Here is a 115,343-nt window from a genome sequence, read left to right on the forward strand (position 1 = left end):
GGGGCAAGCCTTTTTGGTTCCTTTTGTGGCGTTTGACAAAAGGGACTCGCCCGAGGGGGCGAAACAAGAAACATCAACGCACTCGGAGCGGCGCGCTACACCAAACCCCCAACCCAAAAGTCTCTGGGTTATTCCCCTTCGGGCCAGCGCAAGCGAAGGGCAAGCCCCTCACAAGGCCCGGAAAGCGCCCGCCGCGAACAAAAAAGGGCGCGAACCCAAGGTTCGCGCCCTTCGTGACGAACCCCGCCGCGGACGGCGGGAGCCGGCTGTCAGAGCACCAGTTGCTGGCTGTGCTGCAGGCCGAGCAGGTCGAGGCGCTCGCCCGACGACAGCAGCGCGAAGACCTCGCCGGTGGGCTCGGTGATGTCCCGGGGCCCATCAGCCTCCAACTGGAACTGTCGCGGCAGCCGGATATCGGTCAGCAACCCGGCCAGGTCCGGCTCGGGGTCGGCCGGCAGCGCGGCCCCCGTGCCCACGGCCAGGCCGAGCACCTGCTGGATCAGCCCGGCACCCTCGCCCTCTGCCACGCCCGGCTCCCGCGGTTCGTCCAGCGCCGATGACAACGAACGCAACTGCCCCGGCGCGGCGGGATCCTCCAGGTAGATGGGGTATGCCCCGGTAGGTGCCAGGCGGTCGCCACCCTCGTTATGGGAAGAGGCATAGAGGAACTTCATGCCATAGCCGCCGTACTGGGCCAGGTCGTCGGACTCGATCTGCCAGTGGCCCTTTGCGTCGATCACGGCCGAGCCCAGCAGGTAGGCGGTTTCCAGATTCAGCTCGCCGCCCTCCAGTTGCAGGTAGAGCTCCATGACATCCCCCGGGCGCCCCGTGCCCCGCACCACCGGAGTGCTGTCGTCGGTGAAGTCTTCCTTCTGCAGGGCACCCTGTTCGGCGCCGTAGTCGTCCAGGACGCCGATGATGCTCGGCTCTATCGGCGGCGGCACGTAGGTTTCATAGGACCAGGCGTCGCTCAACAGGCTCTCGTTGCCTGCCGCGTCCACCGCGATGACCTGCAGGCTGTGCTGGCCTATGCCCAGCGACGAGACGGGGGTGAAGGACCAGGTGCCGTCCGCGTTGACCGTGGCGGTTCCGATCGGCATGCCCTTGTCGAAGAGTTTCACGTGCGTCGCATCGCCACCCTCGACCCGGCCGCTGATCTCCGGCCAGAAATCGTCGGTCACGCCATTGGGCTCGATGTCGCCGTGCTGGTCACCGAGGTTGTCGAAGACCCGTTCGATGACCGGCCGGGCCGGCGCCTGGGTATCCAGCACTATCTCCCACGCCTCGCTCTTCGGGCTGGCCTGCCCGCCCACGGACTGCTCGGCGGTGAAGCGCTTCGTTCCGTCCACGCCCAGGTCGGCGATGGCGATTTCCCACTTGCCATCTTCGCCCACGGTCACGCTACCCACGGCCTGGTCGTCGACGTACAGGGTCAGCAGGCTGCCCGGCACGCCGCTGCCACCGACGGTGGGGCTGCGGTCATTGGTGCTGTCCCCGGCTTGCAGTTCGACCACCAGCGGCTCCTGGTCGTCCTGGACCCAGTCGATGCTCGGCGCCTCGGGTGCATCGGGAAGCTCCAGGATGAAGTCCCAAGGCTCGCTCTTGGCGCTACGGTTGCCGGCGGCGTCCTGCAGTTCCACCTGGAACTGATGGGCGCCCGCCGCGAGGTCGCTTTCCAGGGGGAAGCTCCATTTGCCCGCGGTGACGGTGGCACTGCCCAGCAGCGTGCCGTCGAAGTAGATGAAGGCCAGTACGGCATCGCTGTCGGCGCCGCAGTCGCCGACCACTTCGGGACGCGTGTCGTCGGTCACGCCGCCCTTGGCGACCTCGCCCGTCACCTCGCCGACGTCGTCGATCAGTTGCAGCCAGTCGAGCCCTTCGGGCAGCACGGGCGGCAGCAGGTCGGCCGGATCGGTGATGGTCGGCGGGCTGACGTTGCCCGCAGGGTCGGTGATGGTGACGCTGCCGGTCTCGCCATTCTCCAGCGGATTTTCAGGAAGCACCCAGTTGCCGTTCTCGTCCACCACGGTGGTGACAGTGCTGCCATCGGGCAGCTCGACGGTGACGATGCCCTCCGGCTCGCCGGTGCCGCCCAGGCCGTTGCCGTTGTTCTCGGTGACCATCGGCGGTTCCGGCGCGACGGTGTCGGCCGGCTCGGTGACAGTCGGCGGGCTGACGTTGCCCGCAGGGTCGGTGATGGTGACGCTGCCGGTCTCACCGTTCTCCAGCGGGTTTTCCGGGAATTTCCAGTTGCCGTTCTCATCGACAATGGCGGTCACGGTGCTGCCGTCAGGCAGCTCGACGGTGACGATGCCTTCCGGCTCACCGGTGCCGCCCAGGCCGTTGCCGTTGTTCTCGGTGACCACCGGCGATTCCGGCACTTCGAGGTCAGCCAGGCCAGTATCGACACTGCCGCTGTGGTTGCCGGCCGGGTCCACTTCCACCAGCGAGCCCGACTCGCCATTGCCCAGCGGGTTCTCCGGGAAGCTCCAGTTGCCGTTCTCGTCCACCTGGGTGGTGACGGTACTGCCATCGGGCTTGGTGAGGATGATGGTGTCACCCGCCTCGCCGGTGCCGGACAGGCCATTGGCGTTGTTCTCGCTGACGACCGGATCCTTCGGCGGCGTCAGGTCCGCCGGGCCGGTGTCCACCGCCGGGCTGATGCCACTTTCGTTGGACGCGGTGACGCTGCCGGACTGGCCGTCTTCCAGCGGGTTGGGCAGGAAGCTCCAGGTGCCGTCGGGGCTGGCCGTGGTGGTTTCGGTGGTGCCGTCCGGGCGGATCAGGGTGATCAGGCTGCCGGGCTCGGCGGTGCCGGTCAGGCCCTGCTGGTTGTTGAACAGGATCTGCGGCGCGCCTGGCCCTCCGGCTTCCGGCAGCGGCCCCGCCGAACGCGGGCTGCCGCCACCACCGCCGTCGCGCTGGGTGAGCATGTTGCCCACGCCGATGGTGCCCAGCCCCGCCGCCGGCACCAGCAGGCCGAAAGCGACGTTGTGGTCGTCCGACTGCAATGCCAGCAGTTCATCGACGGAGTCCAGGCGGGTCAGTTCCATGCCGTCCCAGGGCTCTTCGTAGCCGGCCTGCCACAGCTGGCCGTCCGGCGCCTGCAGGACCAGGTCGTTGTGTACGCCATCGAAGCCCTGGAAGAAGTTCTCGACGGTGATGACCTTGCCGGTCTTCAGGCGCACCAGCAGGTGGTCGCCGTTGCGGCTGAGGGATTGGACGTCCTCCGGCGCCGCGGCGATCTTCACCACGCCGGGCCGCGACAGGCTCAGGGGGCCATTGCCGGTCACGGGGGTCACCTGCCCCGAGCTTTTCGCGATCAGTTCAATTGCGTCCATCTGGTAATTTCTCCCCGAAGTGAGTGAAGTGACATCGCCCATGCGCCATGGGTACTCGCCACGAACCGCGGGCAGACTAGAGCAGCGGGCCGGCGCATGGGTTAGGAAACTCCCTAAAGCCGTAGGAACTTCGCCGCCCGGAGCGGGCTTTTAGGAAATCCCTCAAGCCGCCCGCTGCTTTTCGGACTCGGGCCGGCGCGCCGGCCGCAATGAAAAACGGCGCGAACGAGGTTCGCGCCGCAGGAGGGAGCCAGTGCGCCGGGAGCAGCCGCCCCCGGCGCCAGGACGCTCAGACCACGTACAGGCCCTCCTGGATCAGCAGGTGCGCATAGGACGCGCTCTTCGAGGTGTAGACGTCGTAGGTGACGGCGCCCTCGGTGACCTGCTGCGCCTGCCGCACCCAGTCCGCGAGGTCGATGTCGACGCTGTCGACCACGCCGTTCTGGCCACTGTCGCCGGTGATCCTCAGGCTGTGCCGGGCCTCGCCGTCGGGCTCGGTGACCTTCAGCAGGTCGGCCAGGCTCAGCGTCAGCGACTGGCTCAGCCCTTCGCTCAGGCGGATGGCCTCGATGCCCTCCAGCTTGTCGGCGACCTGGCCCAGGTCCAGCGTATTGCGTGAGGCCCAGACCAGGATGTCGTAGCCGGCGCCGCCGTCGATGTGGGCGAAGCCGGTGCCGTCGATGAGGATGACGTCGTTGCCCTCGCCGCCGCTGGCGGTGGTGTAGCCGCGGGCGTCGAGCATGTCGTCGGCGGCAGTGCCCACGGCGTCGGAGACCGGCAGGTAGTCGACGTGGGTGGCGCCGCCCTCGGCCACCGCCGGGGCCAGCCCGAGGGTCTCGTCCAGATCCACCAGGCGGCCCTTGATGGCGCTGCCGTTGCCATCGCCGACGCCATTGTCGGTCCAGCTGACGAACAGCTTGCCGCTGTCGAGGAAGGTGGCGTCGACCTGCATCTGGTCGCCGCTCACCAGCTGGTTGATGTGCAGCTCCTGGCCGACCTTGCGCCCGGCATCGTCGAAGAACTGGGCGTACACGCCATAGCTGCCGGAGCCTGGCGCCGCCTCGCTGCGCGACACGTAGACCACCACGAAGCCGCCGCCCTCGCGGGCCACCACCATGGGCTCGGACTGGTCGCCGGTGGTGCTGTTGGACACCAGGAACTCGCTGCCCAGCGCCGCGCCGGTGGCGTCGAAGATGCGCCCCCAGGTGCTGGTGCCGGACTGGTCCGGGCCGCTGTGGTCGTTGGAATCCCAGGTGACGATGAAGTTGCCGTTGGCCAGCCTCGACACCGCCGGCGAGGACTGCTTGTTGGCCGAGGTCTGGTTGGCGCGGATTTCCTCGCCCAGCAGCCCGGTCGCCGGGTCGTAGAGGCGGAAGAAGGATTCCACCCCCGCTGCGCCGCCGATGTCGCGGTTGTAGGCGATCACCACGGTGCCGTCCAGCAGGGTCGCCAGGGACGCCGCGTCCGGCCCCGCCGTGGTGTGGTAGGTGGCGTCGCCCACCAGCCGGTCGCCGCCCACCGGCGAGCCATCGGCGGCGTACTGGCGCATGAATATCTGCCACTTGCCACTGGTGCCGCTGGTGTTGGCGCTCCAGCTGACGATGTAGCCGCCGTCCTCCAGCGCGGTGATGCTGGAGAAGCGCTGCTGGCCGACGTCGTTGACGTTGACCATGGACTCGCCGCCCTGGGGCTGCGCGCCGCTGATGTTGCCGTCGAGGTCGTAGGTGTAGCCGAACTTCTGCTGCATGATCGCATCGTTGCCGCCGGCGTAGCTGGTCCAGTTGACCACGAAGCTGCCGTCGGCCAGCACCGCCACCGCCGGCTTGCCCTGGAAGTCGCCGGTCGTGGCGTTGACCACGAACTCGCCGCCCACCGGCATGCCGGCGGCATCGAACAGCTGGGCCATGATGCAGTCGTTGGAATCATCGCCCGTGGCCGATTCCCAGACGACGATGAAGCCGCCGTTGGGCAGGCTCGCGGTAGCCGAATGGTCCTGGGCGCCGCCCAGGGTGCCGTTGACGCGGAACTCGGAGAAGTAGCCGGCGTCGATGTCGATCACCGTGCCCTCGATGCCCCAGCCGCTGCTGTCGGACTTGTCGCTCTGCCAGGTCACGTAGACGTTGCCGTCGGCCATCAGGGTGGCATCCAGCACGTTCGAGCCGGCCTCGTTCGAAGCCTGGTTGCCATCGGTGGTCGGGTTGACCAGGAACTCGCGGCCGACCTTGTGGCCCTGGGCATCGTAGCGCTGGGCGAAGACCGCCGAACCGCTGCCGTCGCCGCCGGCCGCCCCCCAGATGACCAGGTAGCCGCCGTCGTCCAGCGCCACCGCGGTGGGCTTGTACTGGTCGCCGGCGATGCCGGTGTTGACACGCACATCGCCCATGCCGATCTGCTGCACGGCGCCGGTGGCCGGGTCGACGCTGTAGTGCGCCATGTAGACGTCGAAGCCGCTGCTGCCCGGCGGGTTACCCTCCCAGACCACCACGAAGCTGCCGTCCTTGAGGACGATCACGTCCGGGTTGTTCTGGTCGTTGCCGGCGCCGGTGTTGACCTGGAAGTTGCCGCCCAGCGCGGTGCCGTCGGCCGCGTAGAGCTGGCCGATGACGCCGGTGCCGGAGGCATCGCTCGGGCCGTTGCGGCCGGTCCACACGGTCACGTACATGCCCCGGTGCGCGGCATCGCCGAACACCGCCATGGCTGGAGCGCCCTCGGCGCCATAGGCCTGCCCGCTGCCCACCAGCACATCGCCGGTGAGTGGCTGGTTGTCGGCATCGAAGGTGCGCTGCACCACCAGGTCGGTGGAGCCGGAGTCGGGGTTGCTCGTCCAGTTGATGGTGTAGCCGCCGTCCGGGTGCGCCACGGCGCTGGGGTGGCGCTGGTCGCCCGGGGTAGCCACGTTGACCAGGAATTCGTCGGTCAGCGGCGTGCCGTCGGCGCCATAGCGGCGCGCCATGATGCCGTCGCCGCTGTAGTCCGGGCCCGCCTGGTAGGACTCCCAGACCACCAGGTAGCCGCCATCGGCCAGGGCCACCACCTGCGGGCCGTCCTGGTCGCCGCTGTTGCGCTGGTTGACCTGCTGTTCGCTGCCGACGCGGGTCACGCCGTCGGCCTCGAACAGCTGCATGAACACGTCGGTGCCGGTGCCGCTCTGCCAGACCACGATGATCCGGCCATCGGCCAGGGTCGCCGCGCTCGGGTTGGTCTGCGGGCCGGCCTCGGTGCTGTTCACTTCCACGGTGTGGCGGTCCAGCTGGTAGTCGGCCAGGGCCGCGCCCTGGATGGCCACCGCCGGCGCCTGGTGGCCGGCCCCGTCATGGGCCGACAGGCTGCCCTGCTCGCCCTGGGCCAGCGGGTTGGGGTAGAAGTCCCAGCGGCCGTACTCGTCGGCGACCACCGTGTGGGTGACACCCTCGGCGTCGACCACGCTGACGGTCGCCCCCGGCTCGGTGCGCCCGCCCAGGCGCTCGGCGCTGTTGGTGTCCAGGCCGACGCTGAGCACGCTGATCTGCGGCGGGCTGGCCGGCACGTAGTCGAGGCCGGTGGCGCCCTCGCCCAGCGGCGGCGGCGGAATCAGCCCGAGGGTTTCGTCGAGGTCCACCAGGCTGCCCTTGATAGCGCTGCCGTTGCCATCGCCGACGCCATTGTCGGTCCAGCTGACGAACAGCTTGCCGCTGTCGAGGAAGGTGGCGTCGACCTGAGTCTGGTCGCCGCTCACCAACTGGTTGATGTGCAGCTCCTGGCCGACCTTGTTGCCGGCGGCGTCGAAGTACTGGGCGTAGATGCCCCAGGTACCGGCGCCCGGCGCCGCGTCGGTAGCCGACTGGTAGACCACGACGAAGCTGCCGTCCGCGCGCGGCACCACCACCGGCATGGCCTGGTCGCCCAGGGTGCTGGTGCTGAGCAGGAACTCGTTGCCCACCGGCACGCCGGCGGCGTCGAAGATGCGCCCCCAGATGCCGTAGCCGGACTGGTCCGGGCCGCTGTGGTCGTTGGAATCCCAGGTGACGATGAAGTTGCCGTTGGCCAGCCCCGACACGCTGGGCGAGGCCTGGCTGTTGGCGGTGGTCTGGTTGGCGACGATCTCGGGCCCGAAGCTCTGGGTGTTCGGATCGTAGACACGGAAGTAGGCGTCGCCGCCGCCGAGGTTGCGCGCGTAGGTGAACACCACGCGGCCATCGGCCAGGGTGCTGATGGAGGCGCCGATGATGTCGCTGGTGTAGTGGGTGGCGCTGACCAGCAGGTCGCCGCTGGCCGGCGAGCCGTCGGCGTCGTACTGGCGGGCGTAGATGCGCCAGCCGCCGCCCTCCCAGGACTTCCAGCTGAGCATGTAGCCGCCGTCTTCCAGCGCGGTGATGCTGGAATAGCGCTGGCTGTCGGCATCGTTGACGTTGACCCTGGACTCGCCGCCCTGGGGCTGCGCGCCGCTGATGTTGCCGTCGAGGTCGTAGGTGTAGCCGAACTTCTGCTGCATGATCGCGTCGCTGCCGCCGGCGTAGCTGGTCCAGCTGACCACGAAGCTGCCGTCGGCCAGCACCGCTACCGCCGGCTTGCCCTGGAAGTCGCCGATGCTGGTGTTGACCACGAACTCGCCGCCCAGCGGCATGCCGGTGGCGTCGAACAGCTGGGCCATGACGCAGTCGTTGGAACCATCGCCCGAGGCCGACTCCCAGACCACCACGAAGCCGCCATTGGGCAGGCTCGCGGTGGCCGAATGGTCCTGGGCGCCGCCGAGGGTGCCGTTGACGCGGAATTCGGAGTAGTAGCCGGCGTCGATGTCGATCACCGTGGCCTCGATGCCCCAGCTGCTGTTGTCGGCCTTGTCGCTCTGCCAGGTCACGTAGACGCTGCCGTCGGCCATCAGGGTGGCGTCCAGCAGGTTCTTCATGTCGACGTTGTCGCCGGCCCAGCCCTGGTTGCCCTCGGTGGTCGGGTTGACCAGGAACTCGCGGCCCAGCTTGTGGCCCTGGGCGTCGTAGCGCTGGGCGAAGATCGCCGAGCCGCTGCCGTCGCCGCCGGCCGAGCCCCAGATGACCAGGTAGCCGCCGTCGTCCAGCGCCACTGCGGTGGGCTTGTACTGGTCGCCGGCGATGCCGGTGTTGACGCGCACGTCGCCCGGGCCGATCTGCTGCACGGCGCCGGTGGCCGGGTCGACGCTGTAGTGCGCCATGTAGACGTCGAAGCCGGTGCTGCCCGGCGGGTTGCCCTCCCAGATCACCACGAAGCTGCCGTCCTTGAGGGTGATCACGTCCGGGTAATCCTGGTTGTTGCCGGTGCCGGCGTTGACCTGGAAGTTGCCGCCCAGCGGGGTGCCGTCGGCCGCGTGGAGCTGGCCGATGACGCCGGTGCCGGAGCTGTCGCCCGGGCCGTTGCGGCCGCTCCATACGGTGACGTACATGCCCTGGTGCGCGGCATCGACGAACGCCGCCATGGCCGGCGCGCCCTCGGCGCCATAGCCGGTGCCGCTGCCCACCACCACGTCACCGCCGAGCGGCTGGTCGTCGGCATCGAAGCTGCGCTGGACGATCCTGTCGGTGGAACCGCCATCGGGATCGCTGATCCAGGAGATGGTGTAGCCGCCGCCCGGGTGCGCCACCACGGAGACCGACAGCTGGCCGCCGGCGGTCAGCTGGTTGACGGCGAATTCGTCGGTCAGCGGGCTGCCATCGGCGCCGTAGCGGCGCGCCATGATGCCGTCGTTGCTGGTGTCCGGGCCGGCCAGCCAGGACTCCCAGACCACCAGGTAGCCGCCGTCGGCCAGGGCCACCACCTGCGGGCTGTCCTGGTTGTAGCTGCTGCGCTGGTTGACCTGCTGCTCGCTGCCGATGCGCGTCACGCCATCGGCCGCGAACAGTTGCATGAACACCTCGGCATTGTTGCTGCCGGTGTCGCCGCCCTGCCAGACCACCACTATCCTGCCGTCGGCCAGGGTGGTGACGCTGGGGTTGGCCTGCGGGCCGGCCTCGGTGGTGTTGACCTGGCTGGTGTAGCGCGTGAGGTCGTAGCTGGCCAGCACGTCGCCCTGGATGACGATGGGCTGCGATTGGTTGCCCGCCGCGTCCGCCACCGAAATGCTGCCGTCCTCGCCCAGGCCCAGCGGGTTGGGCTGCAGGCTCCAGCGGCCGTTCTGGTCGGCGGTGACGCTGTGCGCCTCGCCGGCCTTGTCGATCACCGTGACGATCGCCCCCGGCTCGGTCTGCCCGGCCAGTTGCTCGGCGGTGTTGATGTCCAGGCCGACGTTCGGCGCCAGGGTGTCGATCACGAACAGCCAGGGCGCGCTGGGCTCGGTGACGTTGCCCACCGCGTCGGTGAGGGTCGCGGTGAGCGCGTGCGGGCCGTCGGCCAGCGGCGCTGGCGGGGTGAAGCTCCAGTTGCCGGCCTCGTCCACCAGCGCCGAACCGAGCGCCTCGCCGTTGTCGTAGACCAGCACCAGCGAGCCCGGCGCGCCGCTGCCGGAAATGCTCGGCGTGGCGTCGCTGGTGAGGTTGCCGCAGACCTGGCTGGTGAAGGCCTCGGTCTCCAGCGCCAGCAGTTGCGGGGCTTCCGGCAGCGCGGTGTGCAGCTCGACCGGGAAGTCCTCGCTGGGCGCCTCGTTCATCTGCCCCGAGGGGCTTTGCGAGCTGGCCCAGAAGTATTTCATGCCGTCGCCGCCGAACTGGGTGAGGTCGTCGGTGGCCAGGCTCCACTCACCGTTGGCGTCGATGACGGTGGAGCCCAGCAGTTCGCTGGGTACCTGCGGGTCATCGCTGAGGCGCACGTAGAGGAACAGGGTGGCGCCGGCGCTACCGGTGCCACTGAGATTCAGGCTGACGTCGTCGGTGCTGGCGCCCTTGTCGAGGTCGCCCTGCTGCGACCCGAAGTCATCCTGCACACGGGTGATGCGCGGCGTCTCGGGCAGCGCGGTGTCGACCACGAAATCCCAGGCCTCGCTGCGCGGGCCGAGGTTGCCGGCGGCGTCCAGGGCCTCGGCCTGGAAGCTGTGCGCGCCATCGGCCAGCGGCGTCTGCGGCTCGAAGCGCCAGTTGCCGGCTTCGTCCACGCTCGCCGAGCCGATCAGCTCGCCGTTGTCGTAGATGCGCACCAGCACGGCGTCGCCCTCGACATGGCCGCTGTAGGTCGGCGTGGCGTCGTTGCTCGGCTCGCCCAGGGCGATGCTGCCGAAGGCGCCGCCTTCCACGTCGTCGAGCAATTCCAGGCCGGTGATCGCGCCCGGCGCGGTGGTGTCGACCACGAAGCTCAGCGCCGGGCCCTGCGCGCTTTCGTTGCCGGCGGCGTCGGTGGCCGAGGCGCTGATCGCGTGCTCGCCTTCGGCCAGCGGGGTTTCCGGCTTGTAGCTCCAGTTGCCGTCGGCGTCGACGATGGCGCTGCCGATCGGGCTGCCGTTGTCGTGGATGGTGATGAGGTCGCCGGGGTTGGCGCCGCTGCCGCTGATCACCGCGGCGCTGTCGTCGCTGGCGGCGCCCGCCTCCAGGGCGCCCTGCTGCGTGCCGACGTTGTCGGTCACCACGACCAGCGCCGGGGCGTCCGGGGCCTGGGTGTCGATGGTCAGTTCGAAGCGGGTGCTGGCCTCGTTGCCGTTGGCGGCGGTGGCCAGGATGTCGTAGACGTGGCTGCCGTCGGCCTGCTCCGGCAGCTCCAGGCTCCACTGGCCGGCGGCGTCGGCGAGCACCGAGCCGAGCAGCGTCGAACCGTCGAGGATGCTGACGATGGCGCCGGCGCTGGCGGTGCCGGCCAGGCTCGGGCGGTTGTCGTCGGTGAGCGCCTTGTCGGCCAGGTCGCCCTGCTTGGCGCCGACGTTGTCGCTAGCCTTGATCACGCTGACGCTGACCGGCGCGGTGTCGACGCTGAACGCCAGCGCCGGGCCGGGCTCGCTGGTGTTGCCGGCGGCATCGGCGACCTGCGCGCGGATGCTGTGCTCGCCATCGGCCAGCGGCTGGGCCGGGGTGAAGCTCCAGTCGCCATTGGCGTCGGCGGTGACGCTGCCCAGCACCTCGGCGCCATCGAAGAGAGTGACGATGGCGCCGGCCTCGGTCCTGCCGGAGAACATCGGCAGGGCGTCGTCGGTGACACCGCCGGCGGCGATCGGGCCGCGGACCAGGCCCTGGTCGTCAATGGCCAGCACCAGCTCCGCAGGCGCCGGCGCGGTGCCGTCGATGGTCAGGCTGAATTCGGCGCTGCCGCTGTTGGCACCATTGGAGACGCTGGCGCTGTAGCTGTGTTCGCCATCGGCCTGCTCCGGCAGCTGGAAGCTCCAGTTGCCCTCGGCATCGGCGCTGACGCTGCCGATCTCGACACCGTCTTCGGAAATGACCACTAGCGCGTCGGCGAGGGTCTTGCCGACCAGGGTCGGGGTGGTGTCGTTGGTCAGCGCGGCGTTGCTCAGGCTCTGGGGCTCACCCACGTCGTCGATGGCGGCCTCGATGCTGACCATCACGTCGCTGGTGTCGACCACGATCGTCAGCACGTCGCTCGGCTCGCTGACGTTGCCGGCCGCGTCGCTGGCGCTCACGCTGATGGCGTGCTCGCCGTCGGTGAGCGGTTGCGCCGGGGTGAAGCTCCAGTTGCCATCGCCGTCGACCGTGGCAGTGCCCAGCACCTCGTCGCCGTCCTTGATGGTGATGACGCTGCCCGGCTCGGCGCTGCCGCTGAAGGTCGGGGTGCTGTCATCGGTCACGCCGTTGTCGATCGGGCCGGTGACGTCGCCCTGGTTGTCGGCGGCGAGGATCGCGCCGGGCTTCTCCGGCGCGCTGCCGTCGATGGTCAGTTCGAAGCGGGTGCTGGCGCTGTTGGCGCCGTTGCTGGCGGTGACGCTGTAGAGGTAGCTGCCATCGGCCTGCGCCGGCAGTTCCAGGCTCCAGGCGCCGGCGGCATCGGCCACGACCGAGCCGAGCACGCTGGCGCCGTCCATGACGGTGACCAGGGCGCCGGCGGTGGCGCTGCCCACCAGGGTCGGCGTGCGGTCGTCGGTCACCGCGCCGTTGCCCAGCTCGGCGGTCAGGCTGCCGGCATCGTCCAGCGCCTTGGCCACGCTGACCTGCAGCGGCCGGGTGTCGACCACCAGCACCAGCGCATCGCTGGGCTCGCTGGCGTTGCCGGCGGCATCGGTGACCACTGTGCTGATGCTGTGCTCGCCCTCCCCCAGCGCCTCGGCCGGGGTGAAGCTCCAGTTGCCGTCGCCGTCGACGATGGCGGTGCCCAGCACGTTGTCGCGATCCTTGATGGTGACGGTGGCGCCCGGCTCGGCGCTGCCGCCGAAGGTCGGGGTGCTGTCGTCGGTCACGCCGCCGCTGATGGGGCCAGTGACGGCGCCGACGTTGTCCAGGGCGCTCGGCGCGTCCGGGGTGGCCGGCGCGCTGGTGTCGAGGAGGATGTCGAAGCCGCCGGTGGCCGGGCTCCACTGCCCGGCCGAATCCACGGCCTTGGCGGTCAGGGTCTTCAGGCCGTCGGCGCCGAGGTCGGCCAGGTCGATCGACCAGTTGCCCTCGGCGTCGGTGGCGACGCTGCCGACCTCGCTGCCATTGACGTACAGGTGCACCACGGTGCCCGCCTCGGCGGTGCCCTTGACGGTCGGGCTGCGGTCGTCGGTCTGCGCGCCCGGCTGCAGGTGACCGCTGGTGATCGGCGCCTGGTCGTCGATGACGTGCTCGATGGAGGGCGCCGCCGGCGGCGTCAGCTTGAGGCTGAAGGGCCAGTCGGCGCTCTTCGGCCCTTCGTTGCCGGCGGCATCCACCAGCGCGGCCTGGAAGTTGTGCTCGCCGGCCAGCAGCGGCAGCGCCGGCTCGAAGCTCCACTGGCCATCGCTGACGCTGGCGCTGCCGATCAGCACGCCGTTGTCGTAGACGTTCACGCTGACGATGTCGGCCGGTGCGCCGCTGCCACCGAAAGTCGGCCTGGCATCATCGGTCACGCCACCGCGGACGATCTCGCCGGTGACGCTGCCGACGTCGTCGAGCAGGCTCAGCGAGCCGCCCTCCTCCGGCAACTCGACGGGCGCGAGGGTATCGACGGTGAAGCGCCAGCCGTCGGCCGGCAGCATCGCACTGACATTGCCGGCGGCATCCATCGCGCTGGCCTGCAGGCTGTGCTCGCCATCGGCCAGCGGCTGGGTGGGAATGAAGCTCCAGCTGCCGTCGGCGGCGACCAGGCTGCTGCCGATCAGTTCGCCGTTGTCGTAGATGTTCACCAGCACGGCATCGCCGCCGACCAGTTGGCCCTTGAACTCGGGTTGGTCGTCGTCGGTATGGCCACCCTGGGCGATAGGCCCGGTGATGGCGCCGACATCGTCGATCAGGCTGAGGCCCGCCTCGGCCTGGGAGATATCGGGGGCGGAGGTATCCGCGGGCTCGGTGATGGTTGGCGGGCTGACGTTGCCCGAGGGGTCGGTGATGGTGATGCTGCCGGACTCGCCGTTTTCCATCGGGTTTTCCGGGAACTCCCAATTGCCGTTTTCGTCGACGACGGTGGTCACGGTGCTGCCATCCGGCAGCTCGACAGTGACGATGCCTTCCGGCTCGCCAGTGCCGCTCAGGCCATCGCCATTGTTGTCGGTGATGACCGGCGGTTCCGGTGCAATGACGTCGGCCGGTTCGGTAGTAGTCGGCGGGCTGACGTTGCCTGAGGGATCGGTGATGGTGATGTTGCCGGACTCGCCGTTCTCCAGCGGGTTTTCCGGGAACTCCCAATTGCCGTTCTCGTCGACGACGGTGGTCACGGTGCTGCCATCCGGCAGCTCGACAGTGACGATACCTTCCGGCTCGCCGGTGCCGCTCAGACCACTGCCGTTGTTGTCGGTGATGACTGGCGGCTCCGGGGCGATCACGTCGGCCGGTTCGGTCACGGTCGGCGGACTGACATTGCCCGAGGGATCAGTAATGGTGATGCTGCCTGACTCGCCGTTTTCCAGCGGGTTCTCCGGGAACTCCCAGTTACCGTTCTCGTCGACGACAGTCGTGACGGTGCTGCCATCGGGCAGTTCGACGGTGACGATGCCTTCCGGCTCGCCGGTGCCGCCCAGGCCATTGCCGTTGTTGTCGGTGACGATCGGTGGTTCCGGCGCGATCACGTCGGCCGGGTCGGTCACGGTCGGCGGACTGACGTTGCCCGACGGGTCGGTGATGGTGATGCTGCCCGACTCGCCGTTTTCCAACGGGTTCTCCGGGAACTCCCAATTACCGTTTTCATCGACAACGGTGGTGACGGTGCTGCCATCGGGCAGCTCGACGGTGACGATACCTTCCGGCTCACCGGTGCCGCTCAGACCGTCGCCGTTGTTATCGGTGATGACTGGCGGTTCCGGTGCAATGACGTCGGTCGGTTCGGTAATGGTCGGCGGGCTGACGTTACCCGAGGGATCGGTGATGGTGATGCTGCCGGACTCGCCGTTTTCCAGCGGGTTTTCCGGGAATTCCCAATTACCGTTTTCATCAACGACGGTGGTCACGGTGCTGCCATCCGGCAGTTCCACGGTGACGATACCTTCCGGCTCGCCGGTGCCGCCCAGGCCGTTGCCGTTGTTGTCGGTGATGATTGGCGGTTCAGGCGCGATCACGTCGGCCGGCTCGGTAATGGTGGGCGGGCTGACATTACCCGGGGGCTCGGTGATGCTGCCGTCCGAGCCGTTTTCCAGCGTATTTTCCGGGAATGCCCAGTTGCCGCTCTCATCGGCGACGGTGGTAGCGGTGCCGCCGTCCGAGCCACCGCCGCCACCACCGCCCCCCGCCGCTGCGGCCAGGCCGCCGACACCCAGGGCGCCGAGGCCGGCAAGCGGCAGCACGCCGAAGACGGCGTACGTGTCGTCGCTGCGTTCCGCCAGCAGTTGCTCGATGGAGTCCAGTTCGGTGGTCACCCAGGGCTCATTCTGGTCCGCCAGCCACAGTTCGCCGCCGGGGGCCTCCAGCACCAGGTCGTGGCGCACGCCGTTCACGGCCTGGAAGAAATTGTCAATATTGATGACTTCGCCGTTCTTCAAACGGATCACCAGGCTGTCGCCATTTCGGCCGATGGACTGGATGCTGTCGGGCGCGGCCGCGATCTTCACCACGCAGGGGTGCGCCAGCGACAACAGGTTCTTGCCGCTGACATCGGTAACCTGCCCCGAACTTTTCGCAATCAGTTGAATCGCGGCCATGTGAGCTCCCGCCTGATAAGGCTGTTTCTTCAATTTCGTGAACACGGGATGACTCGAAAAGGAATTGTCCCAGTGCCATGTAATATCCAGCCCGGGCCATCCAATAGAAAACTCGGGAATTCCTTTTCAGTGGTGGGCAAGCATTAAAAATTAATCACCGGCAATAATTAGGATTTTCCCGAATCAACCCAAGCCGATAAATTCCGATACACCATCGGAAAATTCTTAACCCATTCTGAAAACCGAACTGCCAAATCACCGCCACGGATGAAAAACGGAAATAAAAAAGCGGGCCGCATGGGCCCGCTTTTTCCAGGTGGTCGAAGCTCGTTGGCTATCAGTCGAAGAAATGCTTCTCGAGGCAGCAGGCCAGCAATTCCTGGTCCGTGCTCACGCCGAGACGGCGCTTGGCCGATGCCTTCTGCGCGCTGATGGTCTTGTCGCTGCGCCGCAGCAGGCGCGCGATTTCACACACGCGCAAGCCTGAGACGAACAGCCGCAACACCTCGTATTCCTTGACCGAGAGCGAGGTCAGGCGGCTGTGCAGGTCGCCGCCGTCGCCGGTGCAGGGGTTGAGCACCCGGCGGCCCTTGCACAGGGCGTCCAGGGCCGACAGCAACTGGGCCATGCCCGCGTCCTTGCGCACCACGCCCTGCACCCCGAGCTCGCACAGGCGGTCCAGCACCAGGCGGTTGGACAGCATGGTGAAGACCAGGAACCTCACCTCGGGGAAGTTACGCACCAGGTAGCCGATGAAGCGCACACCGTCCCCGTAGACTTCGTCCCCAGGCATGCTGAAGTCGATGATCGCGATATCGAAATGTTCCCGTCGCAATGCCTCGACCAGCTCACCAGAAGTTCGCACCTCACATGCCACTTGATATTGCGGATGACGTTCCAGAATCCCACGGACTCCCATCAATACTACTGCGTGATCATCCGCCAGAACGATCTTGATCTTTTTCAAGGCAACCTCACAAACGACGATAACTCGATACAACAGCCAACTTTCTCGGCTGCCTAATCTAATGGAAGAGCCTGAAAAACGGCACCTTAAAAGCGCCTGTTTAATCAATATAAGAAAAATCCGACATGGCACCCAAGTGCCAATGGATGACGGAAAACAATGCGGGCCAAGGGCGACGTGCGGCTGCTGGTTCGTTCGACAGGAACAGAGAGGTCGGCTATGCCGTAGGGAAAAATCAGACGAGCCCGAAGGCAAAAAGGGGGGAGGTGGAAGGCGTACACGGGGAATTGTGGCTAGGAAAAGCGCCCCCCGAAAATGGAGGTGGCCCCGCCAGCCACACCCCGGCACACGACGTCACCGCTGCGGCTGCTCCCTTCCGGGCCTGACCGGGTTCACGGCTGATCGTTGCGGGGGGACCGACAGGGCCACCATAACGAAACCCGCCTAGGTGGCGGGCGGCGACATTGTACCGAGCCCAGCGCAAGTTACAAGCACTTCAAGCACTTACCGGTGAATTCCGCGATGGCATACACATAAATAGCATTTTGATATCACTTTGCCCTGCGGCATGGTGGCACACTGCCATGGCACTGGTGAGGTGGAGGGGAAGGACTCCCCCTCGGCGCTTCAGCCCTCAACGCTTTGGGAGAATTCCGATGATCAAGTCTGCTTTCGCTGTTCTGGCCCTGGGCCTGTCTCTCTCTTCCACTGCCTTCGCCAATGGCGGCACCATCAGCTTCAGCGGGCACGTCTACTCGCCGCCGTGCAAGATCATCGACTTCACCAGCCAGGCCAGCACGCAACAGGCACGCCTGGACCTGGCCGGCTGCGGCGAGACCTCGCGCCTGTCGTTCAGCGAACCGTCCGGACAGGAAGCGGCCCGCCAACTGGCGGTGACCGACCTGGACGGCCGCAAGGTCGACCTCGGCGTCGAGAACGAAGCGCAGGACGGCGGCATGAACCTGGTGCTGCGCAACCTGGACGGCCGCAGCGGCGCGCGGCCGCTGATGCTGAACATCACCTACCTCTGAGTTTCCCCTCCCCCACTCGCCCGGCGGCGTGGGGGATAGCCTCATTCGGCGCGGATCATGCCGCCGGGAATCGGCTGGGTGGAGACCTCCAGGTTCGGCCCCAGGTAGAGGTCGCTCTTCTCGAAGCCGGGCCGGCTGCTGAAGCTGGCGTACTTCTCCTGCCCGCGGTGGAAGGTGAAGGCCACGCGGTAGTCGCCGCCGCGCAGCAGGCGCAGTGGGAAGTTCAGCACGGCGCCCGGCTGGATTTCCCCGGAGAGGGTTTCCTCGCCGTTCTCCTTGAAGCTGTAGCTCGCCGGCGCGCTGGCGTTGGCGTCGTAGTGCAGCTGGATCTGCGGACGCTCGGTCCAGGCCACGTAGAGGGCGAACAGCAGGACCAGGGCGATCAGCCCCGCGAGCCGCTGCTTTCTAGCCTTGTCCATCGCCGCCTCCGGTCAGTTGAGGCTGTCGGCCAGGGCCTTGGCCGGGACGAAGCGCACCACCTTCTTCGCCGCGATCTCGATGCTCTTGCCGGTCTGCGGGTTGCGCCCGGTGCGCGCGGCGCGCTCACTGACCTTGAGCTTGCCGATGCCCGGCAGGGTCAGCTCGCCGTCGTTCTCCAGGCTGTCCTGGACGATCTGCGCCAGTTGCTCGAACACGCCACGCACCGAGGCCTGGGTCAGGTCGAGGGACTCGGCGATGTCGCGTACCAGTTGTTCCTTGGTCATTGCCATGTGTTGCTTCTCCGAATGGTCTTGGGAATGGGTTCAGGCGTTCAGGCGTTCAGGCGTTCAGGCGTTCAGGCGTTCAGGCCATGATCGGCCAGCAGCTTCAGCAGCCCCTCTTCGTCCATCACCGCCACGCCGAGTTCCTGGGCCTTGGCCAGCTTGGAGCCGGCGCCGGGGCCGGCCACCACGCAATGGGTCTTGGCCGACACGGAACCGGCGACCTTGGCGCCCAGGCTTTCCAGCTTCTCCTTGGCGACGTCGCGGCTCATGGCCTCCAGGGTGCCGGTGAGCACCCAGGTCTGCCCGGCCAGCGGCAGGCCCTCGGCCTGCTTCTTCTCGCTCGCCCAGTGCATGCCGAACTCGCGCAGTTGCTCCTCGATCTCACGGGTGCGCTTGGCATTGCCGGCGTCGTCGAAGAACTCGCGCAGGCTCTTGGCCGCGCGCTCGGGCAGGCGTTCGACCTGGCGCAGGTCGAGCCAGTCGGCGTGGATGATGCCTTCCAGCGAACCGAAGCGGCTGGCCAGCTTTTCCGCGCCGGTGGCGGCGATGAAAGGGATGTTGAGCTTGTCGATGAAGCCGGCCAGGGTGGCGCAGGCGGCGAACTCGGCAGCCACCTCGCCCTCCTCCTGTAGCTGCACGCCGTGCTCGGCGTCGAGCAGTTCGGCGATCACCTTGCGGTTGTGCTCGTCGGCGAAGAAGTTGTGGATTTCGTAGGCCACCTCGGCGCCGACGTCCGGCAGATAGGTCAGCACCTCCGGCAGGGCCTTCTGGATGCGCTCCAGCGAGCCCAGGGCGCGGGCCAGCAGCTTGGCGGTCTCCTCGCCGACGTCGGGGATGCCCAGGGCGTAGACGAAGCGCGCCAGGCTCGGCCGGCGGCTGTCGGCGATGGCGTTGATCAGGTTGTTGCTGGACACCTCGGCGAAACCTTCCAGCTCGATCACCTGCTCGTAGGTCAGGCGGTAGAGGTCGGCCGGCGACTTGACCAGGCCCTTGTCCACCAGTTGCTCGACGATCTTGTCGCCTAGGCCATCGATGTCCATGGCCCGGCGCGAGACGAAGTGGATGATCGACTGCTTGAGCTGCGCCTGGCAGAACAGGCGGCCGACGCAGCGGTAGATGGCGCCTTCGCTGACCGACTCGCGGCCCTTGGCGCGCTTGACCAGTTGCGTACGCTCGACCTGCGAGCCGCATACCGGGCAGGTCTCGGGGATGTGCACCGGGCGCGCGTCGGCCGGGCGGCGTTCGACGACCACCTGCATCACCTGCGGGATCACGTCGCCGGCGCGGCGGATGATCACGGTGTCGCCGATCATCAGGCCCAGGCGCGCCACTTCGTCCATGTTGTGCAGGGTGGCGTTGGACACGGTGACGCCGGCCACCTGCACCGGCTTCAGGCGCGCCACCGGGGTCACGGCGCCGGTGCGGCCGACCTGGAATTCCACGTCGAGCAGTTCGGTGAGTTCCTCGCGGGCCGGGAACTTGTGGGCGATGGCCCAGCGCGGCTCGCGGGCGCGGAAGCCCAGTTCGCGCTGGAAGTCGATGCGGTTGACCTTGAACACCACGCCATCGATCTCGTAGGCGAGGCTGTCGCGGCGCTCGCCGATATCGGCGTAGTAGTCCTGGCAGCCCTTCACCCCGCGGGCCAGCTTCAGCTCGCGGCTGACCGGGATGCCCCAGGCCTTGAAGGCTTCGAGGATGCCGATCTGGGTGTCCGGCAGGCTGCCGCCCTCGACGCGGCCGAAGCCGTAGGCGCACAGCTCCAGCGGGCGGCTGGCGGTGATCTTCGGGTCGAGCTGGCGCAGGCTGCCGGCCGCGGCGTTGCGCGGGTTGGCGAAGGTCTTGGCGCCGGCCTCCATCTGCCGGGCGTTGAGCGCCTCGAAGCCGGCCTTGGACATGAATACTTCGCCGCGCACTTCCAGCACCGCCGGCCAGCCCTCGCCGTGCAGGCGCAGGGGGATGTTGCGCACGGTGCGCACGTTGGCGCTGATGTCCTCGCCGGTGCTGCCGTCGCCGCGGGTGGCGCCGCGGGTCAGCCGGCCGTTCTCGTACAGCAGGCTGACCGCCAGGCCGTCGAGCTTGGGCTCGCAGCTGTAGTCCACCTCGGCGCCGCCGCCGAGCAGGTCGCCGCCCGGCAGCAGGTCGGCCAGGCCTTCGCGCACGCGGCGGTCGAAGTCCAGCAGGTCCTGTTCCTCGAAGGCGTTGCCCAGGCTGAGCATGGGGATTTCGTGGCGGATTTCGCCGAAGGCCGAGGCGGCGGCCCCGCCCACGCGCTGGGTCGGCGATTCGGGGGTGACCAGGTCGGGGTGCTCGGCCTCCAGTTCCTTGAGTTCGCGGAACAGGCGGTCGTACTCGGCGTCCGGCACGCTGGGCTCGTCGAGCACGTAGTAGCGGTAGTTGTGCGCGTCCAGCTCGCTGCGGAGCTGGGCGATGCGTTGGGCGGCGGTCTGGGTGGTCATAGAAGAAGCCATAAGCGAAAGGCTGGAAGCTGGAAGCTAGAAGCTGAAAGCCAAAAAGCAAAGCCGGAAGGACAGGGGTCGCTTCCGGCTTCGAGCTTTAGGCTTCCAGCTTATCTTTTCTGCGTCAGCGCGCGGCGTTCGAACTCGATGATGCGCTGGCGGTAGTGCTCGATGGTCTGCGCGGTCATCACGCTGCGCTGCTCGTCCTTCAGCTCGCCGTTGAGCTCATGGGCCAGCTTGCGGGCGGCGGCGACCATCACGTCGAAGGCCTGCTTCGGATGGCGCGGGCCCGGCAGGCCGAGGAAGAAGCTCACCGCGCGGGTGCTGAACTGGTCGATGTTGTCCAGGTCGAAGGTGCCCGGCTTGACCGCGTTGGCCATGGAGAACAGCACTTCGCCGTTGCCGGCCATGCTCTCGTGGCGGTGGAAGATGTCCATGTCGCCGAAGCGCAGGCCGCTCTCGAGGATGTTCTGCAGCAGCGCCGGGCCCTTGAAGCCACCCTCGTCGCGGCAGATCACGTTGATGATCAGCACTTCTTCCACCGGAGCCGGAGCCGGGGCGGCGGCGGGCGCCGGGCGCTCCTTGTCCTTTTCCCTGTCCCTCTTGCGTTCCTTGCCGCGGGATTTTTCCTTGGGCGCCTCGGCCAGGGGATCGGGGAAGTCTTCTTCGTCCAGCGGGCCGAGCAGGTTCGGCGCCGGGTCGTCCAGGGCCAGGTCGCCCTGGCGCGGCTCGCCACGGCGCTTGCCGCGGGCCGCGTCCTTGGCGCTGACCTTGGGCAGGTCGTGCTCGTCCAGCGAAGGTTCGTGGTGCTCGACCACCCGCGAGGGGCCCAGCACCTCGGCGCTGCCGCCGTCGTCATCGTCGTCCAGTTGGTTGGCGAAGTGGCGGTCCAGCTTGAACTTCAGCTTGCCCTTTCCGCCCCGCATGCGCCGCCAGCCATCGAACAGAATGCCGGCGATCACGATAAGCCCAATGACGATCAGCCATTCGCGCAGACCGATATCCATCTAATCCCAGTGCCCCTGATAAAAATGATGATGAAAAAGGGATGTCCTATCCCGGTAAAAACGCGAACCTCGAGTTGTATGTTCGCGCGTAACAAAGTGGGCATTAAGCTAGCATGCCCGACACAACTTTTACACCGTCTGCGGCTGTTGTCCGCAGCAATAATCGCAACTTTTCCCAAGCCCGCCCAAGATCAGGCTTACCTCAATCGAATCAAGGGGTTATGCATATCCCCCAGTACAGCACAAGTCAGCGCCCGGCGCTGGCGAATACTGTACGAAATTTGTCCAGAAGGCACTTCATCAGGCTTCCGCCAGTGCCACGGCTTCTTCCACGTCGACCGCCACCAGGCGCGAACATCCCGGTTCGTGCATGGTCACGCCCATCAACTGGTCGGCCATTTCCATGGCGATCTTGTTGTGGGTGATATAGATGAATTGCACTTTCTCGGACATTTCCTTTACCAGGCGGGCATAACGCCCGACGTTGGCGTCGTCCAGCGGCGCGTCGACCTCGTCGAGCATGCAGAACGGCGCCGGGTTGAGCTGGAAGATGGCGAACACCAGGGCCAGCGCGGTCAGCGCCTTCTCGCCGCCGGACAGCAGGTGGATGGTGCTGTTCTTCTTGCCCGGCGGGCGCGCCATGATCGCCACCCCTGTATCGAGTAGATCTTCGCCGGTAAGTTCCAGGTAGGCGTGACCGCCGCCGAACACCTTGGGGAACAATGCCTGAAGGCCAGCATTGATCTGGTCGAAGGTTTCCTTGAAGCGGTTGCGGGTTTCCTTGTCGATCTTGCGGATGACGTTTTCCAGGGTGTCCAGGGCTTCCACCAGGTCGTCGTTCTGCTCGTCCAGGTAGCGCTTGCGCTGGGATTGCTGCTGGTATTCGTCGATGGCCGCGAGGTTGATCGCGCCCAGGCGCTGGATGCGCCCGGCCAGTTCCTCCAGGCGGGCTTCCCAGACCTTCTCGGCGGCGTCGTGGGGCAAGGTGCCGAGCACGGTGTGCAGGTCGTAGCCGTCCTCGCCGAGCTGCTCCTGCAGCGCCTTGCGACGAACGGTCAGGGCCTGCCACTCCATGCGCTGCTGCTCCAGCTGGCCACGCAGCAGCTGCGACTGCTGCTCGGCCTGGGTGCGGCGCTTCTCGGCGTCGCGCAGCTGGCGGTCGGCGTCTTCCAGGGTCAGGCGCGCGGTCTTGAGTTCCTCTTCCACGCCCATGCGCCGCTCCAGCAGCTCTTCCAGGCGCATGCGCAGTTCTTCCAGGGGCGCGGCGCCCTCCTCCAGGTTGAGGCTGAGCTGCTCGCAGCGCTCGACCAGGCGCACGGCCTGCACGTCGAGGCGCTCCAGGGCCTGGCGGGTGGATTCGTGCTGGGCCTTGAGCGAGCCGACGCGCACCGCCAGCTGGTGGGCTTGGTCCTTGTGCTGGCGGGCTTCCTGGCGGATGCGGTCGAGGCGTTCGCGCAACTCGTCGCGCTCGGCCAGCAGCGCCTCGCGGCGGCCGGTGTCCTCGGCCATGGCGTCCAGCGCCACCTGCAGGTGCAGGCGCGCCTCGCCCAGCTGTTCGTGTTCGATGGCGCGCTGCTCGGCCAGTTCGGCCAGTTCCTCGTCGAGGCGGCGGCGGCGCAGGGTCAGCTGTTCGACCTTGGCCTGCTGGGCCGAGAGCGCGGCCTTCAGCTCGCCGTGGCGGCGGCCTTCCTCCTGGATGCGCCGGCGCAGTTGCTCGCGGCCGTCCTCGGCCTGGCGCTGGGCCTGGCGCTGGGCTTCCAGCTGTTCTTCCAGGGCGGCCAGGCGTTCTTCCAGTTCTTCGCGTTCGGCGTACAGCCGTTCCAGCTCCTGGCCGCGGGCCAACACGCCGGACTCGGCGGAATCGCCGCGGCGCACCCGCAGGAAATGCTTGCCGACCCAGTAGCCGTCGCGGCTGACCAGGCTCTGCCCGGCGCCCAGCGAGGCGCGTAGTTCCAGGGCCTGCTCCAGGCTTTCCACCGGGCGCACCCCGGCCAGCCAGGGCGACAGGTCGTGGTCGGCGCTGACTTTTTCCAGCAAGCTGCCGGGGACAGCGGCACCACCGCGCGGCAGGTCGAGCAGGCGCAGCTCGCCCTTTTCCAGGCCGGCATAGGGTAGCCCGGCGAAATCCTCCAGCAGCACGGCGTGCAGGTCGGCGCCGAGCACGGTTTCCACCGCCAGCTCCCAGCCCGGCTCCACGCGCAGGCCCTCGGCCAGGCGCGGGCGCTGCTCCAGGCCCTGTTCGCGCAGCCAGTCGGCGGTGCCGGCGCCCGGGTCCAGGGCGGCCTGCTGCAGGGCCTCCAGGGAGGCGATGCGGCCGTTCAGGCGCTGCAGTTCGCCCTGGGCCTGGTGCTGGGCGGCGTTGCCGTCCTGCAGGCCCTGGCGCACCTGCTCCAGGCGCTCGACCAGCTCCAGTTCCTCGGCCTGCAGCTCTTCCAGCTGCAGCTCGACGGCGGCCAGCTGTTCGCTCAATTCGAGGATGGCCGCGCCTTCCGGGTCGGCGGCCAGCTGCGCGCGTTCCTCGCTCAGGCGGCGTTCGCGCTCGCCCTGGCGCTCCAGGCTGTGTTCCAGGTGCTGGATGCTCGACTGCTGCACCTCGGCCTCGCGGCGCGGCTCGGCGCTGCGCTGGTTGAAGGCGTCCCAGCGCTGCTGCCAGTCGTGCATGCCGGTCTCGGACGCTTCCAGCAGGGTGCTGGCCTCCTCGGCCGCGGCGGCGCTGGTTTCCTGCTCGGGCGCGAGCATTTCCAGCTCCTCGGCCAGGGTCGCCAGCAGGGTGCGGTCGTGGCCCAGGTGCGATTCGGTTTCCTGGCGGGTGCGCTCGGCCTCGCGCAGGTCGTCCTGCAACTGGCGCATGCGCTGCTGGCCGTGCTGGATGCTCTGCTCGACGCGGGCGATGTCGCCGCCCACCGAGTAGAAGCGGCCCTGGACCTGGTTGAAGCGCTCGGACAGCTCGTGGTGGCCATCACGCAGGCGCTCGATGCTGGCGTCGGCGCTGCGCTGCTCGGCCACCAGGGCCTCGAAGGCCACTTCCTGGTCGCCGATCACCCGCTCCTTCTGCCCCACCTGCTCGTTCAGCTCGCGCCATTTCAGGGCGCCCAGCTGGGCCTTGAGCTGGCGCTCCTCGGCCTTGTATTCCTGGTACTTCTCCGCCGACTGGGCCTGGCGGTGCAGGCGTTCGAGCTGGCGCTCCAGCTCCTCGCGCAGGTCGGTCAGGCGCGCCAGGTTCTCCTGGGTGCGGCGGATGCGGTTCTCGGTCTCGCGGCGGCGCTCCTTGTACTTGGAGATGCCGGCGGCTTCCTCGATGAAGTTGCGCAGGTCCTCGGGCTTGGCCTCGATCAGCTTGGAGATCATGCCCTGCTCGATGATCGAGTAGCTGCGCGGGCCCAGGCCGGTGCCGAGGAAGATGTCGGTGATGTCGCGGCGCCGGCACTTGGTGCCGTTGAGGAAGTAAGTGTTCTGGCCGTCGCGGGTGACGCGGCGGCGGATGGAAATCTCGGCGTAGGCGGCGTATTCGCCCACCAGGGTGCCGTCGGTGTTGTCGAAGATCAGCTCGATGGACGCCTGGGTCACCGGCTTGCGCGTGTTCGAGCCGTTGAAGATGACGTCGGTCATCGACTCGCCGCGGAGGTTCTTCGCCGAACTCTCGCCCATCACCCAGCGCACGGCGTCGATGATGTTGGACTTGCCGCAGCCGTTGGGGCCGACCACGGCGGCCATGTTGCTCGGGAAGCTGACGGTGGTGGGGTCGACGAAGGACTTGAAGCCCGCCAGCTTGATGCATTTGAGGCGCATGCCGCTCTCCTCAGCGTTCGGCCAGGGCAGCCAGCACCAGCTGGCTGTTGTGGCGGCCGTAGTCCAGAAGCACCTCGCGGATGACCGCCTCGTCGCGGTCGATCACCGCCTGCAGCAGGCGGGCGAAGCTGTCGAGGAACTGGCTCATCTCGCTTTTGCGCCGTTCCAGGGCCAGGTGGTAGGTGCGGCTGATGGCCGGCAGCAGGTTCTCCACCGTCTCCTGCAGGTAGGGGTTGGCGGCGAAGGGGAAGGCCGCGCGCATGATGTCGAAGCTGGACTCGACGAAGGCGTCGATGTCGCCGCGCTGCAGGCTTTCCATCAGGCGCTGCTGGATGGCCAGGAAGGGCTGCAGGTCGCCCTCCTCGCGCCAGGTCCGCGCCACCGCGCTGGCGAGCATGATGTACAGCTCCATGACCAGGCTGTAGAGGCTTTCCACGTGGCTGGCGGACAGCTCCGAGACCTGCGCCCCGCGGCGCGGCAGTATCACCACCAGGTGGCGGCGTTCGAGGATCAGCAGCGCCTCGCGCACCGAGCCGCGGCTGACGTTCAGGGCCTGGGTGACCTTCTGCTCCTGGATGCGTTCGCGTTCCTTGAGCTCGCCCCGGATGATGCGTTCGGCGAGGTGGTGGGCAATCTGCTCAGCCAGGCTGTCCGGGGCCTTGAACGTCATGGGTGTCCTTATCGCTGGAGGGCTGATGGAATGGGGCTTGCGGCCGCGAAGTGTAACACAGGGTGTTACCCGGCAACGCCCCGGTCAAGGGGCTCGACTGAACGAAGGTTGGTGCGTACGAAGAAAGGATTGGGCGCAGGATTGTCTGACAATCCTACAACGAGAATCGCGCCATGTTCGCCTTCCTTTCCCCTGCCTGGATGCTGCGCCTGAAGAAGGCCGGCTACTGGATCTGGCTGGTGCCGGTGTTCGGCATTCCGCTGAGCTACTGGTGGTCCTACGGCAGCGACCACCCCAACGCCTGGGCCTGGTTCGTCATCGCCGTGGTGTTCCTGGTCATCCCCGTGCTCGACGCCATCGTCGGCCGCGACCCGGCCAACCCCGACGAGGCCAGTGAAGTGCCAGTACTGGAACGCGAGGGCTACTACCGCTTCCTCAGCCTGATGACCGTGCCGCTGCTGCTGGGCATGCTGGTCTACGGCGGCTGGGTGATCACTCACTACGAGGCATGGAACTGGGTGGGCAAGCTGGGCTGGATCCTCTCGGTGGGCACGGTGATGGGCGCCATCGGCATCACCGTGTCCCACGAGCTGATCCACAAGGACCCGCAGCTGGAGCAGCGCGCCGGCGGCCTACTGCTGGCGGCGGTGTGCTACGCCGGGTTCAAGGTGGAGCACGTGCGCGGCCACCACGTGCACGTCTCCACCCCGGAAGACGCCTCTTCCTCGCGCTACGACCAGAGCCTGTACGCCTTCCTGCCCCACGCCTACAAGCACAACTTCCTCAACGCCTGGCGCCTGGAGGCCCAGCGCCTGAAGCGCAAGGGCCTGCCGGCGCTGCACTGGCGCAACGAGCTGATCTGGTGGTACGTCATCAGCGCGCTCTTCCTGCTCGGTTTCAGCCTGGCCTTCGGCTGGCTCGGCGCGGTGTATTTCCTCGGCCAGGCGGCCATGGCCTTCACCCTGCTGGAGATCGTCAACTACGTCGAGCACTACGGCCTGCACCGCCGGCGCCTGGACGACGGCCGCTACGAGCGCACCTCCCACGAGCATTCGTGGAACAGCAACTTCCTGCTGACCAACCTGTTCCTCTTCCACCTGCAGCGCCACTCCGACCACCACGCCTACGCCAAGCGCCGCTACCAGGTGCTGCGCCACTACGACGACAGCCCGCAGTTGCCCAACGGCTACGCCGGAATGATCGTCCTGGCGCTGTTCCCGCCGCTGTGGCGCGCGGTGATGAACCCCCGCGTACGCGCCTACTACGCCGGCGAGGAATACCAGCTGAGCGATACCCAGCGCGCCTGATTCCAACGGGTTCCACGCCTTTGCGGCAGCCGACATACCCCCGGCTGCCGTTTTTTTTGCGCCTCCGGGAGCGTAGGGCGTACAACCGTTCGCGGTTGTACGCCGTTTCACCGTGCTTATCGTCAACTTCGTGGTCGAGCCTGGCGCAACCTGCAACAGGCGCTTCAGGCTGACTCCGAGCGAGATATGGCCAAGGTCAAACGGCGGATAACCGCGAACGGTTATCCGCCCTACGTTACTGCGCTGCATCAGCCATGGCGCGCTCCTACCACCTGCCGGTAAACACAACGCCCCGCAGCCATGACCGTAGGAGCGAGCTTGCTCGCGAACCATCCCAGCTGCCAAGTAGCCCCGTTCGCGAGCAAGCTCGCTCCTACGAAAAAGCGCCCTGCCGGAAATAGCTGACCGAAAGATCAGAATTTTTGTTGACTTAAAAGTCAGCTTTTCCTAGATTCACCTCCATCGCGCCCCGCCCAACAACAAGAAAGCCTGGAGGCATGCCTTGATCAGGTTCCTGCTCAACCGCGAGCTGCGTGTCGAAGACCGCCTCGACCCGAATCTCACCGTGCTCAACTACCTGCGCCAGCACCTGGGCAAGACCGGCACCAAGGAGGGCTGCGCCTCCGGTGACTGCGGCGCCTGCACCGTGGTGGTGGGCGAACTGGTCGGTGCCGAGGGCGCCGAGCGCATCCGCTACCGCACCCTCAACTCCTGCCTGACCTTCGTCTCCGCCCTGCACGGCAAGCAACTGATCGTGGTCGACGACCTCAAGCACCGCGGCGAACTGCACGGCGTGCAGCAGGCCATGGTGGATTGCCACGGCTCGCAGTGCGGCTTCTGCACCCCCGGCTTCGTCATGTCGCTGTTCGCCCTGCAGAAGAACAGCGCCGGCGAAACCGCGGAGCAACGCAAGGCCGAGGCCTACGAGGCGCTGGCCGGCAACCTCTGCCGCTGCACCGGCTACCGGCCGATCCTCGACGCCGCCGAGCAGTCCTGCTGCCAGAAGCGCCCGGACCAGTTCGACGCCGCCCAGCAGCAGACCAGCGCCCAGCTCAAGGCCATCGCCCCGCGCGAGACCGCCGAGCTGAACAGCGGCGACAAGCGCTGCCTGCTGCCGCTGACCATCGCCGACCTGGCCGACCTCTACAGCGCCAACCCGCAGGCGCGCCTGCTGGCCGGCGGCACCGACCTGGCCCTGGAAGTCACCCAGTTCCACCGCGAGCTGCCGGTGATGATCTACGTCGGTCATGTCGAGGAGATGAAACGCGTCGAAGTCCTCGCCGACCGCATCGAGCTGGGCGCCGCCGCGCCGCTGACCGACTGCTACGCGGCCCTGGCCCACGACTACCCGGACTTCGGCGAGCTGCTGCACCGCTTCGCCTCGCTGCAGATCCGCAACCAGGGCACCCTCGGCGGCAACATCGGCAACGCCTCGCCCATCGGCGACTCGCCGCCGCTGCTGATCGCCCTGGGCGCGCGCATCGTGCTGCGCAAGGGCGGCGAGAGCCGCGAACTGCCGATCGACGAATACTTCATCGACTACAAGGTCACCGCGCGCCAGGAAGGCGAGTTCATCGAGAAGGTCATCATCCCGCGCCCGCAGGCCAGCCAGGCGTTCCGCGCCTACAAGGTGTCCAAGCGCCTGGACGACGACATCTCGGCGGTCTGCGCGGCCTTCAGCATCACCGTCGAAGACTGCCGCATCAGCGCCGTGCGCAGCGGCTTCGGCGGCATGGCGGCGATTCCCAAGCGAGCCCGCGCCTGCGAGGCGGCGCTGCTCGGCCAGCCGTTCAACGCCGCCACCTTCGAACGCGCGGCAATCGCCCTGGGCGAGGACTTCGCCCCGCTCTCGGACTTCCGCGCCAGCAAGGAATACCGCCTGCTCACCGCGCAGAACCTGCTGCGCAAATGCTTCCTCGAACTGGAAGCGCCCCAGGCCGTGACTCGGGTGACCGCATATGCATAAGCACAACAAGACCCAGGAAGAACTCCAGGCGCTGTTCCGCGCCGACCTGACCACCGGCGTGGGCAAGAGCGTCAAGCACGAAAGCGCGCCCAAGCACGTCAGCGGCGAGGCGATCTACATCGACGACCGCCTGGAATTCCCCAACCAGCTGCACGTCTACGCCCGCATGAGCGACCGCGCCCATGCGCGCATCACCAGGCTGGACGTCAGCCCTTGCTACGACTTCCCCGGAGTGGCCATCGCCATCACCAAGGACGACGTGCCCGGCCAGCTGGACATCGGCCCGGTGGTGGCCGGCGACCCGCTGCTGGCCGACGGCAAGGTCGAGTACCTCGGCCAGATGGTCATCGCGGTGGCCGCCGACAGCCTGGAGACCGCGCGCAAGGCGGCCATGGCGGCGATCATCGAGTACGAGGACCTGGAGCCGGTGCTCGACGTGGTCGAGGCGCTGCGCAAGAAGCATTTCGTGCTGGACAGCCACACCCACAGGATCGGCGATTCCGCCACCCAGCTGGCCAGCGCGCCGCACCGCATCCAGGGCACCCTGCACATCGGCGGCCAGGAGCACTTCTACCTGGAGACGCAGATTTCCTCGGTGATGCCCAGCGAGGACGGCGGCGTGATCGTCTACACCTCCACGCAGAACCCCACCGAAGTGCAGAAGCTGGTGGCCGAGGTGCTGGGCATCTCCTTCAACAAAGTGGTGATCGACATGCGCCGCATGGGCGGCGGCTTCGGCGGCAAGGAAACCCAGGCCGCGGCGCCCGCCTGCCTGTGCGCGGTGATCGCGCGCCTGACCGGGCGCCCGGCGAAGATGCGCCTGCCGCGCGTGGAAGACATGCAGATGACCGGCAAGCGCCACCCCTTCTACGTCGAGTACGACGTGGGCTTCGATGACGACGGCCTGCTGCACGGCATTCACATGGACCTGGCCGGCAACTGCGGCTACTCGCCGGACCTCTCCGGCTCCATCGTCGACCGCGCCATGTTCCACTCCGACAACGCCTACTTCCTCGGCAACGCCACCATCAACGGCCATCGCTGCAAGACCAACACCGCGTCGAACACCGCCTACCGCGGCTTCGGCGGCCCGCAGGGGATGGTCGCCATCGAGGAAGTGATGGACGCCGTGGCGCGCCACCTGGGCAAGGACCCGCTGGAGGTGCGCAAGCGCAACTACTACGGCAAGGACGAGCGCAACGTCACCCATTACCACCAGCAGGTCGAGCACAACCTCATCGCGGAGATGACCGCCGAGCTGGAGGCCAGCGCCGAGTACGCCAAGCGCCGCGCCGAAATCCGCGCGTTCAACGCCGCCAGCCCGATCCTCAAGAAGGGCCTGGCGCTGACCCCGGTGAAGTTCGGCATCAGCTTCACCGCCACCTTCCTCAACCAGGCCGGCGCGCTGATCCACATCTACACCGACGGCAGCATCCACCTGAACCACGGCGGCACCGAGATGGGCCAGGGCCTGAACACCAAGGTGGCGCAGGTGGTGGCGGAAGTCTTCCAGGTCGACATCGACCGCGTGCAGATCACCGCGACCAACACCGACAAGGTGCCGAACACCTCACCCACTGCGGCCTCCAGCGGCGCCGACCTCAACGGCAAGGCCGCGCAGAACGCCGCCGAGACCATCAGGCAGCGCCTGGTGGAATTCGCCGCGCGGCACTGGAAGGTCACCGAGGAAGACGTCGAGTTCCGCAACAACCAGGTGCGCATCCGCGACCTGATCGTGCCCTTCGAGGAACTGATCCAGCAGGCCTACTTCGGCCAGGTGTCACTGTCCTCCACCGGCTTCTACCGCACGCCGAAGATCTATTACGACCGCGATAAGGCCGCCGGCCGGCCGTTCTACTACTTCGCCTTCGGCGCCGCCTGCTCGGAAGTGCTGGTGGACACCCTGACCGGCGAGTACCGCATGCTGCGCACCGACATCCTCCACGACGTCGGCGACTCGCTGAACCCGGCCATCGACATCGGCCAGGTGGAAGGCGGCTTCGTCCAGGGCATGGGCTGGCTGACCATGGAAGAGCTGGTGTGGAACGCCAAGGGCAAGCTGATGACCTGCGGCCCGGCCAGCTACAAGATCCCGGCCATCGCCGACATGCCGATGGACTTGCGGGTGAAGCTGGTGGAGAACCGCAAGAACCCGGAGCAGACGGTGTTCCACTCCAAGGCCGTGGGCGAGCCGCCGTTCATGCTCGGCATCTCGGTGTTCTGCGCCATCAAGGACGCGGTGGCGAGCCTGGCCGACTACCGCGTGCAGCCGCAGATCGACGCACCGGCGACGCCGGAGCGGGTGCTGTGGGGGGTGGAGCAGATGCGCAGGCTGAAGGCTGCGCAGGCCGAGACCACCCAAACCCAAGCCGAACCAGCGTAACCCTGTAGGAGCGAGCTTGCTCGCGAACAACCCAACCACCCTTCGCGAGCAAGCTCGCTCCTACGAAGAGCCATCTACCGAGGTAGACGTCATGAACTGGATCAGCGCCCTCGCCGACCTGCAGCAACGCGGCGAAGCCGCCGTGCTGGTGACCATCATCGAGGAGCTCGGCTCCACGCCGCGCAACGCCGGCTCGAAGATGGTGGTCAGCGCCGACAGGCTGTTCGATACCATCGGCGGCGGCCACCTGGAGTTCAAGGCCCTGCAGATCGCCCGCGAGATGCTCGAACAGCGCAGCCAGCAGCCGCGCCTGGAGCGTTTCAGCCTGGGCGCCAGCCTCGGCCAGTGCTGCGGCGGCGCCACCGTGCTGCTGTTCGAGCCGATGGGCCAGCCCCAGGCGCACATCGCGGTGTTCGGCGCCGGCCACGTCGGCCGCGCGCTGGTGCCGCTGCTGGCCAGCCTGCCGTGCAAGGTGCGCTGGATCGACTCGCGGGAGGCCGAGTTCCCGGAAAGCATCCCGGCCGGCGTCGAGAAAGTGCTGAATGACGAAGTGCTCGACGAGGTCGAGAATATGCCGGCGGGCGGCTACTACATCGTCATGACCCACAACCACGCCCTGGACCTGGAGCTGACCGCGGCGATACTCAAGCGCGACGACTTCGGCTACTTCGGCCTGATCGGCTCGGACACCAAGCGCGCCAAGTTCGAACACCGCCTGCGCGACCGCGGCTTCGCCAGCGAGACCGTGCAACGCATGCGCTGCCCCATGGGCATCGCCGAGGTGAAGGGCAAGCTGCCGGTGGAGATCGCCGTGTCCATCGCCGGCGAAGTGATAGCCACCTACAACGCCGCCTTCGGCCAGGAAAAGGCCAGCGGCGAACACTCGGTGGCCAAGCTCCTGCCCAGCAGCCGCCGGGCCCGTACCGCCGAGAGCGGTACCTGAGGCAACCAACAGACATTCGTAGGATGGGTTGAGCGAAGCGATACCCATCGTTCCCAGGATCGAGAGAACGACATGACCAGCAAAGCCTACCGCGCCAGCATCCTGCACAGCGTCGCCGACCCCGCCGAAGTGGGCGTCGACAAGTCCTACCAGTACTTCGAAGACGGCATCCTGCTGGTGGAAGACGGCAAGGTCGCCCGCCTCGGCCACGCCGCCGAGCTGCTGCCGCAACTGGGCGGCGTGGAAGTGGTGGAATACCGCGACGCGCTGATCACCCCCGGCTTCATCGACACCCACATCCACTACCCGCAGACCGGCATGATCGCCTCCTACGGCGAACAGCTGCTGGATTGGCTGAACACCTACACCTTCCCCACCGAGAAGCAGTTCGCCGACCCAGCCCACGCCGCCGACGTCGCCGGCATCTTCCTCAAGGAACTGCTGCGCAACGGCACCACCACCGCCTTGGTATTCGGCAGCGTGCACCCGCAATCGGTGGACGCGCTGTTCAATGCTGCCGAGAAGCTCGACCTGCGGCTGATCGCCGGCAAGGTGATGATGGACCGCAACGCCCCGGACTACCTGACCGACACCGCCGAAAGCAGCTACCGCGACAGCAAGGCGCTGATCGAGCGCTGGCACGGCAAGGGCCGCCTGCTCTACGCGGTGACCCCGCGCTTCGCTCCCACAAGTACCCCCGAACAGCTGGACGCCGCCGGCCGCCTGCTCAAGGAGCACCCGGACGTGTACCTGCACACCCACCTGTCGGAGAACCGCAAGGAAATCGAGTGGGTCAAGGAACTGTTCCCCGAGCGCAGCGGCTACCTGGACGTCTACGACCACCACGGCCTGCTCGGCGCGCGCTCGGTGTTCGCCCACGGCGTGCACCTGTGCGACGGCGAATGCCAGCGCCTGGCCGAGACCGGCTCGGCGGTGGCCTTCTGCCCCACCTCGAACCTGTTCCTGGGCAGCGGCCTGTTCGACCTGGCCAAGCTGGAGAAGCACAAGGTCAAGGTCGGCCTGGGCACCGACGTCGGCGCCGGCACCAGCTTTTCCCAGCTGCAGTCGCTGAACGAGGCCTACAAGGTGATGCAGCTGCAGGGCATCAAGCTCGACCCGTTCAAGTCGCTGTACCTGGCCACCCTCGGCGGCGCCCGCGCGCTGGAGCTGCAGGACAAGGTGGGCAGCTTCGCCCAGGGCAACGAGGCGGACTTCGTGGTGCTGGACTACAAGGCCACCCCGCTGCTGGACTACCGCCTGCGGCAGGCGAAGAGCCTGGAGGAAAGACTCTTCGCCCTGATCATCCTCGGCGACGACCGCACGGTCCGCGAAACCTTCGCCCACGGCCGCTCGGTGCACCAGCGCGGCTGACGCTTACGGTCACGCCGGCCGGGCCCTTGCTCAGGACCGCCGGCCGGGGTGGCCGCTTTTCATTTCCCGGGGGGACGGGGTCGAACCGTAGGGCGCATAACGCCTACGGCGTTATCCGCCGTTTGGCCTTGGTCCCACTCGAGCACGAAGCCCCCGGCCCAGCCACGCATTCAGCGATGAGAAAGGCCAGGCGGCGGATAACCGCGAACGGTTATTCGCCCTACGCTGGCCGAGGGCTTCGTGCGATGCGAGAGAGTCCTCACAGCAAAGCCCAAGGGAAACTCCATTCGCGAGCATGGCTTTTCGTAGGATGGGTTGAGCCTTGGCGAAACCCATGCGGCCGTGGCGATGGGTATCGCTTCGCTCAACGCCATCCTACGGGTCTTGTGTTTGCCGGAGGGCGTAGGAGCGGATTCATCCGCGATCCGCGCCTGCACCCGGTCCATCGCGGACGGAGTCCGCTCCTACAAAAGCAGCCCCGCGCTACCCCCGCACCTCCACCAACACCGGGCAAGGCGCCCGCTCGATCACCCGCTGCCCCACCGAGGGATCCAGCAGCCGCTCGATGCGCCCCAGGTGGCGGTGGCCGATGACGATCAGGTCGCAGCCCTGGCGCTCGGCCTCGCGCAGGATCGCCCGCGCCGGGTCGCCGGCCAGTATCCGCCCCGTGGCGCGGCCCGCCGGCAGTTGCGCCAGCGCGGCGTCCAGCAGGGCCTGGGCCTCATGCTGCTCGTGCTCGGCCGGCGGGTAATCGAGCACGTCCGGCTGCGGCAGGGCGAAGGCGCGGTCGACCACGCAGACTACCTCCAGGCGCGGCGTGCCGGCCTCTGCCAGCTGCGCGGCGGTGGCGATGAGGCGCTGGGCCTGCGGGGTGCCGTCGATGGCGACCAGGATGCGTTCGAACATGGGGTTTCCTTAATAAAACGGTGAACGCCGATCATTCTTCGGGCTCGGGCGGAATGCGTAAAGGCACCCTGGCTGCACGCCAGAGTTGCACCACACGCACGTATCGCCGAGCATCCCTGCGAACCAACGTTCCCGGAGGCACCATGGCCCTGCCCGACCTCAACCTGCTGGTCGCCCTCAACGTGCTGCTGGAAGAAGGCAGCGTGGTCGGCGCCGCGCGCCGCCTGCACCTGAGCCCGCCGGCCATGAGCCGCACCCTGGGGCGCATCCGCGAGGCGGTGGGCGACCCCATCATGGTCCGCGCCGGGCGCAACCTGGTGCCCACGCCGCGGGCGCTGCAGTTGCGCGAGGAGGTCAGCGAGTTGGTGGAACACGCCATGCGCCTGTTCAACGCCAAGGAAAACCTGCAGATGGACCGCCTGGAACGCTGCTTCGTGCTGCGCTCCAACAACGTGCTGGTGGGCGGCTTCGCCTCGCGCATGCTGGCGGTGATGCGCGACGAGGCGCCGCACTGCAGCCTGCGCATGGCCCCCGAGGCCGATTTCGATGACGAGGCCCTGCGGCAGAACCGCATCGACCTGTACATCGGCGCCACCTCCAGCCTGGAGCCGGAAATCCGCACCCAGACGCTGTTCACCACCAACTTCGTCGGCCTGGCCCGCCGCGACCATCCGATCTTCGACGGCGAGATCACCCCGGAACGCTTCGCCGCCTATCCGCAGATCAGCGTCTCGCGCCGCGGCCGGCCCCTCGGGCCGATCGACGAGGAACTGGCGAACCTGGGCCTCAAGCGCAACATCCGGCTGATCGCGCCGACCTTCCATTCCTCGATCTTCGCCCTGCTGGAATCCGACCTGCTGCTGCCGATCGCCGAGCACTCGCTGTGGCGCCTCGACCGCCTCGGGCTGTCCCTGCGCCAGTTCGACATCCCGTTGCCGCTGAAATCCGTGGTGATCATCCAGGCCTGGCACCCGCGCTTCGACAACGACCCGGCGCACAGCTGGCTGCGGCAGACGGTGAAGCGGGTATGCATCGAGCTGCGCGAGAGTTCGGGGTTGCTGAGCTGATCCCCAACCAGTGCACCATACGCACTGATTAGTTCTAATCATTTCAATTTTCACACTGATTGGCGCTCCCTAGACTCTGCTCAAAACCCCTAGAGTCCCGACGCCATGCCTTGCCCCGACCATAGCGCGATGGCCGGCCTCCGCCACGAGGCCCGGCCATGACCGCCGCGCTCACCCCGCTCGCCACCCCGGCCGCCGCGCAGCCGGCCAGGCCCGCCGCCCAGCCCTTCGGCCCGCGCATCCTGGTGGGCATGCTCGGCGTGCTACTCGCCTCGCTCAGCGCCGGGCTCAACGACAAGGTCACCGACCTTGCGATGAACGACGTGCGTGGCGCGCTGGCCATCGGCCACGACGAAGGCACCTGGCTGCTGGCCCTGTACGCCGCCTTCCAGGTCGCCGGCATGGCCTTCGCGCCCTGGTTCTCGGTAACCCTCTCGCTACGCCGCTTCACCCTCGCCGCCATCGCTGCCTTCACCCTGCTGGCGCTGCTCTGCCCCTTCGCCCCCAACGTGCACACGCTGTACCTGCTGCGCGCCCTGCAGGGCCTGGCCGGCGGCTGCCTGCCGCCGATGCTGATGACCGTGGCGCTGCGCTTCCTGCCGCCGGGCATCAAGCTCTACGGCCTGGGCGCCTACGCCCTGACCGCCACCTTCGCGCCCAACCTGGGCATGCCCCTGGCGGCGCTGTGGACCGAGTACGTCGGCTGGCAGTGGGTGTTCTGGCAGGTCATTCCCTTGTGCGCGCTGGCCATGGCCGCAGTGGCCTGGGGCATTCCCCAGGACCCGCTGCGCCTGGAGCGTTTCCGCCAGTTCGACTGGCTCGGCGTGGCCCTCGGGCTGCCAGGCATCCTCATGCTGGTGCTGGGCCTGCTGCAGGGCGAGCGCCTGGACTGGTTCGAGTCCGACCTGGCCACCCTGCTGGTGGTAGGCGGCGCGGCGCTGCTGGCGGCCTTCTTCCTCAACGAATGGACGCACCCGCTGCCGTTCTTCCGCCTGGACATCCTCAAGCGGCGCAACCTCAGCCACTCGCTGCTGACCCTGGCCGGCGTGCTGGTGGTGCTCGGCGCCTGCGCCGGCGTGCCGGCCTCGTACCTGGCCGCCGCCCACGGCTACCGCCCGCTGCAGAGCGCGCCCATGGCCCTGCTGGTGGCCCTGCCGCAACTGCTGACGCTGCCGCTGGTGGCCGCTCTGTGCAACATCCCGCGCGTCGACTGCCGCTGGGTGCTGGCCATCGGCATCGCCCTGTGCGGCCTCTCCGCCTACGGCATGAGCCAACTGACCGGCGACTGGACGCGGGACAACTTCTACCTGCTGCTCAGCCTGCAGATCATCGGCCAGCCGATGGCCGTGGTGCCGCTGCTGATGTCCTCCACCAGCGTGGTGGCGCCCGTCGAAGGGCCCTTCGCCTCGGCCTGGTTCAACAGTGTGCGGGCCTTCGCCGCGGTGGTCGGCAGCAGCGTGGTGGGCATCCTCATGACCTGGCGCGAGCACTACCACTCCAACCGCCTGGTCGACCACCTGGGCGCCGCGCCCCAGGCCCTGGCGCTGCGCCTGGACCAGCTCGACGGCAGCCTGCCGCGCCTGGCCGGGCAGGTCCACGGCCAGGCCTCGGTGCTGGCCGCCGCCGACACCCTGTGGTGCATGGCCTGGCTGGCCGCCGCCCTGCTCCCGCTGATCGCCGTCATGCCGCTGCGGGTCTACCCGCCGCGCCCGGTCGCCCCCGCTCACTGAAATCCGGAAAGCCATCATGTCCAAGACATTCCTCACTTCCCGCCGCGCGAGCCTGACAATGGCCGCGCTGCTGCTGCTCGCCGCCCTGGCCTGGCTGCTACTGCGCCTGCTCGGCCCGGAGCGCGAACAGAGCACCGACGATGCCTACGTGCACGCCGACTTCACCCTGGTGGCGCCCAAGGTCGCCGGCATCGTCGACAGCGTATTGGTCGAAGACAACCAGTCGGTGAAAGCCGGCCAGGTGCTGGCGCGCATCGATCCACGCGACTACCAGGCCGCGCTGGCCGCCGCCGGGGCCGAGCTGCTCTCGGCGCGGGCGCGCCTGCGCCACGTCGGCGCCGACCTGGAGCGCCAACAGGCGGTGATCGCCCAGAGCGCCGCCCAGGTCGCGGCCGACCAGGCCACCCAGCGCTTCGCCCAGCAGGAACTGCAGCGCTACCAGCACCTCGCCAGCCAGGGCGCCGGCACCCTGCAGAACGCCCAGCAGGCGCGCTCGCGCCTGGACAACGCCCAGGCCGCGCTGGACAAGGCGCGCGCCGCCAACCTGGCCGCGCGCAAGCAGCTGGATGTGCTGCAGGCCCAGCAGGCCGAGGCGCAGAGCGCGGTGCAGCGCGACGAGGCGCAGTTGCAGCAGGCGCAGCTGAACCTGTCCTATTGCGAGATCCGCGCGCCCTTCGACGGCATGGTCGGCCGCCGCGGCGTGCGCGTCGGCGCCTACGTCACCCCGGGCAGTCCGCTGCTGGCGGTGGTGCCGCTGCAGCAGGCCTACGTGGTCGGCAACTTCCAGGAAACCCAGCTCACCGAAGTGCATCCCGGCCAGGCGGTCGAAGTGCGCGTCGACACCTTCCCCGGCCAGGTGCTGCGCGGCCACGTCGACAGCATCGCCCCGGCCACCGGCCTGAGCTTCGCGCCCATCGCCCCGGACAACGCCACCGGCAACTTCACCAAGGTGGTGCAGCGCATCCCGGTGAAGATCGTCCTGGAGCCGAACCAGGCGCTGCTGGCCCGCCTGCGCGTGGGCATGTCGGTGGTGGCCAGCATCGACACCGCCTCCGCCGGCGGCGAGCAGGTGGCCGCGCAATGAAGCACGCCCCGCTCCTGCTCGCCTGCCTGGCCCTGGGCGCCTGCAGCCTAGGCCCGGACTTCCGCCGACCCGACGCCCAGGCGCCGGCCGCCTGGAACGCCAAGGGCGACGACGTCGCCAGCCGCCCCGCCGGCGGCTCCGTGGAAAGCCGGTGGTGGAAGCTGTTCAACGACCCGCAGCTGGACCGCCTGCAGGCCCGCGTGGCCGCCGGCAACCTCGACCTGCAGGCCGCCGCCGCGCGCCTGGAGCAGAGCCGGGCGATCCGCCGGGCGCTGGGCGCCGACGCCGTGCCGCAGGTGGATGGCAATGCCGGCTATGCGCGCCAGCGCAACAGCGAGGTGGGCCTGTCCGACCCGTCCGGCGAGGCTGGCCGGCACAACTTCAATCAGCTCGACGCCGGCTTCACCCTGAGCTGGGAGTTGGACCTGTGGGGCCGCGTGCGCCGCGAGCTGGAGGCCGCCGACGCGCAGGTGCAGGCCAGCGAGGCGAGCCGCCATGACGTGCTGGTGGCGGTGCTGGCCGAAAGCGCCCGCGACTATGTGCAACTGCGTGGCGAGCAAGGCCGCGAGGCGATCCTGCGCGGCAACCTGGACATCGCCCGGCACAGCCTGCAGCTGACCCAGCTACGCCGCGCCGAAGGCGTGGCCACCGAGCTGGACGTCGCCGAGGCCAAGGCCCAGGTGGCGGTGATCGAGTCGCAGCTGCCCGGCAGCCAGAAGCGCCAGGCGCGCCTGCTCAACGCCCTGGCCTTCCTCCTCGGTGAACAACCCGGCGCCCTCGCCGGCGAACTGGCCCAGGCCGCGCCCATCCCGCGTCCGCCCCAGGCGGTGCCGGTGGGCCTGCCGGCGGAACTGGCCCGGCGCCGCCCGGACATCCGCCAGGCCGAGGCCGTGCTGCATGCGGCCACCGCCAGCATCGGCGTGGCCCAGGCGGACTTCTACCCGCGCATCAGCCTCAACGGCGACTTCGGCTTCCAGGCCCTGCAACTGGCCAACTTCGGCGACTGGAACAGCCGCACCTTCGGCATCGGCCCCAGCCTGCACCTGCCGATCTTCGAAGGCGGCCGGCTGAAGGGCACCCTGGCCCTGCGCGAGGCGCAGCAGAAGGAAGCGGCCATCGCCTACCGGCGCACGGTGCTCAATGCCTGGCGCGAGGTGGACGATGCGCTGAACGACTACGCCGCCGACCAGCGCGAGCTGGCGGCCCTGGATGAAGCGGTGGAGCACGGCCGCACGGCCTTGGCCAATGCCCGCGAGCAGTACAAGGCGGGGGCCGTGGATTTCCTCAATGTGCTGAGTGCGCAGCGCGAGTTGCTGGCCAGTGAAGAGCGCCAGGTGCGCAGTAGCGAGGCGGTGGGGGTGAATCTGGCGCTGCTGTACAAGGCGTTGGGTGGGGGGTGGGAGTCGTAGGGCGTACAACCGTTCGCGGTTGTACGCCGTTACAGCTATCTCGTGGTTGGGGTCGGAGTGAGGCCGGGCGGTGCTTCGTGGCCGAACCCGGAGCGTTGTGGGGCCACGGTCAGGCGGCGGATAACCGCGAACGGTTATTCGCCCTACGTTTGTCTGGGGCTTCTGTGCGATGCGAGAGCACCCTCTCCCCAGCCCTCGGCTGCGCGCCCCGCCCTGAAGGGAGAGGGGGCTTGTCCGTGCCGAGAGAAGATTTGGTGTTCCGGGCACTCGGTACAAGCCGGCTAACGCCGAAACATCCGAGCGCGCCGAACGGTCCCCTCTCCCTTCAGGGCGGGGCGCGCAGCCGAGGGTTAGGGAGAGGGAGCGGAGTCAATCCAAAGCACAGCAGACCCCGGAGACTCCATTCGCGAGCAAGCTCGCTCCTACAAAAAGCGCGTCCTAACGGGAGGCCTTCCTCCGCAAAGCCGCCGGGCTGAACTCCGCCACGTCCGGCGCCGGCTTGCTGAAGTCGGCGGTGCCCGGCTCCTCGTTGTCCAGCCACTGCACGCTGTAGCGCCGCGACTGCAGGTCGTGGAAGGTGTCCAGCGCGGTCCAGACCATGGGCTGTTCGTAGAAGTTCTTCAGGTAGGCCATCGATACCCGCCACAGCTCGCCACGGCCATCGTACTGGTCGACCACCGCCGCGCCCCAGCTGTCCTCGTCCAGGTACAGGGTGCGCTTGCTGTAGATGTGCCGCGCGCCGGGCTTGAGCTTGCCTTCCACCACCCACACCCGGTGCAGTTCGTAGCGGGTGTATTTCGGGTTGATGTGGCCGGGGGTGAGCAGGTCCTTGTATTTCACCTCGGGGCTGGTTACCAGGTAGTTGTTGTAGGGGATGTAGATTTCCTTCTTGCCCACCAGGGTCCAGTTGTAGCGGTCCGGCGCGCCGTTGTACATGTCGGTGTCGTCGGCGGTGCGCAGGCCGTCGGAGTCCTCGATCGGGGTGTCGTAGGCCAGCGTCGGCGCGCGCCGCACGCGGCGCTGGCCGGGGCTGTAGCCCCAGGCCTGGCGCGGTTCCTTGACCTGGTCGAGGGTTTCCTGCACCAGCGCGCCCTCGCCTGCCAGGCGCGCCGGGGCGGTGGTGAAGGTCATGTAGTAGAACAGGGTGTTGCCCAGCTGCTCGAAGCTGCCTTTCGGGTCGTAGAAGCGGAACAGCGCGGCGTCCTGGCTGGTGACCAGGGAGTAGGCGCCGTTGCGCTGCACGCCGGTCTGCGCCGAGCGCCGTTCGATGTAGCTGCCGCGGTAGCGGGCGATGTGGTTCCACAGCGCTTCCAGGCCGCTCTGCGGGATCGGGAAGGGAATGCCGCCGTAGGCGTCGGCGAAGCCGTTGCCGCCTTCCACCAGCTTGCCGCTGGTGGCGTTGCGGAAGGTGTTGTCGTACACCCACTGCGGCGCCGAACCGGAACGGCGGGTGGGGTACACCGGCATCTGGAAGCTGTCCGGGTAGGTGTTGAACAGGGCGATCTGGCCGGGCGTCAGGTTCGCCTTGTACTGCTCCAGGTTGGCCTTGGTGATGGTGAACTGCGGCTTGTCGCCGGCGAAGGGGTCGACGTGGTGGCTGCCCGGACCCTTGTAGCCGGCCGGCGCCTGGGTCAGGCCGCCGCTCCAGGCGGGGATGCTGCCGGCGGCGTTGCCGGCCTTCTCGGCGCCCAGCGGCGTCAGGCTGCTCTTGAGCTGTGCGGCCTGGTCGGCGCTCACCGCCGCGCGGGCATCTGTCGCCACCAGGGCCGCCAGGGCCAGCAGCGCGATCATGGGTTTCTTGGCGATCATGCGAGTCTCCATCACCTGGCTGATCAGAACGAGTACTTGGCGCTGATCGAGACGTTGTCCCGGTCACGCATGGAGTTGTTCACCCCGGCGCCGTAGTAGTTGGTGTACTGCATGCCCACCTGGAAAGTGTTCAGGTAGGTGGCGTCGGCGCCGAGGGTGTAGGCCTTGCGCCCTTCGATGAAGTTGCCGGTGCGGTCGGAGTTGCCCTTGAAGTCGTCCTGGTAGACCACGTAGGGGCTGAGCTTCACGCCGGCGAACACGTCGTTCCAGGTGCCGCTGAGCAGCAGGGTGTAGCCGTAGCTGTCGCGGCTGATCTGGTCGCCGTCGTCGGAACCGCCGACATAGGACTTGTCCTGGGCGCCGACGAAGCGGCGCTTGCTGCCGTCCCAGGCGGTGTACTCCAGGCTGCTGCCGCGGATGAACTCGCCGGCCACCTCGGCCACGCCCACCACCGAGTCGAAGGTCATGTGCGGGCCGAAGTTGTAGATGCCGGTCAGCGAGGCGTTGTAGGTCTCGGCGCGCTCGTAGTTCTGGAACAGCGAGCCGCGGCACAACTGCTTGCCGGACACCGCCGCGCAGGCCTGGTCGGCCGGGGTGTTGGCGTCGTAGAGGTTGGTCAGGCCGAGCACGCCCTGGGTCAGCAGGTCGCCGAGCAGGTCGTTGGTGGCCGCGATGCTGATCGGCATGTTCGGCCGGTAGGCCAGCTCGCCGGCCACCGAGGCGTCGCCCAGGGTGGTGTTGAAGCTGAAGCCGTACATGCGGATGTCTTCGACGTAGTCGCGGCGCGCCTGGGCGTTGCTGGCCAGGTCCAGGGTGGCCAGGCCGGGCACCGCCTCGCCCAGGCCCAGCGGGCCGAGCACGCCGTTGAGGGCGGCGATGTCGGCGCCCTGGTAGCTGCGCAGGTCCACCGCCACCTGGGGTTCCTTGGCGTGGTAGTTGACGAAGTACAGGCCGAACTCGGTGGAATTGAGCTGCTCGGCGATGTAGCGGAAGGCCACACCGTATTCGCCGCTGTCGCGGGCATCGAGGTCCTTGCCGATGCTGGCGACCTTGAAGGTGCCGGTGTTGGGGTTGAGGTAGGCGTTCGGGCCGGCCGGGCCGTTGCCCAGCAGGCCGAGCCCGGCCACCAGCGGGTAGCCGGCCAGCAGTTGCTTGAACTCCGGGCTGTCTTCGGTGGTGTAGGCGACGTCGCCGCCGTCGGCGAACAGGTCGGTGTCGGCGAAGTAGGTGCCCACCGGGTCCAGGCGCGTCTCCTTCCACTTCCACTGGTAGTAGCTTTCCATCGACAGGTTGTCGGTCAGCCCCAGGTTGAAGCTCAGGGCCTCCACCGGCACCAGCACTTCCTTGAGTTCCGAGCCCGGCAGGTGGAAACGCGAGGCGTCCACCGGGTTGATGGTGTTGATGCCGCCGCGGTAGAAGGTGCTCTCGCCCCAGTTCAGCACCTGGCGGCCGACGCGGCCGGTGACCGGGTGCTCGGCGACGTCCCAGTCGCCGGAGAGGTAGGCGTCGAGCAGCTCGGCCTTGCGCCCGGCGATGTGCCGGGTGTCCTGGGTGAAGCGGTCGTCGTCGGGGTAGGACTGGCTGGGGCGCTCGACGCCGTCGGTGGTGCTCAGGTAGTCGTTGCGCTTGTCCATGATCTGCGTGTCGTAGTAGGCGGTGCCACGCATGAACAGGCCGTAGTTCTGGTACTTGGCCGAGAGGTCCGAGGTGAGCTTGAACACCTGGGAGACCAGGCCCTTGTCGAAGTTGCGGTTGCCGTCGTCGGTGTTGATGTCGTCTATGTTCTCGGTGCCACGGCCCTGCACGCGCCACATGGCGCCGTACGACAGGGTACTGTCCAGCGAGCCGGTGACCTGGTTGTCGGCGAAGCTGAACTCGACGGCCTGGACACTGCCCGCCACCAGCAACGGCAGCAGCCCCATGAGCGCGCCGGCGCGCCTGGGCGCCCAGAACGACGGGTTGCCCCAACCCCTTTCGATGCACGTACGACGGTTCATCGAAGCATTACCTCCATGACGGCCAAGATTTATCGCCCCGGGCATTGCGTCCGGCGCTGTTCTTATTCGTTTCTCGGCTGCTGGCCGGTCTGGCGGCCCAGCAGTACAACTCCTCGGATGGCGCTTGCCGGCGCCGGCTGGCTCCTCTGGCGAATCCCCTGCACGCGGAATCTGGCACGATAGTGCAAGCAAGGTAACAAACTGTTTCCCCACTTGCCAACCCGAAAGCATGAACGCCCATCGCACGAAAGCGCGATCCAGACGGATTGGACTTCAGGCAGCGAAGGCTCCGCAATGACAGGTCGCGCCACTGCGACTCACAAATCTGACCGTCGGCCCGGCGGCGGCAGGCAGCCGGCGAAGGAAACGAGGCGGCCCGCGCCCGGGCTCAGCGGTGCGGCGGCGAGCGGCTATCCTATTGGCCATAGCCTTCCGGAAGCCTCGCCATGACCGCCGCCCCCTTCGCCATCCGCCCCCACGCCGACGAGGTCGAGGGCATGCCGATCCTGCGCGCCCTGCCCTCCGCGCAGTTCCGCAGCATCGGCCCCTTCGTGTTCTTCGACCACATGCTGGCCACTGACTTCGCGCCGGGCCAGGGCATGAACATCAACCAGCACCCGCACATCGGCCTGTCCACCCTCACCTACCTGTTCGAAGGCCAGGTGCAGCACAAGGACAGCCTGGGTTCGGACCAGTTGGTGCTGCCCGGCGACGTCAGCTGGATGACCGCCGGGCGCGGCGTCGCCCACGTCGAGCGCACCCCGCGGGCGCTGCGCGAAAGCGGTTCGCGCCTGCACGGCCTGCAGGTCTGGCTGGCCCTGCCGCAAGCCGAGGAAGGCCGCGAGCCGAGCTACAGCCACCACCCGCTGGCCAGCCTGCCGCAGAGCGAGAGCCTGGGCGTTCGCATCCGCCTGATCGCCGGCAACGGCTTCTGCCTGGTCTCGCCGGTGCCGGTGCTGTCGCCCACGCTCTACGCCGATATCGAGATGGTCGCCGGCAGCACCCTGACGCTGCCGCCTGAACATCCGCAAAGGGCGCTCTATCTGTTGGAAGGCGAGGCCCTGCTCGACGACGATCCCGCGCCGCTGCGCCAGCTGCTGGTCCTGCCCGAGGGCGAAAGCCCGGTGCTGAGCGCCTGCGCCGACTGCCACGCGGTGCTGATCGGCGGCGAGCCGCTGGATGGTGAGCGGCGGATGAACTGGAACTTCGTCGCCAGCGACCCCGCGCTGATCGACGAGGCCCGCCGGCGCTGGGCCGCCGGCGACTGGCCGACGGTCCCCGGCGAGCGCGAGCGCATCGAGCTGCCGCGCTGAGGCGCGGCCCTCCCCCTTTCCTTCCACGTCCTGGAGCTGCCATGCCAGAGCAGAATCGTCACACCGGCGCACTCACGGTGCTCACCGTGCTCTTCTTCATGTGGGGGCTGATCACCTCGCTGAACGACATCCTGGTGCCGCACCTGAAGGCGGTGTTCACCCTCAACTACGTGCAGGCGTCGCTGGTGCAGTTCAGCTTCTTCACCGCCTACTTCGTCATGTCCTTCCCGGCCGGGCGGCTGGTGGAGCGCCTGGGCTATAAGCACGGGATCATCGTCGGCCTGGTCACTGCCAGCGCCGGCTGCCTGCTGTTCCTGCCGGCAGCCAGCGCGCAGTCCTACCCGGCGTTCCTCGCCGCGCTGTTCATCCTCGCCTCGGGCATCACCCTGCTGCAGGTGGCGGCCAACCCCTACGTCAACGTGCTCGGCAGCCCGCAGTCGGCCGCCAGCCGGCTGAACATGACCCAGGCCTTCAATTCCCTGGGCACCACCGTCGGCCCGCTGGTGGGCTCGGTGACCATCCTCGCCATAGGCGCGGGCGCGGCCAGCGAACTGGGCAGCGCCGCCGCCGAGGCCGATTCGGTGAAGACGCCCTACCTGGTGCTGGCCGCCCTGCTGTTCGCCATCGCCGTGCTGATCGGCCTGTTCCGCCTGCCGCGGATCAGCCACGGCGAACCCAGCGACGGCGCGGCCGCCGGCCGGCAGTCGCTGTTCGCCCATCGGCACCTGCTGTTCGGGGTGCTCGGCATCTTCTGCTACGTCGGCGCCGAGGTGGCCATCGGCAGTTACCTGGTCAGCCTGATGGGCCAGCCGGACATCGCCGGCCTGCCCGGCGAACAGGCCAGCAAGTTCCTTTCGCTGTACTGGGGCGGCGCCATGATCGGCCGCTTCATCGGCAGCGTGCTGATGCGCAGCATCCGCCCCAACCGCATCCTGGCCTTCAACGCGGTGACCAACGCCGTGCTGCTGGCGGTGGCCATCGGCGTGGGCGGCCACCTGGCGATGTGGGCGCTGATCCTCATCGGCCTGTTCAACTCGATCATGTTCCCGACCATCTTCTCCCTGGCCCTGGAAGGCCTGGGCAACCTGACCAGCAAGGGCTCGGGCCTGCTGTGCATGGCCATCGTCGGCGGCGCCCTGGTGCCGCTGGTGCAGGGCTTCTTCGCCGACCATATCGGCCTGCTGCATTCCTTTGCCATTCCGCTGGTGTGCTACCTGTATATCTGCTGGTTCGGTGCGCGGGGGTATCGGGCGGATGAGGCTGGGGCAAGGTGAGGGGGCAATCGCGGACGGAGTCCGCTCCTACAGTTCCAGGAAAGCCCGTAGGATGGGTTGAGCGAAGCGATACCCATCAGCGCAACCGCATGGGTTTCGCAAGCTCAACCCATCTTACGAAGAACGCCTCGGCGCAGACAGTTGCTCCTACAGTTCCAGGGAAGCACGGGCGCAGGAGCGGACCTTGTCCGCGATTGGATTCACCGGCCACACCGGACGCCCCGGCGCCACGAATAGGTGTTTCTGCGTAGGGCGCATAACGCCTACGGCGTTATCCGCCGAATCGCGGACGGAGTCCGCTCCTACGGTTCCAGGGAAGCACGGGCGTAGGAGCGGACTTTGTCCGCGATTGGATTCAGCGGCCGCACCGGACGCCCCGGTGTGCCGGACTTTTGCATGGCCGAACGAAACCGCCCTACTCGCCGAACTTCTCATCCAGCAAATCGTACATCGCCTGGAACGCCCGGCGGGCCACCTTGGCGTCGTATTGCATCTTGCCCGGAATCTGGGCCTGCGGATCGGTGAAGGAATGCGCGGCGCCACCATAGCTGGTCAACGCCCAGTCCACGCCCGCGTCGTTCATTTCCTTGGCGAAATCAAGCAGTTGCTCGCGCGGCACCAGCGGGTCGATAGCGCCGTCGAGGACCAGCACCGAACCCTTGATGTTCTTCGCATCCGCCGGGTTGGGCGAATCCAGGGTGCCATGGAAGGACACCGCCGCGGCCAGCGGCGCACCGTCGCGGGCCAGGTCCAGGGCGCAGCAGCCACCGAAGCAGAAGCCGAACGCGGCCAGCTTGGCACCATCGATCGGTGCCTTGCCGGCCTGGGCCTGGAGCGCCTTGAAGGCCGCCTGCATGCGGCGGCGCAGCGAGGCGCGGTCGTTCTTCAGCGGCATCATGGCGGCGCCGGCCTGCTCCGGGCCGTCGGGGCGCACGTCCTTGCCGTAGAGGTCGGCCACCAGCACCACGTAGCCGTGGCCGGCGACCTGGCGGGCGATGTCCAGAGCGCCCTGGCTGACGCCCATCCAGTTCGGCGCCATCAGCAGGCCGGGGCGCTGCACGGTGCTGGAGGCGTCGAAGACCAGTTGACCTTCGAAGGACACGCCGTCGACTTCATAAGCGACGGGTTGGACGCTGATCTGGCTCATGGGGTGACTTCCTTCAGTGGGGGTAGGAAAAGCACAAAGCCCGCTTAAGGCGGGCTTTGTGTGAGGTTACCGGCTCAGGCGGAAAGTTCCACCAGCAGCTTGTTCAGGCGACGCACGTAGGCGGCCGGGTCCTTGAGGCTGTCGCCGGCGGCCAGGGCGGCCTGGTCGAAGAGGATGTGCGCCAGTTCGCCGAAGCGGTCCTCGTCCGGCTCCGCGTCGAGCTTCTCGATCAGCGGGTGGGCCGGGTTGAACTCGAAGATCGGCTTCGACTCCGGCACCTTCTGCCCGCTGGCCTCGAGAATCTGGCGCATCTGCAGGCCGAGGTCGGCCTCGCCGATGGCGAGGATCGCCGGCGAGTCGGTCAGGCGGTGCGACACGCGCACTTCGGCGACTTCCTCGCCGAGGGCGGCCTTCAGGCGCTCCACCAGGCCTTCCTTCGCCTTGGCCACTTCTTCCTGGGCCTTCTTGTCCTCTTCGGAATCCAGGCTGCCCAGGTCCAGGTCGCCGCGGGCGACGTCGACGAAGGCCTTGCCGTCGAAGTCCGACAGGTAGCTCATCAGCCACTCGTCGATGCGGTCGGTGAGCAGCAGCACTTCGATGCCTTTCTTGCGGAAGACTTCCAGGTGCGGGCTGCTCTTCACCTGCGCGTAGCTCTCGCCGGTGAGGTAGTAGATCTTGTCCTGGCCTTCCTTCAGGCGGCCCAGGTAGTCGGCCAGGGACACGCTCTGCTCGCCGGACTCGTCGCTGGTGGAGGAGAAGCGCAAGAGGCCTGCGATCTTTTCCTTGTTGGCGAAGTCTTCCGCCGGGCCTTCCTTGAGGACCTGGCCGAAGTTCTTCCAGAAGCCCTTGTAGGCCTCGGGATCGTTGCTCGCCAGTTTCTCCAGCATGTCCAGCACGCGCTTGGTCAGCGCCGACTTCATCGAGTCGATCACCGGGCCGGACTGGAGGATCTCGCGGGAGACGTTCAGCGACAGGTCGTTGGAGTCGACCACGCCCTTGATGAAGCGCAGGTACAGCGGCAGGAACTGCTCGGCCTGGTCCATGATGAACACGCGCTGCACGTACAGCTTCAGGCCGCGCGGGGCTTCGCGGTGGTACAGGTCGAACGGCGCGCGGCCGGGTACGTAGAGCAGCGAGGTGTATTCCAGCTTGCCTTCGACCTTGTTGTGGCTCCAGCTCAGCGGGTTCTCGAAGTCATGCGCGATGTGCTTGTAGAACTCCTGGTATTCCTCGTCCTTGATCTCGGTGCGCGGACGGGTCCACAGGGCGCTGGCGCGGTTGACCACTTCCCACTCGGTTTCCGCCGGCGCCTCTTCACCGTGCTGTTCTTTCGGCAGCTCGATGGGCAGGGCGATGTGGTCGGAGTATTTCTTGATGACGTTGCGCAGGCGCCAGCCATCGGCGAACTCGTCTTCGCCGTCCTTCAGGTGCAGGACGATGCGGGTGCCACGCTCGGCCTTGTCGATGGTGGCGACTTCGAACTCGCCCTCGCCCTTCGACGACCAGTGCACGCCCTCGCTGGCCGGGGCGCCGGCGCGGCGGGTGAAGACGTCGACCTTGTCGGCGACGATGAAGGCGCTGTAGAAGCCCACGCCGAACTGGCCGATCAGGTGCGAATCCTTCTTCTGGTCGCCCGAGAGGTTCTTCAGGAAGTCGGCGGTGCCGGACTTGGCGATGGTGCCCAGGTGCGCGATCACTTCCTCGCGGCTCATGCCGATGCCGTTGTCTTCGAGGGTGACGGTCCTGGCGTCCTTGTCGAAGCTGACGCGGATCTTCAGCTCGGCGCCGCCTTCGAGCAGCTCGGGCTTGGCCAGGGCCTCGAAACGCAGCTTGTCGGCCGCGTCGGAGGCGTTGGAAATCAGTTCGCGGAGGAAGATTTCCTTGTTCGAATACAGGGAATGGATCATCAGGTGAAGCAGTTGCTTCACTTCGGTCTGAAAGCCCAGGGTCTCTTTCTGCGTCTCCACGCTCATAGGTTCTCGCTCCGAGGATGACAAAAGCCGCAGCGGGCGGCGGATGTCAGCGAGATGGGGGCTTCCTGAAGCTTTTCAAGGGTTTGCCGCGACGAACGTCACTGCGGCAGGAGTTCGATGGCGCTGATCTCCGCAGGCCGCAGGCTGTAGCTGGCCTGGCCGGCGCCGGTGAGCAGGTGGCGGATGACCACCCGGCCGTTCGGGTCCAGGCCGGTGAACACGCCTTCGGCCACGCGCCCGCGTTCGGTGGTCACGCGCATGCCGCGGTTGACGTAGCGCTGCGGCTCGGCCTGCAGGCGCTCCAGGCTCAGCGGCCGCGTCGCGCTGCCGGGCTGCGGCGCGGCGGGCCCGGGTTCGGCCACCGGGGCGCTGGCCTCGGCGCGCGGCGCCAGCTTCGGGTAGCGGTCGCCGCGCACCGCCCAGCCACGACTGGCGCTGCGCTTGAGCTCCAGGTCCAGGTGCTGCGCTTCGCCGTCCAGGCGGAAGTCCAGCGGCACCTGCATGATCGGGCCCAGGGGCTCCAGGCGCGTCTCGGGCAATTCCAGCTGGCGGCCCGGGAAGCGCCGCTGCAGGTAGTCGCGCAGGACGTAGGCCAGGGTGTCGGCGGAGTCGAAACGGGTGTCCACCTGGCCGTCGCGGTAGCGCAGGCGGTCGGTGTACAGCTCAATGCGGCCGCTGAGGGTGGTGCGGTATTCCGTCGGCAGCACCAGGTGGAAGTCGCCGCGCAGGCGGTTGGGCGCCTCGGGCTGCAGGTCCAGGTGCAGGCTGTAGCCGCGCTCCAGGCGCACGGCCTCGGGCAGGTCGGCGCCCGGCGCCAGCCAGCTGACCTCCACCACGGGCCGCGGCCCGCGGTCGTCCGGCAGCACGTCCAGGCGCAGCGGCCCGTGCGGCTGGGCGGCCAGGCGGATGCGCACCGCGCGGTGGGCATAGAAGTCCTGGCCCTCGCGCAGGCTGAGCACGCCGTCGATCAGCTCCGCCTGCTGCGGCGCGAAGGCCTGGCCGTCGAGTTCGCCGCGCAGGGCGATGTCCAGCTCCGGCGCCGCCACGGGCTCGCTGCGCAGCCATTGCAGGCTGAGGATGGCCTCAAGCCGCGCGCTGTCGCGGCTGGCGAGCATGGCCAGGCCGACGACCAGGGGAATGCAGCCCAGGGCGCCGAGGAACAGCGCCTTGCGCGCGAAGCCCCAGTGCCGCGCCAGGAACACCGGCGCCAGGGGCGGCAGCAGGCAGGCCAGGCCCCACAGCGGGCCGCGCTCGAACGCCAGCATGACCAGCCAGGCGTAGCCGGCCAGTGCCAACAGCAACCCGCCGAGGATCAGCAGCGTATCCATCGTGCCCTGGCCTCAGGCGCCATCGACCTTGAAATGCGCCCGCGCAGTGGCGATCGGCTCGGCGCGGTTGGTCTGCCAGGCGGTGATGGCGACGTTGGCCACGCGCCGGCCCTGGCGCCACACCTGGCACTGGGCGTAGGTGTCGCGGAAGTGCCCGGCGCGCAGGTAGTCGACGGAGAAGTCGATGATCTTCGGCAGGTGCGGCACGCCCATGAGCATCAGCAGGTGCAGCATGGCCGCGTGTTCCATGAAGCCGGCGATCACCCCGCCGTGCAGCGCCGGCAGCGTCGGGTTGCCGATGTTGTCGCGGCTGGCCGGCAGGTGGAAGATCACCTCCTCGCCCAGGCGCAGGCAGCGGATGCCGATCAGCCGGGCGTAGGGGATCATGTCCAGCAGCGGGCTGAAGTCGTTGTCCTGGTGCATCTGGCGCAGCAGGTTCTCGATGTTCGGCGTGCTCATGCGCCCTCCCCCTTGGCGCCCGCCGGCGCGCCGGTGGCGCCCTTGCCCAGGCGCATGAAGGTGCCGACCACGTGGGCGATGGGCTGCTCGGGGTCGTCCTGGTAGGCGATGCCGCGGGTGAAGATGACGGTGGGCGTCACGCGGTAGCACTCGGCGAAACCGAAGATGTCCTTGTGCGGCTCGGCCGGGTGCATGTAGTCGATGCGCAGGTCGAGGGTCGGGCAGATTTCGAACTGCGGCAGCACGCAGAGCGTCGAGATGCCGCAGGTGGTGTCCATCAGGGTGGTGATGGCGCCGCCGTGGATCACGCCGGTTTCCGGGTTGCCAACGATCGCTTCGCTATAAGGCAGGCGCAGGGTCAAACCCTTTTCGTCCGCGGCATGGGCCGCGATGCCCAGTACCTGGCAATGGCGCAGGACGGCGAGGAAGCGTTGCGCGCGCTCTAGAATGGACATTTCACTCATGCGGATCGGGGCCCCGGGATGCTCGAAGGCGCATGATACTCCGCCGCCAACGGGCCCTGCAGTGAATAATCGTAGTGCCGGCGCAAACTTGCGTTGAACTTCTGAGGAAGGTCTCAGCTCAAAGGGCTAACACCAGGAACGCCGCACATGGAGGCTCCACGATGAAAAAAACCCTTCCCTTCGCTCTGATGCTGGTTGCAGGCCTGACGCTGGCCGGCTGCGACAAGAAAGAAGAGCCCAAGGCCCCGCCGGCCGCGCCGAGCACCGAGCAGCCGGCGACCCCGGCGCCGACCACTCCGCCGGCCAACGAAGCCGCTCCGGCGCCGACCACCCCGGCTCCGGACACCGCGCCGGCTCCGTCCAACGAGGAGCAGAAGTAACCGCCCGCTCCCCGTACAACGCACAAGGCCCGCATTCGCGGGCCTTGTCGTTTCTTCACTCCGGCTCTTTCGCCGGCTCCCCGTGGGGCGTGGGGGTGAACACCATCACCTTGAGCACGTCGGAATGGAATTCGCGCTGGTACAGCACCCCGACCACCCCGGCGGTGACCAGCATGAAGATCCACGGGTTGATGAACCAGGCCAGCATGGCCAGGCCGAAGTAGTAGGAACGCAGGCCCTGGTTGAACTGGTGCGCGGCCATGGACACCACCCGCGCGGCGCGCTCGGCGAAGGCATTGCGCTCCTGCTCGCCGACGTGGCGCTCGCCGATCATCGGCGCCGAGCCCACCAGCACGGCGGCGAAGTTGTACTGGCGCATGCACCAGCTGAAGGTGAAGAAGGCATACACGAACACCACCGCCAGGCACAGCAGCTTCAGCTCCGACAGCCCGCGGGTCGGCGAGGCCACGAAAGGCAGGTCGGCCAGCACCGACACGGTGCGCTCGGCCGAGCCCAGCAGGGTGAGGATGCCGGCCAGGATGATCAGGGTGCTGGAGGCGAAGAACGAGGCGTTGCGCTCCAGGTTGCCGATCACGCTGGCATCGGCCACGCGGTTGTCGCGCAGCAGCAGGCGGCGCATCCAGTCCTTGCGGTACAGGTGCAGCACGCTGGCCAGGCACGCGGTGTCGCGGGCCCTGTGGCTGGCGTAGCGGGCATAGCCGACCCAGCAGAAGGCGAACCAGAGCATGGCCAGCAGGTTCCACAGGTACTGGATATCGAAGAGGTCGACGACGTCGGTCATGGGCTTCCTTGGCGGGCCCTGTCGGCGGGCCGGGCCTGTTGATCGGGTGATTGAGGGAGAACGCGGCAGATAGACGCCGGATGTCGGCGGGAAGACACGAAGCTGCGTCACCTCCCCCATCGGGACACTTGACTACGCCAAACCGAAGGCAATTCCTACAAGCAAACGAGCCTTTCCCTCAAAAGCCCTGTCCTAGAATCGCGGCGGCCATCACGGCATTCCCGGCGCATCTGTGCAGATCGCCCAGTGAGTCGTGAGCAAGCGCACAAACCCGACCTCCCTCACTTGTAGTTGGACCAAAATGAAAACAATCGCCTTTGCCTTCGCCCTGTCCGGAACCCTTCTGGCCAGCAACGCCCAAGCCGCCGCAGGCTCGGTAAGCTTCGACGGATACATCACCCCCTCTACCTGCGCCGTAGCCGTCAACGGCCAGGGCGAACATGGCGCCGTGACCTTGAAGCCGGTCGGCTGGGAAAAGCTCCAGAACGCGGGGGACCTGGCCGGCGACACGCCATTCTCCATCACCCTCAGCGGCTGTGGTGAAAGCGGCGCGCCGGCCTGGGTCCGCCCCAAGTTCGCCTCTGCCGGGGTGAACCCCGCGACCGGCAACCTCAGAAACCAGAGCGGCGACGGCAACTCGGACATCGAAATCCAGTTGCGCAACGACACCTACGCCGCCATCAACCTGATGACCAACGAAAACAACTCCCCGCAAGTGGCCGACTCGGTCATGACGTTCGACTATCACGCCCACTACTACCGTGCCGGGACCACGGGCACCGTAAGCGGTCGCGTCACGGCGAAGCTGGAGTTCTCGGTGGAGTACATATGACGGTCCCCTCCTCGATAATGTGAGGACCCGTAGGGCGGATAACGCCTACGGCGTTATCCGCCGAATCGCGGACAGAGTCCGCTCCTACGGTTACAGAGAAACACGGACGTAGGAGCGGACTCCGTCCGCGATTGGATTTACCGGTCACGCCGAACGCCCCGGTGGCACGGCCAACGGCGTATAACCGCGAACGGTTATACGCCCTACGCTCCCGCCCCACAGACAAACACGACGTCCCGTAGGATGGCGTTGAGCGAAGCGATAGCCATCACCATGGCCCGATGGGTATCGCAGGTTCAACCCATCCTACGAAAAGCACCTCGGCACGTCGGCAAGGCAGTCGCGCAACGAAAAAGGCCGCCTCGTGGGCGGCCTTTCTCATTGTGGCGGGCCCGGTCAGGCCACGGCTTCGCTCGGTTCGCCGAGCAGGCGGTCGATCACCACCATCACGGCGAGCATGGCCACCGACGGAATCAGCCAGGCCAGGCCCTGCTCGGACAGCGGCAGGTGGGCCAGCCATTCCGGCAGGGCGAAGCCGGCGCCCTTGAGCGCGTCGATCATGCCGAACACCAGCGACACCGTCATCACCGGGACGACTATGCGCGTCTGCGACTTCCACAGGCCGGCGCAGAAGCTCAGCGCCACCAGCACGATGCACGGCGGGTAGATGGCAGTCAGCACCGGCACCGAGAACTGGATCAGCTTGGTCAGGCCGAGGTTGGACACCAGCAGCGAGAAGCCGGCCAGGATCACCACCAGGCTGCGGTAGGACAGCGGCAGGATGCGGCAGAAGTACTCGGCGCAGGCGCAGGTCAGGCCCACGGCGGTGACCAGGCAGGCCAGGGCGATGAGCACGGCGAGGAAGCCGCTGCCCAGGGAGCCGAAAGTGTGCTGTACGTAGGCATGCAGCACGGCCGCGCCGTTGGTTGCGCCGGCGGCGATGTCGTGGCTGCCCGAGCCCAGGCGGAACAGGCTGATGTACACCAGCGCCAGCCCTACCCCGGCGATCAGCCCGGCGATCACCGCGTAGCGGGTGATCAGGCGCGGCGACTGCACGCCGCGGGAGCGGATGGCGTTGACGATGACGATGCCGAAGACCAGGGCGCCCAGGGTGTCCATGGTCAGGTAGCCGTTGATGAAGCCCTGGGAGAAGGCCGCATGCTCGTAGCTCGGCTCGGCCTGGCCGATGGTCCCGGCCGGCAGCATGAAGGCGGCGATGCCCAGCGCGGCCAGGGCGATGATCTTCAGCGGGGCGAGGAAGCGGCCCACGGTGTCCAGCAGCTTGCCGGGGTACAGCGAGATCAGCAGGACGATGACGAAGTACACCAGGCTGTAGAGGAACAGCGGCAGCGGGCCGTCGCCGGTAAGCGGCGCCAGGCCGACTTCGAAGGACACGGTGGCGGTGCGCGGGGTGGCGAACAGCGGGCCCACGGAGAGGTAGCAGACCGCCGCCAGCAAGCCGCCGGCGACGCGCCCGATGGGGTGGCTCAGGGTGTCCATGGCGCCGCCGACCTTGGCCAGGGCGACCACGGTGATGACCGGCAGGCCGACCGCGGTGATCAGGAAGCCGAGGGCCGCCATCCATACGTGCGGGCCGGAGTGCAGACCGACGATGGGCGGGAAGATGATGTTGCCGGCCCCGACGAACAGGGCGAAGGTCATAAAGCCGAGCGCCAGGATGTCCTGGCCTTTCAAGACGTTCATTTAGGGGAATACCACAGTGCTTAAACGGGTTTCGTGGCCTCCCAAGGCACAACAGCCGAACGGGCACGGCGCAGCCGCATCGGGGATGCCTGCGTTCATACCTGCACGGGAGATTGTTCTTGGAAGTCCGATAGCAGAGGTTTTCCATGGGCTCGTGGCCCGTTTGCTCCTGCATTCTGGTTGTCCCGCCATCCATGACGGTCCGGAATAGCCGCCGCTCCGGGTAGGAGTTGGCGGTTAGCACGCCTTCCCTTGTGGGGAACGCAGCGCTGGAGATAGTTGCTAGCCTAACGATCTATCCCGATGAACTGTACTGACGTATGTCAGCTCGTCCGCGGGATGAAAGGGCGTGTCGCCTGAACGACACTTCTTGCGACGAAGCAGCAATGCAAGAGGCCACCCGAAGGTGGCCTCTCGCGACGGACGGTCAGGTAAGCGAAGCGCTTACTTGGTCGCCCAGCCGGTCAGCTCGGCCAGGGCCTTGCCGATGTCGGCCAGGGAACGCACGGTTTTCACACCGGCGTCCTGCAGGGCGGCGAACTTCTCGTCCGCGGTGCCCTTGCCACCGGAGATGATGGCGCCGGCGTGGCCCATGCGCTTGCCGGGCGGTGCGGTGACGCCAGCGATGTAGGACACCACCGGCTTGGTCACGTTGGCCTTGATGTAGGCAGCGGCTTCTTCTTCAGCCGAACCACCGATCTCGCCGATCATGACGATGGCTTCGGTTTTCGGGTCTTCCTGGAACAGCTTCAGGATGTCGATGAAGTTGGAGCCCGGGATCGGGTCGCCACCGATGCCCACGCAGGTGGACTGGCCGAAGCCGGCGTCGGTGGTCTGCTTCACGGCTTCGTAGGTCAGGGTGCCGGAACGCGACACGATGCCCACTTTGCCCGGCAGGTGGATGTGACCGGGCATGATGCCGATCTTGCACTCGCCGGGGGTGATCACGCCCGGGCAGTTCGGGCCGATCAGGCGTACGCCCAGCTCGTCGCACTTGACCTTGGCTTCCAGCATGTCGATGGTCGGGATGCCTTCGGTGATGCAGACGATCAGCTTGATGCCGCCGAAGGCCGCTTCCAGGATAGAGTCCTTGCAGAACGGAGCCGGAACGTAGATGACCGAGGCGTCGGCGCCGGTGGCTTCCACGGCTTCCTTGACGGTGTTGAACACCGGCAAGCCCAGGTGGGTGGTGCCGCCCTTGCCGGGGGTCACGCCGCCAACCATCTTGGTGCCGTAGGCGATGGCTTGTTCGGAGTGGAAGGTACCCTGCGAGCCGGTGAAGCCCTGGCAGATGACTTTGGTGTCTTTATTGATCAGGACGCTCATTACTTACCCTCCGCGGCCTTGACGACTTGCTGGGCAGCGTCGGTCAGGCTGGTCGCCGCGATGATGTTCAGACCGCTTTCGGCCAGGACCTTGGCGCCGAGGTCGGCGTTGTTGCCTTCCAGACGAACGACAACCGGGATTTTCACGCCGACTTCTTTCACGGCGCCGATGATGCCTTCGGCAATCATGTCGCAGCGAACGATGCCGCCGAAGATGTTCACCAGAACAGCAGCGACGTTGCTGTCGGACAGGATGATCTTGAACGCTTCGGTCACGCGTTCTTTGGTGGCACCGCCGCCAACGTCGAGGAAGTTGGCCGGCTTGCCGCCGTGCAGGTTGACGATGTCCATGGTGCCCATGGCCAGGCCGGCGCCGTTGACCATGCAGCCGATGTTGCCTTCCAGCGCGACGTAGTTCAGTTCCCACTTCTGCGCATGGGCTTCACGAGCGTCGTCCTGGGACGGGTCGTGCATGGCGCGCAGCTTGGGCTGACGGTACAGGGCGTTGGAGTCGATGTTGATCTTGGCGTCCAGGCAGTGCAGGTTGCCGTCCTTCTTGATCACCAGCGGGTTCACTTCCAGCAGTGCCAGGTCGTAGTCCTGGAACAGCTTGGCCAGGCCAACGAAGATGTGGGTGAACTGCTTGATCTGGTCGCCCTTCAGGCCCAGCTGGAAGGCCAGCTCGCGGCCCTGGAACGGCTGGGCGCCGACCAGCGGGTCGATGGTGGCCTTGAGGATCTTCTCGGGAGTGTCGTGGGCGACCTTCTCGATGTCCACGCCACCTTCGGTGGAGGCCATGAAGACGATGCGACGGCTGGAACGGTCGACGACGGCGCCGAGGTACAGCTCCTTGTCGATGTCGGTGCAGGATTCCACCAGGATCTTGCTGACCGGCTGGCCATTGGCGTCAGTCTGGTAGGTCACCAGACGCTTGCCCAGCCAGTTGGCGGCGAACGCCTTGGCGTCCTCCTTGCTCTTGACCAGCTTCACACCGCCCGCTTTACCGCGGCCACCGGCGTGCACCTGGGCTTTGACGACCCACTCGGTGCCACCGATTTTCTCACAGGCTTCTGCGGCCTCTTCGGGTGTGTCGACGGCGTAGCCCTTGGATACGGGCAGGCCGTACTCAGCGAACAGCTGCTTACCCTGATACTCGTGGAGATTCATGCTTGTCTACCGTTTTTCGTCTTGGGTATTGCGCATTCGGCACAGCGCTCGTGGCGCCGCACCACCTGTGATTCCCACGCCGCGGCGCGGGAATCCGGCGGGGTGGTCACGACAGCCCCTCGCGAATGACTGCCGCCCTGCCCCGCCGTGGTCCTACCGCCTCAGCGCTTCTTGCGGTTGGCGATGTGGATGGCGTGGCCATTCACCGCCAGGGCCGCTTCGTGCAGCGCTTCGGACAGAGTCGGGTGGGAGAAGACCATCATGCCCAGGTCTTCGGCGCTGGTGCCGAATTCCATGGCGATCGCGCCCTGCTGTACCAGCTCGGCGGCGCTCGGGCCGATCACGTGGACGCCCAGGACGCGGTCGGTCTTGGCATCGGCGATGACCTTGACCAGGCCGGTGGTGTCGTTGGCAGCCATAGCGCGGCCGCTGGCGGCGAACGGGAAGGTGCCGACGTTGACTTCGACGCCTTCGCCCTTGAGCTGCTGCTCGGTCTTGCCGACCCAGGCGATTTCCGGGTGGGTGTAGATGACCGACGGAATCAGGTCGTAGTTCATCTGCGCTTTATGACCGGCGATGCGCTCGGCGACCATCACGCCCTCTTCCGAGGCCTTGTGCGCCAGCATGGCGCCGCGGACCACGTCACCGATGGCGAAGACGCCCGGAACGCTGGTCTTGCAGTGGTCGTCGACGTAGATGAAGCCACGCTCGTCGAGGGTCACGCCGCTGTCGGCGGCCAGCAGGTCGGTGGTCACCGGGCGACGGCCCACGGCCACGATCAGCTTGTCGAAGGTTTCCTTCTGCTCGCCGTTGGCGTCGGTGAAGGTCACGGTGACCTGCTTCTTCTTCACCTCGGTGCCGGTGACGCGGGCGCCCAGGCGGATATTCAGGCCTTGCTTGGTCAGGACCTTCAGGGCTTCCTTGGCGATCTGCTCGTCGGCGGCCGGGAGGAACTTGTCCAGGGCTTCCAGGACGGTGACTTCGGCACCCAGGCGGGCCCAGACCGAACCCAGCTCCAGGCCGATGACGCCGGCGCCGATCACGCCCAGCTTCTTCGGCACGGCCTGGAATTCCAGGGCGCCGGTGGAGTCGACGATGATGTCGTCGGTCAGCGGGGCCGGCGGGATCTCGACCGGCTTGGAACCGGAGGCGATGATGATGTTCTCGGCTTCCAGGACCTGCACCTTGCCGTCCAGACCGGTGATTTCGACCTGCTTGTTGGCCAGCACCTTGCCGTGGCCTTCGAAGGAGGTGACGCCGTTGGCCTTGAACAGGGTGGCGATGCCGCCGGTCAGGTTCTTAACGATGTTCGCCTTGCGCGCGACCATGGCCGGTACGTCGATGGTGACGCCCTTGGCTTCGATACCGTGGACGGCGAAAGCCTCCTTGGCCTCGTGGTACTTGTAGGAGCTGTCCAGCAGCGCCTTGGACGGAATGCAGCCTACGTTCAGGCAGGTACCGCCGAGGGCGACCTTGCCCTCCTTGCCGATGTACTTCTCGATGCAGGCGGTCTTCAGGCCGAGCTGGGCGGCACGGATGGCAGCCACGTAGCCGCCGGGGCCGGCACCAATCACAACCACGTCGAATTTCTGGCTCATATCTCAATCCTTATTCCGGTGAAGCGGACGGCCCCTCGCGGGGCCGTCGTGTAGTACGGGGCCGTCAGGTGAAATGACGAATCAGACGTCCAGCAGCAGACGAGCCGGATCTTCCAGCAGGTCCTTCATGGCGACCAGGAAGCTCACCGCTTCCTTGCCGTCGATCATGCGGTGGTCGTAGGACAGCGCCAGGTACATCATCGGCAGGATCACCACCTGGCCGTTAACGGCCATCGGGCGTTCCTGGATCTTGTGCATGCCGAGGATGGCGGTCTGCGGCGGGTTGACGATCGGAGTCGACAGCAGGGATCCAAATACGCCACCGTTGGAAATGGTGAAAGTACCACCGGTCATGTCTTCGATGGACAGCTTGCCGTCTTTGGCCTTCTTGCCGAAGGTGGCGATGCCGTTCTCGATCTCGGCCAGGCTCATGAACTCGGCGTTACGCAGTACCGGTACCACCAGGCCGCGGTCGCTGGACACGGCGACACCGATGTCCTGGTAGCCGTGGTAGACGATGTCGTTGCCGTCGATCGAGGCGTTGACGCCGGGGAAGCGCTTCAGGGCTTCGGTGGCGGCCTTGACGAAGAAGGACATGAAGCCCAGGCGCACGCCGTTGTGCTTCTTCTCGAACAGGTCCTTGTACTTGTTGCGCAGGTCCATGATCGGCTTCATGTTGACTTCGTTGAAGGTAGTCAGCATGGCCATGGAGGACTGGGCTTCGACCAGGCGCTCGGCGACCTTGGCGCGCAGGCGGGTCATCGGCACGCGCTTCTCGACGCGGTCGCCGGCGGCGAACACCGGGGCCTCGGCGGCCGGAGCGGCCGGCTTGGCGGCGGCCGGAGCGGCAGCCGGGGCGTTCTTCTTGGCCTCGACGGCGGCGACCACGTCTTCCTTGGTCACGCGACCGCCCTTGCCGGTGCCGGCGATGCTGTTCGGGTCGATGCCGTTCTCTTCGGCGAGCTTGCGCGCGGCCGGCGAGAGGATGGCGTCTTCACCGGCGGCGGCCGGAGCGGCAGCGGCAGCCGGGGCAGCAGCCGGAGCTGCGGCGGCCGGGGCCGGAGCGGCGGCAGCGGCGCCGCCTTCGCTCAGCTTGCCGAGCAGTTCGTTGGAGAGGACGGTGTCGCCTTCGTTCTTGACGATCTCGGCCAGTACGCCGTCGGCCTCGGCCAGCACCTCGATGACCACCTTGTCGGTCTCGATGTCGACGATCAGTTCGTCACGCTTGACGGCTTCACCGACCTTCTTGTGCCAGGTGGCGACGGTGCCGTCGGCGACCGATTCCGGGAAGGTTGGGGCTTTGATTTCGATAGCCATTCTGTGTGTTTCCTTAAATTCGGTATCTACTGCGCGTTGGCGTTAAACAGTGAAGGCGTCTTGCAGCAGTTTTTCCTGCTGCTCGGCGTGCATCGAAGCGTAGCCGCAAGCCGGGGCGGCCGAGCCGTCGCGGCCGGCGTATTCCAGGTTGAGGCCCTTCTTGTGCGCGGCGATGACACGGCGCATGTGGTGCTGCGAGCAGTACCAGGCACCCTGGTTCATCGGCTCTTCCTGGCACCAGACGATGTGCTTGAGGTTCTTGTACTGCGACAGGACCTCGGCCAGGTCGTCTTCCGGGAACGGGTAGAGCTGTTCCAGGCGGACGATCGCGATGTTCTCGCGGCCTTCGGCGCGGCGCTTCTCCAGCAGGTCGTAGTACACCTTGCCGCTGCACAGGACGATGCGGTCGACCTTCTTCGGATCCAGGCTGTCGATCTCGTTGATGACGGTCTGGAACGAGCCGTTGGCCAGGTCTTCCAGGGTCGAGATGGCCAGCTTGTGGCGCAGCAGCGACTTCGGCGTCATGACGATCAGCGGCTTGCGCAGCGGACGGATCACCTGGCGGCGCAGCATGTGGTAGACCTGAGCCGGGGTGGTCGGCACGCAGACCTGGATGTTCTGCTCGGCGCACAGCTGCAGGTAACGCTCCAGACGCGCGGAGGAGTGCTCCGGGCCCTGGCCTTCGTAGCCGTGCGGCAGCAGCATGGTCAGGCCGCACAGGCGCTGCCACTTGGTCTCGCCGCTGGTGATGAACTGGTCGATCACCACTTGCGCACCGTTGGCGAAGTCACCGAACTGGGCTTCCCAGACCACCAGCGCGTTCGGCATGGTGGTGGCGTAGCCGTATTCGAAGGCCAGCACCGCCTCTTCCGAGAGGAAGGAGTCGTACAGGCTGACACGCGGCTGGCCGTCGAACAGGTGGGCCAGGGGGATGTAGACCGAGTCGTCCTTCTGGTTGTGCAGCGCCGCGTGGCGGTGCGAGAAGGTGCCGCGGCCGACGTCCTGACCGGTCATGCGCACCGGGTGGCCTTCGAACAGCAGGGTGGCGTAGGCCAGGTTCTCGGCGAAGCCCCAGTTGATCGGCATGCCGCCGGCCGACATCTTGGCGCGGTCTTCGTAGATCTTCTGCACCTGGCGCTGCATGACGAAGCCGTCCGGAGTCTCCAGCAGCTTGTTGGACAGCTCCTGCAGGGTCTTCAGGTCGAAGCGGGTGTCGTGACGCGCGGTCCAGGCATGGCCGACGTACGGACGCCAGTCGACGAAGAGCTCCTTGTTCGGCTCCTTGACCAGGCTCTTCACCACGTGCAGGCCGTTGTCCAGGGCGTCGCGGTATTCGTCGACCTTCTCCTGGGCCTGCTCGGCGGTCTGCACGCCGGCGGCGATCAGCTCGTCGGCATACAGGTCGCGGGTGGTGCGCTGCTTGGCGATCTGCTGGTACATCAGCGGCTGGGTGCCGCTCGGCTCGTCGGCCTCGTTGTGGCCGCGGCGGCGGTAGCAGACCAGGTCGATGACCACGTCACGCTTGAACTGCATGCGGTAGTCGACGGCCAGCTGGGTGACGAACAGCACCGCTTCCGGGTCGTCGCCGTTCACGTGGAAGATCGGCGCCTGGATCATCTTGGCAACGTCGGTCGCGTACTCGGTGGAGCGCGCGTCGTCCTGGCGGCTGGTGGTGAAGCCGACCTGGTTGTTGATCACGATGTGGATGGTGCCGCCGGTCTTGTAGGCACGGGTCTGGGACATCTGGAAGGTTTCCATGACCACGCCCTGCCCCGCGAAAGCGGCATCGCCGTGGATGGAAATCGGCACCACCTTGTCGCCGTTGCCGTCCTTGCGACGGTCCTGGCGGGCGCGTACCGAACCCTCGACCACCGGGGAGACGATCTCCAGGTGCGAGGGGTTGAACGCCAGAGCCAGGTGGACTTCGCCGCCGCTGGTCATGACGTTGGAGGAGAAGCCCTGGTGGTACTTCACGTCGCCGGAGCCCAGCTCGACCAGCTTCTTGCCTTCGAACTCGTCGAAGAGGTCGCGCGGGTTCTTGCCGAGGGTGTTGACCAGGACGTTCAGACGGCCACGGTGGGCCATGCCGATGACGATTTCCTTGACGCCGTAGGAACCGGAGCGCTGGATGATCTCGTCGACCATCGGAATCAGGCTCTCGCCGCCTTCCAGGCCGAAACGCTTGGTGCCCGGGTACTTGGTGCCCAGGTACTTCTCCAGGCCCTCGGCTGCGGTCAGGCGCTCCAGCAGGTGGGCGCGCGCCTCGGTGGAATACGCCGGACGACCGCGCACGCCTTCCAGGCGCTGGGCGAACCAGTGACGCTGCTCGGAATCGACGATGTGCATGAACTCGGCGCCGATGGTGCTGCAGTAGGTCTGCTTCAGGGCGTCGAGGATCTCGCGCAGGGTCGCCTCTTCCTTGCCGATGTAGAGCTCACCGGTGCGGAAGGTGGTGTCGAGGTCGGCGGCGGTCAGGCCGTAGTGATCCAGCGACAGGTCCGAAGGCGCGGTGCGCACCCAGAGGCCCAGCGGATCGAGCTTCGCGGCCTGATGTCCACGCAGCCGGTACGCCAGGATCAGGCGCAGGACTTCGACCTGCTTCTTCTCGTGCTCGGTGCTGACGCTGCCGGCGGAAACGGGCGCAGCGCGGCGCTGGTTCTTGGCCAGGAGTACGAAATGATCGCGGATGGAGGAATGCGAGACGTCGGGGGCGGGATTGCCGTCGGCGGGGAGCTTCTGGAAGTATGTGCGCCACTCTTCTGGCACAGCGTTCGGGTCGTGCAGGTAGAGCTCGTAGAGCTCTTCGACGTAGGCAGCGTTCCCACCGGATAGATGGGCACTGTTCCACATCCGCTGCATTACGCTTTCGTGCATGCTTGGTCACCCTCGGTAAGGGGACTCCACCTGATGGAACTCTCGGGAGACCCAGCCCTGTGCAGCGACTGGTAGCCACAAAGGTTCCCGCAGATAGTCCGGGTACCAGCCCGGATGCCCCTGCTGGTCATATATACGTTTTCAGAGTCAGAACCCCGGCTTTGTGGGCTGGGGCCCGTTGCAACCGTACCGCCGGACAATGTTCCGGCGGCACGGGTATTGCTCTTTTCGCACGCGACGGCGAGTGGGATCAGGTCCCGCTCTGCAGCAGCATGTTGCGAATGTGACCGATGGCCTTGGTCGGGTTCAGGCCTTTCGGGCAGACATTCACGCAGTTCATGATTCCACGGCAACGGAACACGCTGAACGGATCGTCCAGGCTCGCCAGGCGCGACTGGGTTTCCGTGTCGCGGCTGTCGGCCAGGAAGCGATAGGCTTGCAGCAGCGCGGCGGGGCCGAGGAACTTGTCCGGGTTCCACCAGAACGACGGGCAGGAGGTCGAGCAGCAGGCGCACAGGATGCACTCGTACAGACCGTCCAGCTTTTCGCGCTCTTCGGGGGTTTGCAGGCGTTCGATCGCCGGCGCGGCATACTTGTTCTGCAGATACGGCTTAACGCTCTCGTACTGCTTATAGAAGATGCGCATATCGACGACCAGGTCACGGATCACCGGCAGGCCCGGCAGCGGACGCAGCACCAGCTTGCCGCCCTTCAGGCCGGCGGCCGACAGCGGAGTGATGCAGGCCAGGCCGTTCTTGCCATTGATGTTCATGCCGTCGGAGCCGCAAACGCCTTCACGGCAGGAACGACGGTAGGAGAAGCCCTCGTCCTGTTCCTTGATCAGCGCCAGCACGTCCAGGACCATCACGTCCTTGCCCTGGGTATCGACGTCGAAGTCCTGCATGTAGGGTGCAGAGTCCTTCTCCGGGTTGTAGCGGTAAACACTTACTTTCAACATGACGGGCACCCTTAGTAAGTACGAACCTTGGGTTCGAATGCCGGAACGGTCTTCGGCGCGAAGTTGACGGCACGCTTGGCAACGCGTTTCTCACCCGGGAAGTACAGGGTGTGGCACAGCCAGTTCTCGTCGTCGCGCTCCTCGAAGTCTTCGCGGGCATGGGCGCCGCGGGACTCTTTGCGGTTTTCGGCCGCGATGGCGGTGGCTTCGGCCACCTCGAGGAGGTTCTGCAGTTCCAGCGCTTCGATGCGCGCCGTGTTGAAAGCCTGGCTCTTGTCGTTGATCTTGACGGTGGCGATGCGCTCGCGCAGGTCAGCCAGTTGAGCGATACCCTTCTGCATGTATTCGCCGGTACGGAATACACCGAAGTAGTTCTGCATGCACTGCTGCAGTTCGCGTTTGAGCGGGGCGACTTCTTCGCCGCTGGTGCGCTCGTTCACGCCGTTCAGGCGCTTGAAGGAGGCTTCCAGGTCGGACTCGGAGGCGCCGCGGTGCTCGATGCCCTCTTTCAGGGCCTTTTCCAGGTGCAGGCCGGTAGCGCGGCCGAAGACCACCAGGTCGAGCAGCGAGTTGCCGCCCAGGCGGTTGGCGCCGTGTACCGATACGCAGGCGACTTCGCCGACCGCGAACAGGCCTTCGATGATGGTGTCGTTGCCGTTGGCGTCCATGGTCAGGGCCTGGCCATGGATGTTGGTGGCGACGCCGCCCATCATGTAGTGGCAGGTCGGGATGACCGGGATCGGCGCGACCACCGGGTCGACGTGGGCGAAGGTCTTGGACAGTTCGCAGATGCCGGGCAGGCGGCTGTGCAGGACTTCCTCGCCGAGGTGGTCGAGCTTCAGCAGTACGTGGTCCTTGTTCGGGCCCACGCCGTTGCCGGCGATCACTTCCTTGACCATCGAGCGGGCGACCACGTCGCGGCCGGCCAGGTCCTTGGCGTTCGGAGCGTAACGCTCCATGAAGCGCTCGCCATGGGCGTTGATCAGGTAGCCGCCTTCACCACGGCAACCTTCGGTGACCAGTACACCGGCGCCGGCGATGCCGGTCGGGTGGAACTGCCACATCTCGATGTCCTGCACCGGTACGCCGGCGCGCAGGGCCATGCCCACGCCGTCGCCGGTGTTGATCAGGGCGTTGGTGGTGGAGGCGTAGATGCGGCCTGCACCGCCGGTGGCCAGGACCACGGCCTTGGAGCGGATATAGATGGTGTCGCCGGTCTCGATGTCGATGGCGATGATGCCGACCACGTGGCCGTCCTGGTTCTTCACCAGGTCGACGGCGTACCACTCATTGAGGAAGGAGGTGCCGTTCTTCAGGTTGGCCTGGTACAGGGTGTGCAGCAGGGCGTGACCGGTACGGTCGGCCGCGGCGCAGGTACGGGCGGCCTGGCCACCCTTGCCGAAGTCCTTGGACTGGCCGCCGAACGGACGCTGGTAGATGCGGCCCTGCTCGGTACGGGAGAACGGCAGGCCCATGTGTTCCAGCTCGAACACGGCTTCCGGGCCGACGGAGCACATGTATTCGATGGCGTCCTGGTCACCGATGTAGTCGGAGCCCTTGACGGTGTCGTACATGTGCCAGCGCCAGTCGTCGTTCGGGTCGGCCGAAGCGATGGCGCAGGTGATGCCGCCCTGGGCGGAAACGGTGTGCGAACGGGTCGGGAAGACCTTGGTCACCACGGCGGTCTTGTGACCGCCCTGGGCCAGTTGCAGCGCGGCACGCATGCCGGCGCCGCCGCCACCAACGATGATGGCGTCGAAGGAGAGAGTGCGAATGCTTGCCATGGATCAGTTACCCCAGAGAATCTGCACACCCCAGACGAAGAATGCGAACATGGCCATGCCGCATACCGCCTGGACGAGGAAACGCACGACGGTCGCGGCTTTGCCTAGCGCCATCGGAGTCAGGTAGTCGGTGGTGATGGTCCACATGCCGACCCAGGCGTGCACGCTCAGGGCAACCAGCGTGAGAAGACTGAAGATCTTCATCAGGCTGTGGGAGAACAGACCATGCCACTCCTCGTAGGAGATGTTCGGGTGTGCGATCAGGTAACCCAGCAGGAAAAGCACGTAAGCCGCGAGAACGACCGCAGAAACGCGTTGGGCCATCCAGTCGTAGAGGCCGGAACGCGAGAAGTTAGTGACGTTAGTTACCATACCCAGACCCCCGCCAGAACGATCAGCACCACGGCAATGGCGATGACGATTTTCGAACCACGCTTGCCACCTTCCAGCGTCTCGCCGATACCTGCGTCCATGACGAGGTGACGAATGCCGGCTACCAGGTGGTAAAGCAGCGCGGAGAGCAGGCCCCAGATCACAAGCTTGGCCAACGGATGGGCCAGACACGCCTTCACCTGCTCGAAGCTGTCTTCCGATGCCAGGGACTTGTCGAGCGCGAACAGCAGCACGGCAATGCCCACGAACAGGATGACGCCAGAGATGCGGTGGAGAATGGACGTGTAAGCAGTGACAGGGAGTTTGATGGTCCTTAGGTCTAGGTTTACAGGTCGTTTGCTATTCACGGCTTTTTTCACACTGAGAGCCCTTCGAATTGCAGGGCTAGTTGTCGGGAGGTGCACTTGTCAGGTACCCATCACCTTCGGGAGTGACAACCGCCTGTGGAGCGAGGCCTGGAGGGCCCCAGCGGCTGGTCGCCGAGTATAGACAGTTAGGCTCCTAATGACAACGGAATCGCCTTCGCCTAAGGACTTATTGCCGCACCCCCATAAAAGGCGTAAATAGGCGATTTTTTTCGCCAAAACAGGCAGTTGGAGGGGCTGTCCGGTAGCGGTTCTTGCAAATTGACAATCGGATTTATCTCTCTATAGTGGTGCGGGCCCTGCGTGGGGGGTCGTACAGATGATTTCAAGCATTAATAGGAGGCCTAATCATGGCTGACAAGAAAGCGCAGTTGATCATCGAGGGCGCAGCCCCCGTCGAACTGCCCGTCCTCTCCGGCACGCTGGGCCCCGATGTAGTGGATGTGCGGGGTCTGACCTCCACGGGCCACTTCACGTTCGATCCTGGCTTCATGTCCACCGCCTCCTGCGAGTCGAAGATCACCTATATCGACGGCGACAAGGGCGTGCTGCTGCACCGCGGCTATCCGATCGAGCAACTGGCCGAGAAATCCGACTACCTGGAAACCTGCTACCTGCTGCTTAAGGGCGAACTGCCCACCGCCGAGCAGAAGGAACAGTTCGTCGGCACCATCAAGAACCACACCATGGTTCACGAGCAGCTGAAGACCTTCTTCAACGGCTTCCGCCGCGATGCCCACCCGATGGCCATCATGTGCGGCGTGATCGGCGCCCTCTCCGCCTTCTACCACGACTCCCTGGACATCAATAACCCCAAGCATCGCGAGATTTCCGCGCATCGCCTGGTCGCCAAGATGCCGACCATCGCCGCCATGGTGTACAAGTACTCCATGGGTCAGCCGATGATGTATCCGCGCAACGACCTGAGCTACGCAGAAAACTTCCTGCACATGATGTTCAACACCCCCTGCGAGACCAAGCCGATCAGCCCCGTGCTGGCCAAGGCCATGGACCGCATCTTCATCCTGCACGCCGACCACGAGCAGAACGCCTCGACCTCGACCGTGCGCCTGGCCGGCTCCTCCGGCGCCAACCCGTTCGCCTGCATCGCCTCCGGCATCGCCGCCCTCTGGGGCCCGGCCCACGGTGGTGCGAACGAAGCGGTACTGCGCATGCTGGACGAGATCGGTGACGTTTCGAACATCGACAAGTTCGTGGCCAAGGCCAAGGACAAGAACGATCCGTTCAAGCTGATGGGCTTCGGCCACCGCGTGTACAAGAACTTTGACCCGCGCGCCAAGGTCATGAAGCAGACCTGCGACGAGGTGCTCAGCGAGCTGGGCATCAACGATCCGCAGCTGGAACTGGCCATGAAGCTGGAAGAGATCGCCCGCCATGACCCCTACTTCGTGGAGCGCAACCTCTACCCGAACGTGGACTTCTACTCGGGCATCATCCTCAAGGCCATCGGCATCCCGACCAGCATGTTCACCGTGATCTTCGCCCTGGCGCGTACCGTGGGCTGGATCTCGCACTGGCAGGAAATGCTCTCCGGCCCGTACAAGATCGGCCGCCCGCGCCAGCTGTACACCGGCTACACCCAGCGCGACTTCGTCGACCTCGGCGCTCGCAAGTAAGTTTCGCCGGGATACGGAAAAGGCTGCTTCGGCAGCCTTTTTTGTTATCTGCTCGCGTGCCCTAGTACTTGTAGGAGCGAGCTTGCTTGCGAACTTTTATCCCGCGCTCCGATCCTCACGCCCCTGAGGCGTTCCGGTGCATGCGGAGGTTTCTGCGTAGGGCGCATAACGCCTATGGCGTTATCCGCCGAATCGCGGACAGAGTCCGCTCCTACGGTTCAGGGAAGCACTGGCGTAGGAGCGGACTTTGTCCGCGATTGGATTCACCGGCCACGCTGGGCATCCCGTTCGCCGGCAGCTCAGGACAGCCCGCAAACACAAAAAAGGCCGCCCCCAGGCGGCCTTTTCCATAACACCAAGCCTCAGCGCTTCTCCGCCGCCGCCCGCAGCCCCTTCAGGGTATTCATCGGCGCATCCACCACGAAGCTGTTGGCCAGCCACGACGGAATGCTGCCGCCCGGCTCGGTCTGCACCTGGTAGGTCACCTCGGTGACGCCCGCGCCCTTGGGCACCAGCTTCCATTCGCCGACCAGCTTGGGCACGCGGATCTCGCCCTTCTCTTCCGGAATGTAGGTCGGTTCGGCCTGCAGGTGGCGGATGAGGCCGCCGTCGGCGGTCTTCTCGGTGGTCACGTGGATCACCACGTCGCGGCCGGTCACAGGCCAGGGCATGTCGATCTTCGAGTAGGTCCAGGAATTGTCGCCTTCGCTCTTGAGCAGGCGCATCTCGGCGCAGGCGTGGATCCACTTGCAGGAGCCCTTCACGTCTTCCTGCAGGGCATTGATGCTGGCCACGTCGGCCTTGATGTCGACCACGCCGCGGTAGGCCTTGTACTTGGAGCCCGGGACGCTGCTCAGGTAGACCTTGACGCCGTCCTGGTCCTTGGCCAGTTGCCAGTCCTCGGCCATGGCGGCGCCGGAGGCGCCCAGCAGGGCGGCGCTCAACAGGGTCATACGCAGGATGCCACGCATCGTCATCTTCCTCTGGTTATTGTTGGTCTGGCCGGGCCGGCGAAGGGCCGTACCCGTTGCAAATCCGCGATCCTGAGCGGTTCGGCAGTCAGGATGGGCGCCAGTATGGCCCCTGAAAACGTGACTTCCAAGTCACTCAGGCGGCGGTGATCCGTTCCCATTCGGCGAGGATGCGCAGCGCCTCCTCGTTGCTGCTGCCGCAAGCCTCGGCGTCGGCGTCGAAGGCCGCGCACACCGCCGGGCGCTCGGGCCGGCCGAACAGGCGGCAGAGGTTGCGCTCGTCCAGTTGCACGCAGCGCACGCCCGCGGGCTTGCCGCCGGGCATGCCGGGGATGGGCGAGGAAATCGACGGCGCCACGCAGCAGGCGCCACAGCCGGCACGGCATTGCATCGTTGCTGGGCTCATAAAAAGGCACGGAGGAAGATCGCGCACCGCAGGGCCGGTGCGCGGCGCGGAGGATAAGCCCAGCGGCGCGCGCCGCCAAGGGCCTTGCATCGCCAGCCCCTCTTGGCGGCGCGAGCGCGGCGATTTAGGCTGGCGCCCTCCTCACCTCCGAGAGCTCCCCATGCCGGTCTGGGCCCAAACCGCCACCCTCCTGGCGTTCTCCAACCTGTTCATGACCTTCGCCTGGTACGGCCACCTGAAGACGCTGAACACCAAGCCCTGGATCATCGCCGCCCTGGTCAGCTGGGGCATCGCGCTGTTCGAGTACCTGCTGCAGGTGCCGGCCAACCGCATCGGCTATACCGCGCTGTCGGTGGGTCAGCTGAAGATCATGCAGGAGGTCATCACCCTGGCGGTGTTCGTGCCCTTCAGCGTGTTCTTCATGCAGCAGCCGCTGAAGCTGGACTACCTGTGGGCGGGCCTGTGCCTGCTGGGCGCGGTCTACTTCATCTTCCGCAGCTGATTCACCCGCGCGGCTTCAGCCGGGTGATCAGGCTGGAAGTATCCCAACGCCCGCCACCGCCGGCCTGCACTTCGGCATAGAACTGGTCGACCAGCGCCGTCACCGGCAGCTGCGCGCCGTTGTGCCGCGCCTCGTCGAGCACGATGCCGAAGTCCTTGCGCATCCAGTCCACGGCGAAGCCGAAGTCGAAGCGCCCTTCCAGCATGCTCTTGTGACGATTCTCCATCTGCCAGGACTGCGCCGCGCCCTTGCTGATGACCTCGATGGCGGCCTCGCCGTCCAGGCCCGCGCACCGGGCGAAATGCAGGGCCTCGGACAGGCCCTGGAGCAGGCCGCCGATGCAGATCTGGTTGACCATCTTGGTCAGTTGCCCCGCGCCGCTGTGGCCCATCAGCCGGACCATCCGCGCATAAGCGGCGATCAGCGGCTCGGCGCGCCGGTAGAAGGCTTCCTCGCCGCCCACCATCACCGTCAGCGCGCCGTTCTCGGCACCGGCCTGGCCGCCGGAGACCGGCGCGTCGAGGAAGCCCAGCTCGCGCTCGGCGGCCTGCACCGCCAGCTCCCTGGCCACCGCCGCCGAGGCCGTGGTGTGGTCGACGAAGACGCTCCCCGGCTGCATCCCGGCGAGGGCGCCGTCCGGCCCCAGCACCACGCTGCGCAGGTCGTCGTCGTTGCCCACGCAGCACATCACGAATTCCGCCTGCGCCGCGGCCTCGCACGGCGTGGGCGCGGAGCTGCCGCCGTGCTCGGCGACCCACTGCGCGGCGCGCGCCGGGGTACGGTTGTAGACGCAGACCTCATGCCTCTTGGCCTGCAGATGCCCGGCCATGGGATAGCCCATGACGCCCAGGCCGATGAACGCGACTTTCGCCATGGCTCGGTTCCCCTGTTGTCGATCGGGCTAGCCTAGCAGCGGTTTGCCGAGCCCCGAAAGGCCTTCCATACTGCATGCCAGGCGCCGCGCACGCGGTCCGGACCGTCCCACTTCAGCGCACGAGCAGGCCCTATGCCCCACTGGCTGGTGATCGACCTGGAAGCCACCACCGAGGAAGGCGGCTGGCCGGTCGAGGAAATGGAGATCATCGAGATCGGCGCGAGCCTCGTGGCCGCCGCCGACGGCCGCGAGCTGGACCACTTCCAGCGCTTCGTGCGGCCGCAGCGCCGCCCGCTGCTGACCAGCTTCTGCCGCGAACTCACCCACATCAGCCAGGCCGACGTCGACGGCGCCGCACCGCTCACCGAGGTCTGGCCGCAGTTCGAGCGCTGGCTCGCGCAGCACAGCCCGCGCCTGGCCGGCTGGGCCAGCTGGGGCGACAACGACCGCCGCCAGCTGGAACTGGAATGGCGCCAGCAGCACATCGACAGCCATCTGAGCCAGGTGCCGCACCTGAACCTCAAGCAGCGCTTCGCCCAGGCCCGCCAGCTCAAGCGCCCGGTGGGCCTGAACACCGCGCTGCAACTGGCCGGACTGCATTTCCAGGGCCAGCAGCACCGCGCCCTGGAAGACGCGCGCAACACCGCCCGGCTGCTGCCGCTGGCGCTGTGACGGCCGCGTAGTGACGCTGCCCATCGCCTTGGGCATACTGGCGCTCCTTTTTTCGCCCTCCCTACCCCCTGTTGCAGGAGCAGCCCCATGTTCAAGGTCAACGAGTACTTCGACGGCACCGTCAAATCCATCGCCTTCGGCATGACCGAGGGCCCGGCCACCATCGGCGTCATGGCCCCCGGCGAGTACGAATTCGGCACCAGCCAGTTGGAGATCATGCACGTGGTCGCCGGCGCCCTGACCGTCAAGCTGCCGGGCAGCGACGAGTGGGAAACCTTCGCCGCCGGCAGCCAGTTCACCGTGCCGGGGAACAGCAAGTTCCAACTGAAGGTCGCGGTGGAGACTGCTTACCTCTGCGAATATCGCTGAGTTCGGGTGGTGTGGTGAAGAAACCGGCCTTTGGGGCCGGTTTTTTATTGGGTGGCTTGCGAAAGCAGTGGCGTAATGCCGAAGAGCGCCCTCTCCCTAACCCTCTCCCTGAAGGGAGAGGGCTGGGGAGAGGGAGCGGAGTTACCCCTGGCACCGGAGCAACCGGTAAGCGCCATTCGCGAGCAAGCTCGCTCCTACACTCCCCCTCTCCCACCAAGCCTCTGCAACCGCTGCTGCGTAGCACTGGGCGTCTCCCCGAACAGCTTGCGATAGTCCCCCGCAAAACGCCCCAGGTGAGCAAACCCCCACCCCATCGCGATCTCCGAGATGCTACGCGCCCCACCCGCAAGAATGTCCTCGCGCACCCCATGCAGCCGGTAGTGCTTCAGATAGGTCATGGGCGCACTGCCAAAGTACCTGCGAAACCCCTCGAACAGCTTGAACCGCGACACCCCGGCAGCCTCTTCCAAGTCGTCCAGGCACAATGCCTCACGAGCATGGGCATGGATGTGCTCGCGGGCGCGAAGCAGGTAGTGCGGCACCTTCTCGGCCAGGCAGCGGCGCAGCGCCTCGCTGTAGTTGTTCGGCTGGGCGAGGATCAGCCCCTTGAGCAGCGCGCGCTCCAGGTCGCGGCTGAAGAAGGCCTGGCCGAACAGCTCGCTCAGCGCCATCTCCTCGTTCAGGTGGCGGACCATGCGCCACCAGGCGGCCGCCGCGCCGTCCCGGGCGTCCATCTCCGGCTCGAACACCAGGGGCTGCTCGGCCGGGCGCTGGAGCATTTCCTCCAGGGTCCGGCGCATGGCCAGCAGCGGTATCACCACCTGCAGCTTGCGGCAGTCGCCGGTGATGTTCAGTTCCTGGCTCTGGTTGGGCGAGACGATCACCCCGCGCTGCGGGTTCGACTGCAGGTAGCGCCCGGCCACGCTCAACTCCTGCTCGCCCACCAGCGGCAGGCTCAGGCTGTAGCTGTTGAAGCGCTCGGTCTCGACGATGCCGATGGTCACCTCAGTGCCGTACTCGATACAGCCCAGGGTGGTGGACATGCCCTTGAGCACGCTGCCGCTGTGCTGGAAGCGAACCGCCTCGGGGTGGCCGGCATGCAGGCGATGGGGCCCGCAGATGGCCGACATCCAGTTGCGGGCGGCGGCAAGGTCGAGGCGATCGGCGTGGATGTCACGGAAGTGACCGGGGTTCTTCGGATTCATCGCTGGGCACTCACGGCTTGTTCGGGGCGGCTCTGACGGCGCTTGCGCCCAGTGTGCAGCAAGACGCGTACCCCCGGGCCACGGATCGTCGGCAAAGCCTCAGTATGCGGATAGTGTTCGACCACTTTCCGGACCATTCGCACCCCGTCGGCGCCCCGCCCGCCCCCTCCACCGCCGCCCGGCGCACCGCGGCTGGGCAACTTCTACCCAGCCCCTGCACCGCGGTGTTACCCCGCCGCCAATTTTGCGGATCGCCTTCCCCCACTGGGCGGATAGACCGCCATGGCGCGCCGGCCGTGAAATGGAGCCACCGATCCGCCCGATGGGACAACAACAATGAACGCACCAAGCAAGAGCCTTGCGCAGTGGCAGGACTACATCCGTGGCTGCCTGGACTTCCGCCCCGTCGAAGGGGTGTACCGCATCGCCCGGGACATGTTCACCGAGCCGGAACTGTTCGACCTGGAGATGGAACTGATCTTCGAGAAGCAGTGGATCTACGCCTGCCACGAAAGCGAAATCCCCAATCCCAACGACTTCATCACCCTGCGCGCCGGGCGCCAGCCGATGATCGTCACCCGCGACGCCGGCGGCCAGTTGAACGCCCTGGTCAACGCCTGCCAGCACCGCGGCGCCACCCTCACCCGGGTGTGCAAGGGCAACCAGTCCACCTTCACCTGCCCGTTCCACGCCTGGTGCTACAAGAGCGACGGGCGCCTGGTGAAGGTCAAGGCGCCGGGCGAATACCCGGCGGACTTCGACAAGGCCAGCCGCGGCCTGAAGAAGGCGCGCATCGACAGCTACAGGGGCTTCGTCTTCATCAGCCTGGACGTGACCGCCACGGACAGCCTGGAAGACTTCCTCGGCGATGCGAAAGTGTTCTTCGACATGATGGTGGCGCAGTCCCCCAGCGGCGAGCTGGAAGTGCTGCCGGGCCGCTCCGCCTACACCTTCGAGGGCAACTGGAAGCTGCAGAACGAGAACGGCCTGGACGGCTATCACGTCAGCACCGTGCACTACAACTACGTGGCCACCGTGCAGCACCGCCAGCAGGTCAACGTCGAGAACGGCACCGCCAGCGGCACCCTGGACTACAGCAAGCTCGGCGCCGGCGACGCGCAGACCGACGACGGCTGGTTCAGCTTCCGCAACGGCCACAGCGTGCTGTTCAGCGACATGCCCAACCCCGCCGTGCGCCCCGGCTACGCCAGCGTGATGCCGCGCCTGGTCGAGGAACACGGCCAGGCCAGGGCCGAGTGGATGATGCACCGCCTGCGCAACCTGAACATCTACCCCAGCCTGTTCTTCATGGACCAGATCAGCTCGCAGCTGCGCATCGTCCGCCCGCTGGCCTGGAACAAGACCGAAGTCATCAGCCAGTGCATCGGCGTGAAGGGCGAGTCCGACCTGGACCGCGAGAACCGCATCCGCCAGTTCGAGGACTTCTTCAATGTCTCCGGCATGGGCACCCCGGACGACCTGGTGGAATTCCGCGAGCAGCAGCGCGGCTTCCAGGGCCGCCTGGAGCGCTGGAGCGACATCTCCCGCGGCCACGGCAAGTGGGTCGAGGGCCCGACGCCGAACAGCCAGACGCTGGGCATCGCCCCCGTGCTCACCGGCACCGAGATCACCCACGAAGGCCTCTACGTCAACCAGCACCAGCACTGGCAGCGCTTCCTCCTCGCCGGCCTGGAACGCAAGGCCCTGCAACCCAGGGAGGTGCAGGCATGAACGCGCAACTGCAATACCGGGTGGAACAGTTCCTCTACCGCAACGCCGAGGCCTGCGACGCCCAGGACTGGGACGCCTACCTCGACATGTTCAGCGAGGACAGCGAGTTCCACGTCCCGCAGTGGGATTCCGAGCACGTCTACACCACCGACCCCAAGCGCGGCATGTCGCTGATCTACTACCCCAGCCGCGCCGGCCTGGAGGACCGGGTGTTCCGTATCCGCACCGGCAAGGCCGCCTCGACCATCCCCATGCCGCGCACCCTGCACGGCATCGACAACGTGCGCATCCGCGAACTGGACGGCGGCGAGCTGGAAGTGCGCGCCAACTGGCACACGCTGTTCTACCGCCTGGAGACGCCCGGGCAGTTCTTCGGCCACGCCACCTACCGCCTGCGTCCGCATGGCGAGAGCTGGCTGATCGCCCGCAAGCACGTGCTGCTGCTCAACGACCGCATCGATTCGGTGCTCGACTTCTACCACCTGTGAGGATGGCCCGATGAACCACAAGGTCGCCTTCAGCTTCGCCGACGGCAAGACGCTGTTCTTCCCCGTGCAGGGCAACGAAATCCTGCTCGACGCGGCGCTGCGCAACGGCATCAAGATTCCCCTGGACTGCCGCGAGGGCGTCTGCGGCACCTGCATGGGCCGCTGCGAGTCCGGCAGCTACGCGATGGACTATGCCGACGAGGAAACCCTCTCCGCCGAGGACCTGGCCCAGCGCAAGATCCTCAGTTGCCAGACCCGCGTGCAGTCCGACGCCGCGTTCTACTTCGACTTCGACTCCAGCCTGTGCAGCGCCGCCGGCCCGGCCAGCCACCGCGGCGTGGTCAGCGGCGTCGAGCAGGTCTCGGCGAGCACCGCCATCCTGCGCCTGCAGGTCGAAGGCCCGGCGCTGGACTACCTGCCCGGCCAGTACGCGCGCCTGCGCGTGCCGGGCACGGACGCGGTGCGCTCCTACTCCTTCGCCAACCGGCCCAATGCGCAGAACCAGCTGCAGTTCCTCATCCGCCTGCTGCCCGACGGCGCCATGAGCGACTACATCCGCGAGCGCTGCAAGCCGGGCGACGAAATCCGCTTCGAGGCGCCGCTGGGCGCCTTCTACCTGCGCCACGTCGAACGCCCGCTGCTGCTGGTGGCCGGCGGCACCGGGTTGTCGGCCTTCCTCGGCATGCTCGACGAGCTGGCCGAGGCCAACGGCTGCGACCAGCCGGTGCGCCTGTACTACGGCGTACGCCAGGCGGCGGACCTCTGCGAGCTGGAACGCATCGCCGGCTACGCCGAGCGCATCCCAGACTTCGCCTTCACCCCGGTGATCAGCGATGACGCCGGCTGGGATGGAAAGCGCGGCTACGTCATCGAGCACTTCGACGCCGCGGCCCTGCGCGATGCGCCCTTCGACATGTACCTGTGCGGCCCGCCGCCGATGGTCGAGTCGGTGAAGGAATGGTTGCAGGCGCAGGGCCTGGAGAACGGCCGGCTGTACCTGGAGAAATTCACCCAGAGCAACAATTGATCCCGTGAACGCTGCGGGTGGGCTGGGCGTAGGGCGAATAACCGTTCGCGGTTATCCGCCGTTGGCCCGAAACACCGCGGCTCTGTATCGCTTGGTAGGAGCGGGCCCTGCCCGCGATTCGCGCGCAGGGCGCGCTCCTACAGGGGAATGGCGTGGTTGGGGCAGCGTAGGAGCGGATCTCATCCGCGAACCGCGCCGATACCTCCCGCTATCGCGGACAAGGTCCGCTCGTTGCTTTCTGGGTTCCCGCGTTCGCGGGAATGACGTCGAAAAACATGATTCTCACCCCATCATTCCCGCGAACGCGGGAACCCAATAGAAGGTGCAGGAGAAACGCCATCGTAGGATGGCGTTGAGCGAAGCGATACCCATCACCACGGCCCCATGGGTTTCGCAAGCTCAACCCATCCTACGAAAAGCGGCGGTGACTTCACCCCTCCTCGCCCAGTTCCTCGCTGGCGGCGCGCAGGCATTCGCGGAACAGCCGCGCCGCCGGGCCCAGTTCGCGGCCGCTGGGGTGGAAGCAGCCGATGTCGCCGAAGCGCAGCGCGATATCCAGCTCGAAGGCGCGGACACCACCGCCATCGGCCAGTTGCCGGGCGGTTTCCAGGGGCAGCAGGCCGACGGTCTGCTGGTCCTGCATCAGGGCGACGTTGGTGAGCACCGACAGCGACTCGATGACGTTGCCCGGCAGCGCCAGGCCGGCCTGGGCGAACAGGTGGTCCACTGTCTGCCGCAGCAGCGAGCCGGGCGGCGGCAGCACCCAGGGGTAGGCATGCAGCTCGGCCAGGCTCACCGCGCCGCCGGCATGCAGCGGGTGGCCCTGGCCGCCGACGATGCACAGGCGTTCGTCGTAGAGCACGTCCACGCCCAGCGCCCGCGCCTCGCCGCGGGCCTGCCAGTCGTCCGGCACGCGGCCCACCACCAGGTCCACCTCGCCGCCGATGAGGGCCGGGAACAGCTGGTCGAACTGGCCGATGCGCACCGACACCAGCACCCGCGGCGCACGGCTCTTGAGCAGGCGCAGGGCGCGCGGCAACAGCGAGGTGGAGGCGGAGATCAGGGTACCCACCACCACGTGCCCGGAAGTGCCGTCGCGGAAGGCCTCCACCTCGTCGCTCAGGGCCCGCAGCTCGGCGAGCATCGAGCGCGCCCGACGCAGCACCAGCTCGCCCAGTTCGGTGACCTTCACCCCGCGGTTGCTGCGTTCGAGCAGCGGCGCGTCGAAGTACGACTCCAACTCGTGGATGACCTTGGTCACCGCCGGCTGGGTCAGGTTCAGCACCTGCGCCGCGCGCAGCAGCGAACCGCTCTGCACCACCTGGTCGAGCACCACCAACTGGTAGAACTTCAGCTTGCGCGCGACCGATACCACACTCGACTTCATCGACTACCCCGACATCCGGCTCAGAAACGGAAAGTACCACGCATCGACAGGCAGGCCGTGCCGTCGCCAGCCCGGGTGAGCGCCGGCAGGCCCGGCCTGGGAGTGAACGGAGTGGTTTTCTTCGGGATGCGGGCGAGCATCGGCATGGGCGGTCCTCATGTCGGAAATGGCAACGGAGGTGGCCCGGCCGTAATGGCCGGGCCTGCAAAGGGGTTCATCGGGAGCTGGCGGCTTCCAGCAGCTGCGGCACCAGCGGCCTGCCCTGCGCGTCCAGGCGCAGGTTGTTGCGCTGGGCATAGGCGCGCCAGTCGCGCAGCAGCTCGGCCAGCGCCTGGGGCCGCTGCATGGCCAGGTCGTGGCGCTCGCCCGGATCGCTGGCGAGGTCGTAGAGGCGCCAGCGCGCCTGGGCGTCCTTGACGTCGTAGAGCAGCTTCAGCGAGCCCTTGCGCAGGGCGGCGTTGCCATTGAGCTCCCAGCCCAGCGGCTCGTCGGCGGCATGCACGCGCGCGTCGCGGCCGAACAGCAGCGGCAGCATGGACAGGCCCTGCGGCGGGATGACCTCGCGGCCCCGGTAGCGCGGCCCGGGCTGCTCGGCGCCGGCCAGCTCCAGCAGCGTCGGCAGCAGGTCGTGCACCCGCGCCAGCTGCGTGTTGCGCCCGGCGGCGATGCGCTGGGGCATGTAGGCGAACAGCGGCACCCGGTAGCCGCCCTGGTAGGTGGTCATCTTGTAGCGCCGCCCCGGCAACGAGCTGACCTGCGCCCAGGCGCTGCCCTGCAACAGGAAGGAGTCGCGCCGGCCGTAGTTTTCCAGGCGGTTGTCGAAGTGCTCCGCCACCCACCTGGCGTCCATGCTGTCGCGCCCTTCCGGGCCGTTGTCGGACATGAACAGCACCAGGGTGTTGTCCAGTTGCCCGCTGCGGCGCAGGTGGTCGAGCAGGCGGCCGACCTCGGCGTCGAAGGCCTCGACCATGGCCGCATAGACCTCCATGGTGCGCGCCGACTGGCGCTGCTGTTCGTCGCTCAGCGTGGACCAGGCCGGCACGCCCTCCAGTTGCGCCTGCGAGGGATAGCCCTCGGGGATCAGCCCGAGTTCGCGCTGGCGCGCCAGGCGCTGGTCGGCGATGGCCTGGTAGCCGGCGTCGTAGCGCCCGCGGTACTTCGCCAGGTAGGCGTCCGGCGCCTGCAGCGGCCAGTGCGGCGCTGTGTAGGCGGCGAAGGCGAAGAACGGCCGGCCGTCGCCGGCGCGGCGGTCGATCATCTCGATCAGGCGGTTGGTGTACCAGGTGCTGGAGTAGAAGTCGTCCGGCAACCCGATGGGCTGGCCGTCGTGCAGGTAGGTGGTGCTGTAGTTGGGCAGCAGCGCCATGTTGGCCTGCTTGAAGTTGGCCGCGCCGCCTTCGAGCAGCACGTAGGACTCCTCGAAGCCCCGCTTTTGCGGCTGCAGTTCCGGCTGCTTGCCCAGGTGCCACTTGCCGGCAATGTAGGTGTGGTAGCCGGCATCGCCCAGCAGCTCGGCGAGGGTCGGCACCCTGGCCGCCAGCACGCCCTCGTAGCCGGGACGCAGGCGTTCGCGCTGCGCAGGTGGCAGGCGGCCGCGCCATTCGGCCATCATGCCGACGCCGACCAGGTGCGGGTCGTTGCCCGAGAGCAGCGCCGAGCGCGTGGTGGAGCAACTGGGCGTGGCGTGGAAGTCGAGGAAGGTCATGCCCTGGCGGGCCAGGCGGTCGAGGTTGGGGGTGGCGATTTCACCACCCAGCGCGCCTATGTCGGAAAAGCCCAGGTCGTCGGCGACGATCAGCAGCACGTTGGGCCGCTGGCCGCCGTCGGCGGCCTGGGCGAAGGGTAATGCGCTGGCCAGCAGCGCAGCGGCCAGCCACTTGAGCAAGGTATGCATGGGGATGGAACCCTCCTTCCTGTCGTTGTCGGCCAGCCGCGGGCACCTCAGGCGAGTTCGCCCCGCGGGGTGCCCGGTGCGCGGCGCAGGGCCATGACGAACAGCGCCAGGCTGGCCAGCAGCGCTGGCGCGGCGAGCCAGATGAAGAACACCTGCAGGCCACCGGCGGCCTCGAACAGCCAGGCGCCGAGCAGCGAACCGATGATCGAGCCGGCGCGCCCGGCGCTCAGCGCCCAGCTCACGCCGGTGGCGCGGGCGTGGGTCGGGTACAGGGTGGCGGCGAGGATGCTCAGGTTGTTCAGCGCGCCGGTGAGGGTGAAGCCCACGGCGAAGACCATCAGCAGCAGCGCCAGGCCGTTGCCCAGCTGGGTGCCGGTCAGCGCCAGGGCCACGGCGGCGCACAGGCACAGCGGCGGCAGCAGGCGCTGGGCGCCGAAGCGGTCCATCAGCAGGGCCATGACGATGCCGCCGATCACCCCGCCGAAGGGGATCATCGCGGCGATGTGCGAGGTCTCCTGGGTGCCGTAGCCGCTGCCGCGGAGGATGGTCGGCAGCCAGCTGGTCAGCAGGTAGAAGACGAACAGGCAGCAGAAGAAGGTCAGCCACAGCATCAGGGTGCGCAGCGCCCGGCCCTCGGCGAACAGCGTCGAGGCCGGCGAGCGCTGTTGCGCGGCGGCGACGTCGCCGACCAGGGTCGCTTCGTCCAGATCCTGGCGCCCGCTGATGCGCCCGAGGATCGCCCGCAGCCGCTGGGCGTGCGCCGGGCTGCCGGCCATGAAGCAGGTGGATTCCGGCAGCGCCAGGACCAGCGCCGGCAACAGCACCAGCGGCGCCAGGCCGCCGCACAGCAGCAGGCCCTTCCAGCCCACCAGCGGCAGCAGCAGGCCGGCCACCCAGCCGCCCAGGGCCAGGCCCAGGGTGAAGCCGGAATAGCTCAGGGTCACCAGCAGCATGCGCCGCCGCGCCGGCGAGTATTCCGAGCTGAGGGTGATGGCGTTGGGCAGCACGCCGCCCAGGCCCAGGCCGGTGAAGAAGCGCAGCGCGGTGAGCACCTCGATGTTCGGCGCCAGGGCGCAGGCCAGGGTGCCCAGGGCGACTATGCCCAGGCTGAGCAGCAGGACGAACTTGCGGCCCTTGCGGTCGGCCACCGGGCCGAAGCCGACACTGCCCACCAGCATGCCGAACAGCCCGGCGGCGAAGGCCGGGGCCAGTTGGCCGCGGGTGATGCCCCAGTCGCGGATCAACTCGGGGGCGATGTAGCCGATGGCGGCGGTGTCGAAGCCGTCGAGCACCACCACCAGGAAGCACAGCAGCAACACGCGGATCTGCAGGGCGGACAGCGGACTGTTGTCGATCACGTCGCTGACGCGCAGGGTTTGTCTGTTCATGGCGTTCTTCTCGTTGTTAGAGGATGGGCCGGCTCAGAAGAGCTTCCAGGTGTAACTGAGGATCAGGCGGTTCTCGTCGACGTCGGTGAGGTAGTTGGAGCGGGCCACGGCGTTGCGCAGGCGGACGTTCAGCCCGGCCAGCGGGCCGCCCTGCAGCGTGTAGGCCAGCTCCAGGTCGCGCTCGCGGTCGCGGCCCTCGAAGCCCCTGCCGGTGTCGACGTTGCTGCCGCGCAGGTAGCGCAGCGTGGTGCTCAGGCCGGGGATGCCGAGGGCGGCGAAGTCGTAGTCGTGGCGCACCTGCCAGGAACGCTCGTCGGCCGAGGCGAACATGAAAGTGGGCACCTCGTTGCCCAACGGCGCGACGTTGGGGAATACCCGCGGGAAGCCGTCGTCGCCGAACATGCCCTGGTAGCCGACGTAGAAGGTGTGCCCGCCGCGCCTGGCCGAGAGCAGCGCGTAGAAGGCGCGGTTGTCCAGGTTGCCGAGCAGGCGCTTGCCGTCCTCGTTGGCGTCGTAGTAGCCGAGGTTGCCGCCCAGCACCCAGTCGCCGACGCTCTGGCTGTGCTTGAGGCCGACAAAGCCCTGGCGGTAGATGTCTTCCAGCTGGCCGTACCACAGGCTGGCGCGGGTGCGCTTGGCGTTGAAGTCATAGTCGCCACCGGCGAAGTTGAAGGCGTCGCTTTCCACCTGGCGGTAGGGCGTCGCGCCGACCATCGCCTGCAGGTCGCTGGTGCCGGCCTCGTTGCGCATGCTGTAGGACTTCAGCCGGCCCGCCTGCAGGGCCAGGCCGGGAATCTCCGCGGAGGCCAGCATGGCGCCCTGGTAGGTCGGCGGCAGCAGGCGGTTGTCGCTGGCCGGCAGCACCGGCAGGTTGGGCTGCAGTTCGCCGAGCTTGAGTTCGCTGTGCGAGACCTTCGCCTTCAGCGCCACGCCCAGGCGGCTGTAGTCGTCCGGCGCGCGGCCGTCGCCGTCCACCGGCAGCAGGCCGGTGTTGGCCCGGTCCGGGCTGCTGTCCAGCTTCAGGCCGAGCAGGCCGATGGCGTCCACGCCGAAGCCCACGGGGCCCGGCGTGTAGCCGGAACGGAAGTCGAGGATGAAGCCCTGGGCCCACTCCTCCGCCTTCGATTGCCGGCTGGCGCCGACGATGTCCGAATAGTCGCGGCTGAAGTAGTAGTTGCGCGCCTGCAGGGTGGCGCTGGCGCCCTCGACCAGGCCCTCGCCGGCCTCGACCTGGGGCAGCGCCGCCAGGGTGCCGGAGGCGAGCACCGCCAGGGACAGTTTGGGGTGATTGCTCATGCTGCTTGCACTCTTCTCGTTGTTGTAGGCAAAGCGTCCCCTGCCACCGGCAGCCCGGCGGCAGGAATGAGTCGGTAGCGGAGTCGTCAGTTCACCGGTTCGCGCTGGCGCAGCGCGGCGTCGTAGGGCTCGCGCAGCACGCCCTTGGGCGTCAGTTCGAAGGCCATCAGGTCCTGGCCGATGACGAAGGAACCGTCGTAGCCCTGGGCCACGCGCGAACGGATGTCCTCTTCGGAGGCGCGGCCGATGTCACCACGGCTGTACAGCGAGATGTGCGAGAACACCGCATCGCGCGGACGCGTCTCGCTGAGCACTTTCGCCACCGTCTCCGGGTTGGCCAGGTAGTCGTAGAAGTGCTTCACGTAGTCGGGGTAGGCCTTTTCCAGCTGATGGCTGGCGATCGACAGGGAGTGCACCAGCAGGTCCACGCCCTTGGCCTGGCGGACCAGGTTGGGGGCATAGGTGGTGTCGCCGGAGAGCACCACCGACCGCCCCGCGTAGTCGATGCGATAGCCGTACGCCGGCTTCACGTAGCCGTGGTCCACCAGGAACGCGGTGACCTTCACGCCCTCCTTGTCGAAGACCACACCGCCTTCCGCCGGTATGGCCTGGTCGGCGATGCGAGCGGCCTGCGCGTTGGTCTCCTTGCCGCGGATGCGGTTGTTCTCGCTGAACATCTGCTCGATGCCCCGCGCCACGCTGTCGATGCCCTTGGGCCCATAGACCGGCAGGGCCCGGGTGCGCCGGCCGTCGTCGGTGGGCAGCGGCGCGGTGGCGTACAGGTCCGGCAGGCCGGTGAAGTGGTCGGAGTGCAGGTGCGTGATGAACACCGCTTCGATATCGCGCAGCGGCACCTGCAGCTGGTGCAGGCGGATGGCGGCGCCGCGCCCGGCGTCGAACAGCAGCTTGTGCGGGCCGGCCTCGACCAGGGTGCTCATGCCGAAGCGGTTGACGTTGAGGATGGGGGTCCCGGTGCCCAGCAGGGTCACCTTGATGCTGTCTTCCGCCGCCGCGGAGGCGGGGGCGCCATGCAGCGCCAGCAAGGTGGCGCCGACGGCGCCCAGGATGCGCAGAGCTTTCATCGTGTTCTACCTTCTATTGTTGTTATTGGTCGCTTGGCCGGTACCGGCCCGGCACGCCCAGCCATTAGCGGCCGCCGCTCCCTGCCGGTCTATCCGCATAGTCGGCGGCTTCGATCCGCTGAGTGCCGATGCGCTCGCCGCGCCGTCCGGCCCGCTGCCGCCGGGTCGGAAGCCACCGCGTGTCCCCTCTCAAAGGCCGAAGAAAGCCTGGGCGTTGCCGGCGCAGATGCGCGCCTTGTCCTGCTCGCTGAGCTGCGGGTGTTCCAGCACGCCGGCGCCGATGCTCTGTTCGCCCAGCGGGAAGGGCGAGTCGGAGCCGAGCATCACGCGGTCGGCGCCCATCACGTCCACCAGCAGGCGCAGCGCGCCGGGGTCGAATACCGCCGAGTCGACGAAGAAGCGCTTGACGTAGCTGGACGGCAGTTGCGGGCAGTCCTCGCGGACGATGTCGCGGTGGCGCCAGGCGTTGTCCACCCGCCCGAGCAGGAAGGCGAAGCCGCCGCCGCCGTGGGCGAAGCAGATGCGCAGCGACTCGGGCAGGCGCTCGAAGGCGCCGGAGAGGATCAGCGAGAGGATGCCCAGCTGGGTTTCCGCCGGCATGGCCACCAGCCAGGGCAGCATCCACTTCTTCATGCGCTCGCGGCCCATCATGTCCCAGGGGTGCACCAGCAGCGGGATGCCTTCGTTGGCGCAGTGGCGCAGGAAGATCTCCAGGCCGGAATCGTCCAGGTCGCGCTCGCCGACGTGGTTGCCGATCTGCACGCCGACGTGGCCGCAGGCCATGGCCCGGCTGGCTTCGCGGCAGGCGGCGTCAATGTCCTGCAACGGCACCTGGGCCAGCACCTTGAGGCGCTCCGGGGCGGCGGCGGTCATCTCCAGGGCGCGGTCGTTCATCAGCTGCGCCCAGGGCAAGGCGCGTTCGATGGGCTGGTCGTAGCCGAACATCACCGGGGTGGCGCACATCACCTGGGCGTCCAGGCCCTGCTCGTCCAGGTGTTCGATGCGTCGCACCGGGTCCCAGAGCACGTCGTGCACCGGGCGGAACGGCTTGTCGCCGAGCATGATCTGCCCGCGCCGGCCCTCGGTGTGCAGCCAGGGCGCGCGCTGCGGGTGCAGGCGCGCGGCCTCGGCCTGGGTGATGCGCGGGAAGAAGTGCGAGTGGATGTCGATCTTCATACGGAGTGGAACTCGTTGAGTGTCTGGTGCCAGGCCTGCCAGTCGCGGCCGGGATGGATCTCGCCGCATTCGTGGCAGCGGCGTTCCTCGTCGGAGGTGGCGTAGAACTGCTCGTACACCGGCGGCAGGTCGGCGACGATGCTTTGCAGCTGCATCTCGTAGCGCTTGATCAGGCAGCCGCAGCGCGCGCAGGACCATTGCAGGGCGTCATGCTGGCCCGCCGGGCGGCGGTGCTCGATGACCAGGCACAGGCTGCCGGGCTCGGGGCGCTGCGGCGAATGGATGACGTGCGGGGCCATCAGGTAGATGTCGCCTTCCTTGAGGTCCACCCGCTCGTAGCGGCCGCGGTCCCAGATGTTCAGGTAGGCGTTGCCCTTGAACTGGTAGAAGAACTCTTCCACCGGGTCGTCGTGGAAGTCGGTGCGCTGGTTGGGGCCGCCGACCACGGTGACCATGTAGTCGCTGCCCTGCCAGATCTGCTGGTTGTTCACCGGCGGCTCGAGCAGGTGGGCGTGCTCGTCGAGCCAGCGGTTGAAATTGAAGGGGGCGCTGAAGTGGTGCTTGTCCATTGTTGTTGTCTCCCAGCGGTTCAACGGGTGCGGGGGGCGTAGGCCACCGCCTTGATCTCGATGCGCAGGTGCGGGTGCGGCAGTTGGTGCACGGCCACGGTGGTGCGGGTCGGGCCGTTCTCGTCGAAGTACTGGGCGTAGACCTGGTTGTAGCCGCCGAAGTCGTTCATATCGACGAGGAAGCTGCTGATCTCGACCACGTCCGACAGTCGCGCGCCCTCGCTGGCGAGGATGTCGCGGATGTTCTCGATCACCGCGCGGGTCTGGGCGCGGATGTCGAGGTTGGTGGTGCCCATGGCGTCCACCTCGACGCCGACGAAGCTGTTGTCCGGGCGCCGCGAGCTGGTGCCGGAGACGAAGAGGAAATCACCGGCGCGCTTGATGTGCGGGAAGCGCCCGCGCGGGGTGGCCTTGCCGGCGACCACGGTGGATTTGTTGTCGCTCATGCTGCTGCTCCTTGAGGGTTGCGGACGCTGAAACTGCTCTGCCCCAGGCCCTGGACTTCGACGCTGACGTGCATGCCGGGGCGCAGCGCCTCGGCGGCGGTGGCGGCGCCGGCCATCACCAGGCTGCCGGCGGGCAGTTCGATCTGCGCCTGGTGCAGCAGGCGCGAGGCCTGCACCAGGCTGCGCAGCGGGTTGCCGAGGATGGCGGCGGTGGAACCGGCCTGGACCACGCGGCCATCCAGGCGCAGCACCACGCCGGCATTGGCCAGGGCGCTGAAGTCCCGCGACCAGGGGCCGACGGTGAGGCCGGCGGAGGAGCAGTTGTCCGCCACCACGTCCTCGAGGCTGAACTTGAAGGCCTGGTAGCGCGAGTCGATGATCTCCAGCGCCGGGGCCACGGCCTCGATGTAGTCGGCGGCTTCCAGCAGGGTCAGCGGGCGGTCGATGGCGCGGCGGGTGAGGAAGCAGACTTCCGGCTCGACGCGCGGGTGGATGTAGCGGGCCAGGTCGACCAGGTCGCCGTCCTCTTCCAGCATGGCGTCGGTGAGCCAGCCCCAGATCAGGCTGTCGACGCCCATCTGGACCATCTTGGCGCGGCTGGTGAAGCCCAGCTTGACGCCGATGCTGCGCTCGCCGTCGTCGTAGCGGCGCTGCATGGAAGCGCGCTGGATGCGATAGGCGTCATCCAGGTTGAAGGGCGTGCTGGCGCTGAATTGCGCCAGGGGTTCGGCATGCCGCGCGGCCTGGTCGAGGGCCTGGGCGATGCGGGGGATGTCGGTGCTCATGTGTGGTGCTCCTGCAATTCAGGCTTTTCGTAGGAGCGAGCTTGCTCGCGAACCCGGTCTCGCAGCGGGGGTTGGTTCGCGAGCAAGCTCGCTCCTACAGGCTAGGTCGGTGCTTTCGTAGGATGGGTTGAGCCTGCGAAACCCATCAGGCATAGCGATGGGTATCGCAGGCTCAACCCATCCTACGGGGGTGTTTCTCCTGCGCCTCCGCCACGTCGTTCCCGTGTAGGAGCGCGCCCTGCGCGCGAATCGCAGGCAGGGCCTGCTCCTACAGTCGAGGTCGAGGTCAGCAGGGGCGCGGCCTCGAAGGCGCTGGATCCCCGCGTTCGCGGGGATGACGGGGGAAACGCAACCCCTTCCCTTACCCGTCACTCCCGCGAACGCGGGAGCCCAGCGACTCCGGCGCCTACCGGCTGGCCAGCAGGTCCAGGGCCACGTCGACGATCATGTCTTCCTGGCCGCCGACCATGCGCCGCTTGCCCAGCTCGACGAGGATGTCCACCGCCTTGATGCCGTACTTGGCCGAGGCCACCTCGGCGTGGCGCAGGAAGCTCGAATAAACGCCGGCGTAACCGAGCGCGAGGGTTTCGCGGTCGACGCGCACCGGGCGGTCCTGCAGTGGGCGCACCAGATCGTCGGCGGCGTCCATCAGCGCATAGAGGTCGGTGCCGTGGTGCCAACCGAGCTTGTCGGCGGCGGCGATGAAGACCTCCAACGGCGCGTTGCCCGCTCCCGCGCCCATACCCGCCAGGCTGGCATCAATGCGGTTGCAGCCCTCCTCCACCGCGGCGATGGAGTTCGCTACGCCGAGGCTGAGGTTGTGGTGGGCGTGGATGCCGGTTTCGGTTTCGGGCTTCAGGACAGCCTTCACGGCACGGAAGCGCGCGCGGATGTCATCCATGTTCATCGCACCACCGGAATCGACGACGTAGATGCAGGTGGCGCCGTAGCTCTCCATCAGCTTGGCCTGTTGGGCTAAACCTTCAGGGGTTTGCATGTGGCTCATCATCAGGAAGCCCACGGTGTCCATGCCGAGTTCGCGGGCATATTCGATGTGCTGCTTGGACACATCGGCTTCGGTGCAATGGGTGGCCACGCGGACCACGCGGGCGCCAGCGTTGTAGGCGTTCTTCAGGTCGTGGATGGTGCCGATGCCCGGCAACAGCAAGGTGGCGATCTTCGCGTGCTTCACCACGTCCGCCGCCGCTTCGATCCACTCCAGATCGGTGTGGGCGCCGAAGCCGTAGTTGAAGGACGAGCCTTGCAGGCCATCGCCGTGAGCGACTTCGATGGAGTCCACCTTGGCGAGGTCGAGTGCGGCAGCAATCGCACGCACATCCTCCAGCGAATACTGATGGCGGATCGCGTGCATGCCATCGCGCAGGGTCACATCGGAGATATAGAGTTTCTGGCTCATACCGAAGCCCCCATTGCCTGCGCCATGCGCTCAGCGGTGGCCAGCGCGGCGGAGGTCATGATGTCGAGGTTGCCGGCGTAGGCCGGCAGGTAGTGGGCGGCGCCTTCCACTTCGAGGAACACCGAGGTCTTCAGGCCGCTGAAGCTGCCGTGGCCGGGGATATTCAGGTCGGTCACCAGGTCGAACTGCACCTTCTGCTTCAGGCGGTAGCCGGGAACGTAGGCCTGCACGGCAGCGGCCATTTCCTCGATGCTGGCCTCGACCTTGGAGGGGTCCACCGCCTCGCTCAGCACGTACACGGTGTCGCGCATGATCAGCGGCGGCTCCGCCGGGTTCATGATGATGATCGCCTTGCCCTTCGCCGCCCCGCCGATCACTTCGATGGCTTTCGAGGTGGTCTCGGTGAACTCGTCGATATTGGCGCGGGTACCGGGACCGGCGGATTTCGAAGCGATGGAGGCAATGATTTCCGCGTAGTGGACTTTGGCCACACGGGACACCGCCGCCACCATCGGAATGGTCGCCTGCCCGCCGCAGGTCACCATGTTCACGTTGCTGGCCGTGAGGTGCTGCTCCAGGTTGACCACCGGCACGCAATACGGACCGATCGCTGCCGGGGTCAGGTCGATCATCCGCAGCCCGGGCTTAACGCCGAGCAGGAAGGCATCGTTCTTCACGTGGGCGCTGGCGGAAGTGGCATCGAAGACGAAGTCGATGTCGGCGAACACCGCCAGCTTCACCAGCCCTTCGACACCCTCGTGGGTCGTCGCCAGGCCCAGGCGGGCGGCGCGGGCCAGGCCGTCGGAGGCCGGGTCGATGCCGACCATGGCGACCACTTCCAGGTGCTGCGCGTTGCGCAGGATCTTGATCATCAGGTCGGTGCCGATATTGCCGGAACCGATGATGGCGGCTTTGCGTTTTTTACTCATGGCATCCCTCGAAAAGCATTCGATCAAGAGCAAAGAGCTCGATTAAGAGCGCTGAAGGCTGGAGGCTGAACGACAAGCAGTCCCTGCCACGGTGGAGGTCGGCGCTCTTTCGTCCAGCCCTCCAGCCTCCAGCGCTTTTTTCGGCTTTTTAGCTCTGCACGAAGGCCGCGCTGACGCGGCCCAGGCCCTGGATTTCGGCGCTGAATACGTCGCCCGGGCGCACCGCCACCATCGGCCCGAGGGCGCCGGTGAGCACCACGTCGCCGGCGCGCAGCGGCTCGCCCAGGCGGGCCATGGTGTCGGCCAGCCAGAGCGCGGCGTTCAGCGGGTTGTCCAGGCAGGCGGCGCCGGCGCCGACGGAGACCGGTTCGCCGCGCAGGCTCAGGCTCATGCCGCAGTTCACCAGGTCCAGCCGCTCCAGGCGCACCGGGCGGCTGCCGAGGACGAAGAGCCCGGAGGAGGCGTTGTCCGCCACGGTATCGAGCAGGCTGATGTCCCAGTTGGCGACGCGGCTGCCGACGACCTCGATGGCCGGCAGGGCGAAGGCAGTGGCGCGGATGATGTCGGCCAGGGTGTGGCGCTCGTGGCACAGGTCGTGTTCCAGGACCAGGGCGATTTCCGCCTCCACCTTGGGCTGCTGGCAGTCGCCCCAGGCGATGGGCTGGCCGTCGCCGCGGGCCATCTGGGCGAACAGGCGGCCGAAGTCCGGCTGCTCGACGCCCAGTTGGCGCTGCACGGCGCGGGAGGTCAGGCCGATCTTGTGGCCCACCGGGCGCCAGCCGGCGGCGATGTCGGCGACGTTGTTGCGTTGCTGTACGGCGTAGGCCAGGTCGAGGGCAGCGGCCCCCTGTTCGTTGGCGGCCTGCTGGACGAGGTCGCGCACCGGCGCGCACGGCTGGCCCTGTTCACGGGCCCGGCGCAGGCGTGCGGCGGCTTCGGCGATGGCTGGATGCATGGGCTTCTCCTGGCCTCAGGGGTTGACGCAGATGGTGGTGAGTTCGGAATAGAAATCCAGCGAGTGGCGGCCGCCCTCGCGGCCCAGGCCGGACAGCCGGGCGCCGCCGAAGGGCGTGCGAAGGTCGCGCAGGAACCAGGTGTTGACCCACACCATGCCCACGTGGATGCGCCGCGAGACGCGGTGCGCGCGGCCCAGGTCGCGGGTCCACAGCGAGGCGGCCAGGCCGTAGGCGGAGTCGTTGACGCGGCGCAGCACTTCCTCGTCGCTGTCGAAGGGCGCGATGTGGCAGACCGGGCCGAAGACTTCCTCGCGCATGCAGCGGGCATCGTCGGCGAGGCCGGTCCAGATGGTCGGCTGGACGAAGGCGCCGTTGTCGCGCGCATCGCCGAACTTCGGCACGCCGCCGCCGCTGACCGCCGTGGCGCCCTCCTCGCGGGCCAGCTGGAAGTAGCCCAGCACCTTGTCGCGGTGCTTGTGGGAGATCAGCGAGCCCATGTTCACGCCGTCTTCGTCGGGGTAGCCGATCTTCAGCTGCTCGGCGCCTGCCTTGAGCGCAGCGACGAAGCGTTCGTAGATCGGCCGCTCGACGTAGACGCGCTCGGAGCACAGGCAGACCTGCCCGGAGTTGGTGAAGCTGGAGCGCAGCACGCCGGCCACGGCGGCATCGAAGTCGCAGTCGGCGAAGACCACCGCGGCGTTCTTGCCGCCCAGTTCGAAGGAGACTTCGCGCACGCCTTCGGCGGCGGCGCGCATGATGGTCGAACCGGTGCGCGACTCGCCGGTGAAGGTGATGGCGTCGACTTCCGGGTGGCGGGTGAGGAACTCGCCGGCGGAGTTCGGCCCGAAGCCGTGGACCAGGTTGAAGGCCCCGGCGGGCACGCCCACCTCGTGCATCACCTCGGCCAGCAGGGTGGCGCTGGAGGGCGTGTCTTCCGAGGGCTTGACCACCACCGAGTTGCCGCAGGCCAGGGCCGGCGCGACCTTCCAGGTGAGCAGCAGCAGCGGCAGGTTCCACGGCGAGATGATCGCTACCACGCCATGGGGCTTGCGCACCGTGTAGCTGAACACGTCGCTGCCGTCGCCGGTGCGCATCTCGAAGAACTCGCTGCCGCCCTGGCGCACCAGGTCGGCGAAGGTACGGAAGTTCTGCACGCCACGGGCCACGTCGAGGCTGCGGGCCTGGTGCACGGGGCGGCCGGTGTCGGCCACCTCGGCAGCGACGAAGTCCTCGAAGCGCCGCTCGATGCCGTCGGCGATGCGTTCCAGCAGCTCGGCGCGCTGGGCGGCGCTGTAGCTGGCCCAGGGGCCGTTCTGCGCCTGCGCGGCGGCGCTGACCGCGGCATCGACTTCCACCTCGCCGGCCTCGCAGACCTGGCCGAGGACGCGGCCATCCACCGGGGAGACGTTGTCGAAGGTGCGGCTGCTGGCTACGAAAGCTCCGGCGATGTAGTGGCGGAGCAAGGAATGGGACACGGCGACCTCCTGCATAGGCTTGTTTTTCGCCGAGTCTAGGGAGGCCGCCTATAAGCGGATAATCAAAAAAGCGCTCTCAGGTATCCCTTACAGGAATACCGGAAATACCCTCGGGCGCCCTCCTTCATCCGCCCCGGTAGCCGGGGCGGACAGGGGGCCAAGCGGCCCCGGAGAGGTTCAGAACAGCTTCCAGGTGTAGCTGAGGATCAGGCGGTTCTCGTCGATGTCGCTGCGGTAGTTGGAGCGCGCCATGACGTTGCGCACGCGCACGTTGAGCCCGGCCACCGGGCCGCTCTGCACGGTGTAGCCGATGTCCAGGTCGCGCTCGCGGTCCTTGCCCTCGAAGCCCTGCCCGGTGTCGACGTTGTTGCCGCTGATGTAGCGCACGGTGGTGGTCAGGCCGGGCACGCCGAGGGCGACGAAGTCGTAGTCGTAGCGCACTTGCCAGGAGCGCTCGTCGGTGGAGGCGAACTCGTAGGTCGGCACCTCGTTGCCCAGCGGCGAGACGTTGGCGAACACCCGGGGGAAGGCGCTGTCGCCGAACATGCCCTGGTAGCCGAGGTAGAAGGTGTGCCCGCCATGCCTGGCCGAGAACAGCGAGTAGAAGGCGCGGTTGTCGATGTCGCCGAGCAGGTGCTTGCCGTCCTCGCTGGCATCGAAGTAGCCGAGGTTGGCGCCCAGCACCCAGTCGCCCAGCGGCTGGGCGTGCTTGAGGCCGAGGAAGCGCTGTTTGTAGATGTCTTCCAACTGGCCGTACCAGGCGCTGACGCGGGTGCGCTTGCCGTTGAAGTCGTAATCGCCGCCCGCGTAGTTGAAGGCGTCGCTCTCGGCCTGGCGCTGCGGCTGGTAGCTGAGCATGGCGAGCATCTTCTCGTCGCCGCCCTCGTTGCGCAGGTGGGTGGAGGTGAGGTGCCCGGCCTGCAGGGTCAGCCCGGGGATTTCGCTGGAGGTCAGCGAGGTGCCCTGGTAGCTGGGCGGCAGCAGGCGGATGTCGCTGAACACCAGCACCGGCAGGTTGGGCTGCAGCTCGCCGATTTTCAGCTCGGTCTTCGAGAACTTCATCTTGCCGGCCACGCCCAGGCGGCTGTAGTCGTCCGGCGCGCGGCCGTCGCCGCCCACCGGCAGCAGGCCGCTGTTGGTGCGGTCGGGGCTGCTGTCCAGCTTCAGGCCCAATACGCCGATGGCGTCCAGGCCGAAGCCGATGGGCCCCGGGGTGTAGCCGGAACGGAAGTCGAGGATGAAGCCCTGGGCCCACTCCTCCGCCTTGGACTGCCGGTTGGGCCCGACGATGTCGGAGAAGTCGCGGCTGAAGTAGTAGTTGCGTGCCTGCAGGGTGGCGCTGGCACCTTCGATCAGCCCTTCGGCCGCGGCCGCCGGCTGGGCGGCGGCCACGCCGATGCCCAGCGCGACGGCGGTCACGCATACGCGATTGCTCATGGTTTTCTCTTGTTCTTATGGTTGTGCGATCCCCTGCCGAGCGACCGGAGGGCCGCGGCTTGGCGCAGGGCGGGGAGTCATGTATCGGCGACGGGGGCCCGGGGCTGTCCGCTTCGATCAGCCGCCCTGCCCTGCTTCCGCTGCCGTGTTGCCTTGGGCGGACGCCCCGGCCGGGCGCCCGCTTGCCGTTGCCCGATGGTCAGGCGCGCACGGCGCGCGCCTCGCGTTGAGGAGTGCGGCGGCGCACCAGCAGCAGGTGCGCGGCCAGGCCGAAGATCAGGCCCCAGAAGGCCGCCGACAGGCCGAGGAAGGACATGCCCGAAGCGGTGACCAGGAAGGTGATCAGCGCCGCCTCACGGTCCTCGGGCACGCCCATGGCGCCGGCCAGGGCTCCGCCGATGGCGCCGAACAGCGCAAGGCCGGCCAGCGCGGCGATCAGCTCGCGAGGGAAGGCGCTGAACAGCGACACCAGGGTCGCGCCGAACAGCCCCAGCAGCAGGTAGGCGACGCCGCCCACCACCCCGGCGACGTAGCGCCGCGCCGGATCCTCGTGGGCCTCGCGGCCGGTGCAGATGGCCGCGGTGATGGCGGCGAGGTTCAGGCCGTGGCAGCCGAAGGGCGCCAGCAGCAGGGTGCCCAGGGCGCTGCTGGCGATCAGCGGGCGCGCCGGGGTCTGGTAGCCGTCGTTGCGCAGCACGGCGATGCCCGGCACGAACTGCCCGGTGAGCGCCACCACCACCAGCGGCAGGGCGATGTTGAGCAGCGCGTGCAGGCTGAACTCAGGGGCGATCCATTGCGGCGTGGCCAGGCCGATCACCAGCGCCGAGGCGTTCAGCTCGCCGCCGCCGATGGCCATGGCGCAGCCCACCAGCAGCACCAGGGCCACCGCGTAGCGCGGCGCCAGGCGCTTGCCCAGCAGGTAGGCGACGAACATGGCCAGGACCAGCGCCGGCTTGGCCTGCAGCGAGACGAACAGCTGGGTGCCGAAGCTGAACAGGATGCCGGCGAGCATGGCCGCCGAAATGGCCGGCGGCAGCTTGCCGACCACACGGTCGAAGGCGCCGGAGATGCCCACCAGGAAGATGATCAGGCTCGACACCAGGTAGGCGCCCACCGCCTCGTTCAGGCTGATGCCCGGCAGCAGCGCCACCAGCAGCGCCGAGCCGGGCGCCGACCAGGCGATCACCAGCGGCACCTTGTAGCGCAGGCTGAGGAGGATGCCGAGCACGCCGCTGCCGATGGAGATCGCCCACACCCAGGACGATACGGCGGCGTCGGGCAGGCCGGCGCTCTTGGCCGCCTGGAAGATGATCACCAGGGGGCCGGCGTAGGAAATCAGGGTGGCGATCAACCCGGCCACCAGGGCGGACAGCGAGAAGTCGCGGATGAGGTCTTTCATGGCGCCTCACTTTTTCTTGTTCTGCACGCAAGGCTTCGCCGTGCCGGCAAGCCGGCTCGGGACGATGCCTGGGGTAACCGTGTAGGAGCGAGCTTGCTCGCGAACCCAGCCTCGCAGCGGGGGTTGGTTCGCGAGCAAGCTCGCTCCTACACCGTTTTCTGGGTTATTCCCCTTCGGGCCAGCGCAAGCGCTGTTCGCAATGGAGCCGCGTCCCGCGTTCGCGGGAATGACGGGTTGAGAGTCGTGTTTCCCGACGTCATTCCCGCGCACGCGGGAACCCAGTGGACAGCGCCTCAGGCGCCCTGCACCTGCAGCGCGCGCGGGCGGTGGCTGCGCTGTTCGTCTTCGGCGCTGGCGGCCTTCTGCAGCTGGAAGCTGAATTCCAGCTCGGCGACGCGGCCGTCGATGCCGCGGACGTTGTCGGCGAACTTCACTTCGCCGACCAGGCCGTCGCGGGTGGCGTAGGCGAAGTCGTCCCACAGGTACTGGTCGCCCGACAGGTTGATCTGGGTGGTCAGGTGGCGGTAGCCGGGCGCCGAGATGAAGAAGTGGATGTGCGCCGGGCGCTGGCCGTGGCGGCCGAGCTGGTCCAGGCATTCCTGGGTCGGGCCCTGCGGGTCGCAGCCGTAGCCGCTGGGGACGATGCTGCGGGCGCGGTAGCGGCCCTCGGCGTCGGTGGTGATGCGGCGGCGCAGGTTGTACTCGGACTGGCTCTGGTCGAAGTAGGAGTAGTTGCCCTTGGTGTTGGCGTGCCACAGGTCGACGGTGGCGCCGGCGACGGGCTTGCCGTCCAGGTCCAGCACCTGGCCTTCGAGGAACATCACGGTGGCCACGCCGTCTTCGCTGCCGTCGTCCATGCGCGCCTCGCCCTCGACGATGGGCGCGCCGGCCACGTACAGCGGGCCTTCGATGGTGCGCGGGGTGCCGCCGGTCTTGCCGATCTGCGCGTCCTTGGCGTCGTTGAGCAGGTCGATGAAGTGCTCGATGCCCAGGCCGGCCACCAGCAGGCCGGCTTCGCCGCGGCCGCCCAGGCGGTTCAGGTAGTCCACGGCGGTCCAGAATTCGTCGTCGGTGACTTCCAGGTCCTCGATGAGTTTCGCGGTGTCCTGCAGCACGCGCAGGACGATCTGCTTCAGGCGCGGGCTGCCGTTGTCGTTGCCGTAGCCGGCGGCTTCTTCGAAGAACTTCTGGATCTCGGCAGTCTGGGAAATCTTCACGGTCATGATATTCACCTCGTCTTGTTCTTATACAAGGGTTTCGTCGTTGGGGTTCAGGGCTCAGCGGTCATCGGCATGGATGGAGGACGGATGGCGGCAGAGTCCGTCGACCTCGATGTCCATGTAGGGGAACAGCGGCAGTTGCATCAGGGTGTCGTGCAGTGCCTCGACGCTGGCGACGTCGAAGACGCTGTAGTTGGCGTAGTGCCCGGCGATGCGCCACAGGTGGCGCCACTTGCCCTCGCGCTGCAGGCGCTGGGCCAGTTCCTTCTCGTCGGCCTTGAGCTGGGCGGCGCGGGCCGGGTCCATGTCGACGGGCAGTTTCACCGTCATCTTCACGTGGAACAGCATGGGGCTTCTCCTCTCTCTAAATCAGGGGCGGCGGAAGCGCTTGAGGCGCTCCTCGTCCAGGCTCAGGCCGAGGCCCGGGGCGTTGGGCACCAGCAGTTGGAAGTCGCGGTACACCGGCGGCTCGGCGACGATTTCCTCGGTCAGCAGCAGCGGGCCGAACAGTTCGGTGTGCCAGGTCAGCTGCCTGAGAGTGAGGAAGGCGTGGGCCGAGGCCAGGGTGCCGATGGCGCCTTCGAGCATGGTTCCGCCGTACAGGGCGATGCCGGCCGCCTCGGCGATCTGCGCGGTGCGCAGCACGGCGCGCGGGCCGCCGTTCTTGGCGATTTTCAGGGCGAAGATGCTGGCGGCGCCGTCGGCGGCCAGGCTGAAGGCGTCCTCGACGCTCTCGATGGATTCGTCGGCCATGATCGGCGCCGGGCTGCGCAGGTTCAGGCGCACCTGGCCGGCGCGGTTGATCCGCGAGATGGGCTGCTCGACGAGGTCGATGCCGTTCTCGCCGAGCACCTGGCAGCCGCGGATGGCCTGGGATTCGTCCCAGTACTGGTTGACGTCCACGCGCACGCTGGCGCGCTCGCCCAGGGCGCGCTTGATCGCCACCACGTGCTTGAGGTCCTGCTCCAGCGGGTTGGCGCCGATCTTCAGCTTGAAGATGCGGTGGCGGCGCAGGTCGAGCATGCGCTCGGCTTCCTCGATGTCGCGGGCGGTGTCGCCGCTGGCCAGCGTCCAGGCCACTTCCAGGCCGTCGCGCACGCGGCCGCCGAGCAGTTCGCTGACGGCCAGGCCCAGGCGCTTGCCCTGGGCGTCGAGCAGCGCGGTTTCCACCGCCGAGCGGGCGAAGGTGTTGCCCTTGATGGCCTTGTCCAGGCGCTGCATGGCGGCGTTGATGTTGCAGGCGTCCTGGCCGATCAGCAGCGGCGCGAAGTGCGCCTCCAGGTTGGCCTTGATGCTTTCCGGGCTTTCGTTGCCATAGGCCAGGCCACCGATGGTGGTGGCCTCGCCGAGGCCTTCGATGCCGTCGCTGCAGCGCAGGCGCAGGATCACCAGGGTCTGCTGCTGCATGGTGTGCATCGCCAGCTTGTGCGGGCGGATGGTCGGCAGGTCGACGATGATCGCTTCGAGGCGTTCGATCAGGGCTTGGGTCATCTCGGGTTCCATATCACGCTAGGCTGCTTGTCGAGGCCCGGCCGTCTGGTGCGGCCGATACCTTCCAGGTCTTTTGTTGCACACCGAAGGATTGCGCCAGCGGTGGCGAGCAGTCCAATATCATTGCCCTCTCGTTCCATACCCTGGAGGTATCATGGAGCTTCGACACCTGCGGTACTTCCAGGCGGTCGCCGAAACCCTCAACTTCACCCGCGCCGCCGAGCGCCTGCACATCGCCCAGCCGCCGCTGAGCCGGCAGATCCAGCAGCTGGAGGAGCTGCTCGGCGTCGAGCTGCTGGAGCGCGGCCGGCCGCTGCGCCTGACCGAGGCCGGGCGCTTCTTCTACGAGCAGAGCGGCACCCTGCTGGAGCAGTTGCAGAACATCTGCGACAACACCCGGCGCATCGGCCTGGGCCAGCGCCAGTGGCTGGGCATCGGCTTCGCGCCTTCGACGCTCTACGCGGTGCTGCCGGAGCTGATCCGCGAGCTGCGCGGCGACACCGAGCTGGAGCTGGGCCTGCAGGAGATGACCACCCTGCAGCAGGTCGAGGCGCTGAAGAGCGGGCGCATCGACATCGGCTTCGGGCGCATGCGCTTCGACGACCCGGCCATCCACCAGCAGGTGCTGCGCGAGGACCCGCTGGTGGCGGTGCTGCCCACCGGGCACCCGCTGCTGGGCGCGCCGGTGAGCCTGCAGCGGCTGTCCCGCGAGCCCTTCGTGCTGTACCCGGCCAACCCGCGACCGAGCTATGCCGACCACGTGCTGGCTCTGTTCGCCAACCACGGCCTGGGCATCCGCGTGGCGCAGTGGGCCAACGAGCTGCAGACCGCCATCGGCCTGGTCGCCGCCGGCCTGGGCGTGGCCCTGGTACCGGCCTCGGTGCAGCAGCAGCACCGCCCGGACATCGGCTACGTCGCCGTGCTGGAGCCCGAGGCGGTGTCGCCGATCGTCCTCAGCCGCCGCGCCGGCGACGTCAGCGCCATGGTGCAGCGCTGCCTGGCGCTGATCGAGCAGGTCAACCGCTGAGCGGGCCACTCAGAGCAGCCTCAGGGGCGCGTCGATGATCAGGCGGAACTCCTCCAGGTTGCCCTCGATCTGTCCCGCGCTGGCGCGGTGCCAGATGTAGCCGGTCGACAGGCCGACGCCGCGCAGCGGCCCGGACTGCACGGCGTAGCTGAGCAGGCCGCCGACCTCGTAGTGGCTCTCGCCCTTCTGCCCCAGCACCGAGTTGTAGGCCGCGCGGGGGCCGCCGTTATAGCCGCTGCCGTCGATGCCCCAGCCCTTCACGTACCAGAACAGGCTCTTGAACCCCGGCAGGCCGTAGGGCGTCCAGTCGGTGCCATAGCTGACCTGGAAGGAGCGCTCGTTGGGCCCGTTGTAGTACGAGAGCATGGCGTTGGGCAGGTCGAAGGCGTTGGACTCGGCGGGGAAGTCGAAGTACTCGTCGCCGTCGATCTGCTGGAAGGCCAGCTTCAGCGTGTGGTTGGCGTAGCCCGGCGTGACGCTCGCGCCGTAGGCCCGCTGGCTGATGCGCCCGGCGTTCTCGCGGCCGCTGGAGCGGGTGTCGTAGAAGTCCAGGCGCAGGCCCAGGTTCAGTTCGCCCAGGCGGTAGCGTTGCGCCCAGCCGGCGTAGGTGCGGTCCCAGACATCGTCGAAGCGCGACAGGTAGAGGCTGGCCCGGCCCCGCTCGCCGAGGCGGTAGTCGCCGCCGGCATAGGCGATCCAGTCGCTTTCCACCAGGCGCGTGGTGAAGGTCAGGCTCAGGTCCTGGCTGCCGGCGCCGGTGCGCGGCGTGGCGCGCTGGAAATGCCCGGCCTTGAAGGTCAGCCCGGGCAGGTCATGGCTCTCCAGCGAGAAGCCATCGAAGGAAGCCGGCAGGGTGCGGGTGTCGGCGTAGCTCATCACCGGCGTGCGAACCTGCTGGCGACCGAGCTTCGCCTCGGTTGCGCCGGCTTTCAGCTTGAGCGCGGCGATGCCCACCTTGCCCCATTGGTCCACCACCTCGCCGTCGCGCTCCACCAGCAGGCGGGTGCTGCCGCCGGCCACCGCTTCGCGGCTGCGTTCCAGAGCCACCGCGCCGTACAGCGAGAAGTCCATGCCCAGGCCCTGCTCGCCCTGGCTGTAGCCGGACTGGTAGTCGAGCTTCAGGCCCTGCAGCCAGGCCACGCGGTCGCGCACCGGGCGCCCGCCCTCGTCGTCGGGCACCCGGAAGTAGCTGTCCTTGCGGGCGATTTCATGGGAGTACCAGTGGCGGGTGTTCAGCACCAGCGAGCTGTCTTCGAACAGGCGGCGCTCGTCGGCCAGGGCCAGTTCGGCGGTAAAGGGCGCCAGCAGCGCCAGGGGGCCGGCGAAGCGCCGGGTCCGGGTTTCGCTTATGTGCATCGGGTCATGCCTCTTCATTGTTGTTGTCGTCTGGCATGGGCGCTCAGGCGGGCCCGGTCCGATAGGCGCGCGGCATCCGCGCCGCCGCCTCGATCACCGCGGCCACCTGGAAGCAGCGGTCCTCGCGGTAGTGGTCGGCGATGACCTGCACGCCGGCCGGCAGGCGCTCGCCCTGCAGGCCGCTGGGCACGCTGAGCGCCGGCAGGCCGCTGAGCGCGACGCTCATCAGGATCGCCTGCTGGCGCATGATCCGCGCCATGGCCTCGCCGCCCTGGGCATCCAGGCCCCAGGGCAGCGGCGCGCTGGCGGAGACCGGGGCGATCAGCGCGTCGTAGCGCTGGAACAGCGCGCGCCACTTCACCCGCAGGTTGTTGCGGGTGGCCAGCGCCACGACGTATTCGTCCAGGCCGGTCTCCGGCGTCGCCTCCAGCATGCCCTGCACGGCCGCTTGCAGCGCCTCGCTGCCCTCGCGCTGCATGACCGGCAGCAGTTGCAGGCGGATCTCGGTCATGACGATGCGCAGCCAGGTCTGGGTGGCCAGCTCGTGGTCCGGCAGGCTCACCGGCTCGACGCGGTAGCCGGCGTCCTCGAGCATCTTCGCCACCGCCGCCAGGTTGTCCCGCACCGAAGCGTCGAGGGGGATGCCGGGCAGTTCGTTGACCAGGCCGACCACCCGCTTCTCGCGCGCCTCGGGCGCTGCTACGGGGCTCACCCAGTTGGGGTCGGCGCCGCCGCTGCTGGCCATCGCCAGGAAAGCCAGGCGCGCATCGGCCACGCTGCGCGCCAGCGGCCCCTGGGTGGCGATCTGCTGCCCGGCGAAGCCCAGGCCGAGCCCGGTGGGAATGCGCCCGACGCTGGGGCGCAGGCCGACCACGCCGCAGGCATAGGCCGGGTAGCGGATGGAGCCGGCGATGTCGTTGCCGTGGGCGATCGGGCACATGCCCGCGGCCACGGCCGAGGCCGCTCCGCCGCTGGAGCCGCCCGGGGTGATGTCGGCGCGCCAGGGGTTCAGCGTGCGGCCGTACAGCGGGCTTTCGGTGTACCAGCGGAAGGAGAACTCCGGCGTGCTGGTCAGGCCGATGATGACCGCGCCGTTGTCCAGCAGGTTCTGCACCACCGGGCTGTTGTCGGCGGCGATGTTGTCGCGGCGCGCCAGAATCCCGTTGGTGTTGGGCTGGCCGGCCACGTTCTGGTTGATCTTGACGGTGACCGGCACCCCGTGCAGCGGCGGCAGCGCGTCGTCGCCCCGCCGCTGGTCGGCGCGCTGCGCCGCGCGCAGGGCTTCGTCGCGCATCTCGTGGACCACGGCCTTGAGCCCGGGGTTGGCCTCGGCGATGCGCCCGAGGCAGCTTTCCACCGCCTCCCGGCTGCTGATGGCGCCGCGGGCGATGCCGGCGGCCAGTTCGCTGGCCTGCCACTGCCACAGCGGCGCGTCCGGCAGCGTAAGCGCCGCCTGCCCTTGTTTCACGCTGGCGGCCAGCGCGTTCCTGCCGAGCAGCAAGCCGGCGGACAAGGCCGCGGCACCGGTCATGAAATCTCTGCGTTGCATGCTGTTCCCTCCTTGGCTCCCGTCAACGCGGAAGCCTGCGGCGGGCGCCGGAGTGGCCGGCCCCGCCCTTCCGTTGTCGGTTCAGGCCTGGGCTTCGGCCAGGGGCGCGACCACCCGCTCGCTGCGGCTGACCAGGTACATGGCCAGGGCCGCCAGCGCGCCGGGGATGGCGAAGGCCATGAAGTTCAGGTGCAGCGGCAGCTCGATGGCCAGCAGCGAGCCGCCCAGCAGCGGGCCGACGATGGCGCCGTTGCGGCCGATGCCCGAGGCCCAGCCAAGGCCGGTGGAGCGGATGGCCAGGCCGTAGAACTGCGCGGCGGTGGCGTAGAGCAGGATCTGCGTGCCGATGGTGGTGGCCCCGGCGATGCCGATCAGCAGGTAGAGCACCGGCATCGGCGTATTGAAGCCCAGCAGGGTGATGGAAACGGCGGCGGCGACGAAGAACAGCGCCACCACCTTGGGCAGGTTGAAGCGGTCGCCCAGCCAGCCACCGAAGATGGCCCCGAACATGCCGCCGAAGTTCAGCGCCAGCAGGAACGACAGGCTCGAACCCAGGCTGTAGCCGGCGTTGGCCATCAGCTTCGGCAGCCAGGAGCTGAGCGCGTAGACCATCAGCAGGCAGCAGAAGAACGCCACCCAGAGCATCAGGGTGCGCAGGGCGCGGCCCTCGCGGAACAGCTCAAGCACCGGCGCGCCCTGCGGCTTGCTCTCGCCCAGGTGCAGCTCGGCGGCGGCCTCCAGGGTGGTTTCCGGGGAAATGCGGCGGAGGATGGCGCGGGCCTGTTCGGTACGCCCCTGGCGCAGCAGGAAGCCCACCGACTCCGGCAGCTGCCAGAGGATCAGCGGCAGCATCAGCAGCGGCAGCAGCGCGGCGAAGAACATCGCCTCCCAGCCGAAGCGCGGCAGCATGTAGATGCCCACGCCGGCGGAGAGCATGCCGCCCAGGGAATAGCCGCTGAACATCACCGCCACCAGGGTGCTGCGCAGCTTCCTCGGCGCGTATTCGTTCATCAGCGCCACCACGTTGGGCATCAGCCCGCCGATGCCCAGGCCGGCCATGAAGCGGCAGATGCCGAACTGCGTGGGGTTGCTGGCGAAGCCGTTGACCACGGTGAAGCCGGAGAAGAGCACGAAGCAGATGGCGATGCCCTTCTTGCGCCCGACCTTATCGGCCAGCGGGCCGAAGAACAGCGCCCCGGCCATCATGCCGAACAGCGCATAGCTGCCCAGCGCGCCGGCCTGCAGCGGGGTCAGGCCCCACTCCTTCATCAGCACCGGCAGCACCACGCCGTAGATGAACAGGTCGTAGCCGTCGAAGATCAGCAGCAAGGCGCACCAGGCCATGACCATCCAGTGGAAGCGGCCGAAGCGCGCATTGTCGATGACGTCGTGTACGTCGATTTTCCGCATGGCATCACTCTCTTTTTTGTTGTTGTGCGAGAAGCCGTTGGGGCCGCGTCGTGGGCGGTCCGTCTTTACGTAGGATGGCGTTGAGCGCAGCGATACCCATCAACGCTGGGCGATGGGTATCGCCTTCGGCTCAACCCATCCTACGAATGTGCCTGGTTCAACCCAGGTCGCCACCGCCTACCGGCAGGGTCACGCCGGTGATGTAGGAAGCCTCGTCGGAGGCCAGGAAGAGGATGGCGCCGACCTGTTCGTCGATGCTGCCGTAGCGCTTCATCAGGCTGCTGCTCACGGTCTGGTCGACGATCTGCTGGTACCAGACCTTCTCCTGCGGGCTCTGCTCGGCGGCGTTGCGCGGGATGCGCCGCGGCGGCGCCTCGGTGCCGCCCGGCGCGGTGGCGTTGACGCGCACGCCGCGCTCGGCGGCCTCGAAGGCCAGGCAGGCGGTCAGCGCGTTCACCCCGCCCTTGGCCGCGCCGTAGGGCACGCGGTTGACGCCGCGGGTGGCGATGGAGGAGACGTTGACGATGGCCCCGGCGCCCTGCTCCAGCATCGGCACCAGGGCGGCGCGGCAGCACCACAGGGTGGGGAACAGCGAGCGCCGCACTTCGGCCTCGATCTCGTGCTCGGCGTAGTGCTCGAAGGGCTTGGCCCAGATGGTGCCGCCGACGTTGTTGACCAGGATGTCCAGGCGGCCGAAGCGCTGCACGGCTTCGTTGACCACGCGCTGGGCTTCGGCGAATTGCTCCAGGTCGGCGGTGAGGGTCAGTACCTCGGCGTGTTGGCCGAGTTCGTCCTGCAGTTCGTGGACCAGCTCGGAGCGGTCCACGGCGACCAGGCGGGCGCCCTCTTGCGCCAGGCGCTCGGCGACACGGCGGCCGATGCCCTGGGCGGCGCCGGTGACCAGGGCGATCTTGTTGGCGAATCTGTTCATGGCTACCTCACGGGCTCAAGGGGTGCTGTAGGAGCGAGCTTGCTCGCGAATGGATTCCGCAGCGGGGCTTGTTCGCGAGCAAGCTCGCTCCTACGAAGTGCGCTTACGCCGCACTCGCCGCAAACTTCTCGTAGTAGAAATTCGCCGGCGTAATCCCCTGCTCGCGGATGTACGCGCTCACCGCCTCGACCATCGGCGGCGGGCCGCACAGGTAGATGTCCACTTCGCCTTCGTTGAGGTGCGCAGGCGTGATGTGCTGGGTGACGTAGCCCTTGTGCGGGTAGCTGCTCTCGGGGTTGGCCACGCAGGCGCTGAAGCTGAAGTTGGGGATGCGCGCGGCGAAGGCTTCGAGCTTGTCCAGTTCCACCAGGTCGAAGTCGTTGGTCACCCCGTAGATCAGGTGCAGCGGGTGTTCGCTGCCCTGTTCGGCGATCTTCTCCAGCATCGCGGTGAAGGGCGCCAGGCCCGTGCCACCGGCCAGCAGCAGCAAGGGCCGCTTGATGTCGCGCAGGTAGAAGCTGCCCAGCGGGCCGGCCAGTTCCAGGCTGTCGCCGGCCTTGGCCAGGCTGGTGAGGAAGCTGCTCATCAGCCCGCCGGGCACGTTGCGGATCAGGAAGCTGACCTCGCCGCCCTTCTGCAGCGAGCTGAAGGAATAGGCGCGGCTCTGGCCGCTGCCCGGCACCTGCAGGTTGACGTACTGCCCCGGCAGGAAAGCCAGCTTGCTCAGCGACTCGCCCTTGACCGACAGCGCGATGGTGCTCTCGGACAGCTGGCGCACCTCGCTGATAGCCGCCTGGTAGCTGGCCTGCTGGGTCTTGCACACGTCCGAGGCCGCCGGCACGCGTACCACGCAGTCGCTTTCGGCGCGCATCTGGCAGGTCAGCACGTAGCCCTGCTCGGCTTCTTCTTCGCTCAGCGCGTCCTCGATGTAGTCCTGGCCCAGGTCGTAGCGGCCGGCTTCGGCGAAGCACTTGCAGGTGCCGCAGGCGCCATCGCGGCAGTCCAGCGGGATGTTCACGCCCTGGCGATAGGCCGCATCGGCGACGGTTTCGTCGGGGTTGGCGTCGATGAAGCGGGTGACGCCGTCTTCGAAGTTCAGTGCGATCGAATAGCTCATGGCGGCCACCTCAGATGTGGTAGATGTCGATGACCTGGCGGACGTAGTCGTTCTTCAGCACGACCTTCTTGGCCTTGATCAGCGGGTTCTCGCCGCGCAGGTCGATGGCGTAGAAGCTGGTGCCGAAGTAGCTGTCGGTGGTCTTGTAGCGGAAGCTCAGGGTGTGCCAGTTGAAGCGCACCTGGCAGATGCCGTCTTCCTCGCCCAGCACTTCGATGTTGCTGATGTTGTGCGAGGTGCGGGTGTCCGGCATGGTCGCGCTGGAGCGTTCGGTCTTGATGCGGAACACGCGGTCTTCCAGGCCGCCGCGGTTGCCGTACCAGATCAGCGAGATTTCCCGCTGCGGGTCCTGGGTCAGTTCGTCGCGGTCGTCCCAGGCCGGCATCCAGAAGCTGGCGTCGCTGGCGTACAGCTCCAGCCAGGCGTCCCAGTCCTTGTCGTCGAGGTAGCGGGCTTCGCGGTAGAGGAAGTCGCGGACGGTTTCGTAGCGGCTCATCACACGGCCTCCTCGAGCGGAATGCGCTTGGCTTCTTCGGCGGCCAGGGCTTCGCTCATCGCCTGCAGCCAGTACTTGTGCTGCAGCACGAACAGGCCTTCGTCCTCGGTGCGCACGCCGGACAGCTGCGGGTGCAGGTCGATTTCCTGCGCGGCGGCGTCGGCGCCATCGATCCAGTGCGCAGCGCCGCGGGACATGTCGTTCCAGCCGTCGGCGCTGCCCTGGTAGGCCTGCTGGCAGGAGCGGAACTCCTCCAGGTCGTCCGGGGTGGCCATGCCGCTGACGTTGAAGAAGTCCTCGTACTGGCGGATGCGCTGGGCGCGGGCCTCCAGGCTCTCGCCTTTCGGCGCTATGCAGTAGATGGTGATCTCGGTGCGGTTGACGTCGATCGGCCGGGCGATGCGGATCTGCGAGCTGAACTGGTCCATCAGGTAGACGTTGGGGTACAGGCAGAGGTTGCGCGAGTTCTGGATCATCCAGTCGGCGCGGGCCTGGCCGAAGTCGGCGGCGAGCTGTTCGCGGCGCTCGAAAGCCGGGCGGTCCTCGGGGTTGGCCCAGCGCGTCCAGAGCAGCATGTGGCCATGCTCGAAGGAGTAGAAGCCGCCGCCGTGCTTGGCCCAGCCACCGGCGCTCATGGTCTTCACTTCCTCGCCGGCCTCGCGCTGCTTGCGCTGGTTCTGGGTGGCGGCGTAGTTCCAGTGCACGGAGCTGACGTGGTAGCCGTCGGCGCCGTTCTCGGCGGTGAGCTTCCAGTTGCCTTCGTAGATGTAGGTGGAGGAGCCGCGCAGCACTTCCAGGCCTTCGGGGGACTGGTCGACGATCATGTCGATGATCTTCGCCGACTCGCCCAGGTGCTCCACCAGCGGGCGCACGTCGGGGTTGAGGCTGCCGAAGAGGAAGCCGCGGTAGGACTCGAAGCGCGCCACCTTGGTCAGGTCGTGGGAGCCTTCGCAGTTGAAGCTCGACGGGTAGCCGGCCTCGGCCGGGTCCTTGACCTTGAGCAGCTTGCCGGAGTTGTTGAAGGTCCAGCCGTGGAACGGGCAGGTGTAGCTGGAGCGGTTGCCCGACTTGTGCCGGCAGAGCATGGCGCCCTTGTGGCTGCAGGCATTGAGGAAGGCGTTGAGCACGCCATCCTTGTTGCGCGCGATGAAGATCGACTGGCGACCGATCAGGGTGGTCAGGAAGTCGTTCTTCTCGGGAATCTGGCTTTCGTGGGCGAGGTAGACCCAGTTGCCTTCGAAGATGTGCTTCATCTCCAGTTCGAACAGGCGCGGGTCGGTGAACATTTCGCGCTTGCAGCGGTAGACGCCCTTGGCGGGGTCTTCTTCAAGCAGGGAACGCAAGTAGTCGATACCCAGGATCATGGCCGGGGCCTCCGTTGTTATTGTTCAGGCAGGCTCAGGTTAGGGCTGGGTGGGCGGGGGGAATATCCGCTTTGTGCAGAGCGTTATCCGGTTTTTGCAGGGGGGGTTGCGGGGTGTTTCGGGGGGCTTATGGGGGGCTTGATCCTGCCCTCGCGCCTCACCCCCCACCTTCGTCATTCCCGCGAACGCGGGAACCCAGTTGCCTTGGCTTGGGTGTTTCTGCGCCGCTCCGAGTCTGCCCAACCGTCTTGTTTCGCCCCCTCGGGCGAGTCCCTTTTGTCAAACGCCACAAAAGGAACCAAAAAGGCTTACCCCAACATACGGGCCCGATAAAGCCGGGATCCCCTCACGAACTCCCCCGCCACGGAGGCCCGCCCCGAGGGTACGTCCCTGTAGCCCGCGGGGCTCTCGCGACATCCATGTCGCATGACCTCCTGAGCGCGGGTTTCGTTCGGCCTTCTGAAGGGGCGTTTCAGAGTGCGCGGAGGTTTCTCTGGAAGTCCAAAAGCAAGAGCGAACGCGCTTTTGCTTTTGCTCTTCGTAGGAGCGAGCTTGCTCGCGAACCGCCCGTCACTGGGTTCCCGCGTTCGCGGGAATGACGGGGTGAGGTGAGGCGTTTCAGGATGACTCTAGATTCCCCACCCACTCCGAACAGCCCCCTCTCCCGCTTGCGGGAGAGGGTTGGGGAGAGGGCGCTCTTGAACCCAGCACCTACGCCCCCGGCAAACTCCGTTCGCGAGCAAGCTTGCTCCTACGAAGAGCGAAGAGCGAAGAGCCGCGCGGGCTCAGCCGCGGCGTTTGAGGGTTTCCGACGGCAGTTCGCCGAACTGCTGGCGGTAGCTTTCGGAGAAGCGCCCCAGGTGCAGGAAGCCGTAGTCCAGCGCCAGTTCGGTGACGCTGCGTACGTTGCAGCTGGGGTCGGAGAGGCAGGCGCGGATGCGTTCGAGCTTGCGTTGGCGGATGTACTGGCGCGGGGTGGCGCTGGCGTGGCGTTCGAACAGGGCGTAGAGCGAACGCAGGCTCATCTTCGCCTGGCGGGCCAGTTCCTCGATGTCGATGTCCTGCCGCAGGTTGCGCCCTATGTAGTCGTCGATGCGCTCGAAGCAGGCCATGGGCGCGGCCAGGCATTCGCGGCTGACGTTGGTCTGCAGCAGGGTCAGCAGCTTGCTGGCGACGATCTGCTGGTAGTGCTCCTCGATGCGCGGCAGGCGCTCGCTGGATTCGGCTTCCATGCAGACCATGCCCAGCAGGTTGACGAAGCCTTCCAGCTCGCCCAGGCGGTAGCGGCTCTCGGTGAAGCGCGGGCCCTGGCGCGGGTGGGCCCAGCGCTGTTCGGCGCAGATGCCTTCGAGCACCGCGGTGGGGATCTTGATGATGAATTTCTCGCAGTCGTCCGAGTAGGTCAGGTCGACCGGATCGTCCGGGTTGATCAGCAGCAGCTCGCCGGGCTCCAGGTAGTGTTCCCGGCCCTGGCCGCGCCACAGGCAGTGGCCGTGCAGCAGCACCTGCAGGTGGTAGATGGTCTCCAGCGCCGGCGAGGTGACGCGCACGGCGGCGCCGTAGCGGATGCGGCAGAGGTCGAGGCTGGCGAACTTGCGGTGGTTGAGGCTGGCCTCGGGGCGGCCGTGGGCGGGCATGCGCAGGGCGTGGTTGCCGACGTGCTGGTTGACGTAGCCGGACACCGCGTAGGGGTCGGCTCGCTCGAATACCCGGCTGCGCTCGCTCAGCAGGTTCTCCATACAGGCACTCACTCTTGTTGTTGTCGTCCGCGCTCTTCGTCGCGGCTCGTGCCCGTCCAGTCTATGCCGGGGCCGGGATGGCGGGGCCCGGCAGAGATGGACGGTCGTGCGGGCCACCCCGGATCGGGGACGGCTGGCCCGCGTAGCGTCCGGCCACCCTAAAGGCCGGAAGGCGGGCGGCGCAATTCGACCTGTGGCGCAGTGTTCGCTTATCGCACGCTTTCACCCCGGCTCATTGCCAGCAGCTGCTGGCCGTGCCGGTGCCGGTGGCGCCGCGGGTGCCGGCCTGGTCGAGGGTGAGCGTCAGGCATTCGCTGTCCCTGGCCTGGCTGCCGGTGGCCGTGGCGGTCAGGGTGTAGGTCGAGGCGCTGACGTTGGAGATGGCCAGGCCGTAGTACTGCAGGCTGGCGACGTAGCTGGTCATGTTCAGCGCCGCGGCGCTGCTGGCGTAGCTGTTGTTCTGCGCGAAGTAGCGCTCCTGCCGCGCCGCGGCCTCGCTGAGCAGCGCCTGGCCTTCGGCGCGGTGGCTGCGCAGCACGTACTTCTGGTAGCTGGGCAGCGCGATGGCCGCGAGTATCGCCAGGATGACCACGACGATCATCATTTCTATCAGGGTGAAGCCGCGGCTTCGCTGTGCAGGTTTCATCGCTGGCCCTTTCAGTTGGAATCGCTCGGCAGCACCTGCCAGCTGCGCCGGCCGCTGACCGTGCCGGTGTTGGTGGCCACGCCGTCGAGGGTATTTTCGGAGTTGCCCCAGGTGTAGCCGCCGGACAGGGTGATGTCGCCGCCGTCGGTGACGAAGCCGGATATCGACTCGTAGGTGCCGTCGCTGTTCAGGTCGAAGACGTTGTAGTCGGTCTTGCCGCCGCTCTCCGGGTCCACCGCGTAGACGGTGCCGGACAACCCCGCGGCGCAGGTGCCGGTCTGCGGCGTGGAGCTGGCGAAGATCAGGCTGGAGCCGTACAGCGTCATGTCGTAGATCAGCCGCTCGCCAGTGCGCGGGAAGTCGAAGTACCAGCCCCAGGTGGCGACGTTGGCGTCGGCGGTGTTGCCGCTGCTGTCGTACCAGGTGACGTCGCTCTCGCTCAGGGTGTAGGTGGTGGTGCCGTCGGTGGTGCCGGCGGTCAGCGTCTGCTGTTGCAGGTCGCTGCGCGTCTTGGCCGCGGTCAGCGAGGCGCTGGTGGCTTCGCCGGCGGTCTTGCGGTCCCAGATGCCGTAGACGCTCTGGGTGGCGGTGGAGGTCTTGTCCGAGGTGGTCAGGTAGCGGCCGGTGCCGAAGGCGACGATGTAGCCGGTGCCGCTGGGGTGCTCGACCAGGCTCGGCGCCGCGGTGATCGGCTGGCGCACGTTGCTGGCGTTGCGCGCCACGTATAGCGGATTGCCGCCGAAGGCCACGGCGAACTTGGCGTCGGCGGCGCTGGCGGTGAGCGGGCTGCTGGCGCTGGTGTCGATCAGGTCGAAGCGCCAGAGGTCGCCCAGCAGGTCGCCGGCATAAGCGTAGTCGGCGATGCCGTCGCTGTTCACGTCGGCCACGTAGAGCCGCGACAGGCCGTTGGCCAGGCTGTCGATCGCGCCAGTGTCGGTGGTGGTCAGGCTGGGGGTGGCGGTGATCTTCTTCAGCAGGGTGCCGCTCTGGATGTCGATGATCAGCAGCGAGGCGCTGTTGCTGCCGCTCTCGTAGCCGTTGGGCACCAGGGCCACCCACTTGCCGTCGTGCAGGCGGGCGATGCTGGGCTTGGCGGCGGTGTAGCCGAGGCTGGAGTCGTTGTCGCTGGTGAACTCCCAGAGCAGGCTCGGCGATGCCGGGTCGGTGATGTCCAGGGCGAACACCTCGCGGCCGCCGGCGCCGAGGCTGCCGAGCAGCACCTTGTGCCAGGCCGAGCCGTAGTAGACGTCGGCCACCACCGGGGTGCCGTCGACGAAGTAGCGGTGCTCGGTGCCTTCGTCCTGGCCGTAGTCGCTGGCGGTGAGGATGTTCAGGTTGGCGATCACCGCGCTGGGGATGAAGGCGAACAGCTCGGCCCCGGTGCTGGCGTTGAAGGCGTGCAGCATGCCGTCGTTGGCACCGACGTAGACCGCCGCCGGCTTGGCGGCCTGTTCGCTGGCGTAGGTGGCGTAGCTGGTGCTGCCCTCCAGGGCGTCGGCCCGCGCGGTGATGTAGTCGGCGCCGCTGACCAGCACCGGCGAGGAGTTGACGATGTCGCCGAGCAGCGAGGAACGGCTGCGGAAGCTGGTGTTGCTGCCGCGCAGGAAGTCCACGCGGGTCGAGCCCTTGCTGTCGACCACGCCGGCGGCTGTGCGGTTGAGCGTGGTCTGCTGGGCGCTGCTGAGGTTGGCCCAGGTGAACGAGGTCAGGCTGCCGTTCTTGGCGAAGTAGATGTTGCGGCTGCTGGGCAACTGCGCCGAGGCCTTCCACAGGGTGGTGGTGGTCGTGCTGGTGGCGCCGCTGCTGGAGGTGGTCTTGACCTTCTGCTTCTTGATCAGGTCGCCGGTCCAGTCGCTGGAGCTGAAGTTGGTGCTGTAGACGTAGTCGCCGTCGTCCAGCGACTGCGAGTCCACCGCCACCGCGGTGACCGAGGTGTTGAGCTGGAGGATGTCGTCGAAGGCCGACTTCAGCTGGCTGGCCAGCTTGCTCGGGTTGCTCACCAGGAAGTAGTTGTCCGGGGTGCCGTCGCCGTCGGTATCCCAGGTGCTGAGATCGCTCTTGCCGTACTTGGCGGCGTACCACAGCGGGTCCTGCAGGGTGGTGACGGCGGTGGAGGTGGATGGCGTGAAGGTGCGGGTATGCGAGTCGGAACGCCCGCTGATGCTCGCGCTGTTGTTCGCCAGGCCCGGCAGGTAGCTGCAGTTGGCGTTGGTCGCCGAGCAGTCGCCGGGGTACTTGCCGTCCGGGGTGTCGAGCTTGTAGCGCGTGGTCCCGCTGCCGCCGCCGGTGACCTCCAGGTAGACGCCGTCCTTGGTGGTGCCGGACATGGTGTAGCCCATGTGCGACTCGTAGGAGGCCACCGAATATTCGGTCTTGGAGGTGACCGACACGGTGCCGTCGCTGTTGGCCGTCACCGTGTAGAGCACGATGGCGTCCATGTCGTAGTCGCTGCCCTGGGCCGAGTCGTCGTAGACCACGCGGAAGGTGATGGTGCTGATGTTGCCGCTGCTGTCCTTGGTCAGGGTGTCGATGTAGAAGCCGGTGATCTGGCTGACCACGCCCTGGGTCACGTCCATGCTGAAGGGCACCAGCTTGAGGCTGCCCTTGCTGGTGGTGATCTTGATGTTGGGCAAGGTCGAGGACAGCGCGATGGAGAAGCTCTGCACCTTGTTCGAGCCTGCAGTGGTCAGCACCGTCTGGCTGCCGAAGTAGCTCACCGCGGCGGTGCTGTAGCTGCCCTGGCGCGTCGGTTCCTCGGCCAGGCCGCGGATGCTGGCGAAGCTGCTGGCGGACTTGGCGGTGGGCGCCGAGTCGTTGGTGGTGCCGGAGGATTCGCCGATGTTGACCTTGGCGCTGGCGCCCACCTCCTTGCTCCACAGGGTGGCGCCCAGGGTGGCGAAGTCGAAGCCGATGTCGTCGGTGGGCTTCACGTCGCTGCCCAGGGTGCTGCCGGGCACGTCCGAGTCGTAGCTGGGGTTGATGTCGCTCATCAGCGTCATGAACGGCCGGGTGCACGACGGATAGGTCGAGTAGGGGTTGCTCCAGGTGGATACGCTGGACAACCCGAGCGCGGTGTCGATGCTGCCCGAGGCATAGTTGCTGTTGAGCGCCTTGCCGGCGTAGTAGCGCAGGGCCTCGTAGGCCATCTCGCCCAGGGGGTTGCCCCAGTCCGGGCAACTGCCGTTGGTCAGCGGGTTGAGCAGGGTGCCGCTGCTGCAGCGCTGGTAGTACACCAGGCGGTCGAGGTTGGCGACGATGCCGCTGTTGTTCACGTAGCAGCGCGAGTTCAGGCAGCCGGTGCCGCTGGTGGCGTCGGTGAGGAAGCGCCCGGTGCTGGCGGTGTATTCGTCGCCGAAGCTGGCCGGCGCCTTGCGCAGCACGCCGCCACGCAGGTTGTTGGTATAGGTGCCGGTCATCAGGCCGAAGTACATCTTGTTCGAGGCGCCGTAGTCGTGCAGCACGCCGGTGGGCTTGTAGACGCTGCCGTACTGCACGCAGTTGCTTTCCAGCAGGCCGCTGACGCAGGCCTGCACGCGCACGGTCATGTCCGGGCTGGGGGTGACGCTGGTGCTGGAGGAAATGGTGTTGGTGGCCTGCGGGTCCTCCCGCGAAACCCAGTTCCAGATGCGGTAGCTGGTATTGCTGATCACCCGCAGCTTGGGCACGGCGCTGCTGCTGTAGCCGGTCAGCGTGGACGTGCCGCTGGCCGGCCGCGAGGTGTTGGCGAAGAGGATGTACTTGCTGCTGTCCGGGACGCTCAGCGGCGCGTAGTCGGCGATGTTGTAGCCGTCGCGGGCGACGCTCTTGTATTCCTTGCCCCAACTGTGCGCGTCGTTGGGGATGAAGGCGCGCTCCAGCACCGTGGCGGTGGCGCTGTCGGTGGAGCGGTAGCCGCCGTAGAGCACCTTGCGCAGCACGTCCAGGCGCGACATGGTCAGGTAGTTGAGGAAGTCGCCGCTCCACTGGCTGCTGCATTTCTTGGTGCTGGTGACGCTCTTCGGGACGAAGACGTTGTTGCTGCTGTCGTAGCTGTAGCACTTGTACGAGTCGAAATAGCCGGTGTAGTCGATGCTCGGCTTGTAGTAGATGTCCAACTGGCCGTCGCCGTCGATGTCCGAGGCGTCGTTGTAGGCCGGGAAATAGAGCTTCTGGTCGCGGCCGACCACCAGCATGTTCATCGGCGGCGCGATGTTGCTGACGAACAGCGGCGTCTGCGCCAGCACCGAGGCCCGGGCGCCGGCGCACAGCAGGCAGGACAGCAGGAACAGCGCCAGCATGCGCAGCGGTTTCATGGCGGGGAGCCTCCTTGCGGGCCTCATGGGATCACCAGCGCGGTGCTGGAGCGCAGGCACAGGGTATTGGCGGCGCAGCCGGTGGCGCTGTCGCTGTCCTTGTAGGCCTGGGCGTTGACTTCGTAGTAATAGGTGCAACCGGACTGGCCCTTGGACAGGTAGGCGTTGGCGCTGCCGCCGGAGCCGCCCTTGCAGCTGTTGCCGATGTAGCGCAAGTACCAGCGCGCGTTGCGCGGCAGGCTGGTGGCGCCGTCCAGCCCGGTATAGGCCGTGGCGCCGGAGAAGTCCGCGGCATAGCTGCTGGCCAGGCCGGTATAGCAGGGGCTGGACGACGAGCAGGCCTCCAGCGCGCGGCTGCTCTCGCTCACCCTGCCCTCGCCTTCGCGCAGCGCCGACTCGGCGGCGCTGGTCAGCCGTTGCAGTTCCAGGCGGTTGCCGGTCATCCGCCCTTCCAACTGCATCTCGCGCATGCCGCCGACCGCCAGCAGGGTCAGCACCAGCAGCATCACCAGGGCGACGAACAGCACGGCGCCGCGCTGCCGCCCATGCACGGGAATACTCATGGCATCAGGTTCCTCAACATGCTGCTGCCGCTGACGATGCGCCGCAGGGTGCCGTCGCCGTCGGTGCAGGCGCTGCCGCCGCTCAGGGTCGTCCAGTCGGCGCAGGTGGTGGTGCTCATGCCGCCGGTCAGGTTGCTCCCGCTGCTGGCCAGCAGCAGCGTGTAGCGTAGGCTGCGCACGGTCTGCGCGCTGCCCGGGCTGGCGACGTACTTGGCGACCTGGCGGGCGTTCTCGTCGGTGCCGGTGTCCACGCCGTAGTCGAAGTGCACCGCCGCCACGTTGTCGGCCAGCACGCTGCCGTTGCAGCTGAGCTGGCCGCTGGCCAGGCCGATCTTCTCCACCACGTCGTTGCTCGGGCTGAAGGTCGCGTAGGGCGTGGTCAGCCCCGGCACGCTCGCCAGGGAGGCGCCGGTGCAGTCGGTGTCGGTGGCGTCGCGCGGCTGGTAGCGCAGGCACAGGGTGTTGGCGTCCACCCGCACCAGCGCCTGGCCGGCGGCGAAGCTGCAGCCGTTCGTGCTCTGCGCCGGAAAGGCGGTGCTCATGCGCGCCGACGGCTGGCGCCGGTAGCCGGCCCGGGACAGGCGCGCGTCCAGCACCTGCTGCAGGTAGCGGGCGTTGTCGAGGTTCTCGGACTGGCCGGCGAAGTAGCGGGTGCGGGTGCTGCCGTCGAGGTACATCTGGGTGACGCCCAGTATCAGGAACAGGCCGAGGGTCATGGCCACCATCAGCTCGACCAGCGAGAGGCCGGCCTGGCGGCGGGAATGGGCGGGCATTCAGGGCTCCTCGCGCAGCACGTAGTGGCAGATGGTCGGGTCGCTGCCGGGGCTGGCCTCCAGGCACTCGCCGGACTTCACCCGCCAGGCGAGCTGGATCTCGATGGCCGAGCCAGTGCCGCTGCAGGTGCTGGCGCCGTTGCTGCGGCAGATGTGGAAGTCGCTGCTCATCAGGCTGGCGGCATCGGGCAGCGCCTGCTGCACCCGCTGCGCCCAGCAACCCAGGCGCTGCGAAGCGCTCAGCGCAGCCAGCGAGGCGCAACTGCTCGGCGCCGCCGGGAAGGCGCTGCCGGTGGCCTTGTAGTAGTCGGAGCTGGCCGGCGGCGTCAGCGG

At 67.4% G+C, this 115,343-nt stretch carries 86 protein-coding genes and 1 other RNA gene (1 of these 87 running past the window's edge); 22 read left to right on the top strand and 65 right to left on the bottom strand.

Annotated elements, in window-relative coordinates; genetic code table 11:
* Nucleotides 1-269: 269 nt before the first annotated feature.
* From BM060_RS20785 to ffs, 4 genes are all read right to left on the bottom strand, one after another.
* Entirely contained in the window at nt 270-3,341 is a 3,072-nt protein-coding gene (locus BM060_RS20785; RefSeq protein ID WP_074982576.1) for an Ig-like domain-containing protein, read from the bottom strand.
* A gap of 289 nt (nt 3,342-3,630) precedes the next feature.
* Nucleotides 3,631-15,465 (bottom strand): Ig-like domain-containing protein, encoded by an 11,835-nt coding sequence (locus tag BM060_RS20790; protein WP_074982579.1) that lies wholly within the window; start codon nt 15,463-15,465, stop codon nt 3,631-3,633.
* A 337-nt stretch (nt 15,466-15,802) separates the two neighbouring features.
* Nucleotides 15,803-16,564, bottom strand: coding sequence for a response regulator (locus tag BM060_RS20795; RefSeq protein ID WP_307660539.1), 762 nt, complete (start codon nt 16,562-16,564; stop codon nt 15,803-15,805).
* Nucleotides 16,565-16,757: 193 nt separating this feature from the next.
* Nucleotides 16,758-16,854, bottom strand: an RNA gene (gene ffs / locus BM060_RS20800) — signal recognition particle sRNA small type.
* 234 nt (nt 16,855-17,088) lie between these two features.
* On the opposite strand from ffs, the gene BM060_RS20805 reads away from it, so the two are divergent.
* Nucleotides 17,089-17,463, top strand: coding sequence for a type 1 fimbrial protein (locus tag BM060_RS20805; RefSeq protein WP_074982582.1), 375 nt, complete (start codon nt 17,089-17,091; stop codon nt 17,461-17,463).
* A 41-nt stretch (nt 17,464-17,504) separates the two neighbouring features.
* On the opposite strand, the gene BM060_RS20810 is transcribed toward BM060_RS20805, so the two are convergent.
* The 6 genes from BM060_RS20810 to BM060_RS20835 all read right to left on the bottom strand — a co-directional run bounded on the left by BM060_RS20810 (nt 17,505) and on the right by BM060_RS20835 (nt 26,089).
* Entirely contained in the window at nt 17,505-17,882 is a 378-nt protein-coding gene (locus BM060_RS20810; protein WP_058489175.1) for a cbb3-type cytochrome c oxidase subunit 3, read from the bottom strand.
* Nucleotides 17,883-17,894: 12 nt separating this feature from the next.
* Nucleotides 17,895-18,173: an HU family DNA-binding protein gene (locus BM060_RS20815; protein WP_009619418.1), complete on the bottom strand. Its 279-nt coding sequence runs from the start codon at nt 18,171-18,173 to the stop codon at nt 17,895-17,897.
* 65 nt (nt 18,174-18,238) lie between these two features.
* Nucleotides 18,239-20,623, bottom strand: coding sequence for an NAD-dependent DNA ligase LigA (gene ligA, locus BM060_RS20820; protein ID WP_074982584.1), 2,385 nt, complete (start codon nt 20,621-20,623; stop codon nt 18,239-18,241).
* 110 nt (nt 20,624-20,733) lie between these two features.
* Complete coding sequence (gene zipA, locus BM060_RS20825; protein WP_074982586.1) at nt 20,734-21,630, bottom strand: cell division protein ZipA; 897 nt, start codon at nt 21,628-21,630, stop codon at nt 20,734-20,736.
* A 300-nt stretch (nt 21,631-21,930) separates the two neighbouring features.
* Nucleotides 21,931-25,419, bottom strand: a complete 3,489-nt coding sequence (gene smc / locus BM060_RS20830; RefSeq protein WP_074982587.1) for a chromosome segregation protein SMC — start codon at nt 25,417-25,419, stop codon at nt 21,931-21,933.
* 10 nt (nt 25,420-25,429) lie between these two features.
* Nucleotides 25,430-26,089, bottom strand: coding sequence for a GntR family transcriptional regulator (locus tag BM060_RS20835; RefSeq protein ID WP_074982589.1), 660 nt, complete (start codon nt 26,087-26,089; stop codon nt 25,430-25,432).
* 173 nt (nt 26,090-26,262) lie between these two features.
* On the opposite strand from BM060_RS20835, the gene BM060_RS20840 reads away from it, so the two are divergent.
* The 5 genes from BM060_RS20840 to guaD all read left to right on the top strand — a co-directional run bounded on the left by BM060_RS20840 (nt 26,263) and on the right by guaD (nt 34,059).
* Nucleotides 26,263-27,396: an alkane 1-monooxygenase gene (locus BM060_RS20840; RefSeq protein WP_074982591.1), complete on the top strand. Its 1,134-nt coding sequence runs from the start codon at nt 26,263-26,265 to the stop codon at nt 27,394-27,396.
* 502 nt (nt 27,397-27,898) lie between these two features.
* Nucleotides 27,899-29,362 carry a xanthine dehydrogenase small subunit gene (xdhA, locus tag BM060_RS20845; RefSeq protein WP_074982593.1) on the top strand — a complete coding sequence of 488 codons (1,464 nt, stop codon included), beginning with the start codon at nt 27,899-27,901 and terminating at the stop codon, nt 29,360-29,362.
* A complete protein-coding gene (xdhB, locus tag BM060_RS20850; protein ID WP_074982595.1) occupies nt 29,355-31,745 on the top strand; it encodes a xanthine dehydrogenase molybdopterin binding subunit in 2,391 nt (796 codons plus the stop codon). The genes xdhA and xdhB overlap by 8 nt, the downstream gene beginning before the upstream one ends.
* Before the next feature lie 91 nt (nt 31,746-31,836).
* On the top strand, nt 31,837-32,688 hold the full coding sequence (gene xdhC / locus BM060_RS20855) for a xanthine dehydrogenase accessory protein XdhC (protein ID WP_074982597.1): 852 nt from the start codon (nt 31,837-31,839) through the stop codon (nt 32,686-32,688).
* 72 nt (nt 32,689-32,760) lie between these two features.
* Complete coding sequence (gene guaD / locus BM060_RS20860) at nt 32,761-34,059, top strand: guanine deaminase (RefSeq protein WP_074982599.1); 1,299 nt, start codon at nt 32,761-32,763, stop codon at nt 34,057-34,059.
* A 483-nt stretch (nt 34,060-34,542) separates the two neighbouring features.
* Here the strand turns inward: guaD and BM060_RS20865 are convergent, their stop codons facing one another.
* Entirely contained in the window at nt 34,543-34,965 is a 423-nt protein-coding gene (locus BM060_RS20865) for a universal stress protein (protein ID WP_074982601.1), read from the bottom strand.
* Between the two features lie 143 nt (nt 34,966-35,108).
* Here BM060_RS20865 and BM060_RS20870 point away from each other — a divergent pair, with 143 nt between their 5' ends.
* From BM060_RS20870 to BM060_RS20885, 4 genes are all read left to right on the top strand, one after another.
* Nucleotides 35,109-36,032: a LysR family transcriptional regulator gene (locus tag BM060_RS20870; protein WP_074982603.1), complete on the top strand. Its 924-nt coding sequence runs from the start codon at nt 35,109-35,111 to the stop codon at nt 36,030-36,032.
* 158 nt (nt 36,033-36,190) lie between these two features.
* The gene (locus tag BM060_RS20875; RefSeq protein ID WP_074982605.1) at nt 36,191-37,762 is read left to right on the top strand and encodes an MFS transporter; all 1,572 of its coding nucleotides are present in this window, start codon (nt 36,191-36,193) and stop codon (nt 37,760-37,762) included.
* Between the two features lie 16 nt (nt 37,763-37,778).
* On the top strand, nt 37,779-38,846 hold the full coding sequence (locus tag BM060_RS20880) for an HlyD family secretion protein (protein ID WP_074982608.1): 1,068 nt from the start codon (nt 37,779-37,781) through the stop codon (nt 38,844-38,846).
* The gene (locus BM060_RS20885) at nt 38,843-40,255 is read left to right on the top strand and encodes an efflux transporter outer membrane subunit (protein ID WP_074982610.1); all 1,413 of its coding nucleotides are present in this window, start codon (nt 38,843-38,845) and stop codon (nt 40,253-40,255) included. Before BM060_RS20880 ends, BM060_RS20885 begins: the two co-directional genes overlap by 4 nt.
* A 438-nt stretch (nt 40,256-40,693) precedes the next feature.
* Here BM060_RS20885 and BM060_RS20890 read toward each other — a convergent pair whose 3' ends face one another.
* Together BM060_RS20890 and BM060_RS20895 are read right to left on the bottom strand one after the other, a co-directional pair.
* Entirely contained in the window at nt 40,694-42,064 is a 1,371-nt protein-coding gene (locus BM060_RS20890) for a DUF1329 domain-containing protein (RefSeq protein ID WP_074982613.1), read from the bottom strand.
* 23 nt (nt 42,065-42,087) lie between these two features.
* Nucleotides 42,088-44,061, bottom strand: coding sequence for a DUF1302 domain-containing protein (locus BM060_RS20895; protein ID WP_074982615.1), 1,974 nt, complete (start codon nt 44,059-44,061; stop codon nt 42,088-42,090).
* A gap of 446 nt (nt 44,062-44,507) precedes the next feature.
* Between BM060_RS20895 and BM060_RS20900 the strand changes: the two genes are divergently transcribed.
* Nucleotides 44,508-45,374: a pirin family protein gene (locus BM060_RS20900; RefSeq protein WP_074982617.1), complete on the top strand. Its 867-nt coding sequence runs from the start codon at nt 44,508-44,510 to the stop codon at nt 45,372-45,374.
* A 41-nt stretch (nt 45,375-45,415) separates the two neighbouring features.
* Complete coding sequence (locus BM060_RS20905) at nt 45,416-46,648, top strand: sugar MFS transporter (RefSeq protein WP_074982622.1); 1,233 nt, start codon at nt 45,416-45,418, stop codon at nt 46,646-46,648.
* Between the two features lie 415 nt (nt 46,649-47,063).
* Here BM060_RS20905 and BM060_RS20910 read toward each other — a convergent pair whose 3' ends face one another.
* From BM060_RS20910 to BM060_RS20930, 5 genes are all read right to left on the bottom strand, one after another.
* Complete coding sequence (locus BM060_RS20910) at nt 47,064-47,795, bottom strand: dienelactone hydrolase family protein (protein ID WP_074982624.1); 732 nt, start codon at nt 47,793-47,795, stop codon at nt 47,064-47,066.
* 74 nt (nt 47,796-47,869) lie between these two features.
* Nucleotides 47,870-49,768, bottom strand: coding sequence for a molecular chaperone HtpG (htpG, locus tag BM060_RS20915; protein WP_074982626.1), 1,899 nt, complete (start codon nt 49,766-49,768; stop codon nt 47,870-47,872).
* 98 nt (nt 49,769-49,866) lie between these two features.
* Nucleotides 49,867-51,096 carry an MFS transporter gene (locus tag BM060_RS20920; RefSeq protein ID WP_074982628.1) on the bottom strand — a complete coding sequence of 410 codons (1,230 nt, stop codon included), beginning with the start codon at nt 51,094-51,096 and terminating at the stop codon, nt 49,867-49,869.
* 12 nt (nt 51,097-51,108) lie between these two features.
* Nucleotides 51,109-51,555, bottom strand: a complete 447-nt coding sequence (locus BM060_RS20925; protein WP_074982631.1) for a PaaI family thioesterase — start codon at nt 51,553-51,555, stop codon at nt 51,109-51,111.
* Nucleotides 51,552-52,019, bottom strand: coding sequence for a PaaI family thioesterase (locus BM060_RS20930; protein WP_074982633.1), 468 nt, complete (start codon nt 52,017-52,019; stop codon nt 51,552-51,554). The genes BM060_RS20925 and BM060_RS20930 overlap by 4 nt, the downstream gene beginning before the upstream one ends.
* Before the next feature lie 161 nt (nt 52,020-52,180).
* Here BM060_RS20930 and BM060_RS20935 point away from each other — a divergent pair, with 161 nt between their 5' ends.
* The gene (locus tag BM060_RS20935; protein ID WP_009619390.1) at nt 52,181-52,399 is read left to right on the top strand and encodes a hypothetical protein; all 219 of its coding nucleotides are present in this window, start codon (nt 52,181-52,183) and stop codon (nt 52,397-52,399) included.
* Nucleotides 52,400-52,454: 55 nt separating this feature from the next.
* Here the strand turns inward: BM060_RS20935 and BM060_RS20940 are convergent, their stop codons facing one another.
* Entirely contained in the window at nt 52,455-53,201 is a 747-nt protein-coding gene (locus tag BM060_RS20940; RefSeq protein ID WP_074982635.1) for a DUF599 domain-containing protein, read from the bottom strand.
* Nucleotides 53,202-53,502: 301 nt separating this feature from the next.
* Between BM060_RS20940 and BM060_RS20945 the strand changes: the two genes are divergently transcribed.
* On the top strand, nt 53,503-54,033 hold the full coding sequence (locus BM060_RS20945) for a fimbrial protein (protein ID WP_074982637.1): 531 nt from the start codon (nt 53,503-53,505) through the stop codon (nt 54,031-54,033).
* A 396-nt stretch (nt 54,034-54,429) separates the two neighbouring features.
* Here BM060_RS20945 and brnQ read toward each other — a convergent pair whose 3' ends face one another.
* The 10 genes from brnQ to sdhC form a co-directional block, all read right to left on the bottom strand.
* Nucleotides 54,430-55,737, bottom strand: coding sequence for a branched-chain amino acid transport system II carrier protein (brnQ, locus tag BM060_RS20950; RefSeq protein WP_074982638.1), 1,308 nt, complete (start codon nt 55,735-55,737; stop codon nt 54,430-54,432).
* Between the two features lie 444 nt (nt 55,738-56,181).
* Nucleotides 56,182-57,063 (bottom strand): succinate--CoA ligase subunit alpha, encoded by an 882-nt coding sequence (gene sucD / locus BM060_RS20955; RefSeq protein WP_074982640.1) that lies wholly within the window; start codon nt 57,061-57,063, stop codon nt 56,182-56,184.
* On the bottom strand, nt 57,063-58,229 hold the full coding sequence (gene sucC / locus BM060_RS20960) for an ADP-forming succinate--CoA ligase subunit beta (RefSeq protein WP_074982642.1): 1,167 nt from the start codon (nt 58,227-58,229) through the stop codon (nt 57,063-57,065). Before sucC ends, sucD begins: the two co-directional genes overlap by 1 nt.
* Before the next feature lie 161 nt (nt 58,230-58,390).
* A complete protein-coding gene (gene lpdA, locus BM060_RS20965; protein WP_074982644.1) occupies nt 58,391-59,827 on the bottom strand; it encodes a dihydrolipoyl dehydrogenase in 1,437 nt (478 codons plus the stop codon).
* 81 nt (nt 59,828-59,908) lie between these two features.
* Nucleotides 59,909-61,144 (bottom strand): 2-oxoglutarate dehydrogenase complex dihydrolipoyllysine-residue succinyltransferase, encoded by a 1,236-nt coding sequence (gene odhB / locus BM060_RS20970; RefSeq protein WP_009619379.1) that lies wholly within the window; start codon nt 61,142-61,144, stop codon nt 59,909-59,911.
* 42 nt (nt 61,145-61,186) lie between these two features.
* Nucleotides 61,187-64,018, bottom strand: a complete 2,832-nt coding sequence (locus BM060_RS20975; RefSeq protein WP_074982647.1) for a 2-oxoglutarate dehydrogenase E1 component — start codon at nt 64,016-64,018, stop codon at nt 61,187-61,189.
* Nucleotides 64,019-64,268: 250 nt separating this feature from the next.
* Nucleotides 64,269-64,976 carry a succinate dehydrogenase iron-sulfur subunit gene (locus tag BM060_RS20980; RefSeq protein ID WP_074982649.1) on the bottom strand — a complete coding sequence of 236 codons (708 nt, stop codon included), beginning with the start codon at nt 64,974-64,976 and terminating at the stop codon, nt 64,269-64,271.
* Nucleotides 64,977-64,987: 11 nt separating this feature from the next.
* Nucleotides 64,988-66,760 carry a succinate dehydrogenase flavoprotein subunit gene (gene sdhA / locus BM060_RS20985; protein WP_074982650.1) on the bottom strand — a complete coding sequence of 591 codons (1,773 nt, stop codon included), beginning with the start codon at nt 66,758-66,760 and terminating at the stop codon, nt 64,988-64,990.
* Nucleotides 66,761-66,763: 3 nt separating this feature from the next.
* Nucleotides 66,764-67,132: a succinate dehydrogenase, hydrophobic membrane anchor protein gene (gene sdhD / locus BM060_RS20990; RefSeq protein WP_074982652.1), complete on the bottom strand. Its 369-nt coding sequence runs from the start codon at nt 67,130-67,132 to the stop codon at nt 66,764-66,766.
* On the bottom strand, nt 67,126-67,512 hold the full coding sequence (gene sdhC, locus BM060_RS20995; RefSeq protein WP_167364784.1) for a succinate dehydrogenase, cytochrome b556 subunit: 387 nt from the start codon (nt 67,510-67,512) through the stop codon (nt 67,126-67,128). The genes sdhD and sdhC overlap by 7 nt, the downstream gene beginning before the upstream one ends.
* 356 nt (nt 67,513-67,868) lie before the next feature.
* On the opposite strand from sdhC, the gene gltA reads away from it, so the two are divergent.
* Nucleotides 67,869-69,155 carry a citrate synthase gene (gltA, locus tag BM060_RS21000; protein WP_074982655.1) on the top strand — a complete coding sequence of 429 codons (1,287 nt, stop codon included), beginning with the start codon at nt 67,869-67,871 and terminating at the stop codon, nt 69,153-69,155.
* A gap of 362 nt (nt 69,156-69,517) precedes the next feature.
* Here the strand turns inward: gltA and BM060_RS21005 are convergent, their stop codons facing one another.
* A complete protein-coding gene (locus BM060_RS21005) occupies nt 69,518-70,126 on the bottom strand; it encodes an START domain-containing protein (RefSeq protein WP_135500019.1) in 609 nt (202 codons plus the stop codon).
* A 136-nt stretch (nt 70,127-70,262) separates the two neighbouring features.
* Nucleotides 70,263-70,517, bottom strand: a complete 255-nt coding sequence (locus tag BM060_RS21010; protein WP_009619371.1) for a YkgJ family cysteine cluster protein — start codon at nt 70,515-70,517, stop codon at nt 70,263-70,265.
* Nucleotides 70,518-70,692: 175 nt separating this feature from the next.
* Here BM060_RS21010 and BM060_RS21015 point away from each other — a divergent pair, with 175 nt between their 5' ends.
* A complete protein-coding gene (locus BM060_RS21015; RefSeq protein ID WP_009619370.1) occupies nt 70,693-71,034 on the top strand; it encodes a DMT family protein in 342 nt (113 codons plus the stop codon).
* 1 nt (nt 71,035) lies between these two features.
* On the opposite strand, the gene BM060_RS21020 is transcribed toward BM060_RS21015, so the two are convergent.
* The gene (locus BM060_RS21020) at nt 71,036-71,908 is read right to left on the bottom strand and encodes an NAD(P)-dependent oxidoreductase (protein ID WP_074982657.1); all 873 of its coding nucleotides are present in this window, start codon (nt 71,906-71,908) and stop codon (nt 71,036-71,038) included.
* Between the two features lie 132 nt (nt 71,909-72,040).
* On the opposite strand from BM060_RS21020, the gene BM060_RS21025 reads away from it, so the two are divergent.
* Nucleotides 72,041-72,580, top strand: coding sequence for a 3'-5' exonuclease (locus BM060_RS21025; protein ID WP_074982659.1), 540 nt, complete (start codon nt 72,041-72,043; stop codon nt 72,578-72,580).
* A gap of 87 nt (nt 72,581-72,667) precedes the next feature.
* Nucleotides 72,668-72,949: a pyrimidine/purine nucleoside phosphorylase gene (gene ppnP / locus BM060_RS21030; RefSeq protein WP_074982661.1), complete on the top strand. Its 282-nt coding sequence runs from the start codon at nt 72,668-72,670 to the stop codon at nt 72,947-72,949.
* Between the two features lie 194 nt (nt 72,950-73,143).
* Here ppnP and BM060_RS21035 read toward each other — a convergent pair whose 3' ends face one another.
* Nucleotides 73,144-74,154: an AraC family transcriptional regulator gene (locus BM060_RS21035; RefSeq protein ID WP_074982663.1), complete on the bottom strand. Its 1,011-nt coding sequence runs from the start codon at nt 74,152-74,154 to the stop codon at nt 73,144-73,146.
* A 336-nt stretch (nt 74,155-74,490) separates the two neighbouring features.
* Between BM060_RS21035 and antA the strand changes: the two genes are divergently transcribed.
* Genes antA through antC form a run of 3 tightly spaced genes read left to right on the top strand, consistent with a single transcriptional unit; the run spans nt 74,491 to nt 77,400 of the window.
* Nucleotides 74,491-75,885 carry an anthranilate 1,2-dioxygenase large subunit gene (gene antA / locus BM060_RS21040; RefSeq protein ID WP_074982665.1) on the top strand — a complete coding sequence of 465 codons (1,395 nt, stop codon included), beginning with the start codon at nt 74,491-74,493 and terminating at the stop codon, nt 75,883-75,885.
* A complete protein-coding gene (antB, locus tag BM060_RS21045) occupies nt 75,882-76,373 on the top strand; it encodes an anthranilate 1,2-dioxygenase small subunit (protein WP_009619357.1) in 492 nt (163 codons plus the stop codon). The genes antA and antB overlap by 4 nt, the downstream gene beginning before the upstream one ends.
* Before the next feature lie 10 nt (nt 76,374-76,383).
* Nucleotides 76,384-77,400 (top strand): anthranilate 1,2-dioxygenase electron transfer component AntC, encoded by a 1,017-nt coding sequence (gene antC, locus BM060_RS21050; protein ID WP_074982667.1) that lies wholly within the window; start codon nt 76,384-76,386, stop codon nt 77,398-77,400.
* A 430-nt stretch (nt 77,401-77,830) separates the two neighbouring features.
* Here antC and BM060_RS21055 read toward each other — a convergent pair whose 3' ends face one another.
* The 19 genes from BM060_RS21055 to BM060_RS21140 form a co-directional block, all read right to left on the bottom strand.
* A complete protein-coding gene (locus BM060_RS21055) occupies nt 77,831-78,787 on the bottom strand; it encodes a LysR substrate-binding domain-containing protein (protein WP_074982670.1) in 957 nt (318 codons plus the stop codon).
* Between the two features lie 20 nt (nt 78,788-78,807).
* Nucleotides 78,808-78,933: a hypothetical protein gene (locus BM060_RS33390; protein WP_255314656.1), complete on the bottom strand. Its 126-nt coding sequence runs from the start codon at nt 78,931-78,933 to the stop codon at nt 78,808-78,810.
* Nucleotides 78,934-79,001: 68 nt separating this feature from the next.
* Nucleotides 79,002-80,681, bottom strand: coding sequence for an arylsulfatase (locus tag BM060_RS21060; protein WP_074982672.1), 1,680 nt, complete (start codon nt 80,679-80,681; stop codon nt 79,002-79,004).
* Between the two features lie 47 nt (nt 80,682-80,728).
* Nucleotides 80,729-82,069, bottom strand: coding sequence for an MFS transporter (locus BM060_RS21065; protein ID WP_074982675.1), 1,341 nt, complete (start codon nt 82,067-82,069; stop codon nt 80,729-80,731).
* Between the two features lie 33 nt (nt 82,070-82,102).
* Complete coding sequence (locus BM060_RS21070; RefSeq protein WP_074982677.1) at nt 82,103-83,365, bottom strand: OprD family porin; 1,263 nt, start codon at nt 83,363-83,365, stop codon at nt 82,103-82,105.
* Between the two features lie 86 nt (nt 83,366-83,451).
* Nucleotides 83,452-84,447 (bottom strand): MBL fold metallo-hydrolase, encoded by a 996-nt coding sequence (locus BM060_RS21075; RefSeq protein ID WP_074982679.1) that lies wholly within the window; start codon nt 84,445-84,447, stop codon nt 83,452-83,454.
* A 189-nt stretch (nt 84,448-84,636) separates the two neighbouring features.
* Complete coding sequence (locus BM060_RS21080; RefSeq protein ID WP_074982681.1) at nt 84,637-85,623, bottom strand: amidohydrolase family protein; 987 nt, start codon at nt 85,621-85,623, stop codon at nt 84,637-84,639.
* Nucleotides 85,620-86,192, bottom strand: coding sequence for a 3-hydroxyanthranilate 3,4-dioxygenase (locus BM060_RS21085; protein ID WP_074982683.1), 573 nt, complete (start codon nt 86,190-86,192; stop codon nt 85,620-85,622). Before BM060_RS21085 ends, BM060_RS21080 begins: the two co-directional genes overlap by 4 nt.
* Before the next feature lie 20 nt (nt 86,193-86,212).
* Complete coding sequence (locus tag BM060_RS21090) at nt 86,213-86,638, bottom strand: RidA family protein (protein WP_074982685.1); 426 nt, start codon at nt 86,636-86,638, stop codon at nt 86,213-86,215.
* The gene (locus BM060_RS21095) at nt 86,635-87,423 is read right to left on the bottom strand and encodes a 2-keto-4-pentenoate hydratase (RefSeq protein ID WP_074982687.1); all 789 of its coding nucleotides are present in this window, start codon (nt 87,421-87,423) and stop codon (nt 86,635-86,637) included. Before BM060_RS21095 ends, BM060_RS21090 begins: the two co-directional genes overlap by 4 nt.
* Before the next feature lie 406 nt (nt 87,424-87,829).
* A complete protein-coding gene (mhpE, locus tag BM060_RS21100) occupies nt 87,830-88,840 on the bottom strand; it encodes a 4-hydroxy-2-oxovalerate aldolase (RefSeq protein ID WP_074982689.1) in 1,011 nt (336 codons plus the stop codon).
* Nucleotides 88,837-89,769: an acetaldehyde dehydrogenase (acetylating) gene (locus BM060_RS21105; protein WP_074982691.1), complete on the bottom strand. Its 933-nt coding sequence runs from the start codon at nt 89,767-89,769 to the stop codon at nt 88,837-88,839. Before BM060_RS21105 ends, mhpE begins: the two co-directional genes overlap by 4 nt.
* 148 nt (nt 89,770-89,917) lie before the next feature.
* Nucleotides 89,918-90,724 (bottom strand): 2-keto-4-pentenoate hydratase, encoded by an 807-nt coding sequence (locus BM060_RS21110; protein ID WP_074982693.1) that lies wholly within the window; start codon nt 90,722-90,724, stop codon nt 89,918-89,920.
* A 15-nt stretch (nt 90,725-90,739) separates the two neighbouring features.
* Nucleotides 90,740-92,200 (bottom strand): 2-hydroxymuconic semialdehyde dehydrogenase, encoded by a 1,461-nt coding sequence (locus BM060_RS21115; protein WP_425352272.1) that lies wholly within the window; start codon nt 92,198-92,200, stop codon nt 90,740-90,742.
* A gap of 177 nt (nt 92,201-92,377) precedes the next feature.
* A complete protein-coding gene (locus tag BM060_RS21120; RefSeq protein WP_074982697.1) occupies nt 92,378-93,637 on the bottom strand; it encodes an OprD family porin in 1,260 nt (419 codons plus the stop codon).
* 199 nt (nt 93,638-93,836) lie between these two features.
* Nucleotides 93,837-95,036, bottom strand: a complete 1,200-nt coding sequence (locus BM060_RS21125) for a benzoate/H(+) symporter BenE family transporter (protein ID WP_074982699.1) — start codon at nt 95,034-95,036, stop codon at nt 93,837-93,839.
* Between the two features lie 293 nt (nt 95,037-95,329).
* On the bottom strand, nt 95,330-96,259 hold the full coding sequence (gene catA, locus BM060_RS21130) for a catechol 1,2-dioxygenase (protein ID WP_074982701.1): 930 nt from the start codon (nt 96,257-96,259) through the stop codon (nt 95,330-95,332).
* Between the two features lie 54 nt (nt 96,260-96,313).
* The gene (catC, locus tag BM060_RS21135; protein ID WP_064583587.1) at nt 96,314-96,604 is read right to left on the bottom strand and encodes a muconolactone Delta-isomerase; all 291 of its coding nucleotides are present in this window, start codon (nt 96,602-96,604) and stop codon (nt 96,314-96,316) included.
* 21 nt (nt 96,605-96,625) lie between these two features.
* Nucleotides 96,626-97,747 (bottom strand): muconate cycloisomerase family protein, encoded by a 1,122-nt coding sequence (locus BM060_RS21140; protein WP_074982703.1) that lies wholly within the window; start codon nt 97,745-97,747, stop codon nt 96,626-96,628.
* Nucleotides 97,748-97,901: 154 nt separating this feature from the next.
* Here BM060_RS21140 and BM060_RS21145 point away from each other — a divergent pair, with 154 nt between their 5' ends.
* Nucleotides 97,902-98,774 (top strand): LysR family transcriptional regulator, encoded by an 873-nt coding sequence (locus tag BM060_RS21145; protein ID WP_009619307.1) that lies wholly within the window; start codon nt 97,902-97,904, stop codon nt 98,772-98,774.
* A 9-nt stretch (nt 98,775-98,783) separates the two neighbouring features.
* On the opposite strand, the gene BM060_RS21150 is transcribed toward BM060_RS21145, so the two are convergent.
* The 13 genes from BM060_RS21150 to pilV form a co-directional block, all read right to left on the bottom strand.
* Nucleotides 98,784-100,130 (bottom strand): OprD family outer membrane porin, encoded by a 1,347-nt coding sequence (locus BM060_RS21150; RefSeq protein ID WP_074982705.1) that lies wholly within the window; start codon nt 100,128-100,130, stop codon nt 98,784-98,786.
* Nucleotides 100,131-100,173: 43 nt separating this feature from the next.
* Nucleotides 100,174-101,679, bottom strand: a complete 1,506-nt coding sequence (locus tag BM060_RS21155; protein ID WP_083426805.1) for an amidase — start codon at nt 101,677-101,679, stop codon at nt 100,174-100,176.
* Between the two features lie 81 nt (nt 101,680-101,760).
* Nucleotides 101,761-103,089, bottom strand: a complete 1,329-nt coding sequence (locus BM060_RS21160) for an MFS transporter (RefSeq protein ID WP_074982707.1) — start codon at nt 103,087-103,089, stop codon at nt 101,761-101,763.
* A gap of 157 nt (nt 103,090-103,246) precedes the next feature.
* Nucleotides 103,247-104,020 (bottom strand): 1,6-dihydroxycyclohexa-2,4-diene-1-carboxylate dehydrogenase, encoded by a 774-nt coding sequence (locus BM060_RS21165; RefSeq protein ID WP_074982709.1) that lies wholly within the window; start codon nt 104,018-104,020, stop codon nt 103,247-103,249.
* Between the two features lie 103 nt (nt 104,021-104,123).
* Entirely contained in the window at nt 104,124-105,137 is a 1,014-nt protein-coding gene (benC, locus tag BM060_RS21170; protein WP_074982711.1) for a benzoate 1,2-dioxygenase electron transfer component BenC, read from the bottom strand.
* Between the two features lie 10 nt (nt 105,138-105,147).
* Nucleotides 105,148-105,633 carry a benzoate 1,2-dioxygenase small subunit gene (gene benB / locus BM060_RS21175; protein WP_074982713.1) on the bottom strand — a complete coding sequence of 162 codons (486 nt, stop codon included), beginning with the start codon at nt 105,631-105,633 and terminating at the stop codon, nt 105,148-105,150.
* Complete coding sequence (benA, locus tag BM060_RS21180) at nt 105,633-106,997, bottom strand: benzoate 1,2-dioxygenase large subunit (RefSeq protein WP_074982714.1); 1,365 nt, start codon at nt 106,995-106,997, stop codon at nt 105,633-105,635. The genes benB and benA overlap by 1 nt, the downstream gene beginning before the upstream one ends.
* A gap of 785 nt (nt 106,998-107,782) precedes the next feature.
* The gene (locus tag BM060_RS21185) at nt 107,783-108,736 is read right to left on the bottom strand and encodes an AraC family transcriptional regulator (protein WP_074982716.1); all 954 of its coding nucleotides are present in this window, start codon (nt 108,734-108,736) and stop codon (nt 107,783-107,785) included.
* Nucleotides 108,737-108,968: 232 nt separating this feature from the next.
* Nucleotides 108,969-109,382, bottom strand: coding sequence for a type IV pilin protein (locus BM060_RS21190; protein ID WP_009619290.1), 414 nt, complete (start codon nt 109,380-109,382; stop codon nt 108,969-108,971).
* An 11-nt stretch (nt 109,383-109,393) separates the two neighbouring features.
* A complete protein-coding gene (locus BM060_RS21195; RefSeq protein WP_074982718.1) occupies nt 109,394-113,674 on the bottom strand; it encodes a pilus assembly protein in 4,281 nt (1,426 codons plus the stop codon).
* A 23-nt stretch (nt 113,675-113,697) separates the two neighbouring features.
* Entirely contained in the window at nt 113,698-114,237 is a 540-nt protein-coding gene (locus BM060_RS21200) for a pilus assembly PilX family protein (RefSeq protein WP_074982720.1), read from the bottom strand.
* Nucleotides 114,234-115,010: a PilW family protein gene (locus BM060_RS21205; protein ID WP_074982721.1), complete on the bottom strand. Its 777-nt coding sequence runs from the start codon at nt 115,008-115,010 to the stop codon at nt 114,234-114,236. The genes BM060_RS21200 and BM060_RS21205 overlap by 4 nt, the downstream gene beginning before the upstream one ends.
* Nucleotides 115,011-115,343: the 3' portion of a type IV pilus modification protein PilV gene (gene pilV / locus BM060_RS21210; protein ID WP_074982722.1), read on the bottom strand. 213 nt of this gene lie beyond the right edge of the window; only the last 333 of its 546 coding nucleotides appear in the window; its start codon lies off the right edge, out of view — the gene reads right to left on this strand; it ends in the stop codon at nt 115,011-115,013.

The sequence above is a fragment of the Pseudomonas citronellolis genome, assembly GCF_900112375.1.
GTDB lineage: Bacteria > Pseudomonadota > Gammaproteobacteria > Pseudomonadales > Pseudomonadaceae > Pseudomonas > Pseudomonas citronellolis.

What these genes read in the sequence shown, in the direction of transcription:
- BM060_RS20785 (WP_074982576.1), bottom strand. Translation starts at nt 3,341, where the DNA reads ATGGACGCAATTGAACTGATCGCGAAAAGCTCGGGGCAGGTGACCCCC.
- BM060_RS20790 (WP_074982579.1), bottom strand. Translation starts at nt 15,465, where the DNA reads ATGGCCGCGATTCAACTGATTGCGAAAAGTTCGGGGCAGGTTACCGAT.
- BM060_RS20805 (WP_074982582.1), top strand. Translation starts at nt 17,089, where the DNA reads ATGATCAAGTCTGCTTTCGCTGTTCTGGCCCTGGGCCTGTCTCTCTCT.
- BM060_RS20810 (WP_058489175.1), bottom strand. Translation starts at nt 17,882, where the DNA reads ATGGACAAGGCTAGAAAGCAGCGGCTCGCGGGGCTGATCGCCCTGGTC.
- BM060_RS20815 (WP_009619418.1), bottom strand. Translation starts at nt 18,173, where the DNA reads ATGGCAATGACCAAGGAACAACTGGTACGCGACATCGCCGAGTCCCTC.
- ligA (WP_074982584.1), bottom strand. Translation starts at nt 20,623, where the DNA reads ATGACCACCCAGACCGCCGCCCAACGCATCGCCCAGCTCCGCAGCGAG.
- zipA (WP_074982586.1), bottom strand. Translation starts at nt 21,630, where the DNA reads ATGGATATCGGTCTGCGCGAATGGCTGATCGTCATTGGGCTTATCGTG.
- smc (WP_074982587.1), bottom strand. Translation starts at nt 25,419, where the DNA reads ATGCGCCTCAAATGCATCAAGCTGGCGGGCTTCAAGTCCTTCGTCGAC.
- BM060_RS20835 (WP_074982589.1), bottom strand. Translation starts at nt 26,089, where the DNA reads ATGACGTTCAAGGCCCCGGACAGCCTGGCTGAGCAGATTGCCCACCAC.
- BM060_RS20840 (WP_074982591.1), top strand. Translation starts at nt 26,263, where the DNA reads ATGTTCGCCTTCCTTTCCCCTGCCTGGATGCTGCGCCTGAAGAAGGCC.
- xdhB (WP_074982595.1), top strand. Translation starts at nt 29,355, where the DNA reads ATGCATAAGCACAACAAGACCCAGGAAGAACTCCAGGCGCTGTTCCGC.
- xdhC (WP_074982597.1), top strand. Translation starts at nt 31,837, where the DNA reads ATGAACTGGATCAGCGCCCTCGCCGACCTGCAGCAACGCGGCGAAGCC.
- guaD (WP_074982599.1), top strand. Translation starts at nt 32,761, where the DNA reads ATGACCAGCAAAGCCTACCGCGCCAGCATCCTGCACAGCGTCGCCGAC.
- BM060_RS20865 (WP_074982601.1), bottom strand. Translation starts at nt 34,965, where the DNA reads ATGTTCGAACGCATCCTGGTCGCCATCGACGGCACCCCGCAGGCCCAG.
- BM060_RS20870 (WP_074982603.1), top strand. Translation starts at nt 35,109, where the DNA reads ATGGCCCTGCCCGACCTCAACCTGCTGGTCGCCCTCAACGTGCTGCTG.
- BM060_RS20875 (WP_074982605.1), top strand. Translation starts at nt 36,191, where the DNA reads ATGACCGCCGCGCTCACCCCGCTCGCCACCCCGGCCGCCGCGCAGCCG.
- BM060_RS20880 (WP_074982608.1), top strand. Translation starts at nt 37,779, where the DNA reads ATGTCCAAGACATTCCTCACTTCCCGCCGCGCGAGCCTGACAATGGCC.
- BM060_RS20885 (WP_074982610.1), top strand. Translation starts at nt 38,843, where the DNA reads ATGAAGCACGCCCCGCTCCTGCTCGCCTGCCTGGCCCTGGGCGCCTGC.
- BM060_RS20890 (WP_074982613.1), bottom strand. Translation starts at nt 42,064, where the DNA reads ATGATCGCCAAGAAACCCATGATCGCGCTGCTGGCCCTGGCGGCCCTG.
- BM060_RS20895 (WP_074982615.1), bottom strand. Translation starts at nt 44,061, where the DNA reads ATGAACCGTCGTACGTGCATCGAAAGGGGTTGGGGCAACCCGTCGTTC.
- BM060_RS20900 (WP_074982617.1), top strand. Translation starts at nt 44,508, where the DNA reads ATGACCGCCGCCCCCTTCGCCATCCGCCCCCACGCCGACGAGGTCGAG.
- BM060_RS20905 (WP_074982622.1), top strand. Translation starts at nt 45,416, where the DNA reads ATGCCAGAGCAGAATCGTCACACCGGCGCACTCACGGTGCTCACCGTG.
- BM060_RS20910 (WP_074982624.1), bottom strand. Translation starts at nt 47,795, where the DNA reads ATGAGCCAGATCAGCGTCCAACCCGTCGCTTATGAAGTCGACGGCGTG.
- htpG (WP_074982626.1), bottom strand. Translation starts at nt 49,768, where the DNA reads ATGAGCGTGGAGACGCAGAAAGAGACCCTGGGCTTTCAGACCGAAGTG.
- BM060_RS20920 (WP_074982628.1), bottom strand. Translation starts at nt 51,096, where the DNA reads ATGGATACGCTGCTGATCCTCGGCGGGTTGCTGTTGGCACTGGCCGGC.
- BM060_RS20925 (WP_074982631.1), bottom strand. Translation starts at nt 51,555, where the DNA reads ATGAGCACGCCGAACATCGAGAACCTGCTGCGCCAGATGCACCAGGAC.
- BM060_RS20930 (WP_074982633.1), bottom strand. Translation starts at nt 52,019, where the DNA reads ATGAGTGAAATGTCCATTCTAGAGCGCGCGCAACGCTTCCTCGCCGTC.
- BM060_RS20935 (WP_009619390.1), top strand. Translation starts at nt 52,181, where the DNA reads ATGAAAAAAACCCTTCCCTTCGCTCTGATGCTGGTTGCAGGCCTGACG.
- BM060_RS20940 (WP_074982635.1), bottom strand. Translation starts at nt 53,201, where the DNA reads ATGACCGACGTCGTCGACCTCTTCGATATCCAGTACCTGTGGAACCTG.
- BM060_RS20945 (WP_074982637.1), top strand. Translation starts at nt 53,503, where the DNA reads ATGAAAACAATCGCCTTTGCCTTCGCCCTGTCCGGAACCCTTCTGGCC.
- brnQ (WP_074982638.1), bottom strand. Translation starts at nt 55,737, where the DNA reads ATGAACGTCTTGAAAGGCCAGGACATCCTGGCGCTCGGCTTTATGACC.
- sucD (WP_074982640.1), bottom strand. Translation starts at nt 57,063, where the DNA reads ATGAGCGTCCTGATCAATAAAGACACCAAAGTCATCTGCCAGGGCTTC.
- sucC (WP_074982642.1), bottom strand. Translation starts at nt 58,229, where the DNA reads ATGAATCTCCACGAGTATCAGGGTAAGCAGCTGTTCGCTGAGTACGGC.
- lpdA (WP_074982644.1), bottom strand. Translation starts at nt 59,827, where the DNA reads ATGAGCCAGAAATTCGACGTGGTTGTGATTGGTGCCGGCCCCGGCGGC.
- odhB (WP_009619379.1), bottom strand. Translation starts at nt 61,144, where the DNA reads ATGGCTATCGAAATCAAAGCCCCAACCTTCCCGGAATCGGTCGCCGAC.
- BM060_RS20975 (WP_074982647.1), bottom strand. Translation starts at nt 64,018, where the DNA reads ATGCACGAAAGCGTAATGCAGCGGATGTGGAACAGTGCCCATCTATCC.
- BM060_RS20980 (WP_074982649.1), bottom strand. Translation starts at nt 64,976, where the DNA reads ATGTTGAAAGTAAGTGTTTACCGCTACAACCCGGAGAAGGACTCTGCA.
- sdhA (WP_074982650.1), bottom strand. Translation starts at nt 66,760, where the DNA reads ATGGCAAGCATTCGCACTCTCTCCTTCGACGCCATCATCGTTGGTGGC.
- sdhD (WP_074982652.1), bottom strand. Translation starts at nt 67,132, where the DNA reads ATGGTAACTAACGTCACTAACTTCTCGCGTTCCGGCCTCTACGACTGG.
- gltA (WP_074982655.1), top strand. Translation starts at nt 67,869, where the DNA reads ATGGCTGACAAGAAAGCGCAGTTGATCATCGAGGGCGCAGCCCCCGTC.
- BM060_RS21005 (WP_135500019.1), bottom strand. Translation starts at nt 70,126, where the DNA reads ATGCGTGGCATCCTGCGTATGACCCTGTTGAGCGCCGCCCTGCTGGGC.
- BM060_RS21010 (WP_009619371.1), bottom strand. Translation starts at nt 70,517, where the DNA reads ATGCAATGCCGTGCCGGCTGTGGCGCCTGCTGCGTGGCGCCGTCGATT.
- BM060_RS21015 (WP_009619370.1), top strand. Translation starts at nt 70,693, where the DNA reads ATGCCGGTCTGGGCCCAAACCGCCACCCTCCTGGCGTTCTCCAACCTG.
- BM060_RS21020 (WP_074982657.1), bottom strand. Translation starts at nt 71,908, where the DNA reads ATGGCGAAAGTCGCGTTCATCGGCCTGGGCGTCATGGGCTATCCCATG.
- BM060_RS21025 (WP_074982659.1), top strand. Translation starts at nt 72,041, where the DNA reads ATGCCCCACTGGCTGGTGATCGACCTGGAAGCCACCACCGAGGAAGGC.
- ppnP (WP_074982661.1), top strand. Translation starts at nt 72,668, where the DNA reads ATGTTCAAGGTCAACGAGTACTTCGACGGCACCGTCAAATCCATCGCC.
- BM060_RS21035 (WP_074982663.1), bottom strand. Translation starts at nt 74,154, where the DNA reads ATGAATCCGAAGAACCCCGGTCACTTCCGTGACATCCACGCCGATCGC.
- antA (WP_074982665.1), top strand. Translation starts at nt 74,491, where the DNA reads ATGAACGCACCAAGCAAGAGCCTTGCGCAGTGGCAGGACTACATCCGT.
- antB (WP_009619357.1), top strand. Translation starts at nt 75,882, where the DNA reads ATGAACGCGCAACTGCAATACCGGGTGGAACAGTTCCTCTACCGCAAC.
- antC (WP_074982667.1), top strand. Translation starts at nt 76,384, where the DNA reads ATGAACCACAAGGTCGCCTTCAGCTTCGCCGACGGCAAGACGCTGTTC.
- BM060_RS21055 (WP_074982670.1), bottom strand. Translation starts at nt 78,787, where the DNA reads ATGAAGTCGAGTGTGGTATCGGTCGCGCGCAAGCTGAAGTTCTACCAG.
- BM060_RS33390 (WP_255314656.1), bottom strand. Translation starts at nt 78,933, where the DNA reads ATGCCGATGCTCGCCCGCATCCCGAAGAAAACCACTCCGTTCACTCCC.
- BM060_RS21060 (WP_074982672.1), bottom strand. Translation starts at nt 80,681, where the DNA reads ATGCATACCTTGCTCAAGTGGCTGGCCGCTGCGCTGCTGGCCAGCGCA.
- BM060_RS21065 (WP_074982675.1), bottom strand. Translation starts at nt 82,069, where the DNA reads ATGAACAGACAAACCCTGCGCGTCAGCGACGTGATCGACAACAGTCCG.
- BM060_RS21070 (WP_074982677.1), bottom strand. Translation starts at nt 83,365, where the DNA reads ATGAGCAATCACCCCAAACTGTCCCTGGCGGTGCTCGCCTCCGGCACC.
- BM060_RS21075 (WP_074982679.1), bottom strand. Translation starts at nt 84,447, where the DNA reads ATGAAAGCTCTGCGCATCCTGGGCGCCGTCGGCGCCACCTTGCTGGCG.
- BM060_RS21080 (WP_074982681.1), bottom strand. Translation starts at nt 85,623, where the DNA reads ATGAAGATCGACATCCACTCGCACTTCTTCCCGCGCATCACCCAGGCC.
- BM060_RS21085 (WP_074982683.1), bottom strand. Translation starts at nt 86,192, where the DNA reads ATGGACAAGCACCACTTCAGCGCCCCCTTCAATTTCAACCGCTGGCTC.
- BM060_RS21090 (WP_074982685.1), bottom strand. Translation starts at nt 86,638, where the DNA reads ATGAGCGACAACAAATCCACCGTGGTCGCCGGCAAGGCCACCCCGCGC.
- BM060_RS21095 (WP_074982687.1), bottom strand. Translation starts at nt 87,423, where the DNA reads ATGAGCACCGACATCCCCCGCATCGCCCAGGCCCTCGACCAGGCCGCG.
- mhpE (WP_074982689.1), bottom strand. Translation starts at nt 88,840, where the DNA reads ATGAGCCAGAAACTCTATATCTCCGATGTGACCCTGCGCGATGGCATG.
- BM060_RS21105 (WP_074982691.1), bottom strand. Translation starts at nt 89,769, where the DNA reads ATGAGTAAAAAACGCAAAGCCGCCATCATCGGTTCCGGCAATATCGGC.
- BM060_RS21110 (WP_074982693.1), bottom strand. Translation starts at nt 90,724, where the DNA reads ATGCATCCAGCCATCGCCGAAGCCGCCGCACGCCTGCGCCGGGCCCGT.
- BM060_RS21120 (WP_074982697.1), bottom strand. Translation starts at nt 93,637, where the DNA reads ATGAGCAATCGCGTATGCGTGACCGCCGTCGCGCTGGGCATCGGCGTG.
- BM060_RS21125 (WP_074982699.1), bottom strand. Translation starts at nt 95,036, where the DNA reads ATGAAAGACCTCATCCGCGACTTCTCGCTGTCCGCCCTGGTGGCCGGG.
- catA (WP_074982701.1), bottom strand. Translation starts at nt 96,259, where the DNA reads ATGACCGTGAAGATTTCCCAGACTGCCGAGATCCAGAAGTTCTTCGAA.
- catC (WP_064583587.1), bottom strand. Translation starts at nt 96,604, where the DNA reads ATGCTGTTCCACGTGAAGATGACGGTGAAACTGCCCGTCGACATGGAC.
- BM060_RS21140 (WP_074982703.1), bottom strand. Translation starts at nt 97,747, where the DNA reads ATGACCCAAGCCCTGATCGAACGCCTCGAAGCGATCATCGTCGACCTG.
- BM060_RS21145 (WP_009619307.1), top strand. Translation starts at nt 97,902, where the DNA reads ATGGAGCTTCGACACCTGCGGTACTTCCAGGCGGTCGCCGAAACCCTC.
- BM060_RS21150 (WP_074982705.1), bottom strand. Translation starts at nt 100,130, where the DNA reads ATGCACATAAGCGAAACCCGGACCCGGCGCTTCGCCGGCCCCCTGGCG.
- BM060_RS21155 (WP_083426805.1), bottom strand. Translation starts at nt 101,679, where the DNA reads ATGCAACGCAGAGATTTCATGACCGGTGCCGCGGCCTTGTCCGCCGGC.
- BM060_RS21160 (WP_074982707.1), bottom strand. Translation starts at nt 103,089, where the DNA reads ATGCGGAAAATCGACGTACACGACGTCATCGACAATGCGCGCTTCGGC.
- BM060_RS21165 (WP_074982709.1), bottom strand. Translation starts at nt 104,020, where the DNA reads ATGAACAGATTCGCCAACAAGATCGCCCTGGTCACCGGCGCCGCCCAG.
- benC (WP_074982711.1), bottom strand. Translation starts at nt 105,137, where the DNA reads ATGAGCTATTCGATCGCACTGAACTTCGAAGACGGCGTCACCCGCTTC.
- benB (WP_074982713.1), bottom strand. Translation starts at nt 105,633, where the DNA reads ATGAGCCGCTACGAAACCGTCCGCGACTTCCTCTACCGCGAAGCCCGC.
- benA (WP_074982714.1), bottom strand. Translation starts at nt 106,997, where the DNA reads ATGATCCTGGGTATCGACTACTTGCGTTCCCTGCTTGAAGAAGACCCC.
- BM060_RS21185 (WP_074982716.1), bottom strand. Translation starts at nt 108,736, where the DNA reads ATGGAGAACCTGCTGAGCGAGCGCAGCCGGGTATTCGAGCGAGCCGAC.
- BM060_RS21190 (WP_009619290.1), bottom strand. Translation starts at nt 109,382, where the DNA reads ATGAAACCTGCACAGCGAAGCCGCGGCTTCACCCTGATAGAAATGATG.
- BM060_RS21195 (WP_074982718.1), bottom strand. Translation starts at nt 113,674, where the DNA reads ATGAAACCGCTGCGCATGCTGGCGCTGTTCCTGCTGTCCTGCCTGCTG.
- BM060_RS21200 (WP_074982720.1), bottom strand. Translation starts at nt 114,237, where the DNA reads ATGAGTATTCCCGTGCATGGGCGGCAGCGCGGCGCCGTGCTGTTCGTC.
- BM060_RS21205 (WP_074982721.1), bottom strand. Translation starts at nt 115,010, where the DNA reads ATGCCCGCCCATTCCCGCCGCCAGGCCGGCCTCTCGCTGGTCGAGCTG.